The following is a 115,343-nucleotide window of genomic DNA, read 5'->3' as shown; positions in this document are numbered from 1 at the left end:
CAATCCTCGAATGTTCCGGCACCCCATTCTGTGGGCTGCCGGATAATAATTGCCGTTGCGGATTACGCTTCGGCGGGGGTCAGCTTAGCCTGGGCACTGCGACGTCGCCGTTGCAGGGCAATCAGCCCCAGCAGCAACATCCCGGCAGGGATATACATCAGCTGCTTGGCAGGTTGCACCTGCGGTGCCTCGACACCGGTAATCACCTGATCAAAGGCGAGTCCGGCACGCTCTGCTGCGCTGTCGAAGGCAACAAAGTCCACGACGGTCTTACCATTATTGTCCAACAGTTCCACGCCTGTATTGGCCAGCCGCTCGGCACCATCGGCACCTTCACCCAGCACCAGATTGGCCAGGAATGAACGCTGGTTACCGACAGCATCTTCGCCATCGATCCAGAAGCGCAGTTCGGTTCCCGGGGCGATATCATCCGCCGCCTGAACCAGTGCCTGTGGAGCAATCTGCTGATAAGGCTCAACGATCCGGTCCATCCAGAAACCCGGGCGGAACATCGAAAAGGCGATCAGCAGCAGTAAGACAGTTTCGTACCAACGGTTACGGGCGAAGAAATACCCCTGGGTCGCAGCGGTAAAGATCAGCATCGCAATGGTTGCCACGATGAAGATCTGGATTCCTTCAAGCCAGGTCACGTCTATCAGCAACAGATCAGTGTTGAAGATAAACAGGAACGGCAGCGCCGCCGTACGCAGGCTGTAGCTGAAGGCGACAAAACCGGTCCGGATGGGATCACCACCGGACACTGCCGCCGCGGCAAAAGAGGCCAGACCGACCGGTGGGGTCACGTCTGCCATAATGCCGAAGTAGAATACGAACAGATGCACCGCAATCAGCGGGACAATTAATCCGGATTCCTGGCCCAGTGAGATAACCACCGGCGCCAACAGAGAAGAAACAACAATGTAGTTTGCCGTCGTCGGCAGGCCCATGCCCAGAATCAGGCTGAGAACCGCTGTCAGGATCAGCATCAGCAGCAGGTTGCCCATGGACAACACTTCCACCAGATCCGCCAGTACAGAACCTACACCGGTCTGTGAGACGGCTCCGACAATAATACCCGCCGTGGCCGTCGCAATGCCGATACCTATCATGTTCCGGGCACCGACAATCAGGCCGTCGACCAGCTCATTGGCCCCCTGACGCAGACGATGCGCGATTCCCTGTTCATTACGGAACCAGGCAATCAGCGGACGCTGGGTGACCAGAATGAAGATCATCAGTACGGTGGCCCAGAATGCCGACAGGCCCGGCGACAGACGTTCAACCATCAGACACCAGACCAGCACCACAACCGGCAGTAAGAAATGCAGACCTGACTTAACTGTCGGGGCCACTTCCGGTAACTGCACCATAGGTGAATTCGGATCATCCAGCTGCAGATCAGGCACTTTCGCCGCATAGCTGAGCAGGAACAGGTAAGCACCGCCTAACAGCAGCGCGATAACAATGCCCGCGTAGTCGCCAAACATCGGCTTGATCCAGCCAATGCCAAAATACACCGCTGCGGCCAAACCAGCCGTCAGCAGGAAACCGGTCAGCATGCCGAAAATGCGCAGCTGCCAGGGTTTCACCGCACCGCGACGTGGCAGGCCCTGCATATCCAGCTTCAGCGCTTCAAGGTGCACGATATAGATCAGCGCCAGGTAGGAAATCAGTGCCGGCAGAAAGGCATGGGTAATCACCTGTACGTAGGAAATGCCCACGTACTCCACCATCAGGAAGGCCGCAGCCCCCATCACCGGTGGCATGATCTGGCCATTAACCGAAGATGCTACTTCAACGGCACCGGCTTTCTCAGAGGTAAAGCCCACCCGTTTCATCATCGGAATAGTAAAAGTACCGGTGGTCACCACGTTGGCAATGGACGAACCGGAGATCAGGCCAGTCAGGCCGGAAGACACTACCGCCGCCTTGGCAGGGCCGCCGCGCATATGGCCCAGCAGGGAAAAGGCTACCTGAATGAAGTAGTTACCGGCACCGGCTTTATCCAGCAAGGCACCAAAGAGTACAAACAGGAACACGAAACTGGACGATACACCCAGCGCAATACCAAAAACCCCTTCCGTGGTCAGCCACTGGTGGTTAACCAGTTCTTCCAGTGACACCCCTTTATGCGCAATGATATCCGGCATATAGGGGCCGGCCAGCGAGTAAGTCAGGAACACAATTGCCACCACCATCAGTGGCGGCCCCAGTGTCCGGCGGGCAGCTTCCAGCAGCAACACCAGACCGATCACAGATACCACCAGATCCTGCGTATTCGGCAGGCCCGGACGGCTCACTAACTGATCATAAAACAGGAAAATATAGGACGCACTGAATGCGCCGATCAGGCACAGGCCGATATCGGTCAGAGGAATGTGGTGACGTGGAGACCGAGTCAGCGCCGGGTAGGCAGTGAATGCCAGAAAGGTGGCAAAACCTAAGTGAATTGCACGGATTTCAGTGTCGTTGAAAATGCCGAAACTGCCGATTAAAGGCCAGTCATAAAAAGGAAGTGGCGAGGCGATCCACAGCTGGAACAGTGACCAGAACAGTGCCGCACCGAGTAGTACCTTACCCTGCCAGCCTTCAGGAATACGGGCTCCGGTATCATTGGCGGCCACCATGTCCTGAAGTTCTTGCTCTTCAACCTCTCCCTGTCTGTTTTGCGTAGTTGTCATAATCAGCTCCAAAAAACAGCATGGCTAAAAAAAGAGCCCTCCGAATTCAGCCCCTCAGACCAAACTGTCTGTGGGTGCCCGGCTGATGGAGGGCTCGGCAGAGAGCAGGCTCTCTGCGAGGGACATGAAAACGGTCAGCAGATCAGGAGAACTTCTGACCGTTTTCTCATGTAAAAAAGATGCCTGCAGGCCATAATCGACAAGTGAGCGTTGCAGGCATCTGAAAACGTGTCCGTTTGAGGGGATTCGGCTTACATCCAGCCCTGTTCTTTGTAGTAACGAACAGCACCTTCGTGCAGCGGTGCAGACAGACCGTTGGCGATCATCTGCTGTGGATCCAGGTTAGCGAACGCAGGGTGCAGACGCTTGAAGCGGTCGAAGTTATCGAATACAGCTTTAACAACTTCATAAACAGTGTCGGCATCAACCTTGGCAGACGTCACCATAGTCGCAGCGTTACCGAAAGTAGCCACATCGCTGTCGCTGCCCTTGTACATGCCGCCAGGGATGCTGGCAGGTGCGTAGAAATCGTTTTCAGCAATCAGCTTCTCGATTACTTCACCGGTCACAGGAATTACTTTTGCATCACAGGAAGTCGTCGCTTCCTTGATCGCACCGGACGGGTGACCAACCGCGTAGATCATCGCGTCAATCTTGTTGTCACACAGTGCCTGTGCCTGTTCTGCAGATTTCAGCTCCGCCGCCAGTTTGAAAGTCTCGTTTGTCCAGCCTTTCTCTTCCATGATGACTTCCATGGTGCCGCGGGTACCGGAACCCGGGTTCGTCAGGTTAACGCGCTTACCTGGCAGGTCGTCAAAAGATTTAATGCCGGAATCCGCACGGGCAACAACGGTGAAAGGCTCGTTGTGTACTGCGAACAGCGCGCGCAGGTCTTCGAACTTACCCTGTGACTTGAAGGTGTCATGCTTGGAACCGTTCAGTGCGTGGAACTGCCAGTCAGACTGAGCCATGCCCATGTCCTGCTGACCCTGACGAACAGCGTTGATGTTAGCAACAGAACCGCCGGTAGAAGGGGCAGTACACTTGATGCCGTGTGCGTCGGTCTGACGGTTTACCAGGCGGCAGATAGACTGACCAACCACGTAGTAAACACCGGTCTGGCCGCCAGTACCGATTGTCACGTAGGTCTGGTCAGCGCTGTTAGCTGCAGTGGCACCGAAAATACCGGCGAAACCAACCGCAGAGGAAAGCAGAGTCGTTGCTAATTTGTTCTTCAGAGACATGGTCATACCTTGTTATCGTTATTATCCCGCCGGGCGGGTTATGTTAAGCCGGCTGCGGTCAGTGAGAGGCGTTACCCACCGCAGCCGTGTTTGTCAGGAAACCGCTACAACATAAAAGAAACATCAGGAAGCCATGACCGCCAGCCATGCCAATAAAACCTCCTGACGTGCCAATTACCGTAAAATACTGGCAGCAAGGGCTGATTTGCTTAAGGTAGAAGGAGAACTACAATGGGCACACAGTCATTACCGGGCAAACTCAGTTCACATGATTTTATTGCAGCGTCTTAATCAGCTCCGTTACCAGAAACCGCTGGGCATCCGCCTGCTGGCCGCCATTCTGCTGTGCAGTTCGGCCATCACACTGATCGCCACCGGCACCCAGTTATGGCTGGATTACCGCTATGAACTGTCGGCCATTGACGAACGTCTGCAACAGATCGAAACCAGTTCACTGAACAGCCTGTCCAACAGCCTGTGGGAAATCAGCCCGGCGCAGATTCAGGTACAGCTGGACGGTCTGCACCAGTTACCGGACATCCGCTATCTGGAAATCAGTTCCCAGTATGGCGATTACTACTCCGCCGGCAGCCGCCCTGAAGAAGGCCCCATTGTTGAACGTAACTATAACCTCACCCATCAGGGCGCGGACGGCACGGTTTTTCCGGTGGGCGACCTGACACTGGTGATCAGTCTGGATGAGGTCTACCGCCGCCTGACCGATAAAGTACTGGTGATTCTGGCCTCCCAGGGCATCAAGACCTTTCTGGTATCAATCTTTATTCTGACCATCTTCCACCGGCTGATTACCCAGCATCTGGGCACCATGGCCAGCTACGCCCGCCGGCTGAAACTCGACCAGCTGGACCTGCCGCTGGTCCTGAAACGCAATAAAAAACATAAGGATGATGAAATCAGTCAGGTGGTGGATGCCATGAACAGCATGCGGGAATCCATGCTCCACGACATGAGTAAACGGGAAGATGCCGAGCGTTCGCTGGCTAAACTTAACGCCGAACTGGAACAACGGGTAACCGACCGCACCCGGGAACTGGAAGAACGTAACCGCGAATTGCACGATACGCTGGAAACCCTGCGTGCCACCCAGCGCCAGCTTGTGGAATCCAAAAAACTGGCCGCACTGGGCGGGCTGGTTGCCGGCGTTGCCCATGAAATCAACACCCCGATTGGCATTGGTTTTACCGCCGCCTCTTTCCTTTCGGATCAGGCAAAAGACCATCTTCAACGCCACCCGGATGATGAGCTGGCCGCGACCGCCGCCGAAAGCAGTCACCTGATCTGCCAGAATCTGGAACGGGCGGCGCAGCTGGTCCGGGCCTTCAAACAGGTATCGGTGGACCAGTCCAGCGAACAGCGCCGGCCCTTCGATCTGATACAGTATATGGATGAAATTCTGCTGTCGCTGAAACCCCGCCTGAAACGCTGCCATCCGCACATCAGCATCAGCGGGCCGGACCAGTTATTGCTGGACAGTTACCCGGGCAGTTATTACCAGATTTTCACCAACCTGATTCTGAACTCTTTGCTGCACGGCTTTGAAAACCAGCCCGGCGGCAACATCAGTATTAGCATCCGGCAGCAAGAGCAGAGGGTGATCATTGACTACCGGGATGACGGTGTCGGTGTGCCGGACGGCTGGCACCAGAAACTCTTTGAACCCTTCATGACCACCAAGCGAAATCAGGGCTGCAGCGGTCTGGGCATGCATATCGCCTTTAATATCGTGAGTCAGTTACTCAAAGGGCACATCGATTCGCTACCGGCGGAAAAAGGCGCGCATTTCCGCCTCGATCTGCCGGTGGAAATCGGTGAGCAGGACGCTCACTGATCAGAGCAGCCCCGCTTCGCGGAAATACCGTACCGCCCCCGGGTGCATGGGTGCAGCCAGCGGCGCGGTGACCATCTGTTTGATATCCAGCCCGGTGAACGCCGGGTGCATCCGCTGAAAGCGTTCAAACTGACTGAAGAGCGCTTTAACCACCGCATACACCGCCTCTTCTGAAGCATCTGCCCGGGTAAACATGGTGGCGTTTACACCGGCGGTTTGCACAGCGCCTTGCAGGCCGTATAACTCGGTATTCATCGTCTGGGTATAATAATGCGGATTATTGGAAGTGAGTGCTTTAACGTCTGCCGGGCTGAGACTGATCAGCTTGCTGTCGCAGTCCCGCACCGCTTCCTTGATTGCTCCGCTGGGATGCCCGACCACGTACAGGGTGGCATCAATACGGTTTTCACACAGCGCCCGGGCCTGTTCTGCCGGGGCCAGCCGGTGTACTTCGGCAAAATCGTCAAGCTGCCAGCCACGGGCTTTAATCAGTGCGCCGAAAGTAATCTGCTGGCTGCTGGTTTCCTGGCCGATGTTAATCCGCTTTCCCCGTAAATCAGCAAACTGCTCTATGCCGCTGTCACTGCGCACCAGCACCGAAATATATTCAGGATACAGGCTGAATAGCGCCCGCAGCTCGGTATCCGCTTCCTGAAATTTTCCCCGGCCATGCAGGGCATCGTAAAGCTGACCCGCTTCGGCAATGCCCAGATCCAGTTCACCATTACTGACTTTTTGCAGGTTATTGACTGAACCGGGAGTGCTCAGCACCACACAATGCAAACCATGCTCACTGCGGGTCCGGTTCACCAGCCGGCACAACGCGCCGCCGGCCGGATAATACAACCCGGTTACGCCGCCGGTGCCCAGTGAGACGATGTTACTCTGCGCGGCACCGGGCAGGGAAAACATTGCTCCACAGAGCAGCAACAGACAGGACTGCCACCAATACTTCATACTTGTTCTCAACTTACCGGCTCACTGTTCAGACAATTGGCGGCAGTTTAACAGATCCGCCTGAACACACCTAAAACAGCCGTGAAGAGTATCACCTACCCTGCTGCGGTTTTCTACGGGCCTACCGGCCCTCCCCGCAGGAATAGGGAACACATTCCGCGCATTAAAAATGTATACGTTGTCACCGATGCTGGCAGCCTGGGATTATTCGTTCAGCGTGACTGTCACCGTCACCGGTTTGGCACTGAAAACCGGCTCATTCAGGGTAAATTTCACCTGTTGCCAGTCCGGCAGGCTTTCTGCCTCCGCCCAGCGCATACGCGATACCCCGAACGGCTCAGAAGGGCCGGTAAAGACGTTGTAATCAAACTCATGGTTGCTGTTCAGGTCATGCACCACCTGCAGGGCATATTCCCCCGGCGGCAGCGCTCTGAAGGTATAGCTGACCGCCGGGAAACGGGTTGCAATGATCCTGCGCTGCAGCCCCGCCGCATCCTCTTCAGTTTCATACATATGCCGGTTTACCAGCTTAATGATGACCTTGCCTTTGTCTGACTGCAGATTCTCAACATTCACCCGCAGATCCGCTGCCTGCACAGCACCGGACATCAGCCCTGCCATTAACCAGCCAACGATTTTTTTCATATCCTTTACCCTTCGGTTCACTGACACATCATTTAATCAGTCAGACGGTTAACGAAGGGTTAGGACGACACTACTGTGAAAAACTGAATTTGCCTTCCGCGACCCACTGGTCAATGAAATCCAGCAAAGCCTGCAGTTTACGGGGCTTGTTAACGCCGCTGCGATACACCAGATAGATCGGCATCGGCGGCACACACAGGCCATCCAGTACTGCCACCAGTGAGCCGTTTTCCAGTTCTTCCCGGGCAGAACTCACCGGCAACTGGGTAATGCCCAGCCCACGAAGGGCGGCATTTTTGAGCGCTTCTATGTTGCTGCAGTAGAAGTTACCGCGCACCGGCACCGAGCAAGTGTGCTCACCACAGGTCAGCACCCAGTCGGTATCGGTGGGGTTGTACTGAAAGCGCAGGCAGTTATGTTCCGCCAGATCCTGCGGCGCCTTCACCGGAGGATGCTGCGCCAGATACTCAGGGCTGGCCACCAGAATCCGGGAGGATGCACCAATCTGCCGGGCCACCAGTCGGTCATCGGCAATCTGGCCAATGCGGAACCCCAGATCAATTCCCTGTGCAAACAGATCATCGAAGGAATAGGACAATTCCAGTGCCACGGTAATTTTCGGCCATTGCTGCATAAAATCCGCCAGCAGGGTCCCCGCCAGATATTCACCCAGCACCGGTGGCGCGGTCAGCTTTAAAAGCCCCTGCACCTGCGTGTCCAGCGACTGCACATCCTGACGCAGGGAACGGAATTCTTCCACCAGCTGAAATGCCCGCTCATACACCAGCTTACCGGCTTCAGTCAGGCTGACCTTACGGGTAGAACGCTCCAGCAGACGGCTTTTCAGATGTTCCTCCAGCCGGGAGACTTCTTTGCTGACGGTGGATTTCGGCAGCGCCAGCAAGTCAGCGCTCTGTGTCAGATTCAGGGTCTGACAGACAGTGACAAATATCGACAGGGTGCGAAAGCCTATTGTATCCAAATCACGAACATTCAATTTCAAATTACCTAATTGTTTCCGATTAGGACAGAACATAATCTAAGCTCACTCAATGAGCAACCTCTTCCCCGGGTCAGGCTCACAGCACAAAGAGACACACAGATGACAGAAACAACCCTGACAAACATCGAGGATTTTCCGATTAACCAGCGCTGGCCCGCCAGCAACCCGGATATCCTGCAGCTGTATTCTTATCCCACCCCGAACGGCGTAAAAGTTTCTATCGCGCTGGAGGAAATGGGCCTGGATTATGAAGCCCACCTGGTAACGCTGGCGGACAGTGATGTTAAAAGCCCTGAGTTTTTGTCCCTCAACCCGAACAACAAGATTCCGGCGATCATTGATCCGAACGGTCCGGACGGCAAGCCAATTGCGCTGTTTGAGAGCGGTGCAATCCTGCTCTATCTGGCCGAAAAAACCGGCAAACTGCTGGGTAAGGGCCCGGCAGATAAAGCCAGGATCACCCAGTGGCTAATGTTTCAGATGGGCGGTGTCGGCCCGATGCTGGGCCAGCTTGGATTCTTTTTCGCATTTGCCGGTAAAGACATTGAAGACCCCCGCCCCCGGGAGCGTTACATCAACGAAGCCAAGCGCTTACTCAACGTAATCAACCAGCAGCTGGAAGGTCAGGAATGGATCGCCGGCGACTTCTCCGTCGCCGACATTGCCATCGCCCCCTGGCTGCAAACCATCGAAGGTTTCTATAAAGCCGGTGAAGTAACCGAATTCCGCAACTTTAAGAACGTGGTCGCCTACGTGGAACGTTTCAGTAAACGCCCGGCGGTCCAGAAAGGCTGGAATATTCCGGCCAGAGACTGACAACACCTCTCCTGACGTACTCAGACCTGCTTCAGCAGGGCTTTTTTTATCCACTTGCCCGCATTCAGCTATACCGCAGTTTCAGGGCGATCATCAGACCGCTCATCGCGGAAGCGACATGTTTCAGTGAATGGCCGCTGATCAACTGCTCCGTCAGATGATAAAGGGGCTCATCGGTCATTTCCGTTACCTTAGCGAGCAGATAACACAGCAGCGCCAGCCACAGCCACCGGGTACCGGTTCCCCGGGTACGCAGAATAATCACCGGTAACAGCAGCATGGCGCCGAACTGAAGCATCAGATACGGCCGCAGATCATCCACCCACGCCCAGTAAGCAACAGTGGCCGCACCGGTTATCAGCAGGAACGGCAGCGCAACAGCCGCCATCCGCAGGTCAATCCGTTCGGCAATCACCAAAGAAAGTAACCCGGCAAAACAGACCGTCATTGCCAGCCGGTCCCAAATCAGGGTCTGATTATCCGGTGCCAGATGGTAATAGCCCGAACCGATGCCGGTGAGAATCAAGCCAGCAAAGAAGGTGACATAACCGGCCCTGACGCTGAATGCCAGCTCAGGTTTCAGCCGCATCCAGAAGAAGCCCAACATACCAGCCACCACAAACGGCAGATTCGACAACACGTTAGCGGCGTTCGCAATGGCCAGTGCAGCTCGCTGATCTGCAAACCGGTGGTATTCCAGTGGCTGCGCTACCGGTTGCGAGACCAGCAAAGTCAGACCCATAAATACAGCCAGCCCCAGCAGTAACCTGAGCCTGCGGGCAAATATTTGCTGTTCTGAAGCTGATGATTTATCCGTCGACATAATATGGATTCCTCCCCGGTGTTATTTGCTGCCACACTGAGCAAGCTAAACCGGTAAGGCAATGTGTTCTGTTCCTGTATTATATAATTCAACTCAAGGTTGCGACGGATAATACGATGGCTCAGCGAACGGCACTGATCGACGCCCTGAAAAGAGAACTGAAACAGCAGGGAAAAACCTATAAGGATGTCGCACAGGTACTGAGTTTATCGGAGGCAAGCGTCAAGCGGCTGTTTGCCGAACATAACCTCAGCCTGGAACGGCTTGACCGGTTATGTGACTGGCTGGAGCTTGAGTTTGCCGATCTGGTCACACTGATGGCGCGCAGCAAGCGCCAGACCACCCACCTCACCCTACAACAGGAACAGGAACTGGCAGCAGACAATAAACTGTTATTGCTGACTCACTTTCTGATCAACGGCCTTAGCTTTACTGAAATTACCGAACAATACGCCATCGAAGAACACGAAGGCATTCGCCTGCTGGCAAAACTGGATAAACTGAAAGTGATCGAATTACTGCCCAATAACCGGGTAAAGCTGCGCATTGCCCGGCAGTTTGAGTGGATTCCAAACGGGCCAATCGCCCGTTTTTATGAACAGCATATCCAGGCCGACTTTCTGAAATCATCATTCAGCGGCGAAGATGAGATCCGGCTGTTTTTATCCGGATTACTGACCCGCGGTTCGCACAGCGAATTGCTGAACAAGATCCGCCAACTGAGCCATGAATTTGCAGATATCAGCCAGAGCGACCAGTCGGCCATGCAGTCAGAACGTCACGGCACCAGCCTGATTGTCGCGATGCGCCCCTGGGAGCCTGAAGTATTCAGGCCCTTACGCCGGCCGGTTAAACAGGTATCAGGGAATTAAAAAACGCTTCCGGACGTCTGCCGTGCCGTCGGACACTGACTGAATATCAGCTTGTTGATGAGATCCCGCATCCAGCGGTGCGAAAGGTCATCGTGGTAGCGTTTGTGCCAGAACAGCCGCATCGGCACCGTCGGGATGTTCTCTTTTTCCGCGAAAGGAATCGCCACCGATTCTTCTGCCCGTGGCGCGAACTGCGACAGTTTTTCACCGCCAATCATCACCAGTTGCCCGTCACAAATAGCATTCTGGGCGGTCACCATATTATTGGTTTGCAAATGGGGATCAGGAATATTCATCAGCCAGTCCGGCTGGTTCTCATCGGAAAACCCCGGCAGCATAAAGTCCACATGTTTCTGGCAGATAAATTCCTCATAGCTGACACTGCTGTTGCCGGCCAGCGGATGATCCGGCCCCACCACACAAACCGGCCGTTCTTCTGCCAGCATCCGCGAATGAATATTCGCCGGTGCCTCGTTACCAAAATTGATAATAAAATCCAGCTGCCCGGCAATCAGCAGATCCATGCTGTAATCTTCCAGGCTCTGTATTTTCAGTGTCACCTGCGGGGCATGTTCCTGCAGATGACTGAGCAGCGGTGCGATCAAAGTCTGAGAAATCGGATCGATCATACTCAGGCTGAAACAGCGCTTTAAGGTTTTCAGCTCCAGCTGCACCGGTGCCACCAGCCGCAGAATACTGTCCAGCAAGGGCCGCATCTGCAGGTGCAGCTGCTCTGCCCGGGGGGTTGCCGCCAGCCCGTGGGACTGGCGGGTAAACAATTCATCGGCAAACAGAATGCGCAGCTGACGCAGGTTGCGGCTCATGGCAGGCTGAGACGACGACAGACGGTCTGCCGCCCGGGTCACACTGAGCTCTTCCATCAGGGCATTAAATGCCACCAGCAGACGCATATCGATCTGACTTAAATCATCTAGTTTCACGGTTTGCTGATCTCACTCCGGGGCTGATACTTAATTCTGTATGCCATGGTATACAACACCGGCACTATGATCAGGGTCAGAATGGTTGCGACCCCCAGGCCAAAGCTGATTACCACCGCCATACTGGCAAAAAAGTCATCAAACAGCAGGGGAATCATCCCCAAAATGGTCGTAATTGCGGCCATACAGACCGGCCGAACCCGGGAAACCGCTGAATCAAACACCGCGGCATAAGGGTCTTTACCGGCATCCAGTTCCAGATTGATCTGATCCAGCAATACGATACCGTTTTTCAGCAGCATGCCTGACAAACTCAGGAAACCAAGCATCGCCATGAAACCGAATGGCAGATTCAGCGCCAGCAGCCCCAGCGTCACGCCGGTGATCGCCAGCGGCACAGTTGCCCAGATCACCAGCGGTTTGCGTACCGAGTTAAACAGCACCAGAGTAATCAGGAACATGGCCAGGAATCCCAGCGGCATGGCCTTGAAAATAGGTGCCTGAGCATCCCGGGAGCTTTCGTCCTCACCGCCCCATTCAACGCTGTATCCCGGTGGCAGTTCCAGTGCTTCGATCTTCGGTTTCAGCCGGCTCTGCAGCGCAGCGGCCGTATCATCACCAAACAGATCCGGGTCCGTCATCAGGGTCAGCGTACGTTTGCGGTCACGGCGCACAATCAGCGAGTCTTCCCAGACCACATCAAAGCTGCCGACGATCTGATCCACCGGAATCCAGCTGTTATAGCGGGGGCTCCAGATGGTCAGGTCAGGCAGGTTGTCGATATTCAGCCGCTCGCTGTCCGGGGTCCGGGCAATGATCGGCAACAAAGTGGTACCGTCCCTGTACAGGCCGATGTTCTTACCGCTGAAGTTCAGCTGCAGCATGGCATCCAGATCCTGCTTGCTGATCCCCGCACGGCGGGCCTGCGCTTCCAGAAACTCAGGGCGGATCAGCTTGGACCGTTCACGCCAGTCGTGGCGGATATTGGTTGCCACCGGATCATCCCGGAATACCGTCAGCGCTTCGCTGGCAATCTGGCGCAGCACATCCGGATCGGGGCCGTTAATCCGCAGTTCTAATTTGGCATCGGTCGACGGACCGATTTCCAGCCGTTTCAGCTTAAACTGGGCCTGTGGATAATTATCTTTCAGTTCCTGATCCAGGTCCGCCAGTACCGCCTGGATCACCGTGCTATCAACGGTCCGCACCATCAGCTGACCATAGGCCGCGTACTGCTTTTCCGGGGCGTACGTCAGCATATAACGCAGAGCACCCTGCCCGGTGGTCGTCGCAACGTATTCAACCCGCTCATCCTCAAGCAACCGGTTTTCGATCGCTTTCATATCTTCTGCGGTGACCCGGATATCCGTCCCCTGGCTGCGCCAGTAATCCACCAGAAACATCGCCGTGGTTGAAGGCGGAAAGAACGCCTGCTTTACCTGTGAAAAGCTGACAATGGCCAGTACTGTCGCGGCCAGTACAACCGTCAGGGTTGTCCAGCGCCAGCGCAGGCACAGATCCAGCAACGATTTATACACCACAAACACAAAGCCCTGATAAGGATCGGCGTCAGCCTGATCCGCATCCTGCTGTTGCTCTTTAAACAGCAGTTCACAGAAGAACGGCGTCAGGGTTATTGCGGTGATCCATGACAACATCAGGGAAATCAGCAGCACCCAGAATAACGAACCGGCAAACTCGCCGGTGGCATCCGGTGACAGGCCGATCGGCGCAAACGCCAGCACCGCAATGATTGTCGCGCCTAACAGAGGCCACTGGTTCTGAGTCACCACCTGCCGGGCAGCATCCAGCTTTGTATAGCCCCGTTTCAGGTTAATCAACATCCCTTCGGTGACCACGATGGCATTGTCCACCAGCATCCCCAGCGCAATGATCAGCGCCCCCAGCGAGATCCGTTGCAGGTTAATGTCCATCACGCTCATGAAGATGAACGAGCCCATGATGGTCAGCAACAAAACCGCACTGATCAGCAGGCCGCTCTTAAAGCCCATGAACACCAGCAGTACCAGCGCCACAATGACGATGGCCGCCAACAGGTTGTTAATGAAGTTATTCACCGAGGCATCGACTTCAACCGGCTGGTTATAGAGGGTATACACCTCCATGCCGATGGGCCGTTCATACTCCAGTTCTGCCAGGCGTTTTTCCAGTGCAGCCCCCACGTCCACAACGTTCACGCCGCTGCTGAAGGATACGCCCACATGTAACGCCTGCTCGCCGTTATAGGACACCAGATTATCCGGCACTTCCGCATAACCGCGCTTAATATCCGCCACGTCACCCAGGCGAATCAGTTGTGAAGATCCGGTCTCACTGATGATTAACCGGTTCAGCTCAGACACATCGGTAAACTCACCGGTGGGTGAAATACGGATATATTCGCTGCCCACCTGCACCGAACCGGCATTTGAAACCACGTTCTGCGTCGCCAGCAAGTCATAGATCCGGTTGATTGAAATGCCCAGTGAATTCAGCTTGATACGGGAAATCTCCACGATCACCTGTTCGGACTGAGCACCGGCAACGCTGACCTTGCTGATGCCGTCCACCAGCACCAGCTCACGGCGCAGGAAGTCAATGTAATCCTTCAGCTCTTCATAGCTGTAACCGTCACCGGTGACGGCAAACAGCACGCCGAATACATCACCGAAATCATCATTCACCCAGGGCGTGTTCACCCCCGGCGGCAATGCGCCCTGATGATCGTTCACTTTACGGCGCAGTTCATCCCAGATCTGCCTGAGCTGATCACCGGCATAGATACTCTTAATTTCAACGGTAATCTGCGACAGCCCCGGGGATGAAATGGACTTAACCTTATCTACCCAGGCAAGCTGCTGAATCTGGTTTTCCAGCGGATAGGTCACTTCCTCTTCCACCTGCTGGGCCGACGCCCCCGGATAGGTGGTAATCACCAGCGCTTCTTTAATGGTGAACGGCGGGTCTTCTAACTGGCCCAGGCCGAAGAACGATAGGGTGCCGCCAATGCCCAGCAACAGGACAAACATCCAGCTGGTGACTTTATGGCGGATAAAATACTCTGCACTGTTCACTTACAGCCCCCTCTCACGCGTCAGCGGACGGACTTTCATACCTTCACGTAAGTAGTTGGCACCGGCAGTGACAATGATATCTCCCGCTTCAAGGCCAGACTCAATCTGCAGGCCTTTGGCGGTCAGACTGCCGACGGTGACATCAGCCCGGTATACCGACATATCATCCGGATTCACTTTCCATACCTGTCGCAGGTTGCTGTCGACCGGCTGATCATCCGCAGAAATAATGGCCTCTACCGGCAGCACAAAACCGTTGGCGTTGATCACAAATACCTTACCCAGATCGAAGCTGACACTGGCGGACATCCCCGGATACACCTGTAATGATGCCGGTTTGGGCATTTTCATGGTAATGGTGTAGGCACCGGTGGCAGGGTCTGCTTCGGCGGTGCGCTCGTGATATTTCGCCTTGAAAACTTCACTCGGATTGGCATCAAAGGTGACATCCGCCAGGCTTTCTTCAGCATCAGGCAAGGTTTCCAGCGAGATGATCGATTCAGGCAACTGGAATTCAATCTCCAGCTCATCGCTGGACTGCAGCACCAGTACCGGCTGCTTGGCCTGTAAGTTCTGATAATTTTCCACCAGCAGCTGAGAAATCTGCCCGTCATACGGCGCATGAATCTCGGTGTACTCCCGGTTCAGCCGCGCCTGTTTCAGGCCCGCCCTTTTAATGCTCAGCTCCGCCGCCTTTTCATCGTACTGAGACTGGGAAACCAGTTTACGTTTCAGCATGGTTTTGATCCGCTGAAACTGCTGATCAGCCAGCTTATATTCCGCCTGATAGCGCTGCAGCACAACGTCATAGTCAGTGGGGTCAAGCCGGGCCAGTAACTGCCCCTTCTTCACCTCTTCGCCTTCCCTGATATCCAGTTCAGCCAGCTCCCCGGCGACCCGGAAAGCCAGTTCAGTCCGGCTGCTGGCCTTCACTTCCGCAGGAAAGGTACGCATCGACGCATCACCCGGACTGGTTAACACCAGCAATTTGGCAGGCCTGATTAATTCTGAGCCCATCACCTGGGTGGCTGCCGTCATATTCAGACTGGCCCCTGCGGTAACAGACAAAGCAAGCCACAACTTGCGTAAGTTCATAATAAACACCTATATAAACGGACTGGATAACTGATATGCGCGAAGTATATTTTTCAACCACAACTAATAACATAGACCAAAACTGATAGATGATATCCACAAAATGAATATCTATAGTAAATCTCCATCTTTATCAGCCGGCCATACTTCCCCGTTATGTTTATCAGCCTCAGCACGCAAGTCTCCGCCGCTCACAGGCGCTAAATCTGGCCCTCCGTTTCGTCACCCGGATGTGCATCCATCAGTCAGCCTCCTCACAGCAGAGCACCCGCAGGTAGGCCACCAGCGCATCGATTTCCGCATCGGTCATATTGCCGTCCCAGTTAGGCATCAGAATGGATTTACCCACGGCTTTGCCGCCAAACTTAATCGCTTTAAACAGATCTTCATCGGTACGCGACACCATTTCATCAGTGTCGGTATGGTCCTTGGGTAAGATATCCATATCCGCGGCATTGACCCCAAACCCGTCACCTTCCAGACCATGGCACTGGCTGCAGTAAACCGTATACAGTTTCTGCCCCGGTGAATCGGGCTCTGGGTCGGCAAACGCAATGCAAGACAGCATCAGCAACGCCAGTACCTGAACAGTATTTTTCATTGTTCTGCTCCTATCACCTTCAGGTAATTAATCAGTTTGTGGATTTCTTTATCACTGAGGTGTTTATCCGGCATCAGGCTGCGGGCATCCCAGCGCTGTGGGTCACGGATGTAGGCGGCGATATAATCCGGCTGTAGCCGCTGATAAGCCGTATACAGTTCCGGCCCTGAGACACCGCCGTAACCGGCTTCATCCCGGTGACAGGTGCGGCATCCCTTAAACTTGCCAAAATTCATCGCGCCCATTTTCCTGGAGACTTTTTTCGGCGTGTATTCCCCCTCGCTGATCAGATCACGCTTACTCTGCAGGGTCATCAGATAGCCGCTGACCTCCCGGGCCTGGTCGGCGGTTAAGGTCGGATGTGGAAGCAGAGTCTGCTCATCAATGATGTCACCTTCATCGGTGACCACCGTATGCCTGCCAAAGAAGGTACCGCCGGGATGAATCCGTTGCGGATTCTGCAACCATTGCTCTAGCCACTCAGTCCGGTATTTATTACCGGCATAGTGCAGCGGCGGCCCCTTTCGGTTTATGCGCTCATCCAGCGTCTGAGCGGCTTGCGCAAGTTCACTTAACGCATGACACCCGGCACAATTCTGTTCGGCAAACGCCCGGGGATCACCAGCGGCCAACGGCGTCATAAATAGCCATAAATATACGCTCAACCCGGACATCCCTGCCTGTTTCAGTCTGTTATTCATAGTGAAATTCCCTTTCAAACTTACCAAAGAAATACCAACCTCACCCTATGAACCGCTTCCTGCGGTACCCGGGTATATTACGCTCAGGGGTGTTTTGAAACCCGTGCCCTGACCTGCTCACAGAGGATCAGAGCGCGGGTACCTCCGCTACTGCGCCTGTTGCTGTTTTTTCTTCTTTTTCTTTTTCTTTTTCTTCGCTCTGGCGGCGATTTCCGAGCCTTTAAAAACAGGGCTGTTATGCAGGCCGTAGCCCTTATTCAGGCTGTCGCTCAGGTAGAAGTCCGGGGCATAATCCTTGTCTTTCCAGATGTACCAGTCTTCTTTTTCAATGCCCTCATATTCAACAATCATCGCCGCCCCGCCAGGCATTGCTCCTTTATTGGTGATGTGCTGCTCGATGTGATCATGGGCGATCCACATCCCCGGATTATCCATCCGGGCGATCACATCCACCCGGCCACCGGAGGGAATGTCCACCACATCAGCCCAGTAAGGATTTTCAATGGCCGTACCGTCAATATGGGTGACCAGCACATCGTGCCCGTGCAGATGGAATGCGGTTTCAAGCCCGGCGGCAAACAGCCTGAGACGTAACACATCGCCTTCTTTTACCCGCAGAGGCTGGCTCATCGGAAATGATTTACCGTTGATGGAAAAGTAATCCAGCGTCTCCCCGGGGTAACCGCCTTTACCGTAGGTATCTGCCACCTCGGAATTCCAGCCGGTAAACATCAGAATGGCGTCTTTAGTGACCTCCTCTTCTATCGGCAGCGGGTCTGCCGGATCGACGATCATCGGCCCCCACATGCCCCGTAAGCCAACATGCTCCGGCACGTTAACATGGCAGTGATACCAGAGGCTGCCAGCTTTATCGGCCTTGAAACGGTAGGTGTAAGACTCACCGGGTTCGACAGTTGGCTGCGTCACATTAGGCACCCCGTCACTCCGCCAGGAAGCCGTCTGAAAAGTGCCGTGCCAGTGAATGGTGTGGTTCAGCGTGGTGTTATTGGTCAGGATTACTTCAACATCATCCCCTTCCTTCACCCGTAGCAGCGGGCCCGGCACCTGCCCGTTATAGGCCCAGACCTTCGACTTAAAGCCCGGTGCGACCTCAATTTCCACTTCATCGATACTGATATCGAACTGACGGACATCCGCCTGTACCGACAAAGCACTGAACATGCCAACGGCGAGTAACACCGCTGATACACATTGCCTGCAAAGATAATTCATAAAGACCTCCTTTTCATATTCAGGCAGTGCAGCAATCCCGCTGCACTGATTACCGCCGGTTATCGCAGAATAAGGTTGCCGTTACGGCCCGACTCCGGATCAGCATCTTCATGATTCATCAGTACCGTGATCGCGCCGGTCAGGGCGTTCTTCATCTGATGATCAACAATGGCGTTATTGGTGGGCCGGTCAGCCGGGCTGATCAGGTCGAAGGTTGCGGAATGGGCCGGCGCGACGTTATACGTCTGAATGCCGTAGGAAACATTTTTCGGGTTGCCGTTCTCCCAGACTTTATCCCAGATCCCGGCAATAGGATGGAAAGCAACACTGTCGTTCACCTGGGCATTGACGAAATGAATCCGCACCCGTTCACCCGGCTTCGACTCCAGCGTTAAACTGGCATTGCTGTCGTGAACCGGATCGTAGTGGAATACTTTACCGTTGATAAGGCTGGCTTTTTTACCGATGTTCGCCGTCATATCCTGCGGTTTTGTCCCCGGCTCGAACAGATCCCCCTGTACGATGACATATTCCCGGTCCGGCTTGGGGAAATCATCAGAATACCCCTCTTTCGGATCAACAATGATCACCCCGTACATCCCCCGGGCGATATGCTCTGACATCGGGTCTGCCCCGCAGTGGTAAATGAATACCCCCGGATAATCAGCTCGAAACTCATAGGCCTTGGTTTTCCCCGGGCGTACTGCTTCAAATTCGTCCAGTACATCGACCCGGGCGGCGTGAAAATCCATGGAATGGCTTTGTTTATTACCCTTCTCATTGAGCATCGAAAAATCAACCACATCCCCCTGTGTCACTCTGACAACAGGACCGGGAACCGTACCGGCGTACGTCCACATTTTTTGCCGGTTACCGGCATTATCGATGGCAAGATCTTTTTCAATGACAGGAATTTCAACAGCAACTGTTTTAGCAGGGGCAACCGGTGCCCCCAGCGTCACCACCAGACCGGTGGCAACGGCAAGAGATTTCATGCGTCGCATAACTGTGTCCTTTTCGTTTAAGCGTTAATCCATTAACTGAGCCGCAAGATACATTGCAGAATAAGTAAGCTTTCCCGGCCAGATCCGTTCAGCCGCTGTCCGACATTATTTAGCCTGATTCGGCAGGGACAAGCTCACTTAAGATGCATTATATATACATCTTTAATAAAATGTATACTGGATGCATGTTTAATTTCATAAAGGCACTGACCGATGCAGTTAACCCGATACACAGACTACGGTTTACGTTTGCTTACCTATCTGGCGGTCATGCCTGAAAATGAATTAGCCACTAAAGAATCAGTCTGTGCAGCCTATGGTCTGTCTCCAAACCATATCGGCAAAATCGTTCACCAGCTGGGTAAAGCCGGATATCTGGAAACACGGCGCGGCAAAGGTGGTGGTTTTCAGTTGGGAAAACCCGCAGAGGAGATTAATCTGGGAAGCCTCGTAAGATTGCTGGAACGGGATCTGGATATTTTCAATTGTCAGGAACCCCGCTGTCAGATTCAGGGGGTCTGCCAGCTACATGGCATGCTGCAGGAAGCCGCTCAGGCATTTTTACAGGTGCTGGATAAATATACGCTGGCGGATATGGTCTATGGTAAACAGCAACAGCTGACCCAGATTCTGAGAATTGTGAACTGAATCTGCCCGGCAGACACAGGGCAATGGACTATCACGTTAAATAAAAAAGCCCCGTTTTCTCTTAGCAGAGATCACAAAGCTTGATATGAGCTCTTAAGTGGTGCCCGGACGCCTGCTTTTGTGTCAGCCGAAGTAAGCCGAACCACGACGCGCCAAATTTCAGACACAAAAAAGCCCCGTTTATCATTTCTGAAATAACGAGGCTTAATCGGAATTCTTAAGTGGTGCCCGGACGCCAGATGTCGAATAAGCCGAACCACGACGCGCCAAATTTCAGGCAAAAAAATCCCAACACTCTCTGTTACAAGATTTGTCAGGATATCTTTTTCTTAAGTGGTGCCCGGACGCGGATCAATACGCGCAGCGTATTAAAACATCGGAGCTTGCGACAATGGCCCGCAGGGTGAGCGCAGCGAATAATCGAACCAGGTTTGGTTGCGTGTCCGGGAATTTCAGACACAAAAAAGCCCCGTTTATCATTTCTGAAATAACGAGGCTTAATCGGAATTCTTAAGTGGTGCCCGGACGCCAGATGTCGAATAAGCCGAACCACGACGCGCCAAATTTCAGACACAAAAAAGCCCCGTTTATCATTTCTGAAATAACGAGGCTTAATCGGAATTCTTAAGTGGTGCCCGGACGCGGAATCGAACCACGGACACGAGGATTTTCAATCCTCTGCTCTACCGACTGAGCTATCCGGGCACTTAAGAGGTGCGTATTAAACTGATTTCCCGGCGCAGTGTCAACCGCTAATTAGCGCTTTTCTGCAATCTTGCCGAAACAGAGGATTTGTTTATGAAATCCGCCAGTTAAAACGCTCAAAAAATGATCACTTGGATGGCGGAACGTAACCTTCAGCCTTTTCGTAATCGTCACCGTCGAGGAATTTCTGTAATTCAGACTGCAGGAATTCACGGGTCTTCGGGTCCATCATGCTGAGATGCTTCTCATTAATGATCATGGTCTGGTGATTAGTCCATTCCTGCCAGGCTTTTTTGGACACGGTATCGTAAATGTCCTTACCTTTTGGGCCCGGGTACGGCGGGTTATCCAGACCTTCCAGCTCTTCTTTGTACTTACGGCACATTACGGTGCGGGTCATGATGTTCTCCAGAATTACTTACGTGCCTGCAGCAGCTTCTTAACCGGGGCTGCCAGGCCAATCTTTTGCGGTTGGCTGATGTTATACCAGAGTGTCGCGGCGCCTTCCATGACATGATTTGTAGGGGTATTGCGTAACGTCACCTGCATCGGGGTAATATCCAGATGAAAATGGCTGAATGTGTGCCGCAAAGGGGCCGCCGCCTCAGCGCTGTCCAAATCAAGCGCCAGCCCGGTTTCCTGCTCGGCATCCCGCAGATCCTGAGTTTGCGGCAAACTCCACAGCCCGCCCCACAGGCCCGTCGGCGGACGCTGATACAGAAGTACGTTGTTATCTGCATCCGTTATGATCAGCATCAGGGTTTGCTTCACCGGCAGGACCTTCTTCGGCCTTGAAGCTGGCAGCTCATGGGTACGGTTCTGCGCCAGTGCCTGACAACCGGTCTGTAACGGACACAGCAGACAGGCAGGTTTACTGCGGGTACAGAGCGTAGCCCCCATGTCCATCATCGCCTGAGTATAGTCACCGCAGCGACTGGCAGGGGTATTACGCTCGGCGTATTCCCACAGCGCCTGCATCACCTTAGTGTTTCCGGGCCAGCCTTCCACAGCGTAATACCGGGCCAGTACCCGTTTTACATTGCCATCGAGAATCGCGGCGCGCCGGCCACCGGCAATGGATGAAATGGCGCCGGCGGTGGAACGGCCAATTCCCGGCAGGCTCTCCAGCTCATCAACATCCACCGGAAACTCACCGCCGAAATCGCTGACCACCATTTTGGCGGCTTTATGCAGGTTCCGCGCCCGGGCGTAATACCCCAGGCCGGTCCACAGATGCAGCACGTCATCAATATCCGCAGCAGCCAGATCCTGCACGGTCGGGAACTGCTCACGGAATTGCTGAAAATAGGGGATCACCGTGGTTACCTGCGTCTGCTGCAGCATGATTTCAGATAACCAGGTGAAATAGGCAGTTTTCTCAGCCTGCCATGGCAAATCATGACGGCCATGCTGATCAAACCAGTCGAGCACGGCCGCCGCGAACGGCGGCCGGATTACATCAGATACAGAGTCTTGTTCTGAACGGTTAATTGCGGTGTTAATTGAACAGCCCTTTTATTAAGCCTTTGGCTTCGTCACCCAGCTTGTCCTGCAGGGCTTCTTCCACTTTTTCTTTCGCCTTGGTTTCCACCTCGGCTTTCAGTTTTTTCTTCAGCTGGGCCTTGATCACATCTTCGATCACACTCAGATCAGGCTTACACAGCTGAGCCGGATCATCATCAAAGCTGCCTTTACAGTCAACCGGCCATTCAACACCTTCCAGAGCGTTATTCACCGAACAGGTCTGCTTGAACAGGTTTTCTTCAATGGTCAGGCCCAGACGGTAATCCAGGTTCGAGGCCGGTACATTGACCTGACCGGCACCTTTGACGGTAATGGCGTCCAGTTCCGCCTTCAGATCACGGTTATCCACAAGGCCGTTCTTGATCTTAAAGTTACCGTTCAGGTTGGCAAACGGCGTGGACTGGTCAACCTGTTCAGTATTCAGCCCCAGGCTGCCAACGGAATTGAAGCCCTGACAGATAGTCTGGGCGATGCCGATGCCTTTGATTTCACCATCTTTCATGTTCACCGATGCGGTACCGGTCATGCTGTTGACGATATCATACACAGAACGGCCACGGGTATTCACATCAGACTTGCTGCTCAGGGAACCGGTAATACGGTCAACCTGGGCCAGATCTTTCAGCAGGTCGCCAATCTGGATATTGCTGATGTTCTTTTTAGTGTTCATCTGCACCGGCGTTTTACGCACATCCAGCGTGACACTGTTACGCACGGTACCGCCATACAGATCAGCATTGATCTTGCTGGCTTTCACCAGACCGCCGTGGGCAGACACATCCAGCAGGATGTTATTCACCGTCAGGCCGGAGATCAGCAGCTTCTGCAGGCCCAGAGTGGCATCCAGATTCAGGCCCACCAGCGGTTCGACCGGAATCACCGGCTCTTTGGAATAACGTTCACCGCCAGTTTTGGCCGGAGCCGCTTCGCTGTTCGCCGTTGCTGCATCACCCGATGCAGCTTCACCTTCAGCCTTTGGTGGCAGATAACGGTCAGCATCAATGCTGTCACCCTTCAGGTTCAGCGCCAGTGCGCCGTCCATCAGGTTATACGCCAGCTGGCCGTTAAAAGTGGTGTCATCCAGCTTCAGCTGTAACTGTTCCATCACCAGCGTATTGGCCGGGCCTGCCAGTTTGGTGTTCAGGCTGATCGCTTTCAGTACATTCGGATCCGTGGTTTCAACCGCCGCCTGACCCAGCGCGTCCATTAAAGCATTCAGTTCAAAGCTGGCCACCGCCAGATCACCGCTGAACGCCGGCTTGGCAAAATCATTCACCGTGACATTTCCGTTCGCCGCCAGATTCGCCAGTTTCAGGCTCAGGCCCTGCAGGCTGACCTGCTGGTTAGCAACGTCTGCGGTAATATCTGCATTCAGCTCCAGCGGTACGGTTTTACCGTTAAAGGCTGCGCCCTGTAATCCCAGGGTGCTGGTCAGGCCTTTAACCTGATATTGCTGCTGTGCCAGATCCAGAAAGAACTGAGCGTCCAGTTTAGCCGCCACCGTCATTTGTTTCTCGCTGCCCTGATACTGCTCTGCATTAAAGCTCAGCTGGGCAGGGAAGAAGGCATTGGTCACCACCTTACCGGAGGTCACATTCAGATCATTCAGGAGAACTTTACTGTCTGCAGTTTTATCGGTGTAGGTCAGTTGGCCATTGGTAATCGCAATGCTCTCGATATCCAGTCCCAGTGCGGCGCCGGAATCGGCTGAAGCATCTGCGGTGCCGGTACCGCTGTCTGCCGCCGGCTCTGCTGCAGAGCTGCCGGTAGCATCAGCGGTCTGTGGAACAGACCAGTTATTATCAGTCGGGGATTCAGCAATCAGATCCAGCGTCAGGCCGTCCAGCACCACGCTTTTCATTTTCACATTGCCGGACAGCAGGGCGGGTAACTCAACGGCCACCTGCGCCTGATTCAGTGAAGCAAACTGCGGCTTGCCCGGGTAATTCACCTGAATCTGATTAATTTTCAGGCCCAGCCACGGGAAGACCGACCAGTCGATATCGCCGCCGATTTTTAATTCCACGCCGCCGTTATCCAGCGCCAGTGTCTGGATTTCCTGCTTGTATTCGTTCGGGTCAAACAGGGTGCCGAGCAGTATCCCGCCAGCTACCACCAACACGACCAGCAGGGCGACTAAACCGCCAACCAGCTTCAATAACGTCTTCATGAATCCTCCTTGGTGCTCAGCGCTAACCAACTGAAAGCAGAGCTGTTTAATAAAGAATGATAACCCCTTAGATAGTAGCTGTCAGGCATTAAGAAAATCTTAACAGAGGGTAATTTTCCCGGCCGGTGGGCAGGTATCCTTAAATAACCCCGGCACGGTATTAACAAAGCCACCGGGCTGCATATCGAAAGTGTAATCAAGAGGTGCGCATTCTCTGCACAATGCGGGTATAATGCGCCCTCTGGAAACTTAGCCTTTCCAGCCAAATTACTAGCATGGATACTGCAGCCGCATACGAGCATGACGCGCTGCATTATTCGCCAAGCGGAGAGCAACAATGGCTGAACGTAAAGCCGCCGTCACCCGTGACACCCTGGAAACCCAGATCAGCGTAGCCGTTAATCTGGACGGTACCGGTCAACTTGATGTTGATACCGGCGTACCTTTCTTAGAGCACATGCTGGATCAGATCGCCCGTCATGGCCTGATCGACCTGAAGATCCACGCCAAAGGTGACAACCATATCGACGACCACCACACCGTTGAAGATATCGGTATTACGTTGGGTCAGGCATTTGCCCAGGCCGTTGGCGACAAAAAAGGCATCATGCGTTACGGCCATGCCTACTGCCCGCTGGACGAAGCACTGTCCCGCGTGGTGATCGACTTCTCCGGCCGTCCGGGTCTGGATATGAAGGTTGAATTCACCCGCGCCAACATTGGTCGCTTTGACGTACAGCTGTTCTGGGAATTCTTCCAGGGCTTCGTCAACCACGCCGGCGTGACCCTGCATATCGACAACCTGAAGGGCTTTAATGCTCACCACCAGGCAGAAACCATCTTCAAGGCCTTTGGCCGGGCGATGCGTAACGCACTGGAAGTCGACAGCCGTGCTGCCGACCGGATTCCTTCTACCAAGGGCTCCCTGTAATTATTCAGAGTAAGGTTCAGTAATGAGCACGATTGCAGTAATTGATTATGGCATGGGCAACCTGCACTCGGTTGCCAAAGCGCTGGAACACGTTGGTGACGGCGTTGAAGTATGGGTCACGGCTGATCCTGATAAAGTACGCTCCGCCGACCGGGTATTGCTGCCCGGCGTTGGCGCAATCCGCGACTGTATGGCTGAAATCCGCCGTTTAGGTGTGGATCAGGAAGTGGCCGAAGCCATTGCCTCCGGCAAACCTTTTCTGGGCATCTGCGTGGGCTATCAGGCCCTGATGCAGCACTCCGAAGAAAACGGCGGCGTTGACTGCCTGGGCCACTTCGAAGGCCGGGTAAACTACTTCGGTGACGCACTGGAAGAAGCGGGCGAGCGCCTGAAAGTTCCGCACATGGGCTGGAATCAGGTTTCACAGACCATCGACCACCCTCTGTGGGCGAACATTCCGGACGACAGCCGCTTTTACTTCGTACACAGCTACTACGTGAAAGCACAGCAGGCGGACCTGGTTGCCGGCCGCACCCGTTACGGGGTGGACTGCGATGTCGCCATGGCCCGGGATAACGTGTTCACCACACAGTTCCACCCGGAAAAGAGCCATACCGTTGGTCTGCAGTTACTGAAAAACTTCCTCAGCTGGAACGGCAAGGTATAAGGGCACGCATTATGGCTTTAGCAAAACGCATTATTCCCTGTTTAGACGTTGAAAACGGCCGCGTGGTAAAAGGCGTGCAGTTCGTCGACATCCGTGACGCCGGCGACCCGGTTGAAGTGGCCAAGCGCTACGACGAGCAGGGCGCTGACGAAATCACCTTTCTGGACATCACTGCCACCCATGAAGGCCGTGACACTATGGTTCACACCGTTGAACGCATGGCTTCACAGGTCTTCATTCCGTTAACCGTTGGCGGCGGCATCCGTACCTGTGACGATATCCGCACCATGCTGAATGCCGGTGCCGACAAGGTATCCATCAACAGTGCGGCGGTATTCAACCCTGAATTCGTCCGCGAAGCGGCTGAGCGTTTCGGCTCACAGTGCATCGTAGTGGCCATCGACGCTAAGAAAGTCTCCCAGCCTGGCGAAACCGATAAGTGGGAAATTTTCACCCACGGCGGCCGCAAGCCAACCGGCATTGATGCGGTTGAATGGGCGAAGAAGATGGTTGATCTGGGAGCAGGAGAGATTCTGCTGACATCTATGGATCAGGACGGCGTGAAGAACGGTTACGATCTGGGTGTTACCCGTGCCATCAGCGAAGCGGTTAACGTACCGGTTATCGCCTCCGGCGGGGTTGGTAATCTGGATCACCTGGTTGATGGCTGTATTGAAGGTAAGGCTGATGCAGTTCTTGCGGCGTCTATCTTCCATTTCAATGAATACAGTATTCCGGAAGCCAAGAAGTACATGCAGGAGAAGGGGATCGAGGTGCGCCTCTGATCGCTCTTTTTTGCTATTAAACGGTCGCCATTGTGCGGCCGTTTTTTTTGGTATTTTTCTTTTTTGAGTCGGAATAGGGTTGGTTACTCGGTCGCTATTTTTGTGTGAAATTTTTAGTTGGGATGATCTTTTTCGCTTACGCGACTCAAGACCTTTAAACGGCTAAAGGTCTTAAGAATCTAAAGGCCGCCCCAATGCTTGCCCGGCTACGCCGGATACCCTGCGCGTTTCGTGTCTGAATGGCATCGCAAAAACTCGACCGCTACGCGCTCTCAAACAGTTTGCGATACTGATCATTCAGCCACTGCAATGCTCGGCTTCGCATAAGGGGAAGAGGGGTGCCGAACCAACTTAAGTTACTTCGACACAAAAAGACAAAAATTAACTCCAATTTCCCTCTATTTAGAGCACTTACCTTAAAGTAATAAAGACAAAATCCAACTCTATAATCCATTACAAAATCAAGAAATTCTCTCGCCAAATTATTTATAAAAATGCTCTGGATTATACACTTTTTCAAAACTTTCTTTTTCTAAACTATTTGCACTATCCATTATTTTTTTAACTTCTCCGTCAATACTTTCAAGATATTGGAGATATGTTTCATGTTCTTTTGTATAAGGTACGAGCTCAGGACTTTTTGACTTACTTAAGTGATAACTAACGTGCCATTTTAATGTAGCTGAGTGATGATATAGGTTAACTACACTTTTTCCCCATGATTAAAAGTCAGAATCGGCAAGAGCTTCTTCACCTTCCCTCATAACCTTTGAGTGGATTGATTCTGTACACTCTTTATGTTTACTTAGATTCTCGTTCAAGTTGCAAACAAGCGTATTGATTAGCTGGTAAGAAATCCGTTGCTGCTTATTTAGAGACAAAACAGCGTCTTTATAATAGTTACTAAATATATGATTTGATAACGGCGTAGCAACTCCATTATCAATTCCCTTAATTGCGTGAATTTGTAACTGCCTAGATAAGATTATAATTGTTCGATCCAACTCTTCTTTCAATTCATCTAGCTCTTCGAGCAAAGCAATTTTAACTTTTCGCGTATAGAGCCAGTCCTTTGCTACCGATGTAAATTGCGCTAACACCCAGCCAGCACCCACAGAAGCTAAGCCTATAAAAAGCTTATTAGTATCCATTATTAAAATCTCTCAAAATTCAGATTCAGTTATTGCTATATATTACGAGGTTTATGAGCATTTTCCCAAAAGCATAAAGTGAAAAACAGTTATTAATTAACAGCAAAAGCTCAACATCTATTCTGGATAACAATTTTAAATACCCATTACTCACGTTTACAACGCTAAGCCTATCATTAATTACAATTATTTCTGTTAATTCCTTTTATAAAACCACACGTAGCTGGCCGACTGATTACTATAGATATTAATTAAATTTTATCGATTAGCACGGCCTCAGTTACCCCCTTCTGCGAAGCCGAGTATTGCAGTGAGTAACAGATCAGCCGGATGAATTGTTTGAGAGCGCGAAGCGGTCGACCAAGCTCTTATAAAAGGTAGGAGGCCTGTTACTCACGAAACACGCAGGGTATCCGGCGTAGCCGGACGAGCGGTGGGGCGGCCTTTAGATTCTTATGACCTTTAGCCGTTTAAAGGTCTTGAGTCGACGAAGTCGAAAAAGATCATCTGAAACCTCAGCCGGCAGGCTAATAAAGAAATACACCTAACCCTCAGCGACAAAAACCACCCAAGCCACCAAAAAGCAAAGCCTGGCTACAGAGCACCAAAGCCCAACTCATAAGAACAAACCTACAACTATTGCCACATATCACACTAAAAGCCCCCTGAACGATTAACTGTTCCGCCCACTCCAAGAGTTCTGTCATAATGGTGTCATCTAATTTCAGTTAAATGATGCTGTAGCCCACAAAGCTACTCCGCAAAGGAAAACGCCCGTGTCTTTTACCAACAGCCAACGCTTTTATCCTGAAACCCGTATGCGCCGTATGCGTGCAGACGACTTCTCCCGCCGTCTGATGCGCGAAAACGTACTGACGGTTAACGATCTGATCTACCCGATGTTCGTCATCGAAGGGGAGAACCAGCGTGAAGCCGTGCCATCCATGCCCGGTGTGGAACGATTAACCATCGACCTGTTAGTAAAAGAAGCGGCCGAGCTGGTTGCGCTGGGCATTCCGGCGATTGCCCTGTTCCCGGTCACACCCGCCTCGGCAAAATCTGAATTTGCTGAAGAAGCCTACAACCCGGACGGGCTGGCACAGCGTGCTGTTAAAGCCCTGAAAGATGCACAGCCGGATCTGGGCATCATGACCGATGTGGCACTGGACCCGTTCACCACCCACGGTCAGGACGGCATCATCGACGCCAACGGTTACGTAATCAATGACCGTACCATCGAAACGCTGGTGCTGCAGGCACAGTCTCACGCCGAAGCCGGTGCAGACATCGTTGCGCCAAGCGACATGATGGACGGCCGTATCGCCTGTATCCGGGATATCCTGGAAACCGGCGGCCACGTAAACACCCGCATCATGGCGTATTCCGCCAAGTATGCAAGCGCTTACTACGGACCATTCCGTGATGCAGTCGGCTCTGCCGGCAACCTGGGCAAGAGCAACAAGTTCAGCTACCAGATGGACCCGGCTAACAGCGACGAAGCACTCCATGAAGTGGCACTGGACCTGGCGGAAGGGGCCGACATGGTAATGATCAAACCGGGCATGCCATATCTGGATATCGTGCGCCGGGTAAAAGACGAATTAAAAGCCCCGACATTTGTGTATCAGGTGAGCGGCGAATACGCCATGCACATGGCAGCCTTCCAGAATGGCTGGCTGGATGAGCGTTCCGTCACGCTGGAATCCCTTACCTGTATCAAACGCGCCGGCTGCGATGGCATTCTGACCTATTTTGCCAAACGCGCCGCCCAGTTACTTAACGAATAAGCAACAACCGCCGGTCGTGCAGTACAGACTGAGTGACCGGCTATACACTCGCAAGGGTCAGGCGGGGGTGATCAACGAAGGATTAGCAGATGACAGAACAGAGCACAGAGCACGACATGACAACCGATACCGCTGTTAATGAAGAACTCAGTAAAGAAGCGCACGAAGCGTCGATGGCTCTGGTCGAAAGCCGGGAAGCCATTCCGGTTACCGAGCCGGTTGAAGAACCGCCGGTGGACCTGAAAGCCCCGGAGCTTTACATCAACCGTGAGCTGAGCCATCTGCAGTTCAACATCCGCGTGCTGGAACAGGCGCTGGATGAGTCCCACCCGTTACTGGAACGGCTGATGTTCCTGCTGATTTTCTCCAGCAATCTGGATGAGTTCTTTGAAATCCGGGTGGCGGAAATGATGCACCAGCTGAAATATGGCCGTGAAGCGGCCGGGCCGGACGCTCTGCACCCGCAAACGGTGGTCAGCCGGATTCTGGAAATCTGTAATACTCACGTTGAGCGCCAGTATAAGATTCTGAACGAAACCATTTTCCCGGCGCTGGAAAAGCACAATATTCATTTTCTGCGCCGTCGTCTGTGGACTGATGAACAGACCGCCTGGATCAAAAACTACTTTGAAGAAAAGGTTCTGCCGGTGGTCAGCCCCATCGGGCTTGACCCGTCGCACCCGTTCCCACGGCTGATCAACAAGAGCCTTAACTTCATAGTAGAGCTGGACGGCAAAGATGCCTTCGGCCGGGAAAGCGGCATGGCCATTATCCCTGCGCCACGCTCCCTGCCACGTCTGATCCGCCTGCCGGATAATCTGTGTGACGGCGGTGATAACCTGATCTTCCTGTCATCCATTATTCACGAATTCGCTGAAGATTTGTTCCCGGGCATGAAGGTAGAAGGCTGCTATCAGTTCCGCATCACCCGGAACGCCGATTTAAGCTTTGACTCCGAAGAGGTGGAAGATCTGGCCCGTACCCTGCGGGGTGGCCTGCACTCCCGAAAATACGGAGATGCCGTGCGGCTGGAAGTAGACCAGCGCACCCCGGAAAACCTGATCAACTTCCTGCTCCATGAGTTTAATCTGGATGAAACCCATACCTTCCGGGTAGACGGTCCGGTCAACCTGACCCGGATGATGGCCGTGCGGGATCTGGTGGATCACAAGCTCCTGCGCTGGAAGCCCTTCACGCCGGGCATCAACAACAAGCTTAAGCTGAAGCAGGGCAATATTTTCGACGCCCTGCGGGTGAAAGACTACCTCCTGCATCACCCGTTCCAGACCTTCGCTCCGGTGGTTGATCTGCTGCGTCAGGCGGCAAAAGACCCGCAGGTCATTGCCATCAAGCAGACGTTATACCGGACCGGCGTAAACTCCGACATTGTGAATGCACTGGTCGAGGCCGCCCGTAGCGGTAAAGAAGTCACCGTGGTCATCGAACTGCGGGCCCGGTTTGATGAAGAAAGTAACCTGCATCTGGCCAGCCGCCTGCAGGAAGCCGGCGCACTGGTGGTATACGGCGTGGTTGACTGTAAAACCCACGCTAAAATGATGCTGGTTGTACGCCGTGAAGGCACCCGGTTAGTACGCTATGTGCACCTTGGCACAGGCAACTACCACTCTGGCACCGCCCGGCTGTATACCGATTACAGCTACCTGACCAGCGATGCGGACGTTGGAGAAGATGTACACAAAATCTTCCAGCAGCTGACCGGCATGGGCAAGATCCTGCGGTTAAAGAAACTCTACAACGCACCGTTCACCCTGCATGGCAAAATGCTGGAGCTGATAAGCCGTGAAGCCAAGCTGGGCAACAAAGGTCACATCGTCATCAAGGTTAACGGGATGACTGAGCCACAGCTGATCCGCGGACTATATAAGGCCTCTCAGGCCGGCGTGAAAATCGAACTGATCGTCCGGGGCATGTGCCGCCTGCGTCCGGGCATTGCGGGCATTTCAGAAAACATCACCGTACGCTCGATTGTTGGCCGCTTCCTGGAGCATACCCGGGTGTATTACTTCGGCAATGACGGCGATCCGGAAGTCTTCTGCTCCAGCGCCGACTGGATGGAACGTAACATGCTCAACCGGGTAGAAACCGGTTTCCCGCTGTACGGCAAATTTGCTGACCGGATCAAGAAAGATCTCGACCTTTATCTGGCAGATAACAGTCACAGCTGGGAGCTGCATTCCGACGGCAGCTACACCCTGAATCAGCCCGCTGAGGATGAAGAAACCATCAGTGCTCAGTCGCTGTTACTCTCTGATTTCGCCAGCTAATCCTTTGTTTCTTATAAGAAAAACAGGAAACAGCGCCCGCGGGTGCTGTTTCTGGCTTCAAATTTTCTCAGCACTTTCACCACAAAACGCAGCATTTCACTGCATTTGCGTGCAAACTGTGCGACTAAAGTATCTTTTTATTTGCTTATTTTTGACTATCCGGGCAAAATCGCCGGCCGTTCTTTTGAAAAAGAGACAACTCTTTAAGTATTGCGCAGACGATCCTGCGGTTGCTTGACAGAGAAGGCTGCAATCTGCACATTATTTGCCTTGTCTGCGCAAAGAATAATAATTGGAAGCCTTACCATGGCCACAGATAAGACAGCGCTAGAGCTGCAAGATATCCACAAATCCTTCGGTAGTCTCGAAGTCCTCAAGGGTGTTTCCCTGACCGCCAAAGACGGCGACGTAATCTCCATTCTGGGTTCCAGTGGTTCAGGTAAAAGTACCCTGCTGCGCTGTATTAACCTATTGGAAAATCCAAGCCAGGGCAAAATCATCATGGGTCAGGAAGAGCTTCAGCTCAAGCCGGGAAAAGACGGCAACCTGACTGCAACCGACCGTAAACAGCTGGAAAGCATGCGTTCACGGATCGGTTTCGTATTCCAGAGTTTTAACCTCTGGCCGCACAAGACCATTCTGGAAAATATCATTGAAGCACCGATGCAGGTGCTGAAGCAGTCTAAGGCGCAAGCCGTTAAGCGGGCTGAAGAATTACTGGAAAAGGTTGGTCTGGCGGATAAGCGCAACGCCTACCCGGATAACCTGTCCGGCGGGCAGAAGCAGCGCATAGCCATTGCCCGTACGCTGGCAATGGACCCGCAGGTACTGTTATTCGACGAACCGACTTCCGCGCTCGACCCGGAACTGGTGAACGAAGTACTGAGCGTCATGCGTGAACTGGCGGATGAGGGCCGCACCATGCTGATCGTGACTCACGAGATGCGTTTCGCCCGCGATGTGTCCTCGCAGGTTGTGTTCCTGCACGAAGGCCAGATTGAAGAAATGGGGCCGCCGGAGCAGGTATTTAACAATCCTAAATCCAAGCGTGTTCAGGACTTTATGTCCAGCCACCAATAAGATTTAACAAGTTACTTCACGATATCTGAAACTCAGGCTAAATTAAGCCCTGTTACTGAAAGATACGTGAGGGTTATTAAACCCTAATAAAAACATAAAGAAGGGACAAATACATGAAGATCCGTAAGTTATTCACCGCCGCTGCTCTGATCACCGGCACGCTGCTTTCTGCTCAGTCTGCATTCGCCGGCGACAAGATCAAAATCGCCACTGAAGGTGCTTACGCGCCATTCAACATGGTTGATGCCAGCGGCAACCTGGTAGGTTTCGACGTAGACATCGCCAACGCACTGTGTGCACAGATGAAAGCTGACTGTGAAATCGTTGCACAGGACTGGGACGGTATCATCCCGGGTCTGCGGGCCAAGAAATATGACGCAATCATCGCTTCTATGTCTATCACTGAAGAGCGTCTGCGTGTTGTAGACTTCTCTGACAAGTACTACTCCAACCTGCTGGCATTCGTAACGGCTGACGGTTCTGCTATCGAAACTACCAAAGAAGGCCTGAAAGGTAAGACGGTTGGTGCACAGCGTGCAACCATCGCCGGTCAGTACCTGGAAGACAACCTGGGCGACGTTGTAGACGTTAAACTGTACGACACTCAGGACAACGCTTACCTGGACCTGAAATCTGGCCGTCTGGACGCACTGCTGTCTGACAAGCTGCCGGCATACGACTGGCTGGAAACTGACGAAGGTAAAGGTTTCGCTTTCACCGGCGAAGCAATCGACATCAAAGACCAGATCGGTATCGCGGTACGTAAAGGCGACGACCTGAAAGGCAAGTTCAGCGAAGCGATCAAAGCAATCGTTGCTGACGGCACTTACGAGAAGATCAACGCGAAGTACTTCCCGTTCTCTATCTACTAAGCACGTCTTCTTCAGCTACTTAAGCTAAAGCAGGAGCGGTAGGTTCCAGCCGGAACCTACCGCCCCTAAGCAGGTTGTTTTCATGGATTTACAAGGCTTCGGTCATCTTCTCGTTTCCGGTACATGGCTGACCATTCAGCTGGCTCTGGCAAGTCTGTTCTTCGGCTTGATTCTGGGGCTGATGGGTGCTTCAGCAAAGCTCTCGGATAATAAGCTTGCCCGCGGGATAGCCACCGGCTACACCACACTGATTCGCGGCATTCCCGAACTGCTACTGGTACTGACCATTTACTTTGGCGGTGCTCAGCTTGTGATGGCGGTAGCCAGCCTGTTCGGCTACGACGAGTACATTGAAATCGGCCCGTTTATCGCCGGTGTCGCGGCGTTGTCGATCGCCTTTGGTGCATATGCCACCGAAGTATTCCGCATGGCCTTGCTGGAAATTCCCAAGGGCCAGTGGGAGTCAGGACTTGCCTGTGGCATGAGCCCGACAAAAACATTTTTCCGTATTATCCTGCCGCAGGTCTGGCGACTGGCCATTCCCGGGCTGGGTAATTTGTTTCAGGTTCTGCTGAAAGATACCGCACTGGTATCCGTTGTTGGCCTGAACGACATCGTTCGCCAGTCGCAGGTTGCGATCAGCGCCACCAAGGAACCGTTCACCTTCTTCCTGGTTGCCGCATTCATTTATCTGGCACTGACAGCAATTGCCAACACGGTTACCCACATGCTCGAGCGAGCCAGTAATCCTGTTCTGCGAGGAGGCCGCTAATGGGTTGGGAATGGGAAGTTATCTTCAAATATTTTCCACGCTTGCTGGAAGGCGCCTGGCTGACGCTGGAACTGGTGGTCATCTCCGGTCTGATCGGTATTGCCCTGTCCATTCCGCTTGCGCTGCTGCGTACCTCATCCAATAACTGGGTACGGGCACTGCCGTTTGCCTACATTTACTTCTTCCGCGGCACGCCACTGCTGGTACAGATCTTTCTGGTGTACTACGGCGCGTCCCAGTTTGAAGTGATTCGCGAATCGATTCTGTGGCCCGTGCTGAAAGAACCGTACTGGTGCGCCATTATCGCCTTCAGCCTGAATACCGCCGCCTACAGCGCCGAACTGTTCCGGGGGGCCATTCAGGCCATTCCAAACGGTGAGATTGAAGCCGCTGAATCACTGGGTATGAGCCATGCGCTGCTGACCCGCCGGATCATCCTGCCACGGATGTTCGGCATCGCACTGCCTGGCTACGGTAACGAAGTGATTCTGATGCTCAAGGGCAGCGCACTGGCCAGTACCATTACCCTGCTGGATGTCACCGGCATGGCACGTACGGTCATTGCCCGTACCTATACGCCGCTGGAAATGTTCCTGGCCGCCGGCGTGGTTTACCTACTGATGAGTGGCATCATTATCGCGTTGTTCCGCTATATGGAAAGCCGCTTTAACCGCTACCAGAGCTACAACCCGGACCGGGACGCGTAAGCGAACAGTTACAGTAAAACAGGGTGCCTTGAGCACCCTTTTTTGTTTTTAAGCACCGGACTGCTGCGCCAGAAACTCACGGATCAGATCTTTATAGCCGGCACGGAAATCCGGATACTCAAACTGATAGCCGCTGGCCTGTAAACGCCGGTTACTGCACTTTTTGCTGCCACCGCTGCGGGGTGCAGCTTCTTCAGTTATCTCCACACCCATTTCCCGGGCCAGCCAGTGGCTGACTTCATGCAGGCCAGAAGGGTAGTCATCGCTGGCCAGATAAATATCTTCCAGCGGTTCGCCCTGCAATTCCAAATTGATCAGATGGGCCAGCACGCCGGAGCAGTCGTCCCGGTGAATCCGGTTACTGAACTGTGCCGGCTCAGCACTGTAACCCTTGCCCTGAAACACCTGACTCAGCAAATGACTGCGGCCCGGGCCGTATATACCGCTGAAGCGCACGACAGTGCCGGGAATACGGTGATTCAGCACCTGTTGCTCCGCTTCCAGCATCACCTGCCCGTTAAAGCGGGGCGGAGCGGTGGGCGATGTTTCATCGACCCAGCCGTCATCATTCTGGTGATACACCGCACTGCTGGATACAAACAGAATGCGTTTTACCGGCTGCTTGGCCAGCACCGCCTGCAAATTCATCAGCCCCTGCACATACGCCTGCCGGTAACCCGCTGCATCCCGCTGGCTTGCTGCAACACAATAGACCAGCATATCGATTGCCGGTAAGCTACGTAGCTGAGAGAGTTGAGACAGATCACCAAGATCGGCAGAAATGCCGTGGATTGCCTCCGGTAGCTGGTTTATATTACGACGCAGGCCATAAACTGTATGCCCCTGCCGGCTGAGCCGCAGCGCCAGATGAATGCCAATATCGCCACACCCGGCGATCAGCACCCGCGGTGAAGTCTGAGTTGTCTCTTTGATTTGCATAGGTAAACAGGCCATCCCTTGGATTACGTTTGCCGTATCATAGCTGTTTCAGAAAAAAGGACCTACCGGATGACGCTGACCGAGTTACGTTACATCGTTACCCTCGCCCAGGAACAACATTTTGGCCGCGCCGCCGAGCGTTGTTTTGTCAGCCAGCCAACCCTGAGCATTGCGGTTAAAAAACTGGAAGACGAGCTGGGCACCGCCCTGTTCGAGCGCAGTAAGCATGCCGTACGGGTTACACCGATTGGCGAAAAAGTCGTCCGTCAGGCACAAACGGTACTGGAACAGGCTGAATCCATTAAAGAGCTGGCACAGGAAGGCAAAGACCAGTTGGTCAGCCCGCTGCGGGTCGGGGCCATTTATACCATCGGGCCGTATCTGTTCCCGCACATGGTGGCTCAGATGCAGGTCCGTGCGCCGCAAATGCCGCTCTACATCGAAGAAAACTTTACTGAGAATCTGCGCCTGAAGATCCGTAACGGAGAGCTGGACGCCATCATCATCGCGCTGCCGTTCAGTGAGCCTGACATCCTGACGCGGCCGCTGTATGAAGAACCCTTCATGATGCTGCTGCCGAAAGATCATCCGTTATCGGATAAAGAACAGATCGACAGCCAGGTACTTCACGAACAGGACTTACTGCTACTGGGCGAAGGCCATTGCTTCCGTGATCAGGTACTGGAATCCTGCCCGACCCTGGGCGGTAGCAAAGACAAAGTCAGCCTGACCGAAGGCAGCTCACTGGAAACCATCCGTATGATGGTCGCGTCAGGGCTGGGGTCCAGCGTGATTCCGATGTCCGCCACCGGTGGGCATTATCAGTCTGAACTGGTGGTTACCCGGCCATTTAAAATCCCGGCCCCGACCCGGACTGTCGCCATCGCCTGGCGTGCCAGCTTCCCCCGTCCACAGGCCATCGACCTGCTAATCGACGCTATCAGTTGCTGCCCGTTAAATACTAAACCTGCCGAAAAGTAAGCCATGACACAAGGGTTAGCCATGCAGCCGGTAACCTCGCTGAAAGGCGTGGGCGCGGCACTTCAGGAAAAGCTTGCCAAGCTGGATATCCTGACCCTGCAGGACCTATTGTTCCACCTGCCAATGCGCTATCAGAACCGCACCCGGATTATGCCGGTCGGTTCCCTGCGCCCCGGTGATGAAGGGGTCATTGAAGGGGATATCAAAGGGGCGGACATCGTCATGGGGCGCCGCCGCAGCCTGGTGTGCCGCCTGCAGGACGGCACCGGCACCATTACCCTGCGCTTTTTCCATTTCAGCGCCGCCCAGAAAAACAATCTGAAGGTGGGCAGCCGCTTACGCTGTTTCGGCGAAATCCGCACCGGTGCCAGCGGGCTGGAAATGTATCATCCGGAATACCGTAAAGTAGACGACAGCGTGCTGACCCCGGTTGAAGAAGCCCTGACACCCATTTATCCGACCACCGAAGGGCTCAATCAGGCGCGCTTTCGCAGCCTCACAGAAAACGCCCTGCTGGCGCTGGAGAGCGGCACCCTGAATGAACTCCTGCCGGAAGACATTCTGCACCGCTGGCGTTTACCGCCGCTCAACGAATCCGTTCGCTACCTGCACCGCCCGCCGGTGGATGCCGATACCGAAGCGCTTGCAGAAGGCACGCATCCGGCACAGCGCCGGCTGGCCTTCGAAGAATTGCTGGCGCATCATTTGTCGCTGCAAAAACTGCGACAGAAAACCCGCCAGAAGGGCGCGCCGCAGATGCCCCTTAACAGCCCCTATATTCAACAGTTTCTGGATCAGTTGCCGTTTCCGCTGACCGGCGCTCAGCAAAGGGTTGGTAACGAAATTGCTGCCAACCTTGCTGAGCCCTTCCCTATGCTGCGTCTGGTGCAGGGTGATGTGGGCTCAGGAAAAACCGTGGTAGCCGCACTGGCGGCTCTGCAAGCCGTTGGTGGCGGTTATCAGGCAGCCATTATGGCGCCAACCGAAATACTGGCCGAACAGCACTTCAATAATTTCAGCCAGTGGCTGGAACCGCTGGGCTTAAATGTCGCCTGGCTGGCGGGCAAGCTGAAAGGCAAAAAGCGCGATACTCAGATGGCCGCCATCAGCAGCGGCGACGCGCAGGTCGTGGTCGGTACCCACGCCCTGTTTCAGGACGATGTCACCTTTGCCAACCTCGGTCTTGTGGTGGTGGATGAACAGCACCGCTTTGGCGTCCACCAGCGCCTGGCCTTGCGGGAAAAGGGCCGTACCGATTCCCGCGCACCCCACCAACTGATCATGACCGCCACGCCGATTCCCCGTACCCTGACCATGAGTGCCTACGCGGATCTGGACTGTTCGATCATTGATGAACTGCCGCCAGGCCGGACGCCGGTTAATACCGTGGTCATTTCAGATCAGCGCCGCCCGGAAGTCGTCCAGCGGGTGAAAGAAGCCTGCGAACAGGGCAGGCAGGTGTACTGGGTCTGCACCCTGATTGAAGAATCCGAAGCCCTGCAGTGTCAGGCGGCGGAAGTCACCGCAGAAGAATTACAGACCGCGCTGCCGGGCCTGCGTATCGGGCTGGTCCACGGCCGGATGAAGCCGGCAGAAAAAGCTGAAGTTATGGCCCGCTTTAAAGCCGCCGAGCTGGACTTACTGGTGGCCACCACGGTCATCGAAGTGGGCGTAGACGTTCCTAATGCCAGCGTGATGATCATCGAGAACCCGGAACGGCTCGGTTTATCCCAGTTACACCAGCTGCGTGGCCGGGTAGGGCGGGGATCAGTCGAGAGTTTCTGCCTGTTGATGTATCATGCGCCTTTGTCACAGCACGGCCGGGAAAGGTTAGCGGTCATGCGGGAAACCACCGACGGTTTCCGTATTGCTGAAAAAGACCTTGAGCTGCGCGGCCCCGGTGAAGTCCTGGGCACCCGGCAAACCGGCATGATGGCGTTTAAAGTCGCCGATCTGCAACGTGACAGTGATTTACTGACCCGGGTAAAACAGGTCGCCGGACAACTGAATATTAACAACGGTCAGCATGACGCCATTATTCAGCGTTGGTTGGGCAGGGATGAACAGTACGCCAACGTCTGAAGATGCTCTGCTGCAAATAAGTACATAACGCTATGACAATACCACCCTGCCGATTCTCCATTGCCGCCAGCGATGCCCCCATTGAGCTGTTGCCCCGGGACCTCAGCGCCTACCGGGAAGGTAATTGCGGGGTGGACTACGTTCACTGCCTGGACTCCGGCATCCCCGGCCCGAGCATTACCGTTGTCGCCCTGAATCACGGCAACGAACTGTGTGGTGCCAATGCCCTCTGCTACCTGCTGGATAACGGCATCATGCCGGTAAAAGGCGATCTGACACTGGTGTTTGCCAACATTGAGGCGTATCAGACCTTTGACCCGCAACGCCCCTTTGCCAGCCGCTGTCAGCAGGAAGATATGAACCGGCTTTGGAATGCCTCACGGCTAATACGCCCGGACAGCCCTGACTGCCAGCGGGCCGCTGAAATCGAAGCATTCATTGCTAACGCCGACCATCTGCTGGACCTGCATTCCACCACCCATCCGGTGTGCCCCATGCTGATTTACCCGGATACTCAAACCAATCATGACTTCGGCAATGCTCTGGAATATCCATTCCCCAAACTGTATTACCGCCCTGAGGTTTACCACAACGGCCTGCTGATAAACTACCACCAGCAACTGCATCCCGATGCGATTTCAGTGGTGGCCGAATGCGGTCAGCATTTCTCAAAGGCTGCCACTGCACAGGCGATCAGCACCACCCTGCGATTTATCCGCCAGTTTGATATGCTGGACCCGGCACTGGAGTTACCCGAATACGGCTATGACAACAGCCCCCACGCCGGCGAATACCGGATTCATCAGGTGCTGAATGCCACGTCTGATCACTTTAGCTTTACCGACAGCGTGCTGGGTTTCGAACGTTACGGGCAGGGCCAGACCTTTGCCCATGATGCCGGTAATGACCTGCAGGCCCCCTTCGATAACTGCACCCTGATCATGCCGGCCCGGGTACCGGTGATGGACGAAGAAGCCGTAACCCTGGCTGAATTCGTCGCCTGACAGCCCTAAGCCTTAGCCAACGCCACAGGATTCTTATTTGTGACTATTTCTCCACAGCAACTTGAACTCATCACCCGCCAGCTGGGCCGTGAACCCCGCGGGCTGGCAGCCATTGCCTGGCAATCTGAACAGGGTATTCCGGCGGTGCTGCAAATGCGTTCGCTGGTTGATGATCAGCCATTCCCAACTCTCTACTGGCTGTCATCCCGTGATATTTATCAGGCCATTGCCGAAATCGAAACTGCCGGCTGGGTCAAGCTGATCGAGCAGGAAATCAGTACTGACGAAACCCTGAAACAGGCCCACTGGCAGGATCAGGAGCGCTATGTGGCCCGCCGCTGGGCACTGATGCATGACGAAGACAAACAACGCATTGAAGCGCTGGGCTTCACAGATCTGTTCCACAGTTACGGCATTGGCGGCATCCGCCACTGGGATAAAGTTCGCTGCCTGCACATGCAGTATGCTTACCACCTTGCCATGAGCGCAGAAGGGGGCACCACCATCGGCCGTCGCCTGGATGCGGAATTCGCCCTTAATGAAATGACCATCAGCCTGTAGGCCCTTCCTATGAACCGCCGTAAGAAAATCAACGATACCCTGAAGAAAAAAGCCAAAAAGGCGAAAGCACACCTGAAAGTATCCAACAAACCCCGTTACATTTCTAAAGCCGAACGGGAAAAACTGTCTGAAAATCATACAGATACTGAAGCAGAGGGTCAGTCAGAACCCACAGAAACATCATAAATTTCAGGCAAAAAAAAGGGCTGCCAGTGGCAGCCCTAAAGGAGTCTCGTTACGACCAATCACGGTCCCGAAAAATTTAAACGAGTGCTATAAACGGTGTGGCTTATCTCAAGCCGGCTTTACTGTTTAGTGCATTTAAGCTCATCAATTCCAAACAATAAAACACTGAAGTCTGTGTGTTGAATACGGCTTGCTCAGCAACGTAAGATCCTTATCTGTTTACGACAAATCCCGGCGTTTACGACTAAACCATTAGTAATTCCGCGCATTAGGATGTGGATCATCTTCAACGTGATGCTTATACTAAAGTCTCTTCAGATTAATAACAAACGACAGTTTTTCAGCAAAATGGTGAAATAAACTCACCAATTGAGGTGCCTATCCGACGCTTACCCCCACTCAACGCCCTGCGCAGTTTTGAAGCGGCCGCCCGTCTGGGGAGTTTTATCAAGGCTGCCGAAGAGTTGTTTGTTACCCCGTCAGCCGTCAGCCATCAGGTTAAATCGCTGGAAGACTTCCTCGGCTTGAAGCTGTTTCACCGGGAAAAGCGTCAGGTACATATCACCATTGCCGGCGAAAAGTATCTGGTGGCCGTGCAGCATGCTTTGGATGAGCTGGACAGCGCCACCCGCCGGCTGATGTCTGCCCCGAATACCAGTTCGGTTACCTTTGAAGCACCGCCGGCCTTCCTGAACCGCTGGTTGATGCCGAAAATCAAAGACTTCCAGACCCGTCACCCGGAAGTGGAACTGCGCCTGAGTGCAGCCATCGGCACCTCCCGGGTCGATTTCGATCATAATGATCTGGACATGGCAGTGTTCTTTGGTGAAAAAGCCCCGGACGGCGTAACCTCCTATCTGGTGCACCGCTCTCACATCGTACCCGTGTGCAGCCCGCGGATGCTGGATGACCACGAAGCTATCAGCAGCATGCATGATCTGATCAACTGGCCCCTGATCCACGTCAGCAGCCGTAAAGACGAATGGCCAAAAATGATGCAGCAGGCCGGGGTCAGCATGACCGGGCTGGAAAAAGGCCTGTCATTCTCCAGTACTCAGCTGGCCTTAGGCGCAGCACTGGAAGGGCTGGGGGTAGCGCTTTCGGACCGTGGTCTGGTTGCCCGGGAATTGCAGTACGACCAGTTGATTATTCCGGTGGATCTGGAACTGATCACCGGTAAGGCCTTCTACCTGATTTACCCGGATGACCTGCAGCTGACCTACGGCATGCGGGTCTTCCGCGACTGGCTGCTGGAAGTGATGGGGCTGGCCAATCCAACCGGAGAATAGCCTGAAACCCCTGTGACACCCCTCATTTATCATTGTTTTTTGCTGCCCTGCGGCCGGTTTCTGAACCGGTCCGAAAACTGACCCGCAAAAACTTGATCCACCGCAGCGTAATGAGAACCATTGCTCTTTTATACTGCCGCATAACACTCTTCCCTAACCTTCCTGAGGTGACGTTATGCTCCGCCACATCCTGTTCCGCTCCTGTCTGGCATTGTCTGTCGCGCTTTCTGCCAGCGCAGCAATGGCAGAGCAACAAGCGCATCAGATCCATATGATGCACCAGACGTCCCATGTAGAAGTAGAAGACATCACCAGGATGTTCCGCTTTGAGCCGGATTATCTGGTGATTCAGCCGGGGGATACAGTCCGTTTCAGCGGTACCGTCGGGGAACACACCATTACGTCGGTGTCCCGCATGCTGCCCGAAGGCGCGAAAGCCATCGAGATAAATTCAACCCCCAGCAAAGACATACGCTTCGATATTCCCGGCGTCTACGGCCTTAAGTGCCGGGTTCATAACCGCTACGGGATGGTGGCCTTACTGGTTGTTGGCAGCCCGGAAAACAACCTTGAAGAAGCCCGCACTTTCCGCCTGAAGCGCTTTGGTAAGAAACGCATGACCGAATTGCTCGATCAGGCAGCAGAAGAATTTTCACTGGCGCAATAAAACCGCTTGACCTCAACTTAGGTTGAGGTTTTATTCTCCCGCGACTTTCAATTTACTGATCCGCAAGCCAAGATCAGTATATCGTTTTAACGTTCGGGAGAGCGGCTTAATGGCCAATAGCAGCGCCACTGACAAAACCTTTACAGACAAACCCGGTAAAGCCGAAATCCACGCGGAACGTCAGCGTGGCTGGCGGACCCTGCGCCGGGTGTCGCCATTCCTCTGGCCCGCCGACCAGCCCTGGGTAAAGCGCCGGGTTGTCCTGTCACTGTTACTGTTGTTGACCGCTAAGCTGATCATTGTCGGCACCCCCTTCCTGTACAAAAACGCCGTGGATGCCATGGCAGGCGAGAGCAGCGACCCCGGCTGGCTGCTGGCCGTGGGGACCACAGGTCTGGTCATTGCCTTCGGCATGGCCCGCCTGATGAGCGTGCTGTTTGAAGAATTACGTAACGTTGTTTTCGCCCGGGTAGGCCAGCGGGCGCTGCGGGTACTCGCCCGGGAAACCATCAGCCATGTACACCGGTTATCCCTTCGCTATCACATCAGCCGTAAAACCGGCAGCCTCAACCGGGTCATTGAGCGGGGGGTTAAAGGGGTCGATTTCCTGCTGCGCTTTATCCTCTTTAACATCGGCCCGCTGGTGCTGGAACTGCTGCTGATCTCCCTGATTCTGATCTTTGTCTTTGATGTCTGGTACCTGGCAGTGGTGGTCTGCATTGTCACCCTGTATGTCGCGTTCACCACCAAGGTCACCGAATGGCGGGTCAGAATTCGCCGGGAGATGAATGATCAGGACAAAGACGCCAACCAGAAAGCCATCGACAGCCTGCTGAACTTTGAAACCGTTAAGTATTTTGGTGCTGAGCAGCGCGAAGCAGACCGCTACGACAACGCGATGGCTGGCTATGAAAACGCTTCCCTTCGCACCATCAGTTCGCTGGGCATGCTTAACGCCGGCCAGTCCGTCATTCTGAATACCGGCCTGGTGCTGGCCCTGTTACTGGCCGCCCGGGACGTCATGAGTGGCGAGCTGACGGTCGGGGGTTTTGTCATGGTCAACGCCTACATGATGCAGGTAATGATGCCGCTGAATTATCTGGGCTACGTCTACCGGGAAATCCGTCAGTCACTGGTGGATATGGGCGAAATGTTCGACCTGCTGGGTCAGCCGGCGGAGATCACTGACAAACCGGACGCCCCGGACCTGCAGGTGCAGGGCGGCCGGATTCAGCTGGATAACGTCCATTTCAGCTATGAGCCGGACCGGCCTATCCTGCAGGGCATCAGCCTGACACTGGAAGCCGGCCAGACACTGGCCATCGTCGGCCCGTCCGGTTCCGGAAAATCCACCATCGGCAGGCTGCTATTCCGTTTCTATGATGTGGAGAAGGGCGCGCTGATGATTGATGGTCAGGATGTCCGTGATGTCACGCAGGACAGTCTTCACAGCCGCATTGGTGTAGTGCCGCAGGATACCGTTCTGTTTAACGATACCATCTACTACAACATTGCCTACGGCCGTCCGGATGCCAGCCGGGAAGACATTATCGCCGCCGCCAAAGCCGCCCGGATTCACGACTTTGTCAGTGCGCTGCCCAACGGCTATGACACCACAGTCGGTGAGCGGGGCCTGAAACTGTCCGGCGGTGAAAAACAGCGGGTCGGCATCGCCCGGACCCTGCTGAAAAACCCGCCGATTCTGCTGCTTGACGAAGCCACCTCGGCGCTGGACAGCCAGACCGAACGGGATATTCAGGAAAGCCTTAAGGCGATGGGGCAGGGCCGCAGCGTGATGACCATTGCCCACCGCTTATCCACCGTGGTGGATGCCGATCAGATTCTGGTCCTGCAGCAGGGTAAAATCGCCGAGCGCGGCACCCACAGCGAACTGCTGCAGCAGGCAGGGCTGTACGCACAGATGTGGCAGCACCAGTTAGATACTCCCGGCGTATCACTGCCGGCCAGCAACCTTTCAGTCAACAGGAACCGTGACGATGTCTGAGTCTTCTCCCCACACCCCGGCAGCGGAAGCACGCTGGTCCGAACTGCTTAGCGGCCGCAACGGTGTTCTGTCGCTGGCCCTGACCGGCGGCATGTGCCTGCACGCAGTGAATACCTATATTTCCACCACCATGCTGCCTTCGATCGTCGCGGACATCGGTGGCCAGCACCTGTACGCCTGGAACACCACACTGTTTATGCTGGCGGCGATTCTCAGCGCGGCTGTCAGTGGCAAGCTTCTCAGCCAGGCCGGCCCGAAAAAAGCCTACGCGATTGGCGGCGTTATCTTTCTGGCGGGCAGTCTGATTGCGGCGGCAGCGCCGGATATGACTGTCATGCTGCTGGGCCGGACGGTGCAGGGGGCCGGCGGCGGTCTGCTGTTCAGCTTCTGCTACGGCATGATCATGCTGGTGTTTGAAGAACGCCTCTGGCCCCGGGCCATGGCTTTGCTGTCAGGCGTCTACGGCGTTGCTCTGCTGATCGGCCCGGCCATTGGCGGTATCTTTGCAGAACTGCTCACCTGGCGGCTGGGATTTGCCATTCTGGCACCGGTCACTCTGCTGTATCTGTTACTCACCAGCCTGATGCTGCCGGCCAGACAGGCTCAAAACAGCACCACCCGGGTACCCCTGCGGCAATTACTGCTGTTAGCGGTGGCGGTACTGGTATTGTCACTGGCCGGCACCCGACCGGAGCTGCTGATCAATCTGGGCGGTATCGCCATGGCGGTTATCTGTATCCTGCTGCTGGCAAAACTGGAAGCCCGCAGCACCGCCAGGCTGTTTCCCCGGGGTACCTTTCAGCTGGGATCGCCGCTGTCCCTGACGCTGCTGCTGTTAGCCCTGCTGATATTCTGCGTGGCCAGCGAGATCTACATTCCCTTCTACCTGCAGGTACTGCACGGCCAGACACCCCTGCTGGCCGGCTACGTAGCCGCCATGATGTCGGTAGGCTGGGTGGTGTCTGAAATCCTCAGTGCGCGCTTCTCAGGGGCTGCTATGCGCAGAACCGTTCGCTTTGGCCCCTATATGATTCTGTTCGGCATGCTCGGGCTGGTATTAACAGTACCGGCCTTTACACATACCGATACCCTGATGATCGCCCTGATCAGCCTGGCACTGATTGCAGTGGGTGCCGGCGTGGGCATTGGCTGGCCACACCTATCGACCTTTGCCCTGAAATTCAGCCCGGCAGAAGATGCGGATATCGCCGGCTCGGCCTTATCCACCGTCCAGCAGTTTGCCATCGCATTCGGGGCCGCGCTGGCCGGTATTGTGGTAAACCTGGCGGGCTTTAACGACCCGGGACAAACCGCCGTGGCCGATTCCGCCTATTGGCTGTATCTGTGTTTTGCCGGAGTCGCCCTCTTTGCTATGCTGATCGCCGCCCGCTTCAGCCGGTACCTGTCCGGGCAGGGCAGCGGCCCGGAAACCGGTGCCGATTTCCAGACCACATAAAAAAAACGGAGGCCTGAGCCTCCGTTTTTCTGCTGGGCAATGCTTATTGCCCGGCGATGGTCTTTTCCAGATTATCGATCCGCTGCGAATTCGACGGATGGCTGCTCAGAAAACCGCCGCCACTGCCGTATTTGGCCTGCAGGGTTTCAATTGAGCGGGTCATCGCTTCAGGGTCTTTGTTCCGTGAACGGAGAAATTTAACCGCATAACGGTCGGCTTCCAGTTCATCCTGCTGGGAGAAGCGGGCATTGATCGCCTTATAGGCCAGACCGCCCAGCTGTGAAGATGTCAGCGCGCCAATGTCACCGCCGGCAGACGCGGCCGCCTGAAAGGCGGTATTAGTCAGTAACTGACTGCGCATCTGGTTATAGCTGTGTTTCAGCTTCACGTGGCCAATTTCATGGCCGATAACCGCCAGCACCTGATCATCCGGCATGGCATCCAGCAAGCCCGAATGCACCCGTACGGTACCGTCCGGCATGGCAAAGGCATTGACGCTTTTATCCAGATACACCTTAAAGTTCAGGTTCAGGCCGTCGGCATTTTCCAGGCCGCGGACAAGCCGCTGCAAACGGGCGTCATACTGACTGCCCGGGGCGGCCACCTTGTTCTTCTTATCCAGTTCTTTAGCGGATAAGGACGCGGTTTTAACCACCTGTTTTTCGTCCAGCGTAGCGGCCTGCAGGACACCTGCACCCACCATCATCGCGCTGGCCATCGTCAGTTCGCTATCTTTCACACAGCCGGTCAGCGCCAGCGATAAACCGACTGCCGCAGCAGCCCGGGCTAACTTTTTCATGATTTCTTTCCATTGCACACAGACATCTGCACAAGTGTACCAGATGCCTGCTTAACCGAAACGTGCCTCAGATAACACCCAGCTCTTTAAGCCGCTCGGTCAGATAGCTGTCGGCGGTGTAGCGTTCAGACAGGATAACTTCCGGTTTAGGATGCAGGAACAGCGGCAGGGAAATCCGTGAGCGCTGCATGTTGGCACCTTCAGGGTTTATCACCCGGTGGGTCGTAGACGGGAAATAATGCCCGGAAGCTTCCTGCAGCATATCGCCGATATTAATGATCAGGTTACCGAACTCACAGGGCACATCCAGCCAGCTGCCATCTTTGGCTTGCACCTGCAGCCCCGGCTCATTCGCCGCCGGCAAGATGGTAATAAGGTTAATATCTTCGTGGGCTGCAGCACGGATTGCATCCGCTTCTTCATCACCCTGCAGTGGCGGATAATGCAGTACCCGCAGCAGGGTAGACTGGCTGCCTTCAATCATAGACGTCAGTGGCTGGCTGTAACCGGCCGCCACTTCACCCGGGCTGTGTTTTTCAATCCAGCTCAGCAGTTCACCGGCCAGACTGTTGGCTTCACGGTAATACTGGCTGATCTCAGCATGCAGCTCATCCGGGCACTGACCCCACGGGTAGTAGTGGTAGTACTCTTTGATGTCTTTAACTTTATGATCTTTCGCCACTTCCGATACGCTGGCCGGGAAGAAGCCGTCCTGCGTGCCCTTGTTAAACAGGAAGTTTTCTTTGCTGTCACCGTCAAAGAAGGTCTGCCAGTTCTCGTAAATCGACGTGACCAGTTCCTGACGGACAGGGTGGTTCTTCAGTACCCCAAAACCGGTTTCCCGGAGGGATTCAACAAATTCCTGCTGAGCATTTTCAGCGGTGTAATCAATTGCAGTCAGGGTGGTCATTATTTACTCCAAAAATCACTGGTCATTGCATCACGAAATAGCGCCACCAGACGCTGATCATCGACACCCATGCAGGCTTTCTGCTTCGGCCGGTCCTGCCAGAACGGCAGTGGATAGGGAATGCCGAAACGGCTCATAATAGTCTGGCCGATCGCCACACCGTCGGTTGCGACGCAGACTTCACCGCTTTCCACAGTAAAGATATCCGGATCAACCACATAGGCCACCGCAGAGACATCGTGACCATAGCAGCCGTCGATGTCCCGCACCGAGCTGTAAAAACTGATATAGAACTGCGCCGCCTGATGCATAAACGCACCGACTTTCGGGTTCTCATCGCGGATCTGGTTAAACAGCGCATTGCTCAGCACCACCTGATGGGTCACATCCAGCCCGACAATCACCACTTCCCAGCTGGCTTCCATCACTTTATCTGCCGCATGGGGATCGGACAGAATGTTCGCTTCTGCCACCGGAGATACATTACCATCAGCGGCGATAACACCGCCCATGATCACCACCCGCTTAACCTTTTCGGCAATCTGCGGTTCCAGCTTCAGGGCCGTGGCCAGGTTACCCAGCGGGCCGACCGCCACCAGTGTTACTTCACCGGGCTGCGCCATCACCTGTTCAACAATGAATTCTGCAGCACTCTGGCTCACCGGCGTACCTTTCGGGGCCGGCAGGTTGATGTTGCCAAAACCGTCTTTACCGTGGACAAAGTCCGGGAAATCACTCAGGGGTTTAACCCATGGCGTCGCCACACCTTTGGCGACCGGGACGTCTACACCGGCCATTTCCACCAGCTGCAGCGCATTGGTTGTCGCCTGTTCAACGGACACATTGCCGAAGGTTGTGGTCAGGCCCAGCAGTTCAATTTCAGGATGGGCAAAGGCGGTGAATATCGCCATTGCATCATCAATACCCGGATCCGTATCCAGAATAATTTTATGTGTCATTTTATTGTCTCGCTCGCAGCGCAAACCGGCCTGAAAACAGGCCGGTATTTATATTTCAATGTCTTACAGAAGGGGCCTCAGAGCTGATCAACGTCCGCTCTGTCGGGAATGCTGACCGAGGCACCGACTTTCTGTACCGCCAGAGAGGAAGCCTTGCAGCCCAGCTCCAGCGCAGTTTTCGGGGACGCCTGCTGACACAGTGCGGCCAGCAGGTATCCCAGGAATGTATCCCCTGCAGCAGTGGTATCCACCGCTTCAACCCGCAGGGCGGGCACAAATATCTCTGTATCGGCATCCACCCACAGCGCACCCTTCGCGCCAAAGGTCACCACCACCCGGGTGGCCGGCAAACGTTCGCGCAACGCAGCGACCAACCGATCCTGGTCCAGCCCGTCACAGTCTAATAGTTGTTGCACTTCAATTTCGTTGACCACCAGCAAGGACAGCTCATGTAAGGGTAACGCCCGCACCGAATCATCCATCGGTGACGGGTTAAACGCCACCTGCATGCCTTTTGCCGCGGCGGTGCTGATCATCGCTGCAGTGCAGCTGCATTCGTTTTGCAGCAGCAGCCAGTCGCCGGCAGCCGCGCCATCCAGCAAAGCGCTCAGCTCGTCCGCCCGGAAGCTGTGATTAGCACCGGCGAACAGAATGATTGCGTTTTCTGCCTGAGCATCCACCTGAATAATGGCATGGCCGCTCGGTGTATCCACCGCGGCAACCCGGCTGCAATCCACCCCGGCGTCCTGCAGCTGTTCCTGTACCCAGCTGTCCGCTTTGCCGTAGCGGCCGATATGCAATACCGGCACCCCGGCTTTCGCCGCCGCAATGGACTGGTTGGCCCCTTTGCCTCCCAGTACCTGACGGTATTCTGTACTGGCCAGGGTTTCCCCCGGCGCTACCAGATGTGGCATCTGGTAGATATGATCAACGTTGATTGACCCGTAACTGAAAATACGTGTACTCATCTGCAATCCCTCAGCGTTCCTTGTTATACGGAATACCGATGGCTTTCGGCGCAATCGCTTTGCCGATAAAGCCAGCCAGCAGAATCACCGTCAGCACGTAAGGCAGCGCCTGCATCAGCTGTACCGGCACTTCACCGATCACCGGCAACTGTACGCCCTGCAGCCGTACAGACAGCGCCTCCAGAAAGCCAAACAGCAAGCAGGCAAACAGCGCCGCTTTGGGATGCCACTTACCGAAGATCAGCGCCGCCAGAGCGATATAACCCTTACCGGCAGACATGTCTTTCAGGAAGGCCGCGTTTTGCGCCGTCGACAGGTATGTCCCGGCAATGCCACACAGCAGCCCGGCACACATCACTGCCCGGTAGCGTAACCACGCCACCGAAATACCGGCGGTATCCACTGCCTGTGGGTTTTCACCCACCGCCCGCAAACGGAGGCCGAAACGGCTGCGGAAAATCACCCACCAGGTCAGCGGCACCGCTAACAGTGCGATGTATACCAGCAGGTTATGACCGCTCAGTAATTCACTGTAAATCGCACCGATCACCGGCACGTCCGCCACGGCAGCCGCGCCCGGAAACTCTAGCGCCGCAAAACGGGCATCGCCGCTCAGCTGTGGCGTCTGGCCACCCTGCGCAAACCAGGCAATCCCCAGCGTCACGGTCAGGCCGGAGGCCAGAATGTTAATCGCCAGACCACTGACCACCTGATTACCCCGGTGGGTAATACAGGCAAAGCCGTGCAGCAGCGCCATGCCCACCGATACGATGATGGCACAGCCAAGCCCAAGCCAGGCGGAACCGGTCACTGCGGCGGTCGCTGCCGCGGCAAACGCGCCGGCCAGCATCTTGCCTTCAAGGCCAATATCCACAATACCTGAACGTTCAGAAAAGACCCCGGCCATGGCGCAGAGAATCAGAGGCGTGGATACCCGGATGGTTGAGTCCAGAATCGACACCAGCATCAGTAATACATCATTCATGACTGTGCCTCCTCTGCCAGATTATCCCGACGGGCTGCTTTACTCAGGGTATAGCGCAGGAACAGTTTTTCCAGTGTCGGCTTAAGCATGTAAGCGAGCGCACCGCAGAACAGAATCACCAGACCCTGAATGACCACCACCAGATCACGGGTAATGGTCGAGATCTCAAATGACAGTTCCGCACCGCCCTGATACAGGGCACCAAATAAGATACTGGCGGCGATAATGCCCAGCGGATGATTGCGTCCCATCAGAGACACCGCAATCCCGGTAAAACCGGCACCGGCCACGAATTCCAGCAACACCCGCTGCTGCGCACCCATCACCTCATTAATGCCCACCATGGCCGCCAGTGCACCGGAAATACACATGCTGATCACAATGGTACGGCGGGTATTAATCCCGCTGTAGACGGCGGCTTTTTCGTTAAAACCGATCATCCGGATGGCGTAACCCCAGCGGGTGTGCCAGATCAGCAACCACACCAGCACACAGGCCAGCAGCGCCAGGATCAGGGAGACATTCAGCGGGCTCTGTTCGATCTCAATACCGAAGGCTGCAAACACCTGATACATGTAGGGCAGGGTGGCACCTTCCGCCAGGCTGCGGGTTTGCGGCGACATGCTGCCCGGTTCAATCAGTACGTTTACCAGCAGATAGACCATCAGTGCGGACGCAATGAAGTTAAACATGATGGTGGTAATTACAATGTGGCTGCCCCGGTACGCCTGCAGATACGCAGGGATATAAGCCCAGGCCGCACCAAATAATGCCCCGGCGACAATCGCAAACGGCAGCAGTGCCCACCAGGGAAGCCAGCTGTCGAGCATCAGGCAGATCAGCCCCACGCCCAGACCGCCTAAATAGGCCTGACCTTCACCGCCGATGTTAAACAGCCCGGCATGAAAGGCCACCGCTACGGCTAAGCCGGTAAAGATAAAGTTAGTAGCGTAATACAGGGTATAGCCAATCCCTTCGCCATAGCCAAACGCGCCGAACAGCATAACCTGTACGGCTTCCAGCGGGCTTTCGCCGATCAGCATGATGACGCCGGCAGAGACGATAAATGCCAGACAGATATTGATCAGCGGAATCAGGCCGATATCAATCCAGGCGGGCAGGGTACGGTTACTCATCAGGCATTTCCTCCTGCTTCGCTGGCGTTACCCATCATCAGACCCAGGGTTTTGGCATCCGCGTCGCTGGCGGCAATTTCACCGACAATCCGCCCTTCGAACATCACCAGAATACGGTCACACAGAGACATAACTTCCTCAAGTTCCACCGATACAACCAGTACAGCACTGCCGGCATCCCGTAACTTAACAATTTGCTGGTGAATAAACTCGATCGCACCGATATCCACCCCACGGGTTGGCTGGCCAACCAGCAGTACTTTTGGCTGGCGTTCCATTTCCCGGGCAATACACAGTTTCTGCTGATTACCGCCAGAGAAGTTAGCCGATTTCAGGTCCGGATTGCCCGGACGCACATCAAATTCGTCCATCAGTTGCTGACAGTGGCGGGTAATAGCAGCGCCGTCGGTCAGCAGGCCACGGTTGAATTCCGGTTCATCCTGAAAGCCCATAATGGCAGACTCCCGGGCACTGAACGCAGTCACCATGCCCAGCCGGTGACGGTCTTCCGCCACATGGCCAACACTCAGGTGACGCAGGTCTTTGGCGTCCAGCACATTCGCCGCATCAATCAGGGTACCGTTGACGTTCAGCTTGCCGTCTTCAACCGGGCGAATGCCGCTGAGCACGTCCAGCAACTCGGTCTGGCCATTACCGGATACCCCGGCAATGCCCACGATTTCGCCGGCCCGCAGCTGCAGGCTGACATCATCCAGACGGGCAACTGCATCGGCGTCCCGCACGGTCAGGTTATCCGCCTTTAACAGCACGTCGCCCGGCTGTGCCGCTGCTTTATCCACGTGCAGCAGAACTTTACGGCCCACCATCAGCTCGGCCAGTTCTTCTTTATTTGTATCCGCCGTCACCCGGTCTGCGACCATGGTGCCGGCACGCATCACTGATACATGATCAGTGATGGCCAGAATTTCCTGTAACTTATGGGTAATCAGCATCACGCTGACCCCACGGCTGCGCAGGGTGTCGAGGATACTGAACAGCTGATCGGCTTCCTGAGGTGTCAGCACCCCGGTTGGCTCATCCAGAATCAGAATATCCGCACCGCGGTACAGCGCTTTGAGAATTTCCACCCGTTGCTGCAAACCTACCGGCAGCTCGCCGGTCATGGCATCAGGGTCGACCGCCAGGCCATACTCCTCTGACAGCCGCTGCAACTCTTTACGGGCATCAACCATACTGTGACGCAATGAACTGCTGGCTTCCGCCCCCAGCATCACGTTTTCCAGCACAGTAAAGGTATCCACCAGCATGAAATGCTGATGCACCATGCCGATGCCGGCATTGATGGCATCTTTAGAGGCTCGAATTTTCACCGCCTTGCCATTAATCAGTATCTCGCCACTGTCCGCTTCATAGAAGCCGTAGAGGATACTCATCAGGGTGGATTTGCCGGCGCCGTTTTCACCGATAATGCCATGCACAGTACCGCGACCGACCTGCAGGTCAACGTCGCGGTTCGCATGGACCGGCCCAAAACGTTTATTGATCTTGCGCAGATCAATAGCAGGCGGCTGGTCAGCCGCCTGTTGAGGGTTACTTATGGTCATACTGCTTCAGTCGTTTAACGCTGTAATCAGTTCATTGCCGGGCAGGTGTTATCTGCCATGTAGTCATGAACCACGATCTTACCGGCAATGATGTCAGCCTTCGCCTGTTCAACGGCAGCCTTCATTTCCGGGGTGATCAGATCTTTGTTGTGCTCATCCAGCGCCCAGTCTACACCGCCTTCAGCCAGACCCAGTACGTTGATACCCGGCTTCCAGGTACCGTCCTGTGCGGCTTTGAAAGAGTTGTAGGCAGCAATATCAACCTGCTTGGTCATTGACGTCAGCATAGTGCCCGGGTGCAGGTGGTTCTGGTTAGAATCGACACCGATGGCAAATTTACCGGCGTCTTTAGCGGCCTGGTAAACACCGGCACCGGTTGCACCGGCCGCCGCGAAAACAACGTCGGAACCGCGGTCAAACTGGCTCTTTGCCAGCTCACCACCTTTACCCGGATCGTTCCAGGCTGCAGGTGTGGTACCGGTCATGTTGCTGATGACTTCAACATTGTTTACCGCGTATTTAGCGCCCTGCACGTAACCGCAGTTAAAACGGCGAATCAGCGGAATATCCATGCCGCCCACAAAGCTGACAACTTTGCTTTCAGATTTCATTGCCGCCAGCATACCCACCAGGAAAGAGCCTTCCTGTTCTTTGAACACGACGGACTGAACGTTTGGCTGATCAACCACCATATCGATGATGGTGAAACGGGTGTCCGGGTATGCTTTAGAGGCTTTCTCAACCGCAGATGCCTGCGCGAAACCTACGCTGATGACCGGATCAGACTTACGCTGCGCCATTTTACGTACTGCCTGCTCACGCTGGGCAGGGTTAGTCACTTCAAATTCCTTGTACTTGATACCGGTTTCTTTCTTGAAACGCTCAACACCGTTGTAAACACCTTCGTTGAACGACTTATCAAACTTACCACCCATATCGAATACAACAGCTGGCTTCAGATCAGCCGCTGTTGCAGATGCGCTGATAGCAACCGCTGCAGATAGCGCAAGTAACTGAAATTTCATGGATTTATCCCCTGTAGTCATAGCTTTCTTGTTATATTTTGTGATACTTTGTGCGTCACTGGCAAACTGCCAGCCACTTCCAAAACTCATCATAAAAAAGGTTTTACCGGCAGCACCTTCCGGCGCAGATGACATCACCGGAACCGGTATGCGGACGCAGCCATTCAGCGGCCAGCTAAGCCCGAATTACCTACACCACCGATACTAATTTTTCTGCCTGGTCAAAATTTGGCAAATTAGACGAAAGGATACAGCAAACTGCCGGTCAGATTAACCGTTAGCGGCCAAATTATGACCGCTTACCGGCAATCGTACAGACAATAATAGTCCTTATTCAGGGTTTGGCCTTCGCTATCTCACGTAACCGCTTCACCACCTGCGCATTCACGGACCGTTGCGTGAAGCTGCCGTCCTCTTTTAACTGCCCGGCCTTACGGCCCATCAGCACCTCCAGACACTGGTCAACCGTTGCCACCGCATGAATACGGAACTGGCCTTCAGCAACCGCATCCACCACCTCACGCTTAAGCATCAGGTTACGGACGTTAGCCTGCGGAATAACAACGCCCTGATGGCCGTTCAGCCCGCGGGTTTTACAGACTTTAAAGAAGCCTTCAATTTTTTCGTTTACACCGCCGATTGCCTGTACTTCACCATACTGGTTAATAGACCCGGTCAGGGCAAAGTGTTGCTGAATCGGAATATGCGTCAGGGCGGAGATCAGCGTACAGATTTCTGCCAGCGAGGCACTGTCACCGTCCACATAACCGTAAGACTGTTCCAGCGCAATACTGGCAGACAGCGCCAGCGGGAAGTCCTGGGTATATTTATGCCCCAGATACCCGGACAGAATCAGCACCCCTTTGGAGTGTATCGGCTGCCCCAGGGTTACTTCACGTTCAATATCGATGATGCCCTTATTGCCCGGGTGTACCGTGGCCGTGATCCGGGCAGGGAAGCCAAAAGAGACATCCCCGACGCCTAAAACCGTCAGGCCGTTACTGCGGCCCACCGCCTCACCTGAGGTATCAATCAGCACGGTTTCATTGAGAATACTGTCGAGAATTTTCTCAGAAATACGGTTGGTGCGGCGCTCTTTAGCATCCAGCGCCAGCTCAACATGGCTGTCATTGATCAGCTCGTCTTTCTGCTGTACCCGGCGGTAATCCGCCTCGCATAACAGGTCGACCAGCTCACCCACGTGGGCGGATAACAAATCCTGATCTTCCACCAGCCGGGAACTGTGTTCCACCAGACGGGCCACCCCCTGACGGGTCAGCTGGGCCAGCCCTTCTTCATCGGCCAGAGTTTTCATCAGCCGGGCATAGTTGCGGATCGTCGCTGGCTCACGCTTAACGTCTTCGTCGAAATCCACCACCACGCGGAACATTTTCTCAAAATCGTGATCCAGTTCCTGCAACAGATAATAGGTATTTCGGGTCCCGATCAGCACCAGCTTGACGCCCAGCGGGATCGACTCCGGCGCCAGACTGACATTCCCCATGCCGGTCATTTCCGAGATCGGATTTTCAATACGGATTTCGTGCGCTTTCAGCGCCCGCTTCAGCGCCCCGTATACAAACGGCTGCTCAATCAGTTTTTCCGCTTCCAGAATCAGGTAACCGCCATTTGCCCGGTGCAGGGCGCCGGAACGGATCAGCTGAAAGTTAGTGCTGACCGATCCCATTTCACTGGCGTATTCCACCCGGCCAAACAGGTTGTCATAGGTAGGGTGGGACTCAAATACCACCGGCGCACCTTTGGTCTTCTGGTTATCCACCAGCAGGTTTACACCATAGGTCTGATCCATATACAGCCGGCGGGCTGTATCGGTACGGTTTTCATTGGGCTTTTCTTCAGCAATCAGATCGGTGGCGGTTTTCACCAGATTCTTTTCCAACTGACTGAAATAACTCATCAGGCTGTTATTGCTGTTGTACTTTTCCCGTAATGGCTGCAGCAATGGATTAATCGCTTTACGGGCGGTTTCCCGGTCCAGCACCTTCATCCGGTCACCGGCTTCACGCTTCCACTGGGGCAGGCTGGCCAGTTGCTCGTTGAGATACTCTTCCAGCTTGGATATGTTACTGGTGAACTGATCACGAACGTCTTCCGGTAACTGGGAAAACGCTGCTTCGTCCATGCCCTGACCGTCCGCTACCGGAGTAAAGCCAATCGAGCCGGCATCCCGGAAGAGGGCAATACTGTGTTCCCGGGCAAGATCATCCACTTCCTCAATGGCCTGATCATAGAGGCGGTTAAAGTCCCGCTCTACCTTACCTTTCTTACGCTGATAGGTCGGGCTTTCAAACGCGGCGGGCAGTTCGGAGAGGATACCTTCAATAAGGTGTTTAATGTCCCGCTTGAGCATCCAGGCTTTACCGGCAGCCATTTCAATCGCCAGCGGGCGGCGGGAATCATCCAGATTATTCAGGTAACACCAGTCTTTGGGTTTGGCGTTGGCTTTCTTGGCAATGGTTTTAAGGCTGTCCATCGCAAACGAAAAACGTCCGGTATGGGGGTTCCCCATCACAAAAATATTGTACCCGGGGCGGGTCATACCAATACCAAACTCCATGGCTTCAATGGCACGTTCCTGGCCAAAAAAACCGGCATAGGGCTCGAGGGTTTCCGTTGTTTTGAAAGGTAACAGCTCTGTACTGCACTGACGGTACAGCTGATCCGGTGAAAGTAACGTCTCTTTTTCCATATTGAGGCCCCTGCAAAGATTCGGGATAACCTCTTTATAACCCTGCAAAAATTCTCACGCAAGTTTACAACTGCACATTATATGTACCGCTAAGCTATTGAATTCAGAAAGGAAGCAGAAGGAAGAAGAGCAGTTGAGAGACCGGGCACTGTTTGCCGCAAGCAATACAGTACCCGGTATGGAAGGGTTTCAGGCATTCAACTGACGGCGCAGTTCCTGAATAACTTCTCCGGTGTCAGGGCGTACCCCGCGCCAGATAAAAAAGGATTCCGCGGCCTGCTCAACCAGCATCCCCAAACCGTCGATTACCTTTGCAGCACCGTGTGCGTCTGCCCAGCAGTTAAATGCTGTGGCCTCAGCGCTGTACATCATGTCATAACACCAGGCACCGGCGTTAAGCAGATCATCCGGCAGCGGCGGTACTTCACCCTGCAGGCTGGCAGCGGTGCCGTTAATCACCAGATCAAACTGTTCGCCCTGTAACTGATCAAAACTGACCGCACTGATATCACCGTAATCCGCGAACAGATCCCGTAAGGTTTCCGCCCGGGACAGAGTACGGTTGGCAATCACTACCCGCTTGGGTTTGGCTGCAAGCACCGGTTCAAGTACACCGCGAACAGCACCGCCGGCACCCAGGATCAGCACCTCAGCGCCCTCAATACGGCCACCATGATTACTGACAATATCCGTCACCAGACCGACACCGTCGGTATTATCACCGCACAGTTCGCCGGCATCGTTGCGGTACAGCGTATTGACCGCCCCCGCCAGCTCAGCTCTGGGGCTGCGCTGCTCAGCCAGCGCCCAGGCTTCTTCCTTAAACGGGATGGTAACGTTCAGACCACGGCCCTGATCATCGAGAAACAGGTTCACACCTTCCGCAAAGCCATCTTCAGGAATCAGCATGGCATCGTAACGCAGCGCCTGATCAGTCTGACGGGCAAACGCGGTGTGAATCAGAGGGGATTTGGAGTGCTTGATCGGGTTACCGAACACGGCATAACGAACAGTCATCTCAGGCCTCCAGCCATTCGGTGGGCTTCAGATACACCTCGTAGAGTTCAGCTTCTTCGGTGCCCGGTTCCGGCTTCCAGTCATAACCCCAGCGCACTTCCGGTGGCAGAGACATCAGAATCGACTCGGTACGGCCACCGGACTGAAGTCCGAACAGGGTGCCGCGGTCAAACACCAGATTAAACTCCACATAACGCCCCCGGCGGTGCAGCTGGAAGTCCCGCTGGCGTTCGCCATACGGCATATCCTTACGCTGCTCTACGATCGGGCAATAAGCCGGTGCATAGGCATTGCCGATCGAACGCATCAGGGCAAAACTCTGTTCAAAGCCCAGCTCGTTCAGATCATCGAAGAACAGACCGCCAATGCCCCGCGGCTCATCCCGGTGTTTCAGATGGAAGTATTCATCACACCATTTTTTATAACGGGGATACACATCTTCACCAAAGGGATCACAGGCATCTTTAGCCGCCTGATGCCAGGCAACGCAGTCATCTTTATTTCCGTAGTATGGTGTCAGGTCAAAACCGCCGCCGAACCACCACACCGGCTCTTCGCCTTCCTTCTCTGCGACAAAGAAACGTACATTCGCATGGGAAGTCGGCACATAAGGGTTGTGCGGATGAATGACCAGCGACACGCCCATGGCCTGAAACGTACGGCCCGCCAGTTCCGGGCGGTGAGCCGTCGCAGAACCCGGCAGTTTATCGCCAAACACATGGGAAAAATTCACGCCGCCTTTTTCAATGACCCCACCGGACTCCATCACCCGGGTCCGGCCGCCGCCGCCACCTTCGCGGTCCCAGCTGTCCTCTCGGAAACGGGCACTGCCATCGGCTGCTTCCAGCGCGGCACAAATACGGTCCTGCAAGTCCAATAAATACTCTTTAACCGCAGCGATATCTACCGCAGACATAAATTCTTCCTCATGCTATTGCTGCCAGGTCCGGCAACAGGGGGCGAAGTTGTACGTGCATCGACAACTCAGATCAGCTGCGTAACAACACATCCGTTTCCAGGCTGCGAATCTGTGTTGGCTGTGCCATACTGCCCAGCTCGCCTGGTAAAACATATGCCAGATCACACCTGAAGTTAATACTCACTTTCAGCTTACTCCTTGCAGGTTCCTGACTTGCGTAATTAGCAGAGGTTGAAACAACAAAGGAACCAAAAGCCTCACACAGCGCCTTAACTCCTGAGTGAGCACTCACTCTAACAGCAACTGATCTGTGCTTTCCTTTAACCCAGGAGGGGATAATATCGTCCGGATCAGGCAATACCCAGGTGACAGGGCCCGGCCAGGTAGCCAGTACTTTCTGCCGTTGCTCATTGGTAAGACCTGCCAGTAAAGGTTCGACCTGTTCAGTATCAGAGGCAACAATAATCAGCCCCTTGTGCATAGGCCTGCGTTTCATCGCAAGCAGATGCTGAACAGCAGTCAGATTATACGGATCGCAACCCAGACCCCAGACTGCTTCGGTTGGATAAGCAATCACACCGCCCTGGTGCATTGCCCGGGCTGCCTGACGCACATGCCAGTCTTGCATAAATAGAACTGCCCAAGATCAGATAAAAATACTCGCCAGACTATCCTGTGGTCATTGTAACTATAACGCCGAACAACGGCAGAATACTGGCCGGAAAAGGCCAGAAAATTACTCTAATTGCGGCGATTTATCAATCAAAACTGTGTTCGGCATCCGGGTTCCCAGCCGCTGTTCGGATGATGCTACAGCCGCAGATATCCGTCCGGCCGGTTTTCGATCAGCCCCTGTAATTCCAGCCCGACCAGCTTCGCCATGATATCCCCGGCTGGCAGACCTGATTGTTCTACCAGATAATCCAGAGGAGTCACTTCATAGCCAACCAGTATCAACAGCGCCTGCAATTCGGTATCCAGCCCACTGACAGCTTCTGTGCGGCGGGTTTCCGGCAGAGCAGCGTCACTGTCTTCCAGTGCATAGCACCCCAGTATGCTGCTCAGGGGTTCAATAATATGGGCCGTGGTTTCCACCAGAGTTGCCCCTTCCCGTATCAGCGCATGACAACCATGCCCCTGAGGATTATTCAGGGTACTGGGCAGCGCAAATACTTCACGGCCCTGTTCCAGCGCCTGACGGGCAGTAATCAGTGAGCCGCTGCGCAGTGCCGCCTCCACCACCAGAACGCCAGCGGACAGTCCACTGATAATCCGGTTACGTTGGGGAAAGTTATAACTGAGAGGCACTGTTCCCAGCGCAAACTCTGACACCAGCGCCCCCTGATGCAGCAGAATCTGCTCAGCCAGATGGCTGTGCCGGCGCGGGTAAACAACATCTACGCCACAGCCCAGTACAGCCACCGTCGGACGCCGGCTATCCACTGCCGCCTGATGTGCCTGGCCATCAATGCCCAGTGCCAGCCCGCTGGTAATGACAAAGCCCGCTTTACTCAGCGCCCCGGCAAACCGCCGGGTATTCTCCAGACCACCCCGGCTTGCATGACGGCTGCCGACAATGGCCAGCTGCGGCTGATACAGACAGTCGGTATTTCCCCGGACATAAAGAATCAGTGGCGGATCAGGAATTGAACGTAACAGAGGCGGGTAATCATCATCTTCCCAGAGGATGACATGATGCTCAGGATCAAACAGCCAGTCGCTCACCCGTTGCAGGTATTCAGCGGCGAACACCCCTTGCCGGTAAGCAGTGACAGCCTGGCAAACGGCGTTGCTCAGACCAAGCTCTGCCAGCGCCTGTGCTGATAAATCCAGCACCCGGGAGACTGAGCCAAACTGCCTCAGCAGGGCATGGCACTTACGGCGGCCAAGCCCAGGAATCAGCGTAAAAACAATACCGTCGCGTTGTGAGCGGTCCATGAAGATTTCCTGTCCTTAGGAGGCATTCAGCCCGGAATTTATTGCCTTACTCGGGATTACGCACCTCATCACCCACCGCAATCACATTGGTTGCTTTCAGGATCAGCGCGTAACTGACTTTTTCAAAAGGGCTGAAAATCATCATCAACCCGGACTTTTCAGCCGGCAGGGTAACCGGCTCTTTTGTCACCGGATCAATCAGCAGCTCACCAACCGTGTAAACCGACAGTACATGACCGGTCGCCAGACCTTCCCGGGTACCTTTGTTAATTGCGACTACATCATACTGACCGGCCTGTTTAACCCCGCGGACTACCGACAGAATCCGGCCGTTGATTTCCCCTTCAGGCTCACTCGGGTAATACGTCGACGTCACCCTTTTATCTTCACTCGGGAACACCCGGTCAAGGCTGGAAATCTCTTCGTTGGTTTCCAGCAAATCCAGCGAGATGATGTCTTCTTTGCGGGCAAACACACTGGCTTCACCGACCTTTCTCAACTCAAAACCCAAAGATTCTTCGGTATCCGGATCTATGAACTCCCGGGCGGGACGGTAAACATTCTGGTAGTGATAATCCTCAACCAGTTCCCCACGGGCATACACCCGGTCGCCGGCACCGGCCACCAGACGGTTGTTGGTACTGCCCAGAATATAGGGGGCCTCCAGCAGGGTATCGGAGCTTTTCACCAGATGTTCACTGAGGAAGCTGCCAATATCCTTCAGATGGATCGCAGGAATAGCATCATCCAGCAGGCTGACTTTCGCTTTCGGGCTGAGTTTACGGATGCCCTTACTCAGTTGCAGACGCGGTTTGCCATTGATCCACACCAGTGTCAGCCGGTCTCCGGGATAGATTAAATGAGGGTTATCAATTTGCGGGTTAAAACCCCACAGTTCAGGCCACTTCCATGGGGATTGAAGAAACAGGGCAGAAATATCCCAGAGCGTATCGCCCTTAACAACGATATATTCTTTCGGATAATCTTTTTTCAAAGCGAGTATATCGCCATTATCTGCCGCTGTTGCCGGGGTCATCATTAACCAGCCGGCTAAACACAAACAAAGCAAACCACTGATAAATCGGCGCATCCTTTGATTCCTTGTCTGACAGCAGTCGATCCTGTAATCCGTCACAAACATGTAAAAACACGTTCAATACTGCTGAATTAATAGATTTTAGTCACCCTGAGCCCAGTATCGACAATGCATTGCGTATCGATATCAGTATAATATTGATTCTTGCGATTAAGCGCGCGTATTTCAACCATTTCTTTACAGTTGCAGTTATGGCCCTATTACCTATTCTTGAGTTTCCAGATCCACGCCTTCGTACCGTTGCGGAGCCCGTTACCGAATTCAGTGACGAGTTACGCCAACTGGTCAAAGACATGTTTGAAACCATGTACGATGCCCCGGGCATCGGCCTGGCGGCAACGCAGGTCAATGTCCACCAGCGTATCATTACCATCGACCTCTCTGAAGAGAAAAACGAACCGATGGTGATTATTAATCCGGTGGTAGAACCTCTGACCGCAGAAACCGACAAAATGCAGGAAGGCTGTCTGTCTGTGCCGGGCTTTTATGAAAACGTCGTTCGCCCGAACAAAGTACGCCTGACCGCCCACAACGAACACGGTGAAGAGTACACCATGGAAGCAGACGAACTGCTGGCCGTGTGCATTCAGCATGAAATCGACCATCTGGACGGCAAACTGTTCGTTGATTACCTGTCTCCGCTGAAACGGAACCGTATTCGCAGCAAGCTTGAAAAAGCTCACCGCCAACACGTATAAGGGACACCCATGTCTGATTCAGCCAGAGGGTTGCGGATAGTTTTCGCCGGCACCCCGGACTTTGCAGCCACCAACCTGCAGGCACTGCTTGATGCCGGGCACAAGGTTATTGGCGTCTACACACAGCCAGACCGGCCGGCAGGGCGGGGGCGCAAGCTTAAACCCAGCCCGGTTAAACAGGTCGCCCTCGATCACGGGCTGGATGTGTACCAACCCCTGAACTTCAGAGAAGAAGGGGCGCTGGAAACCCTGCAAAGCCTTGAAGCAGACCTGATGGTGGTGGTTGCCTACGGCATTCTGTTACCCAAAGCAGTACTTGAAGCGCCCCGTCTGGGCTGTATCAATGTGCATGCATCCCTGCTGCCGCGCTGGCGCGGTGCGGCGCCTATTCACCGGGCGGTGCTGGCCGGAGATGCTGAAACCGGCGTGACCATCATGCAAATGGATGAAGGCCTGGATACCGGCGGCATGTTACTGAAAAGCAGTTGCACGATTAACCCGGCGGAATCCAGCGGCGAACTGCATGACCGGCTCGCCGTTACCGGTGCCGAAGCCCTGCTGGCCAGCCTGCCCGGGCTGGCAGACGACAGCCTGCAGGCCGAGCCTCAGGATGACAGCCAGGCCAATTACGCCCACAAGCTGGAAAAAGCCGAAGGCATCATCGACTGGAAACAAAGCGCTGAAGCGGTTGCCCGACAAATTCGCGGCCTCTCACCATGGCCGGTTGCCTATACTCAGCTGAACGGTGAAACCCTGCGTATCTGGCAGGCCGATATCAGCGATAAGAGCAGCACAGCCGCTGCCGGCACGGTAATCGGCAACGACAAGAAAGCCATTCATGTTGCCTGCGGTAAAGGCAGCCTGAAATTACTGCACATTCAGTTACCGGGCAGCAAGGCCATGCCAGCCGCTGCGGTTCTGAACTCAAAACGCGACCTGTTCGCAGACGGCACACAGCTGGGATAACACACCTATATGAACAGCCGCGCCATTGCCGCCCAAACCCTGACGCCGATCCTGCTGCAAAAAGCCTCCCTGAACACAGAACTCAGTAAAGGCCTCAGCCGGGTTGCTGAACGGGACAGAGGCTTGTTGCAACAACTGTGCTACGGCACACTGCGAAACCTTCCGCGTTTGCAAGCGCTTACTAACCACATGCTGAAAAAGCCTTTTAAGAAGCAGGAACAGGACCTTCAGGCCCTGTTGATGCTGGGCATGTATCAGTTACTGGAAATGCGCATCCCCGCCCACGCCAGCATTGGCGAAACGGTGGAAGCCTGTGTACAGCTGAACAAACCCTGGGCAAAAGGTTTGCTGAACGGCGTACTGCGTCGCTTACAGCGGGAACAGGACAGCCTCTTCGCCACCCTGGAGAATGAACCGGAATTTCGTTTCAATCACCCGGCATGGATGATCGATAAGCTGCGCCATAACTGGCCGCAGCACTGGGAATTCATCCTCGAACAGAATAATCAGCAACCGCCGATGACTCTGCGGATCAACCAGCAACGCTGCACCCGGGACCAGTACCTCGACTGGCTGGACGAAGCCGAAATAGACGCGTTTCCGGGCGCCCATTCCATGCAGGCAATCCAGCTGGATGAAGCCTGCGATGTGGATCTGCTGCCCGGATTCGATGAAGGTTTTGCCAGCGTTCAGGATGAAGCTGCTCAACTGAGTGCTGAACTGCTGGATCTTAAGGCCGGTCAACGGGTACTGGACACCTGCGCCGCACCGGGCGGTAAACTCTGCCATATCGTGGAGCAGGAACCGGACCTGAGCGCAGCAGTAGCGGTTGAGCTGGAAGCCAAACGTGCCAGCCGCATTGAAGAAAACCTGCAGCGCCTTCAACTGGATGCCGAAGTGGTCGTCGCCGACGCAGCCTCTCAGGATTGGTGGGACGGCCAGCTGTTCGACCGCATCCTGATTGATGCCCCCTGTTCTGCCAGCGGAGTGATTCGCCGCCACCCGGACATTAAAGGCCTGCGCCGCAATGAAGATCTGAAGCCACTGGCCGATATCCAGCTTGCCATCCTTCAAAATGGCTGGCAGATGTTACAGCCCGGCGGCAAGCTTGTTTACGCCACCTGTTCCGTCTTCCCACAGGAAAACGAACGGGTGGTAGAGCGCTTTCTGAAACAGCAGGAAGACGCTGTACACCATGACATAGAAGCCAGTTGGGGCCAGGCACGTCCGTTTGGACGGCAGTTGTTTCCGCAACCGGACGGACACGACGGTTTCTATTACGCATTACTGAGCAAAACAGAAAGCCCCGTTAACGGCGGCGAGTGATAAGTCAGCATAAAGGTAGCAGTGAGTAATGAAGATCATCATTCTCGGAGCAGGGCAGGTAGGCGGAACCTTAGCGGAAAACCTGGCCAACGAAGCCAACGACATCACCATTGTTGATACGGATATCGTCCGTTTGCGCGAATTACAGGACCGGATTGATATCCGTACAACGGAAGGTAAAGCATCACACCCCGGCGTTCTGGAACAGGCCGGCGCCCAGGATGCGGACATGCTGATTGCCGTGACGAACAGCGATGAAGTCAACATGATCGCCTGTCAGTTTGCCCATACCCTGTTTAACACCCCCACCAAGATCGCCCGGGTACGGGAACACGATTACCTGCGCCATAACCGCGAAGTATTCTGCAATAAGTCGATTCCCATTGATGTACTGATCAGCCCTGAACAGCTGGTAACCAAACACATCAAACGCCTCATTGAGCATCCCGGTGCACTGCAGGTACTGGATTTTGCTGACGGCAAGGCACAGCTGGTAGCCGTTAAAGCCTATTACGGCGGCCCACTGGTTGGCCATGAAATATCTTTTCTGCGCACCCATATGCCATCCGTCGACACCCGGGTAGCCGCCATCTTCCGCCAGGGTAGCCCGATCATTCCGAAAGGAGATACTGTCATCGAAGCGGATGATGAAGTGTTCTTCATCGCGGCTACCAAAGACATTCTCTCAGTGATGAGCGAATTACGGCGTCTGGACCGGCCGTACAAGCGCATCATTATCGCCGGCGGCGGCAACATTGGAGCCCGGCTGGCCAGCAGTATCGAAGATCAGTTTCAGGTAAAGATCATCGAACGGGACCTGAAACGCTGTCACGATCTGGCCAAGCGGCTCGATAACACCATTGTGCTGAATGGCAGCGCCTCCGACAAAGATCTCCTGTTGGAAGAAAATATTGAAGACACCGACGTATTCTGCGCCCTGACCAACGACGACGAAGCCAACATCATGGCCTCCATGCTGGCAAAACGTTTAGGCGTCCGTACTGTAATGACCCTGATCAACAACCCGGCATACGTAGACCTGGTGCAGGGCGGGGTGATCGACATCGCCATATCGCCACAGCAAACCACCATCGGCAGCTTGCTGACCCACGTGCGCCGTGGTGACGTCGCCGCCGTGCATTCACTGCGCCGCGGTGCAGCAGAAGCACTGGAAGCCGTTGCTCACGGCGACAAACGCAACTCCAAGGTTGTCGGTAAAGCAATCGAAGATATCGATCTGCCGGCCGGCACCACCATAGGTGCCATTGTCCGTAAAGATCAGGTACTGATTGCCCACGATGACGTGGTGGTTGAAAACGATGATCACGTCATTCTGTTCCTGATCGACAAACGTAAAATCCGCGAAGTCGAACGCCTCTTCCAGGTTGGCCTGGGCTTCTTCTGATAACCGGACGGCACTGACCTATGCACTATAAAGTGATACTCCGTATACTTGGCATCCTGCTGATGATCTTCAGCTTCACCATGTTGCCACCGGTCCTGATCGACACCCTCTATGAAGGTCAGTCCAGCAAAGCCTTTCTGACCGGCTTTCTGATCACACTGCTGACCGGCTTTATCATCTGGCTGCCGGTCTACAAGGTCAGACAGGACCTTCGCACCCGCGACGGATTCCTGATCACCGTTCTGTTCTGGTCGGTACTTGGCCTGTTCGGTTCGATCCCGTTTATCCTCTCAGAAGAACTCACCCTGAGCTTTGTGGATGCGGTATTCGAATCACTTTCCGGCCTGACAACTACCGGGGCCACTGTCATTACCGGCATCGACGCACTGCCCAAAGCCATCCTCTTCTACCGGCAGCAGCTACAGTGGCTCGGTGGCATGGGGATTATCGTACTGGCGGTGGCTATCCTGCCGATGCTGGGCATCGGGGGCATGCAGCTGTACCGTGCAGAAACGCCAGGCCCGGTAAAAGACAGTAAACTGACCCCGCGAATTACCGAAACCGCCAAGGCACTCTGGTACATTTATCTGTCTCTGACCATTGCCTGCGCACTGGGTTACTGGCTGGCGGGAATGACCCTTTTCGATGCGGTGAGCCACAGTTTTTCCACCGTGGCTATCGGCGGTTTCTCAACCCATGACGCCAGTATCGGCTACTTTGACAGCCCGCTGATCGAAGCCATCTGCATCTTCTTTATGATCATTTCTGCCGTCAACTTCGGTCTGCATTTCTTCGCCTGGCGGCAGCGCTCCCTGAGCCATTACTGGCAGGACCCGGAATTCAAATTTTACCTCTGCATACTGGCCTGCATCAGCCTGCTGGCATCGCTGGTACTGGTATTCACCGACACCTATGCGCCGCTGGAATCTGTCCGTAAAGCGATCTTTGAAGTAGTGTCCATTGCCACCACCACAGGATTCGCCACCGCCGATTTCGCCCAGTGGCCGGTCATGCTGCCATTCCTGCTGTTCGTCGCGGCGTTCTCCGGTGGCTGTGCCGGCTCTACCGGTGGCGGCATGAAGGTTATCCGCATCCTGCTGATCCTCAAGCAGGGCTCCCGGGAAATCACCCGTCTGATTCACCCCAACGCCGTCATTCCGGTCAAACTCGGCAAGACCCCCATCTCTGACCGCGTTCTGGAGGCCGTGTGGGGCTTTTTCTCGGTATACCTTATCGTATTCGTGATTATGCTGATAATCCTCTTAGGCACCGGCCTGGACCAGATTACCGCATGGTCTGCAGTAGGGGCGACACTGAATAACCTGGGGCCGGGTCTAGGTCAGGTATCGGTACACTATGGCGATCTGAACACCCCCGCCAAATGGGTACTGTGCTTTGCCATGCTGCTGGGACGACTCGAAGTATTTACCTTGCTGGTACTCTTTACACCGGCGTTCTGGAAACGCTGAACAGCCAATAAAAAAAGGAGCCATATGGCTCCTTTTTTAATGCCCCGGCAGGGCAGTTATTTATAAAACGCGGCATCACCTTCAGGACGACGGCTAAACCGGCGGTACTCCCACTGATACTGTTCCGGCACCTGGCGCACACAATATTCAACTTCCTGATTCATCGCTGCGGTTGCTTCATCCAGATCCTTGCTGTTGATATCACCTTCAGCATGGTGGAAGAATAATTCGAAACCGCCATCCACACGCTTAGCATAACCGGACACAACCACAGCACCGGTTTGTGCCGCCAGCTGAGGTAACAGCTTCATCGTAAATGCCTGAACCCCCATAAAGGGTGCAAAAATACCACCGGACTTATCCGGCTCCTGATCGGGCAAGATACCCAGAATCTCATTTTTACGCAGGCACTTAACGGCCATCCGGACACCCTTAACATTGGCCGGTGCCAGCTGTGAGCCAATCCGCTCACGCTTTTTACGGATCAGATCATCCATCATCTTAATCTTTGGCGGCTTATACATAGCGGTCAGCTTATAGTATTTACTCAGCCACAGGTTCAGCACTTCCCAGTTACCGATATGCGGCGCAATCAGAATAACACCACGGTTTTCTGCCAGCGCATCATCCAGAACTTCTTTACCCTGTACCGCCGTCACTTTTCCCAGCACCCGTTCCGGCTGCCAAATCCACGACATACCCATCTCACCCATCGAGCAGCCAGTCTCTTCCAGGCTTGCGCTGATCAGCGCTTCCTGACCGGCTGAATCCAGCTCAGGAAAGCAGGCAGCAATATTTTTTCGGGTATTTCTGGCCGGTTTGCCAGTACCCTGATTCATACGCCGGCCGATAAAACTACCCAGGCTTCTCGCCATGGAGAGGGGCAGTAGCGACAGCAAAAAAAGCAACCCGACAGCTAAAGGACCTTTCAATTGTTTCACGTGAAACCTTTTGTCATAGAGATGAAAATTCGCAGCCATTATAATGGTTGACGGATAAGGTGAGAAATAAGAAATCCAACTTAGAACAAGACCGGAGCATAATAATGCAATACAGCGTATACCTGTCAGGTGAAATCCACACTGACTGGCGTGAAAAAATTAAAACCGCTATCAAAGAACTGAACCTGCCAGTAACAGTGATGACTCCAAATACAGATCATGGTTCCAGCGATGACTGTGGCGTTGAGATCCTGGGAGCAGAAGAGAACAACTTCTGGAAGGATCACAAAGCAGCAAAAATAAACAGCATGCGCCACATGACAGCCATTCAGCGCGCCGATATTGTCATCGTTCGCTTTGGTGATAAGTACCGTCAGTGGAACGCTGCATTTGATGCAGGTATGGCAGCAGCACTGGGCAAATCTCTGATCGTTGAACATGCAGAAGAGCTGACACATCCACTGAAAGAAATCGATGCGGCTGCACATGCCACAGCAAAGAACACTGAAGAAGTCATCGAAATCCTGAAATATCTTACTCTGGATTACTGATACACATCTTCCTGCAGGGTGGCTGCAACGGCCACCTTGTTCACTAACGGAAACCTGATACCGCTATCATAAACAGCACAGGTAAAAATCTGAAAATTCTTATCTGCCGACGACACATTGCCCCCCATCAGCCCGGCAAATTCATGTATAATCCTGCTCTATTTTTTTACTGTTAACCGACTATGGTGATCTCCGTGACAGACAAAGCGAGTTCAGATGCCAGCACTTTTCAGGGATTAATCCTGGCGCTGCAAGAATACTGGTCAGATAAAGGTTGTGTTGTAGTACAGCCGCTGGATATGGAAGTAGGGGCAGGCACGTTCCACCCGGCAACATTCCTGCGTTCAATCGGCCCGGAAAACTGGAACTCTGCTTACGTACAGCCAAGCCGTCGTCCGACCGATGGCCGTTACGGTGATAACCCCAACCGCCTGCAACACTACTACCAGTTTCAGGTCGTCATGAAACCGTCTCCGGACAACCTTCAGGAACTGTACCTGGGCTCTCTGGAACGCATCGGCATCGACACCCTGGTTCATGACGTTCGCTTTGTAGAGGACAACTGGGAGTCACCAACACTCGGCGCCTGGGGTCTTGGCTGGGAAGTATGGCTGAACGGCATGGAAGTCTCTCAGTTCACTTACTTCCAACAGGCCGGTGGCATTGAATGCTACCCGGTCACCGGCGAGATCACCTACGGCCTGGAACGTCTGGCAATGTACGTTCAGGACGTAGAAAGTGTTTATGACCTGATCTGGACATACAACCCGGACGGCAGCCCGGTCACCTACGGCGACGTCTTCCACCAGAATGAAGTAGAGCAGTCTACCTACAACTTTGAACACGCCGATGTACCTATGCTGTTCAAAAACTTCGATCACTACGAGAGCGAGTGCCGCAAGCTGCTGGAACTTGAAACCCCGTTACCGCTGCCAGCGTACGAACAGGTTCTGAAAGCGTCTCATACATTCAACCTGCTGGACGCCCGCCACGCAATCTCTGTAACCGAGCGTCAGCGTTACATTCTGCGGGTTCGCACCCTGGCCCGTGAAGTGGCACACGCCTATTACGATGCCCGTAAAGCACTGGGCTTCCCGATGGCCTCCGAAGCCATCCGTAACGAAGTACTCGCCGCCAGCGAAGAGGAGAGCAAGTAATGGCCACTCAGGATTTCTTAATTGAACTGGGAACAGAAGAGTTACCACCGGCAGCCTTACTGTCACTCTCTAACGCGCTGAAACAGGAAATCTGCAACGGCATCCAGGAACAGTTTGGTAAGCAAACCGCCTTTAACGACGACGATGTGAAAGCGTACGCAGCACCACGCCGTCTGGCCGTTCAGATCAGCAACCTGCAAACGGAAGTGCCAAGCAGCAGCTTCTTCATGCAGGGCCCGCCGGCCCGCATCGCTTATGATGAAGAGGGTAATCCGTCAAAAGCACTGCAGGGCTTTGCCAAAAAATGCGGCGCAACTGTCGAGCAACTGGAAGAGGTTGACGGCAAGATGGGCTTCCGTCAGGAAACACCGGCCAAGCCTCTGGTCAGCGAACTGTCTGCCATTGCTGAAAACGCTATTCAGAAACTGCCTATCCCTAAGCGTATGCGCTGGGGTGCATCACGGACTGAGTTTGTCCGCCCAACTAAGTGGCTGGTAATGCTGCTGGGGGATCAGGTCATTGAAGGTGAGGTTTTTGGCCTGCAGGCTGGCCGCTCCACGATGGGCCACCGCTTCCACCACAATGAAGCCATCGAACTGAACAGCGCTAACGAATATCTGGAAAACCTGGAAAGCGTCGGTAAAGTCATCGCTGACTTTGAAGAGCGCCGCGAAAAAATCCGTGCCCAGGTTCTGGCAGAAGGCGAGAAAATCAACGCCGTTATACAGATTGATGACGACTTGCTGGACGAAGTAACTGCCCTGAATGAATGGCCAGTTGCACTGACCGGTCGCTTTGACGAACGCTTCCTTGAAGTACCTTCACAGGCAGTAATCAGCTCAATGAAAGAGCATCAGAAGTACTTCCACGTCACGGATACAGAAGGGCAGTTGCTGCCGTACTTCGTCACCATCGCCAACATCGAATCCAAGGATCCGGCCAAAGTGATCGAAGGTAACGAGAAAGTTATCCGCCCACGCCTGGCCGATGCTGCATTCTTCTTCGAAACCGACAAAAAGCAAACGCTTGAGTCACGCATCGAAAAACTGAACAGCATTATTTTCCAGAAAGATCTCGGCACCTTGCATGACAAGGCCGTGCGTGTAGCAGCCCTGGCTAAACACATCGCCGCTACGCTGGACCAGGATCAGGCTAAAGCAGAACGCGCTGCCATGCTGGCAAAGACCGACCTGATGACCGACATGGTCTTCGAATTCACCGACCTGCAAGGCCTGATGGGTTACCACTACGCCCTGAATGACGGCGAAGATGAAGCAGTCGCCAAAGCGCAGAACGAACAATACATGCCACGTTTTGCCGGTGATAAACTGCCACAAACAGAGCCCGGCATTGCTGTCGCACTGGCGGATCGCCTTGACACCCTGACCGGCCTGTTCGGGATTAACCAGCCGCCAACCGGTTCCAAAGACCCGTTCGCACTTCGCCGCGCTTCCCTTGGCGTACTGCGGATTATCGTTGAGCGTGAACTGAACCTGGACCTGCGTGACCTGATCAGCGTTGCTGTCAGCAATCACAAAGACCTGCCGGCAGCAGACGGCCTGGAAGAGAAAGTCCTCAACTTCATGCTGGAACGCTTCCGCGCCAAGTATGACGACGAAAACATCGCTGCCGAAGTATTCCTGTCGGTACTGGCCGTTAAGCCAACCAAACCACTGGAATTCGATCAGCGCGTTAAGGCCGTAAACCACTTCCAGACACTGGAAGAAGCAGCCGCACTGGCGGCTGCCAACAAGCGCGTATCCAACATCCTCAGCAAGCAGGGTGTTACAGATACCCAGCCTGTTAAACTGGAGCTGCTGCAGGAAGACGCAGAAAAAGCACTGGCAACCGCCGTTTCTGATAAGCAACTGGCACTGGCGCCACTGTTTGCTGAAGGCGACTTTAAGGCAGTACTGGAACAACTGGCCGACCTGCGCAGTGCGGTTGATACCTTCTTCGACGATGTCATGGTTATGGCTGACGACGAAGCGGTACGCAACAACCGCCTTGCACTGCTGGGCCAGCTGCGCAACCTGTTCCTTGGCGTTGCAGACATCTCTTTGCTAGGCTGATCAGGCCCACTTAAAATACCAAGCCAGTTGCTCATACCAACTGGCTTTTTTATTGCCCAGATTCAGGACTCACATGAAACTCGTTATCCTCGACCGTGACGGCGTGATTAATTTCGACTCCGACAACTACATTAAAACCGTTGATGAATGGCAGCCGATACCTGGCAGCATTGAAGCCATCGCCACTCTGAGTAAAGCTGGCTTTGATATCTGTGTAGCCACCAACCAGTCCGGCCTTGCAAGAGGCTACTTCACGCCTGAAACCCTGACAGCCATGCACGACAAAATGACCTCACTGGTCACCGAAGCGGGTGGCAGCATAACCCATATAGAACACTGCCCACACGGCCCTGACGATGGCTGCAACTGCCGCAAGCCATTACCGGGCATGATTGAGAACATCCTCAGTAAATACCCTCAAATCCGCGCTCAGAGCGTTTACGTGGTAGGGGACTCATTACGGGATTTGCAGGCAGGCGTCGCTGCAGGCTGCAAAGCACTTCTGGTCAAAACGGGCAAAGGTGAGCGCACACTGGAAAAAGGCGGCTTACCGGACCGCACTGCTGTCTGTGAGAACCTCAACAGCGCCGTAGACATCATCACCGGCTAAACCGGTGTTTCACGTGAAACCTAAAAGGAATTAAACATGACAGCGATAAAGTTCGACAAAGAACAGAAGGAAGTCATTCTGAGCAAGCTAAAAAAATACTGTGAAGATGAGCTGGACCTGGAACTGGGGCAATTCGAAGCAGAGTTTTTTCTGGACTTTATTTCTGACAATATTGGCAACCACTACTACAACAAAGCACTGGAAGATGCTCAGCAAATCGTTACCCAAAGGACGATGGATATTACCGATGCAATCGATGAAATGAGCAGAATAACCTGAGAGCCAACCCAGTGTTAGTGCATACTAACGGCAAAATTAAACCGTTCTCAGATAAAAATTAATCTATATGCTTTACAGCAAGTTATAGGTTAGTGAGTAATTACATTATAGAAAACCAAACTGATCAGCAATCAGTTTTGCAGACATCCCAAGGGTCATGGTAACAATCAGAGGCCTGATCCAGCCGGTACCTTTATTCACCACGACACGGGCCCCCAGGAAGCCGCCAATTATCTGTCCGCAGGCCATCAGCAGCCCCACCATCCAGACCACCTGGCCGCCCACGGCAAAGAAGATCAGCGAGGCGATATTTGAGGTGAAATTGAGAATTTTAGTATTAGCGGTAGCTTTGGGAAGGCTGTAACCGGCCAACGCCACAAAAGCGATGACGAAAAAAGACCCGGTGCCCGGACCAAAAAAACCGTCATAAAAGCCCACAATAGTTGTACAGCTCAGGGCGAAAGCGAGGGGACCCAGGCGGCGGTCGGTATCGCCATCCTGTACTTTCTTCGAAAACATGAAGTAGAGTGCCATTAACACCAGCAGGCCGGGCATAATAAGCGCCAGCACTGACGCATCAATCTGCTGCACCAGCAGCGTACCGGCCATCGCGCCTACAAATGTCATCAGGATCATCAGCCGCATTTGCCGGAGGTTCACCAGCCGTTTACGGATAAAGTACACCGAGGCAGCAAGTGTTCCGAAGCTTCCCTGCAGTTTGTTTGTCCCCAGCGCCATCAGCGGAGGCATCCCGGTCGAAAGCAATACGGGCAGGGCAATCAGACCGCCACCACCGGCAATACTGTCCACAAAACCTGCCACCAGTCCGGTAGCAAACAGTAACAACAGCAACAGCGCATCAAATTCCATCTGATCTTCCTCGGCAGCCAGTCTTACACAGGGAGAGTAAGTCTATCTGTCTGTACGGCGATTGCACGGAAAAAATGATCTGCATCAAACGGTAAGAGACTAAGCAGGTAAAGATGACAAGCGTATTAAAACTCTCCTCTGCAATGCCCCGTATTATTCATCATTAAAAATCAGACAATTAGGCTAAAAAGGCGACTTATTGGCCTAATACAGCCCGTATACCCATAAACAGGCCTAAAGGTTCACATAAGATAATCTGAAATGAATACATTTATTCATCTGTGGCGTGAAAAAGTGTCGTTTGTTTAAGCACCGGGAGAGGCCTATGATGCCTGCAACTGAAAAGCTCAAGTGATCCGGGCAAACAGTACCTTTAACAGCCTATTTTGAGTGATACCAAGATGATTAACTTCGATAACTTCATGAAAGACAGCTTCCCACTGGTTGGCGAAACTGAAAAAGACTACTTCCTGCGCATTTCTGCTGAATACAAAGACCTGCAAAAGAAGGAAGACCGTCAACTGCGTAAGCAAAAGGTAATCAACCGTCTGAGCAGCGCCGCTAAGCTGTTTAACGTTGACCTTAACCCGAACGTTGCGCGCCCAAAGACTCAGTTCTTCAAGAACATTCACTGAGTACTGAGCAACACAGAATTTGCAGCCCCCGATCCCCTCAGGGCTGCATCCCCTAAAAAGCCCTGCTGCCGATACCTGTTGCACCACAGGATATAAGGCAACGGGGCTTTTGTTTTTCAGGCAAACAGTCTGGCCGCCAGCAAATGCTCAATCAGGCAACGGGTACGCAACGGCATCTGTCGGCGGGACGGATACACCAGCGAAAACTGCAAAGCCTCACCCTGAAGCGCCGGCATTAACCTGACCAAACGCCCGGCCGCCAGTTCATCCGCAACCGTTGAAGGCAGCAAACACCCGACACCTAATCCAGCAAGCACCATGCGCTGCGCCATCAGGGGAGAGTTACACATATGGTAATTCTGAGGGCAAAAACTGACCGGCTGATCGCCCTGATAGAGACTGACCTCTGCCACCGGGCTTGCCTGCTGCAACATGATCCAACGGCGCACTTCCAATTCACTTAAAGAACGGGGCTCCCCCTGCAGCGCCACATAATCAGGAGAGGCAAATAGCTGCATACGGTCCTCAAACAGCGGCCGCATGATCAGAGAATCATCCCGGGGAACGCCCACCCGTATAGCCACATCAATCTGTTCCGCTATCAGATCCAGAGGATCATCACAAAGCACCAGATCCAGCTGGACCCGGGGATAACGCTGCTGAAAACTTTCCAGCGCAGGCAGCAGCCGGGCAATGGCGATATCATGATTAACGGTCAGGGCAACCCTGCCACGGGCAACTTCCTGGCTGCTGGCAACCTCCACATCCGCAAGAATCCCCGGCAGATCACTGGCCCGGGCAAATACCTCGCGGCCTTCCATCGTCATACTCAGCTGCCGGGTCGTACGGTTCAGTAAACGCACCCCCAGACTGTTTTCCAGCTGTGCCACCTGTTCACTGACCCTGGACCGGCTGCTGCGCAGTTTACGGGCTGCCGCTGCGAAGCTGCCACAGGAGACCACCTCAACAAATACCGCCAGTAACTTAAGACGGTTCAAATCAAATGTACCCATATTCCGATCAATCTATCTTCTTTTAGCCATCTAATCATGACAATCATTATTTCCCATACTGGTCATCATTCGCAATAAGCTATTCAAAGGAGTCACAGGATGATTGTTGTTACAGGCGCAAATGGCCAGCTGGGCCGGCTGGTTATCGAAGAATTATTACTGCGCACCGCCGCTGAAAACATTGTCGCGACGGTACGTAATCCGGAAACTGCAGGAGAACTGGCAGCACTCGGCATTCAACTCCGGCAGGCAGACTATGATCAGCCCGCCACGCTGACAAAAGCCTTTGCAGGCGCAGAAAAGGTCCTGCTGATTTCTTCCAGCGCGGTTGGTCAGCGGGTTCCTCAGCATCAGGCGGTCATCCACGCGGCTGAAGAGGCCGGTGTACAGTTACTCGCGTATACCAGCATCCTGCACTGCGACCGCTCGCCGCTGCAGCTGGCAGAAGAGCATCAGCAAACCGAAGCCCTGTTAAACGCATCGTCTGTTGCCACTGTCATTCTGCGCAATGGCTGGTATACCGAAAACTACACCATGAGTATTCCGGTCATGCTGGAAATGAAGCAACTGTTTGGCTGTGCGGCTGAGGGACGTTTCTCCACCGCCAGCCGCCATGATTATGCAACTGCCGCAGCAACGGTACTGACCACCGATAACCAGGCAGGTAAGGTCTATGAACTGGCAGGCGACCACAGCTTCAGCCTAGCAGAATTCGCCGCACTGCTGAGTCGGCAAAGTGGCACTCAGGTCAGTTTTCAGAACCTGAGCGAAACAGACTTTACCCGGGGGCTTGTTCAGGCAGGGCTGCCGGAAGGTTTCGCGGCACTGCTGGCCAACGCGGAGAGCGGGGCAGCTGAAGGCTGGCTGTTTGATGACAGCAAACAGTTGCAGGCACTGATCGGCCGGCCAACAACACCGGCGGAAGACACTGTTCAGGCGGCTCTGAGCTGAACAGCAGCACGGCAGGTAACTGCTCAGGCAGTTACCTGATTACCTCCGGCCAGACAGGCGCAGATACGGTTCCGGCCGGTTCCCTTGGCAAGATACAGCTGCTCATCCGCTAGTTCGATGATGGCATGCTGCGTCAAACTGATATCTGCCGGTACTGTTACCATACCGACAGACACCGTCAGCCGTTCACTGATATCGGACCCACTATGGTAAATATCCAGGCTCGCCACCTGCTGCATGACTTTTCCGGCGACCCTTTGCCCGCCGCTATAGCCCGTATTTGGCATCACGATGACAAACTCCTCACCGCCAAAACGCGCCACTATATCGCTGTCACGCACACAGGTTTCCTGTAACGCCAGTGCCACTTCCTGCAAGCAGGCATCACCTTCAAGATGACCATAAATGTCATTAAATTGCTTGAAATAGTCGATATCAATCAGCATAAGAGACAATTCAGCAGCATGCCGGTCGCGGCGGACGACCTCTCTGCCCAGTGCCTGATCAAGATAGCGACGGTTTGCCAGCCCGGTCAGCCCGTCCTCCATGGAAATCTTCTTGAGCCGCAAATTGGCCTTCTGCAGCGCTTCAGTGCGTTCAGACACACGGCTTTCCAGCTGGGAGCGTTCATGAAACAGCGCTGCAATCGCCTTTTTCCGGGCCCGGATATTCCGGTAAAGCATCAAGATCAGCATGCTTTGAACAGCCAGGAAAATCAGGCCTGCTATCAACCATAAACGGTATTTAACCCAAAGAGTTTCCGGCATATCCTGAATAACCGCCCCCGGTGGCAAGCGGTCGGACGAAATCTGAAAGCGCTTTAACTGAGGATAATTGAATATATCCTGAGTCGGGCTGGTCATCATCACCGGAATATCATCAGGATCTTCACCGCCCAGCACCTTCAAGGCCATTAAAGCCATCACCCGTCCTTGTTCTTCACCGGTGATCAGGCGACCACCCACGGCCCCTGACTGCAGATAAAATGGCCAGAATGAATACATAGGGAAAGGGCTCACACTGACAACGCGTTCACCGTGTTCAATCCTGGAATAGTGCCTGCCAACAGCCTGATCAGCAGTCTGTCCAGCCATAAATAGCAGGCTGTCAGACGGCATCAGCGCTAACCGTTCAGCAATCTCTGCCTGCCCCATATCCAACAGTTCAACAACTTCATAGTCGTTCCTCAGCTCCCTGAGAACGGGCTTGGCTGTTTCATAATTTCGCCGGCTGCTCACATCACGTGTTGAAAACAGAAATGCCAGCGCACGGGTGTCCGGATGTACCGACAGTGCCATCTGAATCGCAGCCGCATAATCAATTTCTTCGTTCACGCCGGTCACGTCCTGCATCTTACCGAGTACATCCATGGAAAAGTTGTTATAGCCGGAAAAAATCAGCGGTACGCCGGGGAAAAAAACCTCCCGATACTCCTTCATAAAATCGAAAGCATAGTTATCGGATGTCAGAATAATATCAGGCTGGTAATTCTGATACTTAGCACTGATAAGACGCACCTGTGAGGCTTGCAGCTGTGTGTGATCAAAACGCAGCGCATCAAGATACTCAACGGTCAGCTCCGTTTCATAGCCAGCACTGTCCAAGACCTCCTGAACACCGGCCTGGATCCCGTCACTCCACTCATAGCCGGGATGATAAGAATTGATATACAGCACCCGTACCGGACCTGCGCCAGAAGAAAGAGCAGGGGAAGCCGCAGCAGCAGAAGCGAACGGCAGCATATGGGCCGAAATGACCATATACAGAGACATCAGACACACACCACGCCAGCACATACTACTACCTACTTTCTGGGCTACAGGACTTTAGTATAACGGTGCGAAAAGTGACGTCATTAAAAAATGAAGAAAAAACTGCACAAAACATGCAGCAAAGACACACTCCTGAACAAACCCTTAAAACAACTGCATTATTGAAGATTTTAAGCGCATTTAATCAACTTTTTTGCTTTATTCATCCATTAAAAAAGGCGCAAAAAGCGCCTTAAACAATCAGAATAACAAGCCCCTGTGTTGTAAATAATAGACGCAGGTTATTTTCCGGCAGCCAATCCCAAGCCCAGTACCAGAAAACTCAGGGCGGTAAAGCGTTTTTGCCGGGCCTGCCATTTCGGCGTACGCAACACTTCACGTAACTTTTGCGCCAGTAACAGATGCAATCCGGCGTTCACCAGAAAAATGCCCATAAAAGTACTGCCCAGTACCCCCAGCTGAAGGCTCAGACTCTGTTGCTGATCAATAAACGGCGGGAAGAAGGCCCCGTAAAACAGCAATGATTTGGGGTTTGTACCATTGATCAGAAAACCTTCAGCCAGCGCTCTGAAACGGGTCTTCTCGACGAAATTCCGGGTGAAATCCTCTGTTGTTTTCAGGCTTCGCCACTGCGCCCAGGCCAGCCAGAACAGAAACAGCACGCCACACCAGCGGATCACTTCAAACAGCAGCGCAGACTCCGCCAGAATCACATGTACCCCAAGTGCCATCAGCGAGAAAAACACCAGGTGTGCCAGTACCGCGCCGACAATGCAGAAGCCCGCCTGACGGCTGCTTTGCAGCGCACTGGTCATAATCACCAGATTGGTTGGCCCGGGCACAATCACAATCACAACGGTTGCCAGACTGAATGCCAGCCAGATACTCAGATCCATCCCCAGAACTCCTGAAAAGCGTTAAATGAAAGCCGTATTGTGACGGAATCTGCAGAATGAACCTTGCTATTCCTTCTTGATGATCAGGCATTAATACAATAATCTTTCCAAAAACAACTTAAAACAGAAAGAATCAACCTATTATGCAACCTGACAAGACAGATATGCGGATCATGGCCATCCTTCAGGAAGAAGGGCGCCTGAGCAATGCAAAGCTCGCTGAAAAACTCTCACTGAGTGAAACGCCATGCTGGCGGCGGCTCAGGCAGCTGGAGCAGGAGGGGTATATCGAAGGTTATCAGGCCAATATTAACCGCCGGAAGCTGGGGCTAGGCGTGCTGGCGTTCGTTCAGATCAGCTTTGCGCAGCAAGGTGCGGTTAATGCTGATTTTGAACAGACCATCCAGAACTGCCCCAATATTCTGACCTGTCATAACACCACTGGCGCGGCAGATTTTTTACTCCAGGTCGTCGCCAGAGATCTCGATGATTACAGTCATTTCCTGGAAGAGGTATTGCGGAAAATCCCGGGGGTCGCCAGCATTCATTCCAACCTTTCCTTGCGGGAAGTGAAATCTTCCCACCATTTACCGGTTGGCTGATGCACAGGTGCGGCCCACACAGATATTCAGCTTTGCAGTAAACCCTCAGGAATGTGAAATCGCTGGCTTCCAGCAGCAGAATACCGCCCGGAAAGCGCAGCGTTTTTCGGTAACATTTCGCTGAATATCGGCTAGCCAAAAAGATCAGACAGAAATTTTAATACCATAAATACTGATCTATAACTAAAGTGAATATTCACTTCAGCTATTTTTCATGGGTACGAAAGGCGGTACATCAAAAAACACCGGTACATTAAACGGCATCATGGTGGTCACCATCTTAAACGGCGCCAGATCCTCCGGTGGATACACCATCTGATCCAGTGATGCCTGTTGCTGATAGCGCTGATACAGCTTGTCGATATCGTCCTTCAGCTGACGAATACTTTGCTGGCTGAACAGCCGACTGGTCGAATAAAACGGATAGTCACTGTCGTGTTCCTGGCTGATTGCCTGCGCAATGAATGCCTGATTTACCCCCACCAGAATTTTATGCAGGGGGCCATCTAATCGCCAGCGCACCGGCATCGTCAGCAACAGGTGCACGGAATCATTTGCGCCGATACGCACCAGCCGGAGCTTTTCCAGCTCACGCATGTACAGATACACATCCGCGGGCGACAACCGGTTGTACTGCCCGATCGCCCGGGCATCAAACCCGCTGAGCAGTAACACCAGACAACTGAACAGGCCTGGCTGATCTGCCAGCGCCTGCTCTGTCTCAGGCGGCAGCTCGGTTGCTTCCGCAGGTGCCTGATCAGCCAGCTTCATCAGGTCACTGAAGCTGATCCCCAGCGCTTCGCAAATATCCATTAACCGGCTCATCTTGCAGTCCTGCTCCTGAAACAGCCGCTTAACGGTCACTTCCGACGTGTTCAGCATAGCGGCCAGATCCCGGTAACGGATTCCCTGAACCTTAAGCACCTGTTTCAGGGCACTGAATACCCCGCCCAATTCTTGCTCCGGTGACAATGTCTGATCCTCCCGCCTTAAAAAAGCATCACATTTTGATACTTAATAACAAACAAATTGCTTAAAAGATACATATTACTATCCTGAGCACCACGGCCGTCACTCAGTTAACTCAGTCACCATCATTTCAAGAGGTATCTATGAAATCCACATTCATCGCCCCGGCCATCGGTGCAGGCCTGCTCATGCACATCAGCTTTTCTGCATTGGCTGATAGCCGTTTCAGCCAGCCGCTGTGGCAGCTAAAACAGTTTGATCAGCCAGAATCGGTGGTTGCGGACCCGGACAGCCAGTGGCTCTACGTTTCCAATATCAACGGCGCCCCGACAGAGCTGAACGGAAAAGGCTATATCAGCCAGGTCAGCAAAACAGGTAAACAGTTAACCCGGCACTGGCTCACCGGTCTGGATGCGCCTAAAGGCCTGGCCATCAGCGAAGGCAAACTGTACGCCGCCGATATGCAAACGCTGCATGTGATCAGTTTATCCACAGGATCGCACCTGCAAAGCTATACGCTGCCAGACGCCAGGATGCTGAACGATGTCACCGCCGGACCGGATGGCAGCATCTATGTTTCTGACATGCTGGGCGGTGGCGTATACCGGCTCAGAGATAATCGCTTATCTCTGTGGATAACACCTGAAAGCATTCCGCACCCTAACGGGCTTCTGTGGGAAAAAGATCATTTATTAATTGCCGGCTGGGGTAAGGACATGCAGGCTGATTTCACCACCGGAACCCCGGGCAGCCTTTATCGGGTAAGCCCGGAAGACAAAGCCTTAAAGCCCTTATCCACAGGCTATCAGCTAGGTAATCTGGACGGTGTTGTCCGGCATAACAACGCGCTCTATATCAGTGACTGGATCAGCGGCGAACTCTACCAGCTTGGGGATAACCAGCGCCGTAAAGTGCTGAGCACTCAACCGGGGCTGGCGGATATCGGCGCCGATTCCGGCACACTCTATGCACCGATGATGATGGATAACACTCTGGTCGCCTGGCAACTGCCTTAATTACCCACAGGCATCGCCACACCGGCTGGCATCAGCACTGTTGATGCCAGCCGGTACCTGAAACACAGCCCAGTTATACATCTGCGACATTCAGGAGGACGCTATCTGACCTCCACAAAGGACACCGCATCAGCTATTGTCAGTTGATAATAGTCAGAGGGGGCACTGAAACATGCAGATCGACCTTCACAGCGACGGCCTCAGCATTCAGTTTGACGCTGAGCAGCAACGCCATTACCTGAACTACTACTGGCTGCGGGACAACTGTCCCGACTCCTTCGACCCGCAAACCCGGGAACGGGTATTCGATATCAGCGAACTGCCACAGGCTCCGGAAGCAAAGAGCGCAACTCTCAGTGCAACGGATGAGCCTCAGTTGGTGATCCGCTGGCAGCATGAAGATCACATCAGCCACTACGATCTGGGCTGGCTGCGCGCCCGCTGTGAAACCGGTAAACGGGCGGACCCCGCCGCAATGCCCCGGAAACTCTGGTACGGCGATCACTATGAACACTTTCAGCGGTTTCATTTTCATGCACTGAAGGACGCTCCTGAAGAACAGCTGCGCTGGGCAAAATCCCTGCTGAAAGAGGGCGTCGCCATTATTGACCAGATGCCCGACAGCGATGCCGGCCTGACCACACTGGCAAACCTGCTTGGTTGCGTCCGGCCGTCCGTTGCCGGAGATTACTTTGAAGTAAAGGTACACGCGGTGCCGGTCAACCTGTCGTACACCGCAGCCGCACTGGAAATGCATACCGACACCCCGGCAGAAGAAATGGCGCCCGGCATACAGTTCCTGCACTGCAGGGTCAATACAGCCACCGGCGGTGAAAGCCTGTTTCTCGACGGCGCAGCCGCCGCCACCGCTTTCAGAGAACAGTATCCGGAAGACTTTCGCCTGCTCAGCGAAAAGCGTATTCCTTTCTATTACGACCACGAAGATTTCGACTGGCGGGCCTATCAGCGGGTCATTGAACTGGATGACCACGGCGAAATTTCCGGCGTCACCGTCTCCCAGCATATGGCCGACGCATTTGATCTGCCCCAACAGGCACTCGACGACTACTATCCGGCCTTCGTGCGCTTCCTTAAACTGCTCAAAGATCCCCGTTTTCTCACCACATTCCGCCTCAGTGCAGGTGAGTGTATCGTCTTTGATAACCACCGGATCGTCCATGGCAGAGCCAGTTATGATCCGAGCAGCGGTGACCGGCACCTGCGCGGCTGCTACATCGACCGGGGGGAATTACGCAGCCGCTACCGCACCCTGCTCAGGCAGTCCGGTCACGGTTAAACTGACCAGCTTAGCAAAGGTAAAATCAGGGGGAGCACGGGCGTACCAGGATGAATTCCGGTCCCTCTGTAACCCTGCCACTGACGGAAAACGGAACCGGCTAAAACAGGCATCCGTTTTCATTTTACCCCCGAAGTAATCCTTCAGCTGATCACTGGTGCCGCTACCGTACTGTCCGAACACAGGATGAACCACATCAGCATAAGGGGATAATTCACCCTGCCTTCACGTTTAAAAGAACCGGTCGCAGGATAAGCAGGCATCGTCATTGTCATGCCTTCTGGTACTCAGGGCTTCCAGTGTCTGATCAATCGCAACCGCCCAGTTGGCCCGGGTCACTTCGCGGTAGGCAACATCCCCGACAAAGCCACTGCTCATCACCAGATCAGGCTGTAACTGCCTTAACTTCTCCAGGCTTTCAGCCATATCTTTCTCTGTACCGCCGGCGTTCTGCATCACAAAGGTTTGCCACTGTCCGTAGGACTGAAAATACGTGTCGCCGGTAAACAGATAAGTCTGCCCGTAAGGTGAGCGGTACAGAAAGGTAATACTGCCATCCGTATGCCCCGGGGTATGAATAATCTGGATGTCCTCAAGCGCGCTGTCCAAAGGACTGAAGACAAGATCCGGCTGACAGTCACGGCCTATATAAGACGCCTCCGGCACACTGCACCCCAGCTCAGACCCGAAGCGCTGTCTGATCCGCTGCAGGGAAGGGCCGGACTCGTCCCGGTGCGTCAGCAACTGATACCGGACCCCGCCCAGCGCTGCAATCTGCGCCAGATCCGCTTCAGCGGCGGTATTGTAGAACAGCACATTGCCTGCGGGCCTGACGAGCAAATACGCATGGCTGTTGAGTCTCCCCGAGCTGTATTTATCAGATTGCCAGAGATCTTCAGTGATTTGTCGCATATTTGCCCTCCGCGGATGACCGGTTAACTGAGGCCGATTGCCAATCAGCGGCAGGCATTCTAAAATCTCAACATTACTTGAGGTCAATACCTGTGAACGCAAAATCTGCTCCGAAAAAAGAGCTTTCCGTCGGAGAGGTTTCCTCCCGCAGCGGTCTGCCTGTCTCCACCATTCACTTTTATGAAGCAAAAGGGCTGATCAGCTCCCAGCGCAACAATGGCAACCACCGGCGTTATCTGCGGGGGGTGCTGCGTAAACTGGCCGTGATAAAAGTGGCCCAGCAGGCGGGGATTCCCCTGAGTGAAATCAAAACGGCAATGAGCCAGCTCAGCAATGACAAAACCATCACCGCCGATGACTGGGCCCGACTGGCAGAAGCCTGGAAGGCACAGTTAAATGAACGGATTAACCAGCTGTCGCGGCTGCGGGATACCCTGGGGTACTGCATCGGCTGTGGTTGTTTATCAGTGAATGACTGTGAACTGATTAACCCGGAAGACAAATTGAAGAAAAAAGGCCCCGGGGCGTACTATCTGGACCCGGAAGTGCCACTGGAGTCCGGCGACACGCACTGAGCAGCAAGCGTCTGAACAAGGGAGGCAACCTGAGCCAGCAACGGCGTCTGCTGCCGGTCGGCACGGTAGGCAAACAGTACCCGTACCGGTTTTTCAATTTCCGCCAGTAATTCCACTTCGCCGTTCGCTGCAGCCGGCTCCGCCGTGGTCGCATGTAACAGCCCGACGCCCACACCGCCAGCCACCAGTTTTCGGGTGATCTGTTCACGGTCGATGCTGATGATCCGCGCCGGACGAATCCGGTGTTGTTCAAAAACAGCCTCTGCAGCCCGGCCGCAACAGGTGCCGGACGCGGGGCAAACAATCCAGGGCAGACGTTCCAGCGCCGCCCAGTCAGTCTGTTCAGTCGCCGGCACCAGGCCCGGCGGTGCCGCCAGATAAAGACCAAAACGGGCCACTTCCACGGCAGTAAACACCCTGTCAGGTTCTGACGCTGTATTATAAAAACCGGCATCCAGCCCCCCGGAGCGGATCTTCTCCAGAATCTCTTCCGAATGGCCGTGGGTGAGGGTTACTTCAACGTCCGGATACTGTTCCGCCAGCCGGGTCAGCAGCTGCCCCAGCAAATCACTGCAGCCATCTCCGCCCATACCCAGCCGTAACCGGCCTGATATCTGCCCCCGAAGCCGGCCGGCTTCTGCCAGTACAGCCCGGTGGGCCGCCAGCGCCAGTTCAGCCTTATGTCGTAACTGCCGGCCGTCAGGGGTCAGTTGCATCCCTTTCGGGGTGCGGATAAAGAGCGTCAGCCCCAGCAGGTCTTCCATGGCTTTAATATGCGCGCTGACCGCCGGCTGGCTAAGGCACAAACACTCCGCCGCCCGGGTAATACTGCCTTCTGCAGCAACCGTGACGAAGGTTTTCAGCTGATGAATATCCATCTCACACTCCCTGAATACTGCCGGTTACATGCCACCACAGCAGGCTGAGGGGCGTTAATACCAGCAGTGTAATCACAAACAGCCACAGGCATAACAGGCTGATTCTGCCTAACGGTAGCTTACCCAGCTGCATCGCCGCCACTAACGGCGGTGCCTGATAGGGTAAAAAAACGTTTGAAAATGCCAGCACCTGGGTCATTAATACCGCCCCCAGTGAGATGCCGGTCAGCCGGGCCATGTCCGCCGCCAGCGGCGTCATAACCGCAGGTACGCCGGGCAGGTTTGTCAGCATAGCCACCAACGTCGAAATGCCCGTCAGCGCAGCTAAGTTACCCGCTATATTATCCGCTGAAAACGACACATAGTCGCTCAGCATTGCAACCACAGCAGCCCCCAGCCCCACATGGGAAATCACCGCCCCCAGCCCGATCATCGCCGCAATGAATACCAGCGGCGCAATCTTCACCGCCTCATGAATACAGTCTCTGGCGGTCAGCCCGGCATACGGCCACAGGCATACCAGCGCAGCAGCCAGCCCGATCCAGCCGGGGGATACCTGATGCAAACTGTCGGTTATCCACAGGATCAGACACAGGCTGATCAGCAGCATAAGCCGCCGTTCAGAACGGCTGGCAGGCCCCGTTGCCTGTACCGGCACAACATCCGGTGCCCGATCAGGAAACAACCGCCGGATCAGCAATACCAGTAACACTGCTTTACCGGCCCCCAGTACCGGAAAATGCATCAGTAAATACTCCCAGTAAGTCAGCTGTATGCCGTACAGGGTCTCCGCCATCCCCGCCAGCATCATGTTCGGCAGGTTAGACGGCAAAATGGTAAACGCCGGCAACCAGGTGCCAAACGCTGCAGCGGTAACCATACCGGTTCTGCCATTACTGCCGGGGGCATAACCCATGCTGTCAGCCAGTGCGATCACCAGCGGCACTAACAGGGCAATTCTTCCCATAGAAGAGGGCATAATAAAAGCCAGTGCCAGCCCAAAGGCAACAACGCCCGCCAGTGTGCCTGTATAAGTACGGCCGGTCACCCGGGAGAGCAGCGCACCGGCCCGGCGGCCCAGCCCCGTATAACGGATGGCCGCCCCCAGTATCACACCGCTGAACAACAACCAGAACCCGGACGCATAAAAGCCGGAAAAGATCACCGCTGCCGGCGCCAGTTGCAAGACACTGACCACCAGAAAAAATACCAGTGCCGGCCAGTATTCGGGCAGGGCAGCGGTGGCCCACAGGCCGATACAGAAAATACTCAGCCCGGCAACCATGGCCATATTCGCCGGTATTATGCCCGCCAGAGCCCACGTGGCACTCAGGGCAAACGTGACAATCAGGGTGATTTGCCAGGGCTTTTTAAACAGCCATCCGAATGGCCGGAATACCGCAGCGTCTGGTGGAGAAACGGACTGATTCATCTTCTGAGCTTACCTGTTACATGATTTTTTCAACACAATAAATGTGCCACTGAAGCAGGTTATAAAGCTATTCGTTTATCCGGAGCACAGCCCTCAGAAATACTGAGGGCTGTAACCGCGGAGCAGGGGGTTCTACAACGTAAATTTTCCAATCAGTTTTTCCAGTACTTTCGCCTGGGCGTGCAGCTCTACACACAAAGCAGATGACTGCTGCATCGTCTCTTTCGTATCTTCAGCGGTACCTGAAATCACCACAACGGTGCGGTTAATTTCCTCTGTCGCCAGTGACTGTTCCTGCGTAGCGACTGCAATCTGACTGTTCATCTGCGTCAGGCTGACAATCTCTTCGCTGATATTCAGCAGGGTATGGCCGGTTTCAGCTAAACGTTGTGCGGTCTGCCGGGTGCTTTCACTGCCGGATTCGATCGCACTGACAGCCCCGGCAGCTTTCGCTTTCAGGCTCACCACCATGATATTAATCTGCTCCGTCGATTCGGAGGTTCGCTGTGCCAGTGTGCGGACTTCATCGGCCACCACCGCAAAACCGCGCCCCTGCTCACCGGCCCGGGCCGCTTCAATCGCCGCGTTCAGCGCCAAAAGATTAGTCTGTTCAGAAATACCCTTTATCACTTCCAGCACTGTGGTAATGGACTCAATTTCCTCCGCCAGCTGATTAACCGACATAACCGAATTACCGATGGAATGCTCCAGTTCATTCATCTGGTCAATGGTGTCATTCACATAATCATTGCCCTGCAGCAGGGCAGACTGACTGTTCTGCGCCACACCGGATGCCTGACCGGCATTATCCGCAATGCCTTTTACCGTCTGCTCCATTTCAGTGACGGCGGCTGCAACCGTCTGGGTACTGAACGACTGCTGTTCAGATAAATCAGAGGCGCTGCCGGCCTGAACCGTCACCTGGCCGGCAATGGTTTTCACCTGATCGGCGGTATCCGATACCTGGACAAACATTTCATGCAGCTGTTGCAGGAACAGGTTAAATTCAGCAGCCAGCTGACCGATCTCATTATGGTCCCTGACAGGAAGCCGGGCGGTCAGATCGCCATTATTAGCGGTCAGATCCTGTACCGCTGCAGTGATCTTCTCAACAGGTTTAAAAATCTGATTCACCAGCAGGCGGGCACACAGCAACCCCAGCACGGCTATCAGAACGCCTGCCAGCAGACTTTGGGAAACCGCCCCGTTGACCGCTGCGAACAACTCATCTTTCGGGGTTTCAGCCACCAGATACCAGTCCAGTGACTGCAGGGGGGTGCTGGCGGTCATAAAGGTTCTGCCATCCCGGGAGACTTCGTTCACTGCGCCATTACGGATTGTATCCGGGGTCGCCATGGTACCGATCATCTCCGGGTCCGGGTGCAGCTTAATCACCCCGCCGGCATCTGTCAGATAGACAAATCCGGACGCACCCACCTTATACGCCTCAATCAGTGCGACCATTGAGTCCAGCGAACGGCCAACACCGCCGATGGCCACCCGCCGGCCCTCCACCGTAATCGCATAGTTAATAAATACCGCCGCTCTGTTCAGTGTCTTTTCCACATCCAGCGCCAGCTCGAAGGGAGCCTCCGTGCGAAGAAAGCTGTAAAACCACGGGTCGTTCTCCGGGCTTATCTGCCGGCTTAATCCTGCGTCGGTGTAATAATTGCCGGTGACATCAGACACAATAAATGCCGATAACGCCTGATTATTGTCCTTAACGTTGCGCAGATACCCGTCTATTTCCTGCCCGGTACCGGCAGCCTCACCGTTCTTAATCCACGCCTGAACAAAGGTATTTTCAGCCAGCGCCCTGGATGCCAGCAGCGGGCCTGAGAGTTCCAGCTCTATGGCATTACGCACCGCCTGAAGCGCCGTTGGCAGATCTTCTGTCACCAGCTTATCCGTCGCATGCTGCCTGATACCGGTAGAAAAAATGAAACTGGATATTGCCAGCGGGAACACAATGGCAAGGATCAAACCGAGGTATAACTTCTTTTTTAACTGCATACATTACCCGTCTGTTTACTGCACCAACGGGTATAAATAACAAAAACACCACAGTTAATACAAAAATACAGTTTTCTGTATACAAAAAATCATACTAAGCGACGTTCACACGGGCGATAAAACTGCCGGTCCGGCGGTCATTGCTCCGGGCCAGTCATATTATGCTCCGCTTCAGCAGCAGCGGCAGCATCTGCCCCCCGGCCGGCACAGATCGCTTCCACCAGCTCCCGGTGGCTGCTACCCACAGTTTCAGGATCAAAACTCTGATTAGAAACCGAGATATAACTGAGCAACTGATTTTCAATCAGTTGATACTGTTTTGCCAGACGGCCGTGCCCGGACAAATCAATAATGGTTTTGTGCAGAGCCAGATCCGCCCGGGTAATCGCGCTGAAGTCATCTCCGGCACAGCATTCCAGCAGATGCGAATAGGCCTCCTGTAACCGTCCAGCACCGGCAGCAGTAATATGTTCTGCAGCCAGCCGGGCAGCCATACTTTCCAGTGAGGAACGCAACGTTGAAAGCTCCCAGAGATCCTGCTCTGTCAGCTGTGAGACCGACCAACCCGCATAGGGCACCTGGGTAATCAGGCTCTCCGAGCCAAGCTGATGCAGGGCAATCCGGATGGTTCCCCGGGACAAACCGTATTCTTTGGCCAGCGTCGTCTCCACCAGCCGGGTGCCGGGTGTCAGCTCACCGTTAATAATGTCTTCGCGGATCAGATCAGCCGCCTGATCTTCCAGACTCCGCTTATTGATAAGTGCCGACTTATTCATCCAAGATATTCCTGCCATCGATTGTCCGACAATCTTACCTGAACAACTCATCAGTGCGTAGCCTGTACGGAACCAACGGCCAGCCACAAAAAAAGCAGCCGGGGCTGCTTTTTCAGAAGTTGTCTGGTGAAACCAAAAGCAGGTTATTCCTCAAACGTACTTTTCGTCAGGTTTATTCAGTTATAGTCCGGTAAGTTAAACGCCTTACGATAGCCAAACAGCGCCTGACTGCCGCCGGTATGCAGGAACACAATGTTGTCAGCTCCGGCAAAATGGCCCTGACGGATCAGATCAATAAAGCCCGCAGCGCCTTTCGCGGAGTAAACCGGGTCCAGCAAAATGGATTCATGCTGCGCAAACAACTCTATTGCTTCAATGCCGCTGGCGGTCGGAATGCCATACCCTTCACCGACGTAATCACAGTTAGCCATAACATCTTCACGCTTAACCGCGCCGGGAATATTCAGATATTCAGCGGTTGCCTGTGCCAGCTTAAACACGTTGCCTTCCTGAGTTTCCTGCGGTGCACGAACGCCGATGCCCAGTACCGGAATCTGGCTGTTGGTTGCCGCCATGCCTGTTACCAGACCCGCCTGGGTACCGGCACTGCCGGTCGCGTGTACCAGATGATCAATTTTCAGCTGCATGTCGTTTGCCTGAGTCAGCAACTCAATGGCTGCATTCACATACCCCAGTGCACCAACAGCATTCGAACCGCCACCCGGTACGATATAAGGCTTCTTGCCTTTTGCCCTGAGTTCGGTGGCCAGCGCTTCCATGGCTGCATTCATGTCAGTGGCCGCCGGGAACTTGCTCAGTGATGCGCCAAACAGCTGATCCAGCATCACGTTACCGTTATAGTTGTAATCCACATCTTCACTGCCGGTACGGTCTTCCAGCAGAATATGACATTCCATGCCCAGTTTAGCGGCTATCGCGGCGGTCTGGCGGGCATGGTTTGACTGGGTTGCCCCCTGTGTGATGATCGTATCAGCCTGTTCTGCAACCGCTTCACCCATCAGAAATTCAAGCTTACGGGTTTTATTACCCCCACCGGCCAGGCCGGTGCAGTCATCCCGCTTGATCCACAGGTTAGGCCCCCCGAGCAATTTGGTCAGATTTGGCATAGGCTCCAGCGGGGTGGCCAGGTGTGCAAACTGTAAACGTGGGAATCGGGATAGGTGCATCTGAATACTCCGGTCTGAAATAATGAATCAGCGCTGCAAACATGTCTGGCTGAGTGTGCGGATATATTAGAAGCAGCCCTGAAGCCTTGACCAATGCTGTTTTTTGTATACTTTGGTACTTTTCTGCACATTCTTTTTTAACCCGCCAGGAGAGCGGTCATGGAATTAAAATGGCTGGAAGACTTTCTGGCACTGGTCGAATTCGGCAAATTTGCCAAAGCCGCTGAATACCGCTGCGTCACTCAGCCGGCATTTGGCCGCCGTATCCGCAGTCTGGAGAACTGGCTGGGGGTTGAACTGGTCGATCGTCAGCAATATCCCACGGCGCTGACCACCAGCGGGGAAGAGTTTGTGCCGCAAGCGCGCCGCTGGGTCGACGACTTTTACACCACCCGGGCACAGTTACGCAGCCGGGAAGCGGGGAATAAACGGGTCATTTTTGCTGCGCAGCATTCCCTTACCGCCGCCTTCTTCCCGGAATGGATGAAAACCCTGGGTCCCTTACCTGAGGAGGCCCACATCCGGCTGGATGCCCATAACCTGCATGATTGCCTGGATACTCTGTTATCCGGGCAGTGTGATTTTCTGCTCTGTTATCACTCCGCCCATATTTTCCCCCAGCTGGAAGGTGAGGCCATCCTCAGCCAGCAGGTCGGTGAAGACCGGTTAATTCCGGTATCAGCCCCGGATGCCCGGGGTAACCCGCTGCACTCTCCGGAGCACGCCGAACCGGTGGCCTTGCTGAACTATCCGGAAGAATCCTTCTTTGGCCGCCTGATCCAGCGGGACTGTCTGCCGGGTATGAATGTCCGTTTACAGTATGAAAATGCATTGGTTGAAGGCTTAAAAGCCCTGACTCTGTGCGGCAACGGCATGGCATGGCTGCCTGAAAAAGTCATCGCCAGTGAGTTAAAGCAGGGCAGCCTTGTTCAGATTAAACAGCAAATACCGGCACTGACCCTGAAAATCATGCTTTACCGGAGCGACAGTGCAGAACAGCCACTGGTTGATGACATCTGGCAGCAAGTGCTGTCTCAGTGTGCCGTTACAGATACCTGAGTCAGCCACCGGCCATTTCCAGTGTCGTCTCCCTGACCGCTTTTTCCCGGGGGGACGCCGCCGCATGATGGTTGTAAAGCCGGATATCAAACTGAATATCCCAGTGTTCATCACCGGCCCGGCATAGCCGTCCATCCTGAAGTTCTGTCGTGATGGAAGACAGTGGCAGCCAGGCAAACCCCAGGCCTTCCAGCGCCATGGACTTCAGGGTATGGGAGAAGGCATTTTCATACCGGCGCGATAAATACCCGGTATGAGATTTACCCTGCAGCAGCTGGTCAACCGCCTTGCCGAAAATCGAATCATGGGTGTACGCCACAAAAGGCACCGGTTCACTGATTTCGCCGGGTAGCTGAAAAACCGCCCGGTTGTCATCGCCGACGGCAGAAACAGGAATCAGCGTGTCAGTGCCGACTGTGATGTAGGTAAATTTCTGATCATCAATGGGTAAACTGATGGCAGGGTGCGCATAGCAGAACATGTAATTCACATGTCCCTGGGTAAGCAGATCAATACAGTCGCTGAGCTTTTCAGAGATAAGCCGAACATAAACCGACTCCAGCCTTGTTTCCAGCCGTTTCACCCAGTTCAGAAAAAACGTCTGAGCGATTGAGTTCTGAGCGGCGACCGTAATCTCGTTGTCACCGCTGGCCCCCAACGCTCTGACGGCCTCCCGGGCATTATAGAGACGGCGCAATATGGCCTCTGCCTCCGGTACAAATGCTTCCCCCTGCGGCGTCAGGGCAAAGCCGGTACCGTCCCGGTTTATCAGTGGGGTACCCAGCCATTCTTCCAGCGCTTTAATACGCCGGCTGAGCGCTGACTGCGTCACATGCCGCTGTCGCGAAGCAGCCGTAAAATTCTGCAACGTTGCCAGACTTACGAAGTCTTCAAGAAGTTTAATATCCACCGTTCTACTGCCTCTGTGTGACTCTCCCGGTGTCAGTACCATGCCTCAGGCATGTTTGCCGCGCAACCTGCGCCGGGCAGATGGTGCCTTTTCATGCCCCCGATGTCGCCAACGTAACATACTGATAGTTAGTGTTTTTTAATCACACACAACTATCCAGTAGCGATTTTTTGCCCACCTCCGGTTAGCCCTGCAATCTGTCCGGACTTTGCAAATTCGGAATAGCAGCAGTCCAAATGAGCATTGGCCAAGCAGAAAAAAAATATCGAATACTGATAGGCATACGCCAGTGACGTTCTTCAGTCTGCGCGTGTGAAGCGTTAACAATAAAAATAATCAGGAGGTTCATCAGATGAACGCCAAGTCTTTACGAAAAAGTGTGATCGCCGGTGCCGTTATGCTCGCCGTGTCCGGTGGAATGGTCGAGGCAAAAGAAACCATCCGTTTGTCGACTTACGTGAATGAGTCAGACATCCGTTATGACGGTTTCAAAAAATTTGCCGAACTTGCCAGTGAGAAATCCGGAGGCGATCTGGATGTGCAGATTTTCCCTTCTTCCACCTTGCATGGCTGGAGTGAAGGTGTTGATTCCGTACAGGGCGGCGTCTCGGATGTCAGCTGGATTCCTGCGGATAAACGCCTTGGCTGCTACCGGGTTACGTCACTGTATCCGGTTGCTGTCAGTCTGGAAAATCAGGTAGATCTGGATGCGGAATATGCCAACCTGATGCGTGACGAGGCAGCAAAAGTCGGCCTCGTTCCGCTGATCAATTCTAACTATTCCTACGATCAGGAATGGTGGTTTGAAGAACCCGTTGAATCCCTGAATAACCTGGATGGCAAGCTGGTACGCTCCATCGGTCCGCTGGTCAGCAGCATGATCGAAGCCTGGGGCGGGCAACCGGTCTTTGTGGCACCCCGCGAGGTTTTCCAGTCAGCAGAACGGGGCGTTGTAGATGGCATCAATATGGGAGTTGCCACCTACAGTTCCTGGAAACTGTGGAACGTCATGCCGTACATGGTTAACGCCAATCTGTTCTACGGCAACATCATGTACATGATGAATAAAGACAAATTCGACAGCCTGAGCCCGGCCAATCAGGAAGCCCTGCTGGCAGCGGCCAGCGAAGCAGAAGCCTGGCTCAAACCCCGGTATGAAGACTGGGTTGATCAGCGGGTGGGAAATGCCGTCATGAAAGGGCAGGGGGCCGCCGTCAGCGTCTCTCAGGAACAGCGTCATAATCTCATCAACAGCGTTCAGGCAAGCTGGAACGCGCAGGTAGATGCCGAGTGCGGTCAGCCAATGGCTGACAAAGTCAGAGCGCTTTTTGCGAAGCACGCTAACTGAGTAAACGGCTAACCGGAGTGGAGTTCTTGCCATGCAACAGTCATATATTGCGGGTCTTGAGCGGCTTGCAAAAATTTTATTATACAGCGGCGCAGCACTCGTCATTGTACAGGCGTTCTGGATAAGTTACGGGGTCTTTGTACGCTACGTACTGAATCAGCCAGACCGGATGGTCACCGAAGCCACTGCGCTGATGCTGGTGCCAGTGGCATTTTTCGGGCTGGCCTATGCGCTGAGCGTCGATGCCTACCCTAAAGTCACGCTGCTGCGTGATGCGCTGCCAAAGCAGGCACAACGCATCATCGACCGGCTGAACCTGCTGGTCATGGTGCTGATCGGGGCCTTCTTCAGCATTGCAGCCAGTGAAGCTGCATACCGTGCATTCCACTCCGGCGCCGCCTCTGAAATTTTACTCTGGCCAAGATTTTACTTCTGGGTGCCGGTCGCCGTGTCATTACTGAGCTTTACCTTACTGGCAGTGACCCGTTTGCTGGTCTACAGACACCCGGATGATCTTGCGCACACAACACAGGAGACCGAATAATGGAATGGTATACCGTTGGTTTGGGTTTGCTGGGATTACTGGTGTTATTTATCGCAATCGGCTTACCGATCCCGTTTGCGCTGGCGGCAGCATCAATTCCTTTTTTATTAAGTATCCAGAGCTTATCAACATCACTGATCACGGCGGAGCTCAAACTCTGGGGGGTATGGGTGGACTATATTCTCCTGGCCGTGCCCTTATTTGTCTTTCTGGGAGAACTCATAGGACGATCGGCCATCGGTCCGAACCTGTTCTGGTTTATGCACAGTAAAGTACCGGTTAAAGGCGCAGCGGCTTTTGGCAGTATCGGTGCCTGTGCCGGCTTCGGTGCAGTATGTGGCTCAAGCATGGTCGGATCACTTACCATTGGCGGAGTCGCCCTGCCGGAAATGCTGAAACTCGGCTACGGAAAACGCCTGTCCAGCGGTGTACTGGCTGCCGGCGGCACGCTGAGCGTGTTAATTCCGCCCAGCCTGATCCTGTTGTTTTACGGCATTGTTACCGACCAGTCCATCGGTGAGCTGTTCATCGCCGGGATCATCCCGGGTGTCATTCTGGTGTCCTTCTTTGTCTGCATCGTCGCCATCTGGGGCTGGCTGCAACCCCGGGATATTCCCTCACAGGATGACAGTAATCCGATTCCCTGGGGGCTGGCGCTGAGCGCTGTCATTCCGGTCATTATTATCGGCCTGATCATCACGGTGTCGATTTACACCGGCATCGCCACGCCGACGGAAGCTGCCGCGGTATCCTGTGTTGCCACGCTGATCCTTGCCTTCACCGTTGGCGGGCTGAATTTCAGCGGCTTTCTGGAAGCCCTTAAAGCCACCATGAAAACCATGGGATATCTGGGACTGTTACTGTCTGCCGGCGTGCTGTTCGGCTTTGTCATGACCTACTACCGGGTTCCCCAGCAATTTACCAACCTGTTCATTGCCATGGAGCTTTCGCCTTATCTGGTGCTGTTCGTCATCATTATTTTTTACATCATTCTCGGTATGTTTCTGGAACCGGTGTCGATGACATTTATCACCTTACCAACGCTGTATCCGCTGGTCTCAGCGGCAGGCTTTGATCTTATCTGGTTCGGTGTCATCTATACCATCACCATGGAAGTAGCCGTACTAACACCGCCGGTGGGGCTCAATCTCTATGTCATTCAGGCTCTGGCACGCAAACAAATCACCATCGGGGACGTGATGATCGGCTGCCTGCCCTTTATCGGGGCACTGGTGGTACTGCTCGGACTGATGGTCTGGTTCCCGGAAATTGCCCTGTGGCTGCCGGACATCATGGATTAGGAGAAAAATTATGGGCTGTATCCGCATAGGTAAGGGTGCTGCATTAGTATTTGTACACGGCTTTCTCAGTGGCCTTTCTTACTGGGAAAAACAGATAGAAGGGCTGAGTAACCATTTTGAAGTCATTGCCATAGATTTACCCGGTTACGGGGGGGAAACCGAAGTAACCGGTTGCAACAAGGTGGCAGATTTTGCCGACGCCGTACTGGCCCGCCTTGACGCGATCGGAGTCAGCAGTTTCCATCTGGTGGGCCATTCAATGGGGGGCATGATTGCGCAGGAAATTGCCTTAAAAGCCCCCCAGCGGGTTAACCGGCTGATCCTGTACGGCACAGGCCCGATAGGCAGCCTGCCCGGGCGCTTTGAACCCCTGGAAACATCAAGGGTGAAGGTGTTGCAGGACGGCACCGGCGAAGCAAAAGCCTATACGGTTGAAAGCTGGTTTGTGAAAGGCCGGCAAGACCCGAACTATCCGGCCGGTATGGAGCTGGCCAGACAGGTTTCCCTGCAGTCTTATGTTAATGCATTGCAGGCAATGAATGACTGGAGCTCAGTGGAACGGCTGGATCAGATCAGTGCGCCCACGCTGGTAGTATGGGGCGACAAAGATCAAAGTTATATCTGGTTGCAACCCCATACCCTGTGGGAAAACATTGATAACACGGACCTGGCGGTATTACCCGGGTGCTCACATAACGCGCACCTGGAAAAACCCGAACTGTTTAATCAGATTGTCAGAGACTTTCTCAGCAAAGATAAACCGCTCACCTGAGTATCAGACTTACGCCCGCAGCCCGCGGCTTCCGGCATAAAAAAAGCAGCCTGCGGGCTGCTTTTTTGTATTCTGAACCGTTATCCGGCGATCAACTGCGTCCCGGCTCATCAATCAGCAGCATACTTTCTTCGGCAAAACCAAAACCGGCTTCAGTAAAGAAGTTAAACACTTTATCAATGCCAGCATCCTGCAGTTGCTGGTGTTCATCCTGATAGCGGGCAATCGCGGCTACCTTGCCTTCAAAATGACAGTGCTTAAGCTGCAGCACAATGTTACGGCTGTCTTCAATGGACGGCAGCGCCAGTAAAACCAGCTTCACCCGGGACAGATTCAGCTGTTCCCAGAAGTCCGCATCCTCACCATCACCGGGGCAGACTTTCATGCCTTCCTTACGCATCCGGCTTACCCGGGTGCGGTCGGCATCAATCCCCCAGACCCGGTCACCGGCCATGCTATGCAGTGCGTGATAGGCACCGGAACCCACCCGGCCCAGGCCAATCACCAGAATCTCTGCTTCTTCCGGCTGCACCATGACATCAACTTTTAACCGGTCCGGCGTTTCATAGCGCTTGATAAGATCTTTCTTCTGGCTATAAATCTCGTGGGCACGTTTATAGATGGTGCTGGTGAAGATGAAGGAAATAGATACCATCAGGGAGATGATCACCAGCCACTGTTCCGTAATCCAGCCGGTATCCACCGCCAGCGCCGCTACGATCAGGCCGAATTCACTGACATTACTCAGGGTCAGGGCACCCAGATACGCGGTACGTCCGCGCAGCTTCAAACGGGTAAACAGCGCAAAGAACAGGAAGAACTTCAGCGGCAGCAATACCGCCAGCAGCAGGGCCGTAAAGAACATCGGCCAGTCAGGCAGGGCGGTGAAACCGATCGATAAAAAGAAACCGATCAGGAATAAGTCTTTGAAGTTAAGCAGAGTCTTCGAAAGCTCTGTGGCTTTCGGGCTGCTGCTGAGCAGGGCACCGACAATCAGCGCCCCCAGGTCGCCTTTAATGCCCACCAGCTCAAACAGTTCATAACCGCCCAGCGCCATAAAGAAACCGGCCAGTGGCAGTAATTCACCGTGACCTGATTTACTGAGTAACAGATCGAACAGCGGCCGTAAAAACACCAGTGCGATCAAACCGAAGGCCCAGATAGTCGGCTCTTTACCGGTAGCAACTGCCATAAAGAGTACCGCCACCAGATCCTGCATGACCAATACACCGATCGCCAGTTTGCCGTGGCGGGTCTTCATTTCGCCGCTTTCTTCGAGCAGCTTGACCACACACACGGTACTGCTGAAGCTCAGCAGGAAAGCCAGTAACGCGGCACTCTGCCAGGTAAGGTCAGAAAAGAAAGGCAGGGCCACAGCCCCCAGCCCCAGCGCGATCCCAAAGAACAGCACAATCCAGATGCCCATATGGGATAAGGCACCCACCCAGACTTCCGCTTTTAACAAGCTGCGGATATCCAGTTTCAGGCCGATGGTAAACAGCATCAGGGTGATCCCCAGATCCGCCAGGGTATTCAGGGTGTCATCCGGTGTTACGCCGGCGAAATGCAGCACGAAGCCGGCCAGCAGGTAGCCGATCAGAGGGGGCAGAGAAATTAATTTCATGCCCAGACCACAAACAAACGCGAATAAAATCCAAATAAAATCCATGCTGTCCCGCTGTGTTTATCAGTTACTGGTGATTAATGTTACGTACTACAGATGACAGTTTGCCTGACATTGCTGCCAATTCAGATAGCTTCCAGCGGCAACTGCGTGGAATTTTTTACCTCGGTCATGGCAATGTTGCTCTGTGCTTCCTGAATATGAGGCAGCTGTAACAGCCGGCTACGCAAAAACTGCTCGTAGGATGAAATATCCCGGGAAACCACCCGCAGGGTGTAATCCATGCCACCGGAGATGGTCCAGCATTCCAGCACTTCCGGAAAGCTGACAATGGCTTCTTCAAACTCATTCAGCATGTTCCAGCCATGGGCAGAGAGCTTGATATTGACGAATACCACCAGACTGAGCCCCAGTTTCTGCCGGTCCAGCAGGGCCACCCGGTGCTTGATATAGCCATCTTCCTGCAACCGGTTAATCCGCCGCCAGCAGGGCGACTGAGACAGGTTTACCTTCTCCGCCAGTTCAGACGCAGAGAGGTTGGCGTCCTGTTGCAGCCATTTCAGAATCTGCCGGTCTGTATTATCCAAACTTATTGTCATTGGAAAATTCTTTATCTGCTATTTAACAATATAAAGAATATTTTATGCGCAGGAAGGTCATTTAGCGACAGCTATACGCCATAGCAAGTCACTAAACTGAGCAATCAAGAAAAGAAAGCAGGAAAAAGCATGGAAAAGAAGAGAAAAGCGGGCAGCCGGGCTGCCCGCTGAAGTAATGATTTATGACTGCAGCGCGAAGAACTGGTCCAGTAAGACAAAGAACGCCTCTGTCTCAGCCGCCGTATTGTAATGCATACAGCCAACCCGAATGACGCCGCCATCCGTCAGGCCCAGTTGCTCGTACAGCCCCTGAGCGTAAAAATTACCGTCCCAGATACAGACATGGTTCGCACCAAAAAACTCGGATACGGCGCGGGGTTCCGTATTATGAATCCGGAACGCGAATGTCGGCGTTCTTGCATCGCAGGCTGCCACATCCTTAATGCCAAAAATCCGTACCTGGGGATAGGCCGACAGCCGGCTGAGAAACTGCGCACTGAGCATCTGTTCGTGACGGACGATCTTGCGGTAACTTTCCGTCAGTTGCTCACGGCGGCTAAGACGGACATCACCCGCCAGCGATGCCAGGTAATCCACCGCGGCAATAAAACCCGCCAGTGCTTCATAGTTCTGGGTACCGGTTTCCCAGCGGTTCGGATTAATGTCTTTAGCCGGCGCCACTTTATAGGGCCGTAACTGTTCCAGTACGGCTTGTCTGGCAAACAATACTCCCAGATGAGGGCCGAAATACTTATACGCCGAGGTCACCAGAAAATCACACCCCAGCGCCTGAACATCGATCAGTTGATGGGGCGCATAATGCACCGCATCGATATACACCAGTGCATCACTGCCGGCTTTTACGGCACGGATCACCCGCCGCATATCAACAATGGAACCTGTGGTATTAGACGCATAAGTGCAGGCCACCAGACGGGTTTTGCTGCTGATCAGACGCTGTAAATGGTCATAATCCAGAGTGCAGTCCGCCTCATTCACCTGAACCTGATGCACCACCACGCCTTTTTCTTCCGCCGCCAATACCCAGGGCGATACGTTTGAATAGTGATCCAGCGCCGTCACAATGATCTCATCACCCGGCTGCCAGTCACGGGCAATCACACGGCTGAAACTGAATGTCAGGGTGGTGGCATTGGCACCGAAAATAATCTCTTCGGCACTGCCGGCGTTATAGAAATCAGCCCCGGCCTGACGGGCGTCCGCCATCAGCTCTGTGGTTTTATGGCTGGAAAAATAGGCGCCGCCAAGGTTGGCGTTGTAGCGTCCCAGATAGGCGGTCATGGCATCCAGCACCTGCTGGCTGACCTGTGCACCACCGGGGCCGTCAAAAAACACCGGCGTCTGGCCGTTTACTTGCTGTTGCAGGGCGGGAAACTGTGCCCGCAGCTGCTCAACATCTAAGTGCGTCATTGGTCTTTCCTCAGGCTGTCAGGACAAAAACGTCCATGTAGGCGTCTTCATCACAGGTTGCTTCCAGCCCCGTGGCACTGTGCCAGAAACGCTGGTCATTCAGCACCACAAATTCCCCCTTATCGAAGGTATGGCTGATAAAGGGCGCGCTGTCTTTCGCGGTATGTACCTGAATTTCACCGCCTTTGATGTTACTGCGCTCGATAACCACCACCGCAAGACTCTGAAAGCCATCCTGATGCACGCCTTCAGGGGCCGCTTCGGTCAGGGCATCATTGTTGGCAATAATCCGCATCTGGTGTACCTCGATTGACTGTTCATCGCGGACACCGGCTTTCTCTTTAAAGCTGCATAACATGCCTTTAAAGGCTGCAGTTTCGACGACATCATCCTCGATCTCCGGATAAACACGCTCCACACTGCCCTGAAAAGTATTTATATCGCTGCTCTGTACAAAAGCTTTGGCCGGCAGACGGGTAAGTTGTCCCTGCTGAATACTGAAGTGGGAGAAGCGTCTCAGGCGATAGGCGCCGTCCAGATAGGTACTGGGTGGCAACGCTTTAAATGACGGTGCCAGACACTGCACACTCTGTTCTGCCAACTGGCCAAGCTCTAGCAAAAATTCTTCTGATTGAATCATACCCTGTACCTCTGCTAATCACGGGAGTGCTGATCACCGAACGTTCTGACATCCGCTCTGATCAGCTAACTGAACGCAATAGTGTAGCGGGGAAGGCGGGCATACACTTCGCTATATATGCAGTATCTCGGTACAACTGTGGTTTAATTATTCAACTGAAGAACAATTAAAGAATAAATTATGCGTACGAAGAGTAAGATATACTCAGCTGCTCAGATATGATTTCGCCAAGAAGCCTGAATGACACCAAGTAAGAAAGCAGGGGAATGGTAAGAAGGGCAGACGGATCTCCCGGTTATCCGGCAGCCGAGAAGGCCATCGCAGGCCCCCGGAACAATAAGCGGTATGGTTCAGGTCTGCGCATACAGTTCTGCAATATAAGCTTCACGTATTGCCTGAATCCGTCCTTCGGTCTCCATTTCCAACAGGACTTTTGCCAGCCGCGGCACCAGGCTGGCATTTTTCTTATGCAGGTAGTGGTAAAGCGGGTAAACCTGCAGAACACTCTGATAAAGGGAAGTTTTATGGCGTTTGGCGAATTCCAGCGTCAGAGGAATACTGGTAAGCCGGGCAATGACGATCACACTGCAGCGTTGCTTACCCAGCATACTGAACAGCTGATTGTTAGAATTCACCACCGTTACCTGACGGTTGCCAACCCCTTTTTCAGCAAATTTTACCCCGTTGCGAATACAGACCCCCGGGACCGACAGATCTTCCCAGCCCTGCATGGATAAATCACTCCGGGTAGTGATTCCGACACCTTCCATGATTCCCACCGGCACGGGTACCATCATCAGATTCGGATACTTCAGATGTACATCTTTTATCCGGTACAGCTCACCGTCTACGGCACCGGAATTGGCATCATGGATCGCGCGCTGCGCAGGTCTGCCACTGACACGGATATCAATGCCCAAACGCCCGTAAGCCTCTTTCAGCACCCGCTCGGCAATCACGGCATAAGACGACTTTTCAATCGTCGTAAATTCCATCACGTTATGGGCAAATACGATGCCCGGAAATAAAAAGATAAAAACAGCCGCGTATTTTATTATTCTCATCTGATGTACAGCCTCTGACTACGATACGTCATAACTCGCTGAGTTATATCCCGACTATCCCGACAATAGAAAACTTATCTTTTCATGCACGCTGAGCTGCGGTTCAGCCCTGAACGGTTTCCCCTCTGTATGCCGCATCAAAGAATGCCCGTTCCAGACGCATCGCTGTTTCAAAGCATACGGTGGCCTGTTGTTGCTGATCAGCATCCAGCTGCGGCCAGACCTGATCCAGCTGGCCTCTTAAGTATTCCACCACATCGCTGAACCCCTGTCCTGAATGCAGATCAATCCATTCCGCAAACCAAAATGGTAAATCAGCCCCGTAGCCGGTATAACGCTCTGCCCAGGTAAGGTAGGTCCATTCTGCCGCCACCAGCACCGCCATCATCTGTTCATAACGGCCGGAATGGCGGGCACTGTCCATTAACTGTAAAAAGGCGAGAGTTTCAGGTGCTGCAGGCGCAGCCTGTTCTTCAGGGGGCATTTCCAGCGCCACAAATGACCGCTGGAAATAGGTATTCTCAGGCCCGGTCACCAGCGCCAGAAACTGCGCCGCCGGGATACTGTCCTCCAGACGGGGTGCATGGGCAATGGCGGAAGCCAGCAAACGCACAAAGGATTCAATGAACTGATAATCCTGGGCCAGATACCATTTCATCTTATTCAGAGGTAGGGTCCCCTGAGCCAGTTCCCGGCAAAAAGGATGGTCTGTAGCAGCCTGCCAGTCATCCAGGCAACCGGCACACAGCTGTTCAGTCGGTCTCATTTACAACTCCCTTAATTCTGACACACCGGGTCACCCGGTCAGGTGTTTTCAGGAAACAGAAACTGTAACAAAAAACACAACCTGTGTGAGCCGCCAAAAATACCGCAGAGCAATCTTATTATGTCGGCAGGAATCCTGAGTTCTGAAAACAAAAAAGCAGCCAAAGAGGAAAATCAAACCATCAACGCAGATAAAGCCTGTTTAGCTGGCTTTCTCAACCGTTGCAGTTGTCTGAGCCGGAGCGGATCCAAAGCAGTTCTGTTATCCCTAGTGAAAGTTCTCAGTCTGCATGTGTTAAGCGAGCGATAAAACAAGACCAGTTGATCGTATAGCGTCTGCGCCTTCTTCTGTCTGTCTACCGGAAGATGCAACAGAAGCAGAACTGGTTCGTGAGGGATTGAGGCAAATACCAGGCAACACTGCGGGCTCAACACTCAATAATGCGGACAAAGTGATTACAGCCATTCGTAAAACCTACCCATGCTAAGCAAATGAATGTTAAATTGAAAAATGGAAAATCTACATCTGAAAAATCCAGATTTGTGAATAGAAAAAGAGCAGCAGTCATTACTCATTAGCCATAGCTGCTCTGTGTTCAGTTTTCGGAGAGTGTCATGAAAAAAAGATCAAGGCCTGCAGGAAAGGAGTACATCGCTCCATGGGAACAGGCGTTCGATAAAGTTCTGAGTCCTGTAGAAGAATTTATTCACCGGCAAACAACCAGTGGCGTGTTGTTAATGTTATGCGCTGTGGTCGCATTATTTATAGCCAACGGACAATTTTCAGAGACTTATTATCAGTTTTTTAAACAGTATCTCACTGTTGGGCTGGACAACTTTAATATCTCGAAATCACTGCACCACTGGATCAATGATGGCTTAATGGCTATTTTCTTTCTGGTCGTTGGTCTGGAGCTAAAGCGGGAATTACTGGTTGGCGAACTGGCTAATTTAAAACAGGCATTACTACCAATCATCGCAGCAGTTGGCGGTATGGTTGTTCCTGCTTTGATTTACTATGCGATTAACCCTACTGGCCACACAGCTGACGGCTGGGGTATACCAATGGCAACGGATATAGCCTTCGCGTTAGGCGCTCTGGCACTGCTTGGTAAACGTGTTCCACAAAGTCTCCTGATGTTTTTAATTGCTGTTGCGATTGTCGATGATCTGGGAGCAGTGATAGTAATCGCGCTCTTCTATACAGAAACAATTAACGTGTCAGCACTGGGGTTAGCAGCATTATTTATACTCTTGCTTACTGCTTTGAATCTGGGGGGAGTACGTCGCTTAAGTCCATATTTGATCGTTGGTGCTTTCCTGTGGATTGCCATGCTTAAAAGTGGTGTACATGCCACACTTGCCGGGGTTATTTTAGCGTTCACCATTCCGATGAAACCTAAGTATGATCCAAAGCGATTTGTGTCCTTAATTGGCGACAGTGTCGACAAGATAAAGCAGGCTTATAAACGGGATGAGAACATCATTACCAATGATGACTTACGATCCAAAGTGTGTGCTTTAAGTAATGGTGCATTTCTGGTGCAGGCGCCGGCACAGATTTTGGAAAGCAAGCTGCATTTACCATCTGCTTACATCATCATTCCAATTTTTGCTTTAGCAAATGCAGGAGTGGGTATTGATATGTCAGATCTGGGCAGCGTTGTGACACATCCAGTCACTATCGGCATCGGATTAGGGCTGGTCTTTGGTAAGTTAATTGGTATTGCTGGCCTTACCTGGATAGCAATAAAGACCGGTCTGTGTAATCTGCCGAAAGATCTGAACATGAACCATATTATCGGCGTTGCTCTGATGGGAGGTATCGGCTTTACAATGTCTATCTTCATTGCAGAGCTGGGTTTTGTGAATCATCCGGAAGATCTCTTAATGGCTAAGAGAGGTATTCTGTTTGCCTCATTCACTGCCGGTATTTCAGGGTTTATCTGGCTATTTATGACGTCTAAAACGCCAAAGAACAAACCGGCAGCCTCCGGCAGCACAGAAGAAAAACTGATCTGATTACAAATCAGGGCAGGAGGAAAGCTTACCTACAAGCAGTATTAAGCTTTCCTCTATTGCGTTGAGATAAGCTACGCACTCTGCTCAAGTAATATTGCCTGAAAGTTTCACTGCGACGTTTTACAGATGCTCTGTCTGGTTTCATCTAAAATGAGATTCGACATCTGATTGTCGAATCTCATATAGCGTGAAACGGTGAAGCCAAGAATCATAGGAACGCTCATTTGTGAGATTTTTGCACATCTAAAAATCTCATAAGTAGTGAAACCGTTCTCAACTATTCTCACATAGAGTGAAACAACCAAGAGCACTCTGGAAGCTATCACTCTCCTGAGTCGAACTCCTGCTGTAGGTTATCCTCAACCCAAGTATCCATCTGATCTACTGTCTCAAACTCATGGGTTTCCCCATCATATTCTACAGTAAGATTTATATAGTCCGTGCTATATATGGTTTCATTATCAATCTTTAAGTATCCCATGGTCACTTACCTTTAATGTACTCATACACGAATAACTCTTGCTTTAGTGTTACTTAAACTATGAAAAGAGTCACAAAATAAATGAGCCACTAATTAAGCGGCTCATTTTTATATTGATATATCAATCGATATTATCGGAACGACTTCCATTCGGGTTAGCCCGAACATACTCGACACCATTGACTTCAACCGTGTGAACACCCTGATGCAAACCATTGTTCACTTCTCTTACCAATTGTGAACGACAAACAGTACCGCGCCCTTGGACGGTATATGATTGATTTTCCCCATTGGTTCCATCTGCATTTCCAGAAATACTACTAGCTTTAGCCATATCAAAGGCCCTCATAATTAACTTGTTAGTAATGAAAGCCAGGCGTGGCTTGGCTTGGCTTTCAGACATTGCTTCACTTCACTTAGAAATGAAAATCAAAGTGCTATCGCGGAAGGGAGCGCCAATGGGTACGTACTTGTTCCCAACGTCCAAAGCGAAAGCGAGGATAAGTAGTGACACGCACAACTTTAAGCTTTTTCATAAAAGCACCTCTTTCTTTTGATTAAGAGGTTCTTGTAAAGCAAAGCAACAAAAGTTAATCTGGAAGTGTATCGCTTCGTATAACTCTTGGGGCTGTAGACCTCTGTTATACAACCCTCCAAAAGCATTCCTACATGCTTTTGGTTGCCTTACTAAGGGTATCTAGCATCCTACTGCTAGTTACCCTAACTTACTCTCTATTACCCTTCTTCATTACTTCTCCAAACACCACTATATGGTGTAATAATCTGCCTAAACACACTAGATATAGATCGAGTATAATTCCGCTCAAAAAATATGCAACCATATTTGAAAACAAACACGTGTAGTATACCACACCAATGCGTATCGATTACAACACGCATTCACATATCATTATGATACGCATATTGCTTAAAAGTATACCTAATGTATAATTTGAACCTCTAACAATAAGTAAAGATGCAACTATCATGGATACATCTCTTAGCTATCTAGAGCTACAGAATATTGCCGGAAACAAGGCTGAAAGGCTGGCATACATAGACTTTAAGGTGCACTTCACAGGATCTATCAAGCGCAATGATCTCAATATTGCATTCGGATTAGCCGACGCTTCAGCCTCACGACTACTCTCTGACTACATAAAGCTAAGACCGAAAAACCTTTATCGAGACCCTTCACGAAAAGTGAACGTCATTACTGAATCTTTTCAGCCCTTGATCAATATAGATCCAGTGGTGGCATTAGGTATGCTTTCTCATGGTTTTAATAAAAACAAGCTAATCGATAACCCAGTACTGCCTTATGCCCGAATTGGCGCATTAACGAATGTATTGGAAAGGGAAGATGTTGCTAAGATAACTCGTGCGATGTTCAACGCTTCAGCGATTGAGTGCCACTATATCTCTAGCAATAGCAACAACCACAAGAAACGTGAAATTTTACCATTGAGCCTTTTATTTGATGGCCGCTACTGGATATTTCGAGGCTATCAACGCTGCGAGCAACGTCCTGACAAGTTTAAAAACTTCAACTTCAGTCGGACTACATTAATTAATGAACTAGACGTTGAAAACAAGCAGAAACCACATGAGTCTTTGGCTGCTGATAGTGCGTGGAATGAAAAAATTCCACTAGTCTTAACTCTGCATCCGAATTTAACTGAAGATCAAAGGAAGTCCGTACGAAAAGACTTCGGCATGTCAGCTGACAGTAATGAGCTAATACTAACTGAACGTGCAGCATTACTGTGGATATTGAAACGCCGCTGGTTCATTGATACTAGAGAAAAAACTACAACTGAAAATAACGAATACTATAACTTCTATCTGAAGAATCGAGAAATGTGTCTTTCTCATGTATAAATCTTCATATAAAAAAGCAGCCATAAGGCTGCTTTTTTAGTTTTCGTTTCATTCTAAATGAGACGCCGTTTCACAATTATGAGACAGCATTTCATCTCAAATGAGATTTGACAAAACCCATCAGAAATCCAGGTTGGATACGTTCAGGGCGTTGGTTTCAATGAAGTTCCGGCGTGGTTCCACTTCGTCACCCATCAGGGTGGTGAACAGCTGGTCGGCACCAATGGCATCGTCGATGGTAACCTGCAGCATGCGACGTACTTCCGGATCCATAGTAGTTTCCCACAGCTGATCCGGGTTCATCTCACCCAGACCCTTATAGCGCTGGATGCTATGGCCACGCTTCGACAGGTCCATCAGCCAGTTCAGGCCCTGCGGGAAGTCAGTAGTTTCAAGGGTACGTTCGCCACGCTTGAAGTAAGCAGTTTCTTCCAGCAGGCCGTTCAGGGTGTCGCCCAGCGCGGTCAGCGCTGCGTAGTCCTTCGATTCGAAGAAGGTCTGATCGAACAGATACTGGCTGCTGACGCCGTGCTGTAATACGTTTACTTCTGGCAAGAAAGTACCTTCATGCTCTTTATCTTCGTGTGCACCGCTGGTGTATACGTCACCGCCATCCAGTGTGTCACCCAGGCCGTCACAGACCTGATCAATCCATTCAGATACCTTCTGGTCATCACGCATGTCCGCCACTTCCAGACGCGGCGTATACACCATCTGGCGCAGGATCGGCTCAGGATACACCCGGGATAGGCGGGCAATCATACGGTCGACGTTACGATACTGGGATACGATGTCTTCCAGTGCGGTGCCGGTAATGCCCGGCGCATCGGCGTTAACGTGCATAGAAGCACCGTCCATCGCGCCCTGCAAGAGATAGTTATCCAGTGCATCGTCGTCTTTAAGGTACTGTTCCTGCTTACCTTTTTTGATCTTATACAGCGGCGGCTGGGCAATATAGACATGGCCACGCTCAATGATCTCAGGCATCTGACGGAAGAAGAAAGTCAGCAGCAGGGTACGGATGTGCGAACCATCCACGTCGGCATCGGTCATGATGATAATCTGGTGATAACGCAGCTTATCGGCGCTGAATTCTTCCCGACCAATACCCGTACCCAGTGCAGTGATCAGGGTACCGACTTCGGCAGAGGTCAGCATCTTGTCAAAACGGGCCTTCTCAACGTTCAGGATTTTACCCTTCAGCGGCAGAATGGCCTGGGTTTTACGGTTACGGCCCTGCTTGGCTGATCCGCCAGCGGAGTCACCCTCCACCAGGTAAATTTCAGACAGTGCCGGGTCTTTTTCCTGGCAGTCCGCCAGTTTTCCGGGCAGGCCGGCGATATCCAGTGCACCTTTACGGCGGGTCATTTCACGGGCTTTACGCGCCGCTTCACGGGCCCGGGCCGCATCGATCATCTTGGTAACAACGGCTTTGGCGTCCTGCGGGTTTTCCTGCAGGAAGTCGTTCAGCAGTTCATACATTGCCTGCTCAACCGCGGTTTTCACCTCGGATGAAACCAGTTTGTCCTTGGTCTGAGAAGAGAACTTCGGATCTGGCACTTTAACCGAGATAATGGCCGTCAGACCTTCACGGCAGTCATCACCAGTGGTGCTGGTTTTGCCGGTTTTGTTCAGCTTTTCGCTTTCAATGTAGGTGTTCAGACCACGGGTCAGCGCAGTACGGAAACCCGATAAGTGAGTACCGCCATCACGCTGTGGAATGTTGTTGGTAAAGCAGTGAATGCTTTCCTGGAAACTGTCATTCCACTGCATGGCCACTTCCACACCCACACCGTTTTCATGGGTGGTGTTAAAGTGGAACATTTTGTTGATCGGAGACTTGTTGTTATTCAGGAATTCAACGAAGGATCCCAGACCGCCTTCATAGGCAAACAGTTCTTCATCACCGGAACGCTCGTCTATCAGACGAATAGCCACGCCGGAGTTCAGGAACGACAGCTCACGTAAACGCTTGGCCAGCAGGTCAAATTTGAATTCGATGTTCTTGAAGGTGTCTTCAGATGGCCAGAAACGGCACAGCGTACCTGATGTGTCTGTCTGGCCAACAACCTTCAGCGGCTCGTCAGGCTCACCGTGACGGTAAGTTTGTTCATGCACGTCACCGTTACGGCGGATGGTCAGCTTCAGCTTGGAAGACAGGGCGTTTACAACGGATACACCTACACCGTGCAGGCCACCGGATACCTTATAAGAGTTGTCATCAAACTTACCACCGGCGTGCAGCACGGTCATGATAACTTCAGCGGCAGAAACACCTTCTTCTTCGTGGATATCTGTCGGAATACCCCGGCCGTTATCCGATACACTGACGCTCTCATCAGCATGGATAATGACCTTGATTTCACTGCAGTAGCCGGCCAGTGCTTCATCGATGGAGTTATCCACGATTTCAAACACCATGTGGTGCAGGCCGCTACCGTCATCGGTATCGCCGATATACATACCCGGGCGCTTGCGAACCGCATCAAGGCCCTTTAAGACCTTAATACTGGAAGAATCGTAATCCTGATTTTCGCCGCTCATAAACTCTCCTGATGCTGGGTGACTAATTCACCCTGGTGTATCTCATGGAAACTCACCTGAGTCTCCTGAGACCAAAACTCGCTCAATGTTGTTTTATCCACACAGGTGATAAAACACTGATTACTGGTTTTTTCTAAGTAGCTGCAAAACAACCGGCTGTGCTGCTCGTCCAGTTCGGACGGTAAATCATCAATCAGATAAACACAGGCCCGGCTGTTGAGCTTATAAAATAATGCACCCTGTGCCAGCTTTAATGCGCTGACAACAATCTTCTTCTGGCCCCGGGAAAGCCGTTCTGCAGCATTATGTCCGTCGGCCTTAACCCTCAGGTCAGCCCGCTGCGGCCCGGCACTGGTAAAACCCTGTTTCCGGTCCCGCACTAAATTATCGGCCAGCACGGCATCCAGACCGCGTTTCTGATCCCAGCCGCAGCTGAATCCCAACTCTATTTCGAGGTTTGGCAGCAGGCCTGCAAGTACCTGATCGAACTCAGGTTTGAGCAGCGCCAGATAGTCTTCCCTCAGGTGGTTCAGCTGCTCAGAATAGGTGACTAACTCACGGTCCCATATCTGGCGCATTGAAGGATCGATTTTACCATATTTCAGCAAAGAATTACGCTGTTTTAAGACTCTTTTAAAGCCTCGCCACAGACGAATAAACAGCGGATCCGTATGAAACACGCCCCAATCGATAAATGCCCGCCGGATTGCCGGGCTGCCTTCCAGAATCTGGAAGGTTTCAGAGTTAATGACCTGAATCGGTAACAGCTCAGCGAGGGTGGTTAAATCAATGTCTGCACCGGCATAACGCATGCGGCTGGCGCCTTCCAGGCTGCGCTCCACGCCTAATGGTTGAGATGTTCCCGTTGCCATCGCATCCACTTCAGCAAACACCAGACACTGATCCGTACCACTGCGGATCAGATGACGCAGCTTGTTGGTCCGGAATGAACGGGTCAGGCCCAGTATATGAATGGCTTCCAGCAGGCTACTTTTACCGCTGCCATTGGCACCGTGGATAATGTTGATATGTGCAGAAGGGGTGAAGCTGATGTCAGCGAGGTTGCGTACCTGCTGCACCCTGAGAGTAGTTAAGGGCATAGACGCGAAGGGCAGGTGATCTCAGACATTAAAGGGAGGACTCACGCCCGCCGTCACAAAACGGTGCCGGCGGGCGTGAGGAATTACATACGCATTGGCATAACAACGAACAGGGAACCGCCGTCGTCCAGACCTTCAACCAGCGCACTGCTGTTAGAGTCAGACAACGTAAAGCGAACCACTTCAGAGTTCACAATCGACAGTACATCCAGCAGGTAGTTAACGTTAAAGCCGATTTCCAGGCTGTCACCATCGTAATCCACTGCAACGGTTTCTTCCGCTTCTTCCTGTTCCGGGTTATTCGCCATGACCTGCAGGTAACCACTGGTCAGGGACAGGCGTACACCGCGGTATTTCTCATTCGACAGGATCGCGATACGGCTGAATACCTGACGCAGTTCCTGCCGGGTGCCCAGCATGAACTTGTCGCCACCCTGAGGAATAACGCGCTGATAATCCGGGAACTTGCCGTCAACCAGCTTGGAAGTGAAGGTAAAATCACCGGCATGGGCACGGATGTGATTAGCCCCCACAACCAGGCGTACTTCTTCGTCACCGCCCTGTAACAGACGGGCCAGTTCCAGAATACCTTTACGGGGTACGATGAACTGATGCGGTGAGGTGCTGTTGGTTTCAACGTCAGTCACACTGGTGGCCAGACGGTGGCCATCGGTGGATACCGCACGCAGGGTATTATCGTTCACTTCCAGCAGCATACCGTTCAGGTAGTAACGGACGTCCTGCTGCGCCATGGAGAAGCCGGTCTGATCGATCAGATGGCGTACCTGGCTCTGGGATACCGTCAGCTCGAATGCTTCGGGGCTGTCTTCCACATTCGGGAATTCAGCAGCAGGCAGGGTAGACAGTGTAAAGCGGCTGCGGCCAGCCTTGATCACCATCTTCTGACCGGTCAGCGTCAGCTCGATAATGGCGCTGTCCGGCAGTGACTTACAGATGTCCATCAGCTTACGGGCCGGCACGGTAATAGACCCTGCTTCAGCCGGCTCTTCCAGCTCAACCCGGCCAACCAGTTCCACTTCCAGGTCTGTACCTGTCATCGACAACTGGTTGCCTTCGGCGACCAACAGAATGTTTGAAAGCACTGGCAACGTCTGGCGACGCTCAACGACACCGGCAACCAGCTGCAATGGCTTGATCAGCGCTTCTCTAGAAATAACAAACTTCATGTTTTCCTACCCTTCATTAATCAGAGACCTTGCACGTTGTAGTGAGCAAAGGTCGCAATCTGCAAACTACGCCGTTAAGTGACGTAACAGGTTCTGATAATCCTCTCTTATATCCGTATCGCTCTCGCGCAATTCTGCCACCTTGCGGCAACCATGCAAAATGGTTGTATGATCACGTCCACCGAAAGCATCACCAATCTCAGGCAGGCTGTGATTGGTCAGTTCCTTGGACAGACTCATTGCCACCTGGCGGGGCCTTGCAACTGAGCGGCTGCGACGTTTGGACAGCAGGTCAGACACCTTAATCTTATAGTACTCGGCAACCACGCGTTGGATGTTATCTATACTAACCTGTTTGTCTTGCAATGCCAGCAAGTCTTTCAGGGATTCTTTAATAAACGGCGTGGTAATGGCGTTGCCGGTGAAGTGCGCGTTGGCGATGACCCGCTTCAGGGCACCCTCCAGCTCACGCACATTGGAACGAATCTTTTGAGCCAGGAAGAATGCGGCATCATCCGGCAGACGGACCTGCGCTTCTTCGGCTTTCTTCATCAGAATGGCCACCCGGGTTTCCAGTTCCGGCGGCTCAATCGCAACGGTTAATCCCCAGCCGAAGCGGGACTTCAGCCGTTCTTCAACGCCGTTGATCTCTTTCGGATACCGGTCGCTGGTCAGGATCATTTGCTGACCACCCTCTAACAGGGCATTGAAGGTATGGAAAAACTCTTCCTGGGAACGCTCTTTGCCGGCGAAGAACTGAATATCATCGATCAGCAGGGCATCCACCGAGCGGTAATACCGTTTAAAGTCGTTAATCGCATTCAGTTGCAATGCCTTTACCATGTCGGCAACAAAACGCTCTGAGTGCAGATACACAATTTTTGCGTTCGGGTTACGCTGCAGCATTTCCATGCCAACCGCATGCATAAGGTGGGTTTTACCCAGGCCAACACCACCATATATAAACAGTGGGTTGTAAGAGCCGCCCGGGTTATCTGCCACCTGCTGGGCTGCCGCCAGCGCCAGCTGGTTAGACTTACCCTGAACAAATGAATTAAAGGTAAAGGCCTTATTAAGGTTCGACTGATGCCGAACACCGCCTTCAACTTCAACCACCCGGTTGGTTTTTGGCACCGGCGCGGCTGGCGCGGCAGCCACAATTTCTTCAACACTCGGGGCTTCGGTAAACGGCTTCGCTTCAACAAATCCCCTCTGCGGTTCAACAGCACCAAAACCGTTGTTATCAACATCTATGGCTAACTGGGTCGGGGCATCTTCCGGCGGCAACACTTCAACCGGCTGACGCGGCGGCGGAGCCGGGCGGCTCGGCGCAACCGGGGCCACCGATTCAGCAAACTGCGCCATCGGGGCCGGGCTTGGCCGGACCGGACGCTGTACCTGAGGTGGCGCCGGACGCTGGCGGAAGCCTGCCGTGCTGCGGGCCGCTATATCAATGCTGACTTTGCCGCTGATATCGCCGGACACCGCATTAACAATCTCACGGATACGGCCCAGATATTTATCATTCACCCAGTCTTTGACGAACCGGTTCGGCGCCAGCAGCACCAGTTCACCGGTAGCCTCAGGGGAAGCTTTTAAAGGACGGATCCAGGTATTGTATTGTTGTGCGGGGAACTCCTGCTGAAGACTCTGTAAGCACTGTTCCCATAACTCAACGGACATATATCAACCTTGCACGGCGTAGTGGCCTGTGCGACACAGATGTTTCTTAATTGTCGCGACAATGAATAATCAGCCGATAATACCTGTTCTGAACCGGCTTATCCACAGTTAGATGAGGCTGTTACTAATTCTTTTTACAGCACGATTTTCAAGCAATTAAAGTGCCTTAAAATGATTATTTTTTAAACAAGCCGCACATAAATCAGACTATACAGAGCTTAGGAACAGTTAATATTCAGACTTATAAACACGACAGACAATTAAAAAATAAAGATTTTTTTAAGTTATGAACAGTTTTTT

102 protein-coding genes and 1 tRNA gene are annotated in these 115,343 nt (G+C 53.3%); 46 read left to right on the top strand and 57 right to left on the bottom strand.

The features are described from left to right. Positions 1–62 precede the first annotated feature (62 nt). Together PCI15_RS00515 and PCI15_RS00510 are read right to left on the bottom strand one after the other, a co-directional pair. Positions 63–2,681, bottom strand: a complete 2,619-nt coding sequence (locus PCI15_RS00515; protein ID WP_271272414.1) for a TRAP transporter permease — start codon at positions 2,679–2,681, stop codon at positions 63–65. Between the two features lie 251 nt (positions 2,682–2,932). Beyond that, positions 2,933–3,925, bottom strand: coding sequence for a TAXI family TRAP transporter solute-binding subunit (locus PCI15_RS00510; protein ID WP_271272413.1), 993 nt, complete (start codon positions 3,923–3,925; stop codon positions 2,933–2,935). A 268-nt stretch (positions 3,926–4,193) separates the two neighbouring features. Between PCI15_RS00510 and PCI15_RS00505 the strand changes: the two genes are divergently transcribed. Beyond that, positions 4,194–5,774, top strand: coding sequence for a sensor histidine kinase (locus PCI15_RS00505; protein WP_271272412.1), 1,581 nt, complete (start codon positions 4,194–4,196; stop codon positions 5,772–5,774). Here the strand turns inward: PCI15_RS00505 and PCI15_RS00500 are convergent, their stop codons facing one another. The 3 genes from PCI15_RS00500 to PCI15_RS00490 form a co-directional block, all read right to left on the bottom strand. Next, complete coding sequence (locus PCI15_RS00500) at positions 5,775–6,731, bottom strand: TAXI family TRAP transporter solute-binding subunit (protein WP_271272411.1); 957 nt, start codon at positions 6,729–6,731, stop codon at positions 5,775–5,777. Positions 6,732–6,935: 204 nt separating this feature from the next. Then, the gene (locus PCI15_RS00495; protein ID WP_271272410.1) at positions 6,936–7,376 is read right to left on the bottom strand and encodes a DUF2141 domain-containing protein; all 441 of its coding nucleotides are present in this window, start codon (positions 7,374–7,376) and stop codon (positions 6,936–6,938) included. Positions 7,377–7,446: 70 nt separating this feature from the next. Next, complete coding sequence (locus PCI15_RS00490) at positions 7,447–8,358, bottom strand: LysR family transcriptional regulator (RefSeq protein ID WP_271272409.1); 912 nt, start codon at positions 8,356–8,358, stop codon at positions 7,447–7,449. Between the two features lie 120 nt (positions 8,359–8,478). Here PCI15_RS00490 and PCI15_RS00485 point away from each other — a divergent pair, with 120 nt between their 5' ends. Continuing rightward, entirely contained in the window at positions 8,479–9,195 is a 717-nt protein-coding gene (locus PCI15_RS00485; RefSeq protein WP_271272408.1) for a glutathione S-transferase N-terminal domain-containing protein, read from the top strand. A gap of 64 nt (positions 9,196–9,259) precedes the next feature. On the opposite strand, the gene PCI15_RS00480 is transcribed toward PCI15_RS00485, so the two are convergent. Then, positions 9,260–10,018, bottom strand: a complete 759-nt coding sequence (locus PCI15_RS00480; protein WP_271272407.1) for a ceramidase domain-containing protein — start codon at positions 10,016–10,018, stop codon at positions 9,260–9,262. 116 nt (positions 10,019–10,134) lie between these two features. Between PCI15_RS00480 and PCI15_RS00475 the strand changes: the two genes are divergently transcribed. Next, positions 10,135–10,890 (top strand): helix-turn-helix domain-containing protein, encoded by a 756-nt coding sequence (locus tag PCI15_RS00475; protein WP_271272406.1) that lies wholly within the window; start codon positions 10,135–10,137, stop codon positions 10,888–10,890. Here PCI15_RS00475 and PCI15_RS00470 read toward each other — a convergent pair. The 7 genes from PCI15_RS00470 to PCI15_RS00440 all read right to left on the bottom strand — a co-directional run bounded on the left by PCI15_RS00470 (position 10,887) and on the right by PCI15_RS00440 (position 19,539). Further along, positions 10,887–11,831 carry a LysR family transcriptional regulator gene (locus PCI15_RS00470; protein ID WP_271272405.1) on the bottom strand — a complete coding sequence of 315 codons (945 nt, stop codon included), beginning with the start codon at positions 11,829–11,831 and terminating at the stop codon, positions 10,887–10,889. The two genes, PCI15_RS00475 and PCI15_RS00470, sit on opposite strands and share 4 nt — an antisense overlap. Beyond that, a complete protein-coding gene (locus tag PCI15_RS00465; RefSeq protein WP_271272404.1) occupies positions 11,828–14,905 on the bottom strand; it encodes an efflux RND transporter permease subunit in 3,078 nt (1,025 codons plus the stop codon). Before PCI15_RS00465 ends, PCI15_RS00470 begins: the two co-directional genes overlap by 4 nt. Beyond that, positions 14,906–16,000, bottom strand: coding sequence for an efflux RND transporter periplasmic adaptor subunit (locus PCI15_RS00460; protein ID WP_271272403.1), 1,095 nt, complete (start codon positions 15,998–16,000; stop codon positions 14,906–14,908). It lies immediately after the preceding gene. Positions 16,001–16,241: 241 nt separating this feature from the next. Continuing rightward, positions 16,242–16,601, bottom strand: a complete 360-nt coding sequence (locus PCI15_RS00455; protein WP_271272402.1) for a c-type cytochrome — start codon at positions 16,599–16,601, stop codon at positions 16,242–16,244. Beyond that, positions 16,598–17,302 (bottom strand): c-type cytochrome, encoded by a 705-nt coding sequence (locus PCI15_RS00450; RefSeq protein WP_271272401.1) that lies wholly within the window; start codon positions 17,300–17,302, stop codon positions 16,598–16,600. The genes PCI15_RS00455 and PCI15_RS00450 overlap by 4 nt, the downstream gene beginning before the upstream one ends. Before the next feature lie 147 nt (positions 17,303–17,449). After that, positions 17,450–18,535 carry a multicopper oxidase domain-containing protein gene (locus PCI15_RS00445; RefSeq protein ID WP_271272400.1) on the bottom strand — a complete coding sequence of 362 codons (1,086 nt, stop codon included), beginning with the start codon at positions 18,533–18,535 and terminating at the stop codon, positions 17,450–17,452. Positions 18,536–18,594: 59 nt separating this feature from the next. Beyond that, complete coding sequence (locus PCI15_RS00440; RefSeq protein ID WP_271272399.1) at positions 18,595–19,539, bottom strand: multicopper oxidase domain-containing protein; 945 nt, start codon at positions 19,537–19,539, stop codon at positions 18,595–18,597. A gap of 213 nt (positions 19,540–19,752) precedes the next feature. Here PCI15_RS00440 and PCI15_RS00435 point away from each other — a divergent pair, with 213 nt between their 5' ends. Continuing rightward, positions 19,753–20,187, top strand: coding sequence for an Rrf2 family transcriptional regulator (locus tag PCI15_RS00435; RefSeq protein WP_271272398.1), 435 nt, complete (start codon positions 19,753–19,755; stop codon positions 20,185–20,187). Between the two features lie 629 nt (positions 20,188–20,816). On the opposite strand, the gene PCI15_RS00430 is transcribed toward PCI15_RS00435, so the two are convergent. The 4 genes from PCI15_RS00430 to PCI15_RS00415 form a co-directional block, all read right to left on the bottom strand. After that, positions 20,817–20,892: transfer RNA gene (locus tag PCI15_RS00430), tRNA-Phe, on the bottom strand. A gap of 127 nt (positions 20,893–21,019) precedes the next feature. Continuing rightward, entirely contained in the window at positions 21,020–21,292 is a 273-nt protein-coding gene (locus PCI15_RS00425; RefSeq protein WP_271272397.1) for an oxidative damage protection protein, read from the bottom strand. A 14-nt stretch (positions 21,293–21,306) separates the two neighbouring features. Further along, positions 21,307–22,323 (bottom strand): A/G-specific adenine glycosylase, encoded by a 1,017-nt coding sequence (gene mutY, locus PCI15_RS00420; RefSeq protein WP_271272396.1) that lies wholly within the window; start codon positions 22,321–22,323, stop codon positions 21,307–21,309. A 67-nt stretch (positions 22,324–22,390) separates the two neighbouring features. Next, entirely contained in the window at positions 22,391–24,586 is a 2,196-nt protein-coding gene (locus tag PCI15_RS00415; protein WP_271272395.1) for an AsmA family protein, read from the bottom strand. A 337-nt stretch (positions 24,587–24,923) separates the two neighbouring features. Between PCI15_RS00415 and hisB the strand changes: the two genes are divergently transcribed. Genes hisB through hisF form a run of 3 tightly spaced genes read left to right on the top strand, consistent with a single transcriptional unit; the run spans position 24,924 to position 26,969 of the window. Next, positions 24,924–25,517, top strand: coding sequence for an imidazoleglycerol-phosphate dehydratase HisB (gene hisB / locus PCI15_RS00410; RefSeq protein ID WP_205657285.1), 594 nt, complete (start codon positions 24,924–24,926; stop codon positions 25,515–25,517). 22 nt (positions 25,518–25,539) lie between these two features. Further along, on the top strand, positions 25,540–26,184 hold the full coding sequence (hisH, locus tag PCI15_RS00405; RefSeq protein ID WP_271272394.1) for an imidazole glycerol phosphate synthase subunit HisH: 645 nt from the start codon (positions 25,540–25,542) through the stop codon (positions 26,182–26,184). An 11-nt stretch (positions 26,185–26,195) separates the two neighbouring features. Next, positions 26,196–26,969 carry an imidazole glycerol phosphate synthase subunit HisF gene (hisF, locus tag PCI15_RS00400; protein ID WP_271272393.1) on the top strand — a complete coding sequence of 258 codons (774 nt, stop codon included), beginning with the start codon at positions 26,196–26,198 and terminating at the stop codon, positions 26,967–26,969. 722 nt (positions 26,970–27,691) lie between these two features. Here hisF and PCI15_RS00395 read toward each other — a convergent pair. Next, on the bottom strand, positions 27,692–28,120 hold the full coding sequence (locus PCI15_RS00395) for a hypothetical protein (RefSeq protein ID WP_271272392.1): 429 nt from the start codon (positions 28,118–28,120) through the stop codon (positions 27,692–27,694). Positions 28,121–28,896: 776 nt separating this feature from the next. Between PCI15_RS00395 and hemB the strand changes: the two genes are divergently transcribed. The 6 genes from hemB to PCI15_RS00365 all read left to right on the top strand — a co-directional run bounded on the left by hemB (position 28,897) and on the right by PCI15_RS00365 (position 35,623). Further along, a complete protein-coding gene (hemB, locus tag PCI15_RS00390; protein ID WP_205657281.1) occupies positions 28,897–29,907 on the top strand; it encodes a porphobilinogen synthase in 1,011 nt (336 codons plus the stop codon). A 173-nt stretch (positions 29,908–30,080) separates the two neighbouring features. After that, a complete protein-coding gene (gene ppk1 / locus PCI15_RS00385) occupies positions 30,081–32,192 on the top strand; it encodes a polyphosphate kinase 1 (protein WP_271274676.1) in 2,112 nt (703 codons plus the stop codon). A gap of 306 nt (positions 32,193–32,498) precedes the next feature. Beyond that, complete coding sequence (locus PCI15_RS00380; protein ID WP_271272391.1) at positions 32,499–33,272, top strand: ABC transporter ATP-binding protein; 774 nt, start codon at positions 32,499–32,501, stop codon at positions 33,270–33,272. Between the two features lie 113 nt (positions 33,273–33,385). Next, positions 33,386–34,144, top strand: a complete 759-nt coding sequence (locus PCI15_RS00375) for an ABC transporter substrate-binding protein (RefSeq protein ID WP_271272390.1) — start codon at positions 33,386–33,388, stop codon at positions 34,142–34,144. A gap of 82 nt (positions 34,145–34,226) precedes the next feature. After that, positions 34,227–34,916, top strand: coding sequence for an ABC transporter permease (locus tag PCI15_RS00370; RefSeq protein ID WP_271272389.1), 690 nt, complete (start codon positions 34,227–34,229; stop codon positions 34,914–34,916). Continuing rightward, positions 34,916–35,623, top strand: a complete 708-nt coding sequence (locus PCI15_RS00365) for an ABC transporter permease (RefSeq protein ID WP_271272388.1) — start codon at positions 34,916–34,918, stop codon at positions 35,621–35,623. Before PCI15_RS00370 ends, PCI15_RS00365 begins: the two co-directional genes overlap by 1 nt. A 48-nt stretch (positions 35,624–35,671) precedes the next feature. Here the strand turns inward: PCI15_RS00365 and PCI15_RS00360 are convergent, their stop codons facing one another. Next, positions 35,672–36,562, bottom strand: coding sequence for an SDR family oxidoreductase (locus PCI15_RS00360; RefSeq protein WP_271272387.1), 891 nt, complete (start codon positions 36,560–36,562; stop codon positions 35,672–35,674). Between the two features lie 69 nt (positions 36,563–36,631). Between PCI15_RS00360 and PCI15_RS00355 the strand changes: the two genes are divergently transcribed. The 9 genes from PCI15_RS00355 (at position 36,632) to PCI15_RS00315 (ending at position 46,793) form a co-directional block, all read left to right on the top strand. Further along, complete coding sequence (locus PCI15_RS00355) at positions 36,632–37,543, top strand: hydrogen peroxide-inducible genes activator (protein WP_271272386.1); 912 nt, start codon at positions 36,632–36,634, stop codon at positions 37,541–37,543. A gap of 3 nt (positions 37,544–37,546) precedes the next feature. After that, a complete protein-coding gene (gene recG, locus PCI15_RS00350) occupies positions 37,547–39,625 on the top strand; it encodes an ATP-dependent DNA helicase RecG (protein WP_271272385.1) in 2,079 nt (692 codons plus the stop codon). Positions 39,626–39,657: 32 nt separating this feature from the next. Further along, positions 39,658–40,629: a M14 family metallopeptidase gene (locus PCI15_RS00345; RefSeq protein WP_271272384.1), complete on the top strand. Its 972-nt coding sequence runs from the start codon at positions 39,658–39,660 to the stop codon at positions 40,627–40,629. A gap of 39 nt (positions 40,630–40,668) precedes the next feature. Continuing rightward, a complete protein-coding gene (locus PCI15_RS00340; protein WP_271272383.1) occupies positions 40,669–41,190 on the top strand; it encodes a DUF501 domain-containing protein in 522 nt (173 codons plus the stop codon). A 9-nt stretch (positions 41,191–41,199) separates the two neighbouring features. Next, positions 41,200–41,376 (top strand): DUF2986 domain-containing protein, encoded by a 177-nt coding sequence (locus tag PCI15_RS00335; RefSeq protein ID WP_336296725.1) that lies wholly within the window; start codon positions 41,200–41,202, stop codon positions 41,374–41,376. 374 nt (positions 41,377–41,750) lie between these two features. After that, positions 41,751–42,665 carry a transcriptional regulator GcvA gene (gcvA, locus tag PCI15_RS00330; protein WP_271272382.1) on the top strand — a complete coding sequence of 305 codons (915 nt, stop codon included), beginning with the start codon at positions 41,751–41,753 and terminating at the stop codon, positions 42,663–42,665. Positions 42,666–42,840: 175 nt separating this feature from the next. Further along, positions 42,841–43,332: a plastocyanin/azurin family copper-binding protein gene (locus PCI15_RS00325; RefSeq protein WP_271272381.1), complete on the top strand. Its 492-nt coding sequence runs from the start codon at positions 42,841–42,843 to the stop codon at positions 43,330–43,332. Positions 43,333–43,441: 109 nt separating this feature from the next. After that, complete coding sequence (locus tag PCI15_RS00320; protein ID WP_271272380.1) at positions 43,442–45,337, top strand: ABCB family ABC transporter ATP-binding protein/permease; 1,896 nt, start codon at positions 43,442–43,444, stop codon at positions 45,335–45,337. Next, positions 45,330–46,793 (top strand): MFS transporter, encoded by a 1,464-nt coding sequence (locus tag PCI15_RS00315; protein WP_271272379.1) that lies wholly within the window; start codon positions 45,330–45,332, stop codon positions 46,791–46,793. Before PCI15_RS00320 ends, PCI15_RS00315 begins: the two co-directional genes overlap by 8 nt. A gap of 43 nt (positions 46,794–46,836) precedes the next feature. Here PCI15_RS00315 and PCI15_RS00310 read toward each other — a convergent pair whose 3' ends face one another. The 14 genes from PCI15_RS00310 to PCI15_RS00245 all read right to left on the bottom strand — a co-directional run bounded on the left by PCI15_RS00310 (position 46,837) and on the right by PCI15_RS00245 (position 62,814). Further along, on the bottom strand, positions 46,837–47,592 hold the full coding sequence (locus PCI15_RS00310; protein ID WP_271272378.1) for a M48 family metallopeptidase: 756 nt from the start codon (positions 47,590–47,592) through the stop codon (positions 46,837–46,839). A 67-nt stretch (positions 47,593–47,659) separates the two neighbouring features. Then, entirely contained in the window at positions 47,660–48,502 is an 843-nt protein-coding gene (locus PCI15_RS00305; protein ID WP_271272377.1) for a 2OG-Fe(II) oxygenase family protein, read from the bottom strand. Beyond that, positions 48,502–49,461 (bottom strand): nucleoside hydrolase, encoded by a 960-nt coding sequence (locus tag PCI15_RS00300; protein WP_271272376.1) that lies wholly within the window; start codon positions 49,459–49,461, stop codon positions 48,502–48,504. Before PCI15_RS00300 ends, PCI15_RS00305 begins: the two co-directional genes overlap by 1 nt. 77 nt (positions 49,462–49,538) lie before the next feature. Next, a complete protein-coding gene (locus PCI15_RS00295; RefSeq protein ID WP_271272375.1) occupies positions 49,539–50,429 on the bottom strand; it encodes a ribokinase in 891 nt (296 codons plus the stop codon). Between the two features lie 10 nt (positions 50,430–50,439). Beyond that, positions 50,440–51,414 carry an ABC transporter permease gene (locus PCI15_RS00290; RefSeq protein WP_271272374.1) on the bottom strand — a complete coding sequence of 325 codons (975 nt, stop codon included), beginning with the start codon at positions 51,412–51,414 and terminating at the stop codon, positions 50,440–50,442. Then, positions 51,411–52,550 carry an ABC transporter permease gene (locus tag PCI15_RS00285; RefSeq protein ID WP_271272373.1) on the bottom strand — a complete coding sequence of 380 codons (1,140 nt, stop codon included), beginning with the start codon at positions 52,548–52,550 and terminating at the stop codon, positions 51,411–51,413. The genes PCI15_RS00290 and PCI15_RS00285 overlap by 4 nt, the downstream gene beginning before the upstream one ends. Then, the gene (locus tag PCI15_RS00280; protein ID WP_271272372.1) at positions 52,550–54,115 is read right to left on the bottom strand and encodes an ABC transporter ATP-binding protein; all 1,566 of its coding nucleotides are present in this window, start codon (positions 54,113–54,115) and stop codon (positions 52,550–52,552) included. The genes PCI15_RS00285 and PCI15_RS00280 overlap by 1 nt, the downstream gene beginning before the upstream one ends. A 26-nt stretch (positions 54,116–54,141) precedes the next feature. After that, on the bottom strand, positions 54,142–55,140 hold the full coding sequence (locus tag PCI15_RS00275; RefSeq protein WP_271274675.1) for a BMP family lipoprotein: 999 nt from the start codon (positions 55,138–55,140) through the stop codon (positions 54,142–54,144). Positions 55,141–55,474: 334 nt separating this feature from the next. After that, on the bottom strand, positions 55,475–57,850 hold the full coding sequence (locus PCI15_RS00270; RefSeq protein WP_271272371.1) for an AAA family ATPase: 2,376 nt from the start codon (positions 57,848–57,850) through the stop codon (positions 55,475–55,477). Between the two features lie 189 nt (positions 57,851–58,039). Next, complete coding sequence (gene aroE, locus PCI15_RS00265) at positions 58,040–58,867, bottom strand: shikimate dehydrogenase (protein WP_271272370.1); 828 nt, start codon at positions 58,865–58,867, stop codon at positions 58,040–58,042. 1 nt (position 58,868) lies between these two features. After that, positions 58,869–59,783: an oxygen-dependent coproporphyrinogen oxidase gene (gene hemF / locus PCI15_RS00260; RefSeq protein WP_271272369.1), complete on the bottom strand. Its 915-nt coding sequence runs from the start codon at positions 59,781–59,783 to the stop codon at positions 58,869–58,871. 73 nt (positions 59,784–59,856) lie between these two features. Then, a complete protein-coding gene (gene tsaC, locus PCI15_RS00255) occupies positions 59,857–60,414 on the bottom strand; it encodes an L-threonylcarbamoyladenylate synthase type 1 TsaC (protein WP_271272368.1) in 558 nt (185 codons plus the stop codon). A 182-nt stretch (positions 60,415–60,596) separates the two neighbouring features. Beyond that, on the bottom strand, positions 60,597–61,724 hold the full coding sequence (gene dprA / locus PCI15_RS00250; RefSeq protein WP_271272367.1) for a DNA-processing protein DprA: 1,128 nt from the start codon (positions 61,722–61,724) through the stop codon (positions 60,597–60,599). 46 nt (positions 61,725–61,770) lie between these two features. Continuing rightward, a complete protein-coding gene (locus tag PCI15_RS00245; protein WP_271272366.1) occupies positions 61,771–62,814 on the bottom strand; it encodes a LysM peptidoglycan-binding domain-containing protein in 1,044 nt (347 codons plus the stop codon). Between the two features lie 197 nt (positions 62,815–63,011). Here PCI15_RS00245 and def point away from each other — a divergent pair, with 197 nt between their 5' ends. The 5 genes from def to PCI15_RS00220 are packed head-to-tail and all read left to right on the top strand — an operon-like array spanning position 63,012 to position 68,684. After that, positions 63,012–63,518, top strand: coding sequence for a peptide deformylase (gene def / locus PCI15_RS00240; protein ID WP_271272365.1), 507 nt, complete (start codon positions 63,012–63,014; stop codon positions 63,516–63,518). Positions 63,519–63,527: 9 nt separating this feature from the next. Next, complete coding sequence (fmt, locus tag PCI15_RS00235; RefSeq protein WP_271272364.1) at positions 63,528–64,484, top strand: methionyl-tRNA formyltransferase; 957 nt, start codon at positions 63,528–63,530, stop codon at positions 64,482–64,484. Positions 64,485–64,493: 9 nt separating this feature from the next. Then, positions 64,494–65,810, top strand: a complete 1,317-nt coding sequence (gene rsmB, locus PCI15_RS00230; protein ID WP_271272363.1) for a 16S rRNA (cytosine(967)-C(5))-methyltransferase RsmB — start codon at positions 64,494–64,496, stop codon at positions 65,808–65,810. 28 nt (positions 65,811–65,838) lie between these two features. Next, positions 65,839–67,215: a Trk system potassium transporter TrkA gene (trkA, locus tag PCI15_RS00225; RefSeq protein WP_271272362.1), complete on the top strand. Its 1,377-nt coding sequence runs from the start codon at positions 65,839–65,841 to the stop codon at positions 67,213–67,215. A 20-nt stretch (positions 67,216–67,235) separates the two neighbouring features. Next, a complete protein-coding gene (locus tag PCI15_RS00220) occupies positions 67,236–68,684 on the top strand; it encodes a TrkH family potassium uptake protein (RefSeq protein WP_271272361.1) in 1,449 nt (482 codons plus the stop codon). 56 nt (positions 68,685–68,740) lie between these two features. Here PCI15_RS00220 and PCI15_RS00215 read toward each other — a convergent pair whose 3' ends face one another. Further along, on the bottom strand, positions 68,741–69,664 hold the full coding sequence (locus tag PCI15_RS00215) for a lysophospholipid acyltransferase family protein (protein WP_271272360.1): 924 nt from the start codon (positions 69,662–69,664) through the stop codon (positions 68,741–68,743). A gap of 65 nt (positions 69,665–69,729) precedes the next feature. Here PCI15_RS00215 and PCI15_RS00210 point away from each other — a divergent pair, with 65 nt between their 5' ends. From PCI15_RS00210 to PCI15_RS00190, 5 genes are all read left to right on the top strand, one after another. Continuing rightward, positions 69,730–70,176 (top strand): YtoQ family protein, encoded by a 447-nt coding sequence (locus tag PCI15_RS00210; protein ID WP_271272359.1) that lies wholly within the window; start codon positions 69,730–69,732, stop codon positions 70,174–70,176. A gap of 182 nt (positions 70,177–70,358) precedes the next feature. Continuing rightward, positions 70,359–71,333 (top strand): glycine--tRNA ligase subunit alpha, encoded by a 975-nt coding sequence (gene glyQ / locus PCI15_RS00205; RefSeq protein ID WP_271272358.1) that lies wholly within the window; start codon positions 70,359–70,361, stop codon positions 71,331–71,333. After that, positions 71,333–73,405: a glycine--tRNA ligase subunit beta gene (gene glyS / locus PCI15_RS00200; protein ID WP_271272357.1), complete on the top strand. Its 2,073-nt coding sequence runs from the start codon at positions 71,333–71,335 to the stop codon at positions 73,403–73,405. Before glyQ ends, glyS begins: the two co-directional genes overlap by 1 nt. Before the next feature lie 73 nt (positions 73,406–73,478). Then, positions 73,479–74,015, top strand: coding sequence for a D-glycero-beta-D-manno-heptose 1,7-bisphosphate 7-phosphatase (gene gmhB / locus PCI15_RS00195; protein WP_271272356.1), 537 nt, complete (start codon positions 73,479–73,481; stop codon positions 74,013–74,015). Between the two features lie 36 nt (positions 74,016–74,051). After that, on the top strand, positions 74,052–74,294 hold the full coding sequence (locus PCI15_RS00190; protein ID WP_271272355.1) for a DUF2164 domain-containing protein: 243 nt from the start codon (positions 74,052–74,054) through the stop codon (positions 74,292–74,294). Between the two features lie 105 nt (positions 74,295–74,399). Here the strand turns inward: PCI15_RS00190 and PCI15_RS00185 are convergent, their stop codons facing one another. Further along, positions 74,400–75,164 carry a TSUP family transporter gene (locus PCI15_RS00185; protein WP_271272354.1) on the bottom strand — a complete coding sequence of 255 codons (765 nt, stop codon included), beginning with the start codon at positions 75,162–75,164 and terminating at the stop codon, positions 74,400–74,402. Positions 75,165–75,565: 401 nt separating this feature from the next. Between PCI15_RS00185 and PCI15_RS00180 the strand changes: the two genes are divergently transcribed. Beyond that, a complete protein-coding gene (locus tag PCI15_RS00180; protein WP_271272353.1) occupies positions 75,566–75,799 on the top strand; it encodes a hypothetical protein in 234 nt (77 codons plus the stop codon). 116 nt (positions 75,800–75,915) lie between these two features. On the opposite strand, the gene PCI15_RS00175 is transcribed toward PCI15_RS00180, so the two are convergent. Next, positions 75,916–76,812: a LysR family transcriptional regulator gene (locus tag PCI15_RS00175; protein WP_271272352.1), complete on the bottom strand. Its 897-nt coding sequence runs from the start codon at positions 76,810–76,812 to the stop codon at positions 75,916–75,918. Between the two features lie 99 nt (positions 76,813–76,911). Here PCI15_RS00175 and PCI15_RS00170 point away from each other — a divergent pair, with 99 nt between their 5' ends. Next, positions 76,912–77,763: an SDR family oxidoreductase gene (locus tag PCI15_RS00170; RefSeq protein ID WP_271272351.1), complete on the top strand. Its 852-nt coding sequence runs from the start codon at positions 76,912–76,914 to the stop codon at positions 77,761–77,763. A 23-nt stretch (positions 77,764–77,786) separates the two neighbouring features. Here PCI15_RS00170 and PCI15_RS00165 read toward each other — a convergent pair whose 3' ends face one another. Then, positions 77,787–79,535, bottom strand: coding sequence for an ABC transporter substrate binding protein (locus tag PCI15_RS00165; RefSeq protein ID WP_271272350.1), 1,749 nt, complete (start codon positions 79,533–79,535; stop codon positions 77,787–77,789). 74 nt (positions 79,536–79,609) lie between these two features. On the opposite strand from PCI15_RS00165, the gene PCI15_RS00160 reads away from it, so the two are divergent. Continuing rightward, positions 79,610–79,771: a hypothetical protein gene (locus PCI15_RS00160; RefSeq protein ID WP_271272349.1), complete on the top strand. Its 162-nt coding sequence runs from the start codon at positions 79,610–79,612 to the stop codon at positions 79,769–79,771. A 45-nt stretch (positions 79,772–79,816) separates the two neighbouring features. On the opposite strand, the gene PCI15_RS00155 is transcribed toward PCI15_RS00160, so the two are convergent. Next, entirely contained in the window at positions 79,817–80,431 is a 615-nt protein-coding gene (locus PCI15_RS00155) for a LysE family translocator (RefSeq protein ID WP_271272348.1), read from the bottom strand. 143 nt (positions 80,432–80,574) lie between these two features. On the opposite strand from PCI15_RS00155, the gene PCI15_RS00150 reads away from it, so the two are divergent. Further along, a complete protein-coding gene (locus tag PCI15_RS00150; protein ID WP_271272347.1) occupies positions 80,575–81,033 on the top strand; it encodes an Lrp/AsnC family transcriptional regulator in 459 nt (152 codons plus the stop codon). Between the two features lie 201 nt (positions 81,034–81,234). Here the strand turns inward: PCI15_RS00150 and PCI15_RS00145 are convergent, their stop codons facing one another. Then, positions 81,235–82,005, bottom strand: a complete 771-nt coding sequence (locus tag PCI15_RS00145) for a helix-turn-helix domain-containing protein (RefSeq protein ID WP_271272346.1) — start codon at positions 82,003–82,005, stop codon at positions 81,235–81,237. A gap of 140 nt (positions 82,006–82,145) precedes the next feature. Here PCI15_RS00145 and PCI15_RS00140 point away from each other — a divergent pair, with 140 nt between their 5' ends. Beyond that, a complete protein-coding gene (locus PCI15_RS00140) occupies positions 82,146–83,018 on the top strand; it encodes an SMP-30/gluconolactonase/LRE family protein (protein WP_271272345.1) in 873 nt (290 codons plus the stop codon). A gap of 172 nt (positions 83,019–83,190) precedes the next feature. After that, positions 83,191–84,315 carry a TauD/TfdA family dioxygenase gene (locus PCI15_RS00135; RefSeq protein ID WP_271272344.1) on the top strand — a complete coding sequence of 375 codons (1,125 nt, stop codon included), beginning with the start codon at positions 83,191–83,193 and terminating at the stop codon, positions 84,313–84,315. A gap of 231 nt (positions 84,316–84,546) precedes the next feature. Here PCI15_RS00135 and PCI15_RS00130 read toward each other — a convergent pair whose 3' ends face one another. Next, positions 84,547–85,227: an MBL fold metallo-hydrolase gene (locus PCI15_RS00130; RefSeq protein WP_271272343.1), complete on the bottom strand. Its 681-nt coding sequence runs from the start codon at positions 85,225–85,227 to the stop codon at positions 84,547–84,549. A gap of 92 nt (positions 85,228–85,319) precedes the next feature. On the opposite strand from PCI15_RS00130, the gene soxR reads away from it, so the two are divergent. Beyond that, the gene (soxR, locus tag PCI15_RS00125) at positions 85,320–85,802 is read left to right on the top strand and encodes a redox-sensitive transcriptional activator SoxR (protein ID WP_271272342.1); all 483 of its coding nucleotides are present in this window, start codon (positions 85,320–85,322) and stop codon (positions 85,800–85,802) included. On the opposite strand, the gene PCI15_RS00120 is transcribed toward soxR, so the two are convergent. From PCI15_RS00120 to cuyA, 5 genes are all read right to left on the bottom strand, one after another. Continuing rightward, a complete protein-coding gene (locus PCI15_RS00120; protein ID WP_271272341.1) occupies positions 85,757–86,680 on the bottom strand; it encodes a LysR family transcriptional regulator in 924 nt (307 codons plus the stop codon). The two genes, soxR and PCI15_RS00120, sit on opposite strands and share 46 nt — an antisense overlap. Position 86,681: 1 nt before the next feature. After that, positions 86,682–88,112, bottom strand: coding sequence for an SLC13 family permease (locus PCI15_RS00115; protein WP_271272340.1), 1,431 nt, complete (start codon positions 88,110–88,112; stop codon positions 86,682–86,684). 132 nt (positions 88,113–88,244) lie between these two features. Then, complete coding sequence (locus PCI15_RS00110) at positions 88,245–90,125, bottom strand: methyl-accepting chemotaxis protein (protein WP_271272339.1); 1,881 nt, start codon at positions 90,123–90,125, stop codon at positions 88,245–88,247. Between the two features lie 137 nt (positions 90,126–90,262). After that, positions 90,263–90,901, bottom strand: coding sequence for a GntR family transcriptional regulator (locus PCI15_RS00105; RefSeq protein WP_271272338.1), 639 nt, complete (start codon positions 90,899–90,901; stop codon positions 90,263–90,265). A gap of 176 nt (positions 90,902–91,077) precedes the next feature. Continuing rightward, positions 91,078–92,088 carry a D-cysteate sulfo-lyase gene (gene cuyA, locus PCI15_RS00100; protein ID WP_271272337.1) on the bottom strand — a complete coding sequence of 337 codons (1,011 nt, stop codon included), beginning with the start codon at positions 92,086–92,088 and terminating at the stop codon, positions 91,078–91,080. Between the two features lie 159 nt (positions 92,089–92,247). On the opposite strand from cuyA, the gene PCI15_RS00095 reads away from it, so the two are divergent. Then, complete coding sequence (locus PCI15_RS00095; RefSeq protein WP_271272336.1) at positions 92,248–93,147, top strand: LysR substrate-binding domain-containing protein; 900 nt, start codon at positions 92,248–92,250, stop codon at positions 93,145–93,147. 1 nt (position 93,148) lies between these two features. On the opposite strand, the gene PCI15_RS00090 is transcribed toward PCI15_RS00095, so the two are convergent. Next, the gene (locus PCI15_RS00090; RefSeq protein WP_271272335.1) at positions 93,149–94,057 is read right to left on the bottom strand and encodes a LysR family transcriptional regulator; all 909 of its coding nucleotides are present in this window, start codon (positions 94,055–94,057) and stop codon (positions 93,149–93,151) included. A gap of 352 nt (positions 94,058–94,409) precedes the next feature. Between PCI15_RS00090 and dctP the strand changes: the two genes are divergently transcribed. The 4 genes from dctP to PCI15_RS00070 are packed head-to-tail and all read left to right on the top strand — an operon-like array spanning position 94,410 to position 98,022. After that, positions 94,410–95,405: a TRAP transporter substrate-binding protein DctP gene (gene dctP / locus PCI15_RS00085; RefSeq protein ID WP_271272334.1), complete on the top strand. Its 996-nt coding sequence runs from the start codon at positions 94,410–94,412 to the stop codon at positions 95,403–95,405. Between the two features lie 31 nt (positions 95,406–95,436). Further along, positions 95,437–95,949, top strand: a complete 513-nt coding sequence (locus tag PCI15_RS00080) for a TRAP transporter small permease (protein WP_271272333.1) — start codon at positions 95,437–95,439, stop codon at positions 95,947–95,949. After that, positions 95,949–97,250, top strand: a complete 1,302-nt coding sequence (locus PCI15_RS00075) for a TRAP transporter large permease (RefSeq protein WP_271272332.1) — start codon at positions 95,949–95,951, stop codon at positions 97,248–97,250. Before PCI15_RS00080 ends, PCI15_RS00075 begins: the two co-directional genes overlap by 1 nt. Positions 97,251–97,260: 10 nt before the next feature. Then, positions 97,261–98,022 (top strand): alpha/beta fold hydrolase, encoded by a 762-nt coding sequence (locus PCI15_RS00070; protein WP_271272331.1) that lies wholly within the window; start codon positions 97,261–97,263, stop codon positions 98,020–98,022. 91 nt (positions 98,023–98,113) lie between these two features. Here PCI15_RS00070 and PCI15_RS00065 read toward each other — a convergent pair whose 3' ends face one another. From PCI15_RS00065 to PCI15_RS00040, 6 genes are all read right to left on the bottom strand, one after another. Further along, complete coding sequence (locus tag PCI15_RS00065) at positions 98,114–99,691, bottom strand: cation:proton antiporter domain-containing protein (protein WP_271272330.1); 1,578 nt, start codon at positions 99,689–99,691, stop codon at positions 98,114–98,116. Between the two features lie 80 nt (positions 99,692–99,771). Then, positions 99,772–100,245, bottom strand: coding sequence for an Lrp/AsnC family transcriptional regulator (locus tag PCI15_RS00060; RefSeq protein ID WP_271272329.1), 474 nt, complete (start codon positions 100,243–100,245; stop codon positions 99,772–99,774). A gap of 180 nt (positions 100,246–100,425) precedes the next feature. Further along, the gene (locus PCI15_RS00055; protein ID WP_271272328.1) at positions 100,426–101,676 is read right to left on the bottom strand and encodes a cysteine desulfurase-like protein; all 1,251 of its coding nucleotides are present in this window, start codon (positions 101,674–101,676) and stop codon (positions 100,426–100,428) included. Positions 101,677–101,686: 10 nt separating this feature from the next. After that, complete coding sequence (locus PCI15_RS00050) at positions 101,687–102,316, bottom strand: 2OG-Fe dioxygenase family protein (protein WP_271272327.1); 630 nt, start codon at positions 102,314–102,316, stop codon at positions 101,687–101,689. 350 nt (positions 102,317–102,666) lie between these two features. Then, the gene (locus PCI15_RS00045; RefSeq protein ID WP_271272326.1) at positions 102,667–103,380 is read right to left on the bottom strand and encodes a transporter substrate-binding domain-containing protein; all 714 of its coding nucleotides are present in this window, start codon (positions 103,378–103,380) and stop codon (positions 102,667–102,669) included. Between the two features lie 103 nt (positions 103,381–103,483). Beyond that, positions 103,484–104,146 (bottom strand): TenA family protein, encoded by a 663-nt coding sequence (locus PCI15_RS00040; protein WP_271272325.1) that lies wholly within the window; start codon positions 104,144–104,146, stop codon positions 103,484–103,486. Between the two features lie 614 nt (positions 104,147–104,760). On the opposite strand from PCI15_RS00040, the gene nhaA reads away from it, so the two are divergent. Continuing rightward, entirely contained in the window at positions 104,761–106,167 is a 1,407-nt protein-coding gene (gene nhaA / locus PCI15_RS00035; RefSeq protein ID WP_271272324.1) for a Na+/H+ antiporter NhaA, read from the top strand. 602 nt (positions 106,168–106,769) lie between these two features. On the opposite strand, the gene PCI15_RS00030 is transcribed toward nhaA, so the two are convergent. Beyond that, entirely contained in the window at positions 106,770–107,051 is a 282-nt protein-coding gene (locus PCI15_RS00030; protein ID WP_271272323.1) for a DUF3892 domain-containing protein, read from the bottom strand. Positions 107,052–107,635: 584 nt separating this feature from the next. Between PCI15_RS00030 and PCI15_RS00025 the strand changes: the two genes are divergently transcribed. After that, entirely contained in the window at positions 107,636–108,529 is an 894-nt protein-coding gene (locus PCI15_RS00025; protein WP_271272322.1) for a BrxR family helix-turn-helix transcriptional regulator, read from the top strand. A gap of 120 nt (positions 108,530–108,649) precedes the next feature. On the opposite strand, the gene gyrB is transcribed toward PCI15_RS00025, so the two are convergent. From gyrB to dnaA, 4 genes are all read right to left on the bottom strand, one after another. Continuing rightward, positions 108,650–111,073, bottom strand: coding sequence for a DNA topoisomerase (ATP-hydrolyzing) subunit B (gyrB, locus tag PCI15_RS00020; RefSeq protein ID WP_271272321.1), 2,424 nt, complete (start codon positions 111,071–111,073; stop codon positions 108,650–108,652). After that, on the bottom strand, positions 111,070–112,173 hold the full coding sequence (gene recF / locus PCI15_RS00015; RefSeq protein ID WP_271272320.1) for a DNA replication/repair protein RecF: 1,104 nt from the start codon (positions 112,171–112,173) through the stop codon (positions 111,070–111,072). Before recF ends, gyrB begins: the two co-directional genes overlap by 4 nt. A gap of 83 nt (positions 112,174–112,256) precedes the next feature. Continuing rightward, positions 112,257–113,360, bottom strand: coding sequence for a DNA polymerase III subunit beta (dnaN, locus tag PCI15_RS00010; protein ID WP_271272319.1), 1,104 nt, complete (start codon positions 113,358–113,360; stop codon positions 112,257–112,259). 66 nt (positions 113,361–113,426) lie between these two features. After that, a complete protein-coding gene (gene dnaA / locus PCI15_RS00005; protein ID WP_271272318.1) occupies positions 113,427–115,043 on the bottom strand; it encodes a chromosomal replication initiator protein DnaA in 1,617 nt (538 codons plus the stop codon). Positions 115,044–115,343: the final 300 nt, after the last annotated feature.

The sequence above is a fragment of the Aliamphritea hakodatensis genome (genome assembly GCF_024347195.1).
Classification (GTDB): Bacteria; Pseudomonadota; Gammaproteobacteria; order Pseudomonadales; family Balneatricaceae; genus Amphritea; species Amphritea hakodatensis.
This window is presented reverse-complemented; position numbering and strand designations above follow the sequence as displayed.

Coding starts and splice junctions, on each gene's coding strand:
- PCI15_RS00415 (WP_271272395.1), bottom strand. CDS start 24,586: ATGAAGACGTTATTGAAGCTGGTTGGCGGTTTAGTCGCCCTGCTGGTC.
- PCI15_RS00510 (WP_271272413.1), bottom strand. CDS start 3,925: ATGTCTCTGAAGAACAAATTAGCAACGACTCTGCTTTCCTCTGCGGTT.
- PCI15_RS00040 (WP_271272325.1), bottom strand. CDS start 104,146: ATGAGACCGACTGAACAGCTGTGTGCCGGTTGCCTGGATGACTGGCAG.
- PCI15_RS00460 (WP_271272403.1), bottom strand. CDS start 16,000: ATGAACTTACGCAAGTTGTGGCTTGCTTTGTCTGTTACCGCAGGGGCC.
- PCI15_RS00325 (WP_271272381.1), top strand. CDS start 42,841: ATGCTCCGCCACATCCTGTTCCGCTCCTGTCTGGCATTGTCTGTCGCG.
- glyS (WP_271272357.1), top strand. CDS start 71,333: ATGGCCACTCAGGATTTCTTAATTGAACTGGGAACAGAAGAGTTACCA.
- PCI15_RS00030 (WP_271272323.1), bottom strand. CDS start 107,051: ATGTCTGAAAGCCAAGCCAAGCCACGCCTGGCTTTCATTACTAACAAG.
- PCI15_RS00320 (WP_271272380.1), top strand. CDS start 43,442: ATGGCCAATAGCAGCGCCACTGACAAAACCTTTACAGACAAACCCGGT.
- PCI15_RS00215 (WP_271272360.1), bottom strand. CDS start 69,664: ATGGCTGCGAATTTTCATCTCTATGACAAAAGGTTTCACGTGAAACAA.
- PCI15_RS00495 (WP_271272410.1), bottom strand. CDS start 7,376: ATGAAAAAAATCGTTGGCTGGTTAATGGCAGGGCTGATGTCCGGTGCT.
- PCI15_RS00080 (WP_271272333.1), top strand. CDS start 95,437: ATGCAACAGTCATATATTGCGGGTCTTGAGCGGCTTGCAAAAATTTTA.
- PCI15_RS00130 (WP_271272343.1), bottom strand. CDS start 85,227: ATGCGACAAATCACTGAAGATCTCTGGCAATCTGATAAATACAGCTCG.
- PCI15_RS00095 (WP_271272336.1), top strand. CDS start 92,248: ATGGAATTAAAATGGCTGGAAGACTTTCTGGCACTGGTCGAATTCGGC.
- dprA (WP_271272367.1), bottom strand. CDS start 61,724: ATGGACCGCTCACAACGCGACGGTATTGTTTTTACGCTGATTCCTGGG.
- PCI15_RS00180 (WP_271272353.1), top strand. CDS start 75,566: ATGATTAACTTCGATAACTTCATGAAAGACAGCTTCCCACTGGTTGGC.
- PCI15_RS00220 (WP_271272361.1), top strand. CDS start 67,236: ATGCACTATAAAGTGATACTCCGTATACTTGGCATCCTGCTGATGATC.
- glyQ (WP_271272358.1), top strand. CDS start 70,359: ATGGTGATCTCCGTGACAGACAAAGCGAGTTCAGATGCCAGCACTTTT.
- PCI15_RS00185 (WP_271272354.1), bottom strand. CDS start 75,164: ATGGAATTTGATGCGCTGTTGCTGTTGTTACTGTTTGCTACCGGACTG.
- PCI15_RS00335 (WP_336296725.1), top strand. CDS start 41,200: ATGAACCGCCGTAAGAAAATCAACGATACCCTGAAGAAAAAAGCCAAA.
- PCI15_RS00165 (WP_271272350.1), bottom strand. CDS start 79,535: ATGTCTCTGTATATGGTCATTTCGGCCCATATGCTGCCGTTCGCTTCT.
- cuyA (WP_271272337.1), bottom strand. CDS start 92,088: ATGCACCTATCCCGATTCCCACGTTTACAGTTTGCACACCTGGCCACC.
- PCI15_RS00305 (WP_271272377.1), bottom strand. CDS start 48,502: ATGACCACCCTGACTGCAATTGATTACACCGCTGAAAATGCTCAGCAG.
- ppk1 (WP_271274676.1), top strand. CDS start 30,081: ATGGCTCTGGTCGAAAGCCGGGAAGCCATTCCGGTTACCGAGCCGGTT.
- PCI15_RS00375 (WP_271272390.1), top strand. CDS start 33,386: ATGAAGATCCGTAAGTTATTCACCGCCGCTGCTCTGATCACCGGCACG.
- PCI15_RS00435 (WP_271272398.1), top strand. CDS start 19,753: ATGCAGTTAACCCGATACACAGACTACGGTTTACGTTTGCTTACCTAT.
- hisF (WP_271272393.1), top strand. CDS start 26,196: ATGGCTTTAGCAAAACGCATTATTCCCTGTTTAGACGTTGAAAACGGC.
- tsaC (WP_271272368.1), bottom strand. CDS start 60,414: ATGCAAGACTGGCATGTGCGTCAGGCAGCCCGGGCAATGCACCAGGGC.
- PCI15_RS00140 (WP_271272345.1), top strand. CDS start 82,146: ATGAAATCCACATTCATCGCCCCGGCCATCGGTGCAGGCCTGCTCATG.
- dnaN (WP_271272319.1), bottom strand. CDS start 113,360: ATGAAGTTTGTTATTTCTAGAGAAGCGCTGATCAAGCCATTGCAGCTG.
- PCI15_RS00300 (WP_271272376.1), bottom strand. CDS start 49,461: ATGACACATAAAATTATTCTGGATACGGATCCGGGTATTGATGATGCA.
- PCI15_RS00290 (WP_271272374.1), bottom strand. CDS start 51,414: ATGAATGATGTATTACTGATGCTGGTGTCGATTCTGGACTCAACCATC.
- PCI15_RS00360 (WP_271272387.1), bottom strand. CDS start 36,562: ATGCAAATCAAAGAGACAACTCAGACTTCACCGCGGGTGCTGATCGCC.
- PCI15_RS00065 (WP_271272330.1), bottom strand. CDS start 99,691: ATGGATTTTATTTGGATTTTATTCGCGTTTGTTTGTGGTCTGGGCATG.
- recG (WP_271272385.1), top strand. CDS start 37,547: ATGACACAAGGGTTAGCCATGCAGCCGGTAACCTCGCTGAAAGGCGTG.
- PCI15_RS00055 (WP_271272328.1), bottom strand. CDS start 101,676: ATGACGCACTTAGATGTTGAGCAGCTGCGGGCACAGTTTCCCGCCCTG.
- PCI15_RS00210 (WP_271272359.1), top strand. CDS start 69,730: ATGCAATACAGCGTATACCTGTCAGGTGAAATCCACACTGACTGGCGT.
- PCI15_RS00110 (WP_271272339.1), bottom strand. CDS start 90,125: ATGCAGTTAAAAAAGAAGTTATACCTCGGTTTGATCCTTGCCATTGTG.
- gyrB (WP_271272321.1), bottom strand. CDS start 111,073: ATGAGCGGCGAAAATCAGGATTACGATTCTTCCAGTATTAAGGTCTTA.
- gmhB (WP_271272356.1), top strand. CDS start 73,479: ATGAAACTCGTTATCCTCGACCGTGACGGCGTGATTAATTTCGACTCC.
- PCI15_RS00345 (WP_271272384.1), top strand. CDS start 39,658: ATGACAATACCACCCTGCCGATTCTCCATTGCCGCCAGCGATGCCCCC.
- PCI15_RS00425 (WP_271272397.1), bottom strand. CDS start 21,292: ATGACCCGCACCGTAATGTGCCGTAAGTACAAAGAAGAGCTGGAAGGT.
- def (WP_271272365.1), top strand. CDS start 63,012: ATGGCCCTATTACCTATTCTTGAGTTTCCAGATCCACGCCTTCGTACC.
- dnaA (WP_271272318.1), bottom strand. CDS start 115,043: ATGTCCGTTGAGTTATGGGAACAGTGCTTACAGAGTCTTCAGCAGGAG.
- PCI15_RS00120 (WP_271272341.1), bottom strand. CDS start 86,680: ATGGATATTCATCAGCTGAAAACCTTCGTCACGGTTGCTGCAGAAGGC.
- hemF (WP_271272369.1), bottom strand. CDS start 59,783: ATGTCTGCGGTAGATATCGCTGCGGTTAAAGAGTATTTATTGGACTTG.
- hisH (WP_271272394.1), top strand. CDS start 25,540: ATGAGCACGATTGCAGTAATTGATTATGGCATGGGCAACCTGCACTCG.
- PCI15_RS00075 (WP_271272332.1), top strand. CDS start 95,949: ATGGAATGGTATACCGTTGGTTTGGGTTTGCTGGGATTACTGGTGTTA.
- PCI15_RS00500 (WP_271272411.1), bottom strand. CDS start 6,731: ATGAAGTATTGGTGGCAGTCCTGTCTGTTGCTGCTCTGTGGAGCAATG.
- PCI15_RS00135 (WP_271272344.1), top strand. CDS start 83,191: ATGCAGATCGACCTTCACAGCGACGGCCTCAGCATTCAGTTTGACGCT.
- PCI15_RS00270 (WP_271272371.1), bottom strand. CDS start 57,850: ATGGAAAAAGAGACGTTACTTTCACCGGATCAGCTGTACCGTCAGTGC.
- PCI15_RS00025 (WP_271272322.1), top strand. CDS start 107,636: ATGGATACATCTCTTAGCTATCTAGAGCTACAGAATATTGCCGGAAAC.
- PCI15_RS00275 (WP_271274675.1), bottom strand. CDS start 55,140: ATGAAATTTCAGTTACTTGCGCTATCTGCAGCGGTTGCTATCAGCGCA.
- hisB (WP_205657285.1), top strand. CDS start 24,924: ATGGCTGAACGTAAAGCCGCCGTCACCCGTGACACCCTGGAAACCCAG.
- PCI15_RS00475 (WP_271272406.1), top strand. CDS start 10,135: ATGGCTCAGCGAACGGCACTGATCGACGCCCTGAAAAGAGAACTGAAA.
- PCI15_RS00045 (WP_271272326.1), bottom strand. CDS start 103,380: ATGAGAATAATAAAATACGCGGCTGTTTTTATCTTTTTATTTCCGGGC.
- PCI15_RS00445 (WP_271272400.1), bottom strand. CDS start 18,535: ATGAATTATCTTTGCAGGCAATGTGTATCAGCGGTGTTACTCGCCGTT.
- PCI15_RS00395 (WP_271272392.1), bottom strand. CDS start 28,120: ATGGATACTAATAAGCTTTTTATAGGCTTAGCTTCTGTGGGTGCTGGC.
- PCI15_RS00310 (WP_271272378.1), bottom strand. CDS start 47,592: ATGAAAAAGTTAGCCCGGGCTGCTGCGGCAGTCGGTTTATCGCTGGCG.
- PCI15_RS00480 (WP_271272407.1), bottom strand. CDS start 10,018: ATGTCGACGGATAAATCATCAGCTTCAGAACAGCAAATATTTGCCCGC.
- PCI15_RS00515 (WP_271272414.1), bottom strand. CDS start 2,681: ATGACAACTACGCAAAACAGACAGGGAGAGGTTGAAGAGCAAGAACTT.
- PCI15_RS00355 (WP_271272386.1), top strand. CDS start 36,632: ATGACGCTGACCGAGTTACGTTACATCGTTACCCTCGCCCAGGAACAA.
- aroE (WP_271272370.1), bottom strand. CDS start 58,867: ATGACTGTTCGTTATGCCGTGTTCGGTAACCCGATCAAGCACTCCAAA.
- PCI15_RS00280 (WP_271272372.1), bottom strand. CDS start 54,115: ATGACCATAAGTAACCCTCAACAGGCGGCTGACCAGCCGCCTGCTATT.
- PCI15_RS00190 (WP_271272355.1), top strand. CDS start 74,052: ATGACAGCGATAAAGTTCGACAAAGAACAGAAGGAAGTCATTCTGAGC.
- PCI15_RS00370 (WP_271272389.1), top strand. CDS start 34,227: ATGGATTTACAAGGCTTCGGTCATCTTCTCGTTTCCGGTACATGGCTG.
- PCI15_RS00295 (WP_271272375.1), bottom strand. CDS start 50,429: ATGAGTACACGTATTTTCAGTTACGGGTCAATCAACGTTGATCATATC.
- recF (WP_271272320.1), bottom strand. CDS start 112,173: ATGCCCTTAACTACTCTCAGGGTGCAGCAGGTACGCAACCTCGCTGAC.
- PCI15_RS00150 (WP_271272347.1), top strand. CDS start 80,575: ATGCAACCTGACAAGACAGATATGCGGATCATGGCCATCCTTCAGGAA.
- trkA (WP_271272362.1), top strand. CDS start 65,839: ATGAAGATCATCATTCTCGGAGCAGGGCAGGTAGGCGGAACCTTAGCG.
- PCI15_RS00070 (WP_271272331.1), top strand. CDS start 97,261: ATGGGCTGTATCCGCATAGGTAAGGGTGCTGCATTAGTATTTGTACAC.
- nhaA (WP_271272324.1), top strand. CDS start 104,761: ATGAAAAAAAGATCAAGGCCTGCAGGAAAGGAGTACATCGCTCCATGG.
- PCI15_RS00115 (WP_271272340.1), bottom strand. CDS start 88,112: ATGAATCAGTCCGTTTCTCCACCAGACGCTGCGGTATTCCGGCCATTC.
- PCI15_RS00050 (WP_271272327.1), bottom strand. CDS start 102,316: ATGATTCAATCAGAAGAATTTTTGCTAGAGCTTGGCCAGTTGGCAGAA.
- PCI15_RS00315 (WP_271272379.1), top strand. CDS start 45,330: ATGTCTGAGTCTTCTCCCCACACCCCGGCAGCGGAAGCACGCTGGTCC.
- PCI15_RS00450 (WP_271272401.1), bottom strand. CDS start 17,302: ATGAATAACAGACTGAAACAGGCAGGGATGTCCGGGTTGAGCGTATAT.
- PCI15_RS00175 (WP_271272352.1), bottom strand. CDS start 76,812: ATGGGTACATTTGATTTGAACCGTCTTAAGTTACTGGCGGTATTTGTT.
- PCI15_RS00440 (WP_271272399.1), bottom strand. CDS start 19,539: ATGCGACGCATGAAATCTCTTGCCGTTGCCACCGGTCTGGTGGTGACG.
- PCI15_RS00380 (WP_271272391.1), top strand. CDS start 32,499: ATGGCCACAGATAAGACAGCGCTAGAGCTGCAAGATATCCACAAATCC.
- PCI15_RS00285 (WP_271272373.1), bottom strand. CDS start 52,550: ATGAGTAACCGTACCCTGCCCGCCTGGATTGATATCGGCCTGATTCCG.
- PCI15_RS00485 (WP_271272408.1), top strand. CDS start 8,479: ATGACAGAAACAACCCTGACAAACATCGAGGATTTTCCGATTAACCAG.
- PCI15_RS00170 (WP_271272351.1), top strand. CDS start 76,912: ATGATTGTTGTTACAGGCGCAAATGGCCAGCTGGGCCGGCTGGTTATC.
- PCI15_RS00060 (WP_271272329.1), bottom strand. CDS start 100,245: ATGACAATAAGTTTGGATAATACAGACCGGCAGATTCTGAAATGGCTG.
- PCI15_RS00155 (WP_271272348.1), bottom strand. CDS start 80,431: ATGGATCTGAGTATCTGGCTGGCATTCAGTCTGGCAACCGTTGTGATT.
- PCI15_RS00505 (WP_271272412.1), top strand. CDS start 4,194: ATGATTTTATTGCAGCGTCTTAATCAGCTCCGTTACCAGAAACCGCTG.
- fmt (WP_271272364.1), top strand. CDS start 63,528: ATGTCTGATTCAGCCAGAGGGTTGCGGATAGTTTTCGCCGGCACCCCG.
- PCI15_RS00245 (WP_271272366.1), bottom strand. CDS start 62,814: ATGCGCCGATTTATCAGTGGTTTGCTTTGTTTGTGTTTAGCCGGCTGG.
- PCI15_RS00365 (WP_271272388.1), top strand. CDS start 34,916: ATGGGTTGGGAATGGGAAGTTATCTTCAAATATTTTCCACGCTTGCTG.
- PCI15_RS00455 (WP_271272402.1), bottom strand. CDS start 16,601: ATGAAAAATACTGTTCAGGTACTGGCGTTGCTGATGCTGTCTTGCATT.
- rsmB (WP_271272363.1), top strand. CDS start 64,494: ATGAACAGCCGCGCCATTGCCGCCCAAACCCTGACGCCGATCCTGCTG.
- PCI15_RS00105 (WP_271272338.1), bottom strand. CDS start 90,901: ATGAATAAGTCGGCACTTATCAATAAGCGGAGTCTGGAAGATCAGGCG.
- dctP (WP_271272334.1), top strand. CDS start 94,410: ATGAACGCCAAGTCTTTACGAAAAAGTGTGATCGCCGGTGCCGTTATG.